Annotated in this window: 92 protein-coding genes, 1 tRNA gene and 3 rRNA genes; 52 read left to right on the top strand and 44 right to left on the bottom strand. The window is 51.5% G+C overall.

Annotated elements, in window-relative coordinates; genetic code table 11:
- The first annotated feature begins 95 nt into the window (after positions 1 to 95).
- From K5621_RS00480 to K5621_RS00470, 3 genes are all read left to right on the top strand, one after another.
- Complete coding sequence (locus tag K5621_RS00480) at positions 96 to 587, top strand: GNAT family N-acetyltransferase (protein WP_221050175.1); 492 nt, start codon at positions 96 to 98, stop codon at positions 585 to 587.
- A gap of 227 nt (positions 588 to 814) precedes the next feature.
- The gene (locus K5621_RS00475; RefSeq protein ID WP_221050174.1) at positions 815 to 1,396 is read left to right on the top strand and encodes a phage tail protein; all 582 of its coding nucleotides are present in this window, start codon (positions 815 to 817) and stop codon (positions 1,394 to 1,396) included.
- 193 nt (positions 1,397 to 1,589) lie between these two features.
- Positions 1,590 to 7,925: an Ig-like domain-containing protein gene (locus K5621_RS00470; RefSeq protein ID WP_221050173.1), complete on the top strand. Its 6,336-nt coding sequence runs from the start codon at positions 1,590 to 1,592 to the stop codon at positions 7,923 to 7,925.
- A gap of 83 nt (positions 7,926 to 8,008) precedes the next feature.
- Here the strand turns inward: K5621_RS00470 and K5621_RS00465 are convergent, their stop codons facing one another.
- A complete protein-coding gene (locus K5621_RS00465) occupies positions 8,009 to 10,105 on the bottom strand; it encodes a M13 family metallopeptidase (protein ID WP_221050172.1) in 2,097 nt (698 codons plus the stop codon).
- Positions 10,106 to 10,367: 262 nt separating this feature from the next.
- On the opposite strand from K5621_RS00465, the gene K5621_RS00460 reads away from it, so the two are divergent.
- Positions 10,368 to 11,135 carry a hypothetical protein gene (locus K5621_RS00460; RefSeq protein WP_221050171.1) on the top strand — a complete coding sequence of 256 codons (768 nt, stop codon included), beginning with the start codon at positions 10,368 to 10,370 and terminating at the stop codon, positions 11,133 to 11,135.
- A gap of 103 nt (positions 11,136 to 11,238) precedes the next feature.
- Here K5621_RS00460 and gorA read toward each other — a convergent pair whose 3' ends face one another.
- From gorA to K5621_RS00445, 3 genes are all read right to left on the bottom strand, one after another.
- Positions 11,239 to 12,594: a glutathione-disulfide reductase gene (gene gorA, locus K5621_RS00455; RefSeq protein WP_187575089.1), complete on the bottom strand. Its 1,356-nt coding sequence runs from the start codon at positions 12,592 to 12,594 to the stop codon at positions 11,239 to 11,241.
- 128 nt (positions 12,595 to 12,722) lie between these two features.
- A complete protein-coding gene (locus K5621_RS00450) occupies positions 12,723 to 13,247 on the bottom strand; it encodes a hypothetical protein (RefSeq protein ID WP_221050170.1) in 525 nt (174 codons plus the stop codon).
- 80 nt (positions 13,248 to 13,327) lie between these two features.
- Complete coding sequence (locus K5621_RS00445) at positions 13,328 to 14,035, bottom strand: hypothetical protein (RefSeq protein WP_221050169.1); 708 nt, start codon at positions 14,033 to 14,035, stop codon at positions 13,328 to 13,330.
- 318 nt (positions 14,036 to 14,353) lie between these two features.
- Here K5621_RS00445 and prlC point away from each other — a divergent pair, with 318 nt between their 5' ends.
- A complete protein-coding gene (prlC, locus tag K5621_RS00440; protein ID WP_221050168.1) occupies positions 14,354 to 16,393 on the top strand; it encodes an oligopeptidase A in 2,040 nt (679 codons plus the stop codon).
- 114 nt (positions 16,394 to 16,507) lie between these two features.
- Positions 16,508 to 17,038 carry a thioesterase family protein gene (locus K5621_RS00435; RefSeq protein WP_025009092.1) on the top strand — a complete coding sequence of 177 codons (531 nt, stop codon included), beginning with the start codon at positions 16,508 to 16,510 and terminating at the stop codon, positions 17,036 to 17,038.
- A gap of 8 nt (positions 17,039 to 17,046) precedes the next feature.
- Here the strand turns inward: K5621_RS00435 and K5621_RS00430 are convergent, their stop codons facing one another.
- A complete protein-coding gene (locus K5621_RS00430) occupies positions 17,047 to 17,700 on the bottom strand; it encodes a glutathione S-transferase family protein (protein WP_025009091.1) in 654 nt (217 codons plus the stop codon).
- A gap of 92 nt (positions 17,701 to 17,792) precedes the next feature.
- Complete coding sequence (locus K5621_RS00425) at positions 17,793 to 18,698, bottom strand: LysR family transcriptional regulator (RefSeq protein WP_100144476.1); 906 nt, start codon at positions 18,696 to 18,698, stop codon at positions 17,793 to 17,795.
- A 119-nt stretch (positions 18,699 to 18,817) separates the two neighbouring features.
- On the opposite strand from K5621_RS00425, the gene K5621_RS00420 reads away from it, so the two are divergent.
- A complete protein-coding gene (locus tag K5621_RS00420; protein ID WP_221050167.1) occupies positions 18,818 to 19,687 on the top strand; it encodes an NAD(P)H-binding protein in 870 nt (289 codons plus the stop codon).
- 140 nt (positions 19,688 to 19,827) lie between these two features.
- The gene (locus K5621_RS00415; RefSeq protein WP_025889011.1) at positions 19,828 to 20,517 is read left to right on the top strand and encodes a DNA-3-methyladenine glycosylase I; all 690 of its coding nucleotides are present in this window, start codon (positions 19,828 to 19,830) and stop codon (positions 20,515 to 20,517) included.
- A 663-nt stretch (positions 20,518 to 21,180) separates the two neighbouring features.
- Here K5621_RS00415 and K5621_RS00410 read toward each other — a convergent pair.
- Positions 21,181 to 23,289 carry a sensor histidine kinase gene (locus K5621_RS00410; protein WP_100144560.1) on the bottom strand — a complete coding sequence of 703 codons (2,109 nt, stop codon included), beginning with the start codon at positions 23,287 to 23,289 and terminating at the stop codon, positions 21,181 to 21,183.
- A 2-nt stretch (positions 23,290 to 23,291) separates the two neighbouring features.
- Positions 23,292 to 24,674, bottom strand: coding sequence for a sigma-54-dependent transcriptional regulator (locus tag K5621_RS00405; RefSeq protein ID WP_425332451.1), 1,383 nt, complete (start codon positions 24,672 to 24,674; stop codon positions 23,292 to 23,294).
- Between the two features lie 280 nt (positions 24,675 to 24,954).
- On the opposite strand from K5621_RS00405, the gene K5621_RS00400 reads away from it, so the two are divergent.
- From K5621_RS00400 to K5621_RS00360, 9 genes are read left to right on the top strand one after another with little or no spacing between them, the layout of a single operon-like run.
- Complete coding sequence (locus tag K5621_RS00400; RefSeq protein WP_100144482.1) at positions 24,955 to 25,767, top strand: ABC transporter substrate-binding protein; 813 nt, start codon at positions 24,955 to 24,957, stop codon at positions 25,765 to 25,767.
- Positions 25,764 to 26,471 (top strand): ABC transporter permease, encoded by a 708-nt coding sequence (locus K5621_RS00395; RefSeq protein ID WP_221050165.1) that lies wholly within the window; start codon positions 25,764 to 25,766, stop codon positions 26,469 to 26,471. Before K5621_RS00400 ends, K5621_RS00395 begins: the two co-directional genes overlap by 4 nt.
- Positions 26,472 to 26,479: 8 nt before the next feature.
- Entirely contained in the window at positions 26,480 to 27,187 is a 708-nt protein-coding gene (locus K5621_RS00390; RefSeq protein ID WP_100144486.1) for an ABC transporter ATP-binding protein, read from the top strand.
- Entirely contained in the window at positions 27,171 to 27,764 is a 594-nt protein-coding gene (gene mobA, locus K5621_RS00385) for a molybdenum cofactor guanylyltransferase MobA (RefSeq protein ID WP_221050164.1), read from the top strand. The genes K5621_RS00390 and mobA overlap by 17 nt, the downstream gene beginning before the upstream one ends.
- A 9-nt stretch (positions 27,765 to 27,773) precedes the next feature.
- Complete coding sequence (locus K5621_RS00380; RefSeq protein WP_221050163.1) at positions 27,774 to 29,579, top strand: bifunctional molybdopterin-guanine dinucleotide biosynthesis adaptor protein MobB/molybdopterin molybdotransferase MoeA; 1,806 nt, start codon at positions 27,774 to 27,776, stop codon at positions 29,577 to 29,579.
- Between the two features lie 8 nt (positions 29,580 to 29,587).
- On the top strand, positions 29,588 to 30,574 hold the full coding sequence (gene moaA, locus K5621_RS00375; RefSeq protein WP_221050162.1) for a GTP 3',8-cyclase MoaA: 987 nt from the start codon (positions 29,588 to 29,590) through the stop codon (positions 30,572 to 30,574).
- 54 nt (positions 30,575 to 30,628) lie between these two features.
- Positions 30,629 to 31,087, top strand: coding sequence for a hypothetical protein (locus K5621_RS00370; RefSeq protein WP_221050161.1), 459 nt, complete (start codon positions 30,629 to 30,631; stop codon positions 31,085 to 31,087).
- A 16-nt stretch (positions 31,088 to 31,103) separates the two neighbouring features.
- A complete protein-coding gene (gene mutM, locus K5621_RS00365; protein ID WP_221050160.1) occupies positions 31,104 to 31,919 on the top strand; it encodes a bifunctional DNA-formamidopyrimidine glycosylase/DNA-(apurinic or apyrimidinic site) lyase in 816 nt (271 codons plus the stop codon).
- 39 nt (positions 31,920 to 31,958) lie between these two features.
- A complete protein-coding gene (locus tag K5621_RS00360) occupies positions 31,959 to 32,909 on the top strand; it encodes a glycosyltransferase family 2 protein (RefSeq protein ID WP_221050159.1) in 951 nt (316 codons plus the stop codon).
- Between the two features lie 8 nt (positions 32,910 to 32,917).
- On the opposite strand, the gene K5621_RS00355 is transcribed toward K5621_RS00360, so the two are convergent.
- The 5 genes from K5621_RS00355 to coaD all read right to left on the bottom strand — a co-directional run bounded on the left by K5621_RS00355 (position 32,918) and on the right by coaD (position 38,235).
- The gene (locus tag K5621_RS00355) at positions 32,918 to 34,639 is read right to left on the bottom strand and encodes an ArnT family glycosyltransferase (RefSeq protein ID WP_221050158.1); all 1,722 of its coding nucleotides are present in this window, start codon (positions 34,637 to 34,639) and stop codon (positions 32,918 to 32,920) included.
- Positions 34,639 to 35,313, bottom strand: coding sequence for a TVP38/TMEM64 family protein (locus tag K5621_RS00350; RefSeq protein ID WP_221051097.1), 675 nt, complete (start codon positions 35,311 to 35,313; stop codon positions 34,639 to 34,641). The genes K5621_RS00355 and K5621_RS00350 overlap by 1 nt, the downstream gene beginning before the upstream one ends.
- Position 35,314: 1 nt before the next feature.
- Positions 35,315 to 36,046 carry a glycosyltransferase family 2 protein gene (locus tag K5621_RS00345; RefSeq protein ID WP_100144564.1) on the bottom strand — a complete coding sequence of 244 codons (732 nt, stop codon included), beginning with the start codon at positions 36,044 to 36,046 and terminating at the stop codon, positions 35,315 to 35,317.
- Positions 36,047 to 36,244: 198 nt separating this feature from the next.
- On the bottom strand, positions 36,245 to 37,738 hold the full coding sequence (locus K5621_RS00340) for a capsule assembly Wzi family protein (protein ID WP_221050157.1): 1,494 nt from the start codon (positions 37,736 to 37,738) through the stop codon (positions 36,245 to 36,247).
- 5 nt (positions 37,739 to 37,743) lie between these two features.
- Complete coding sequence (gene coaD / locus K5621_RS00335) at positions 37,744 to 38,235, bottom strand: pantetheine-phosphate adenylyltransferase (protein ID WP_221050156.1); 492 nt, start codon at positions 38,233 to 38,235, stop codon at positions 37,744 to 37,746.
- 390 nt (positions 38,236 to 38,625) lie between these two features.
- Here coaD and K5621_RS00330 point away from each other — a divergent pair, with 390 nt between their 5' ends.
- From K5621_RS00330 to K5621_RS00305, 6 genes are all read left to right on the top strand, one after another.
- Positions 38,626 to 39,579 (top strand): polysaccharide pyruvyl transferase family protein, encoded by a 954-nt coding sequence (locus K5621_RS00330; RefSeq protein ID WP_221050155.1) that lies wholly within the window; start codon positions 38,626 to 38,628, stop codon positions 39,577 to 39,579.
- Positions 39,580 to 39,781: 202 nt separating this feature from the next.
- The gene (locus tag K5621_RS00325) at positions 39,782 to 40,999 is read left to right on the top strand and encodes a glycosyltransferase family 4 protein (RefSeq protein ID WP_221050154.1); all 1,218 of its coding nucleotides are present in this window, start codon (positions 39,782 to 39,784) and stop codon (positions 40,997 to 40,999) included.
- Positions 41,000 to 41,023: 24 nt separating this feature from the next.
- Entirely contained in the window at positions 41,024 to 41,398 is a 375-nt protein-coding gene (locus K5621_RS00320) for an HAD hydrolase family protein (protein WP_221050153.1), read from the top strand.
- A 153-nt stretch (positions 41,399 to 41,551) separates the two neighbouring features.
- A complete protein-coding gene (locus K5621_RS00315) occupies positions 41,552 to 42,991 on the top strand; it encodes a phosphotransferase (RefSeq protein ID WP_221050152.1) in 1,440 nt (479 codons plus the stop codon).
- Entirely contained in the window at positions 42,988 to 43,713 is a 726-nt protein-coding gene (locus tag K5621_RS00310) for a glycosyltransferase family 2 protein (RefSeq protein ID WP_221050151.1), read from the top strand. The genes K5621_RS00315 and K5621_RS00310 overlap by 4 nt, the downstream gene beginning before the upstream one ends.
- A 36-nt stretch (positions 43,714 to 43,749) precedes the next feature.
- Positions 43,750 to 44,712 carry a WavE lipopolysaccharide synthesis family protein gene (locus K5621_RS00305; protein ID WP_221050150.1) on the top strand — a complete coding sequence of 321 codons (963 nt, stop codon included), beginning with the start codon at positions 43,750 to 43,752 and terminating at the stop codon, positions 44,710 to 44,712.
- A gap of 99 nt (positions 44,713 to 44,811) precedes the next feature.
- On the opposite strand, the gene K5621_RS00300 is transcribed toward K5621_RS00305, so the two are convergent.
- From K5621_RS00300 to K5621_RS00290, 3 genes are read right to left on the bottom strand one after another with little or no spacing between them, the layout of a single operon-like run.
- Positions 44,812 to 45,921: a glycosyltransferase gene (locus K5621_RS00300; RefSeq protein WP_221050149.1), complete on the bottom strand. Its 1,110-nt coding sequence runs from the start codon at positions 45,919 to 45,921 to the stop codon at positions 44,812 to 44,814.
- Complete coding sequence (locus K5621_RS00295; protein WP_221050148.1) at positions 45,918 to 46,988, bottom strand: hypothetical protein; 1,071 nt, start codon at positions 46,986 to 46,988, stop codon at positions 45,918 to 45,920. The genes K5621_RS00300 and K5621_RS00295 overlap by 4 nt, the downstream gene beginning before the upstream one ends.
- A 23-nt stretch (positions 46,989 to 47,011) precedes the next feature.
- Positions 47,012 to 48,058, bottom strand: coding sequence for a glycosyltransferase family 9 protein (locus K5621_RS00290; RefSeq protein WP_221050147.1), 1,047 nt, complete (start codon positions 48,056 to 48,058; stop codon positions 47,012 to 47,014).
- A gap of 85 nt (positions 48,059 to 48,143) precedes the next feature.
- Between K5621_RS00290 and K5621_RS00285 the strand changes: the two genes are divergently transcribed.
- Positions 48,144 to 48,860 carry a 3-deoxy-D-manno-octulosonic acid kinase gene (locus K5621_RS00285; protein ID WP_221050146.1) on the top strand — a complete coding sequence of 239 codons (717 nt, stop codon included), beginning with the start codon at positions 48,144 to 48,146 and terminating at the stop codon, positions 48,858 to 48,860.
- Here the strand turns inward: K5621_RS00285 and waaA are convergent.
- A complete protein-coding gene (gene waaA, locus K5621_RS00280; protein WP_221050145.1) occupies positions 48,846 to 50,117 on the bottom strand; it encodes a lipid IV(A) 3-deoxy-D-manno-octulosonic acid transferase in 1,272 nt (423 codons plus the stop codon). The genes K5621_RS00285 and waaA overlap by 15 nt on opposite strands.
- Before the next feature lie 119 nt (positions 50,118 to 50,236).
- Between waaA and K5621_RS00275 the strand changes: the two genes are divergently transcribed.
- The 5 genes from K5621_RS00275 (at position 50,237) to glpG (ending at position 54,539) form a co-directional block, all read left to right on the top strand.
- Entirely contained in the window at positions 50,237 to 50,881 is a 645-nt protein-coding gene (locus tag K5621_RS00275) for a TetR/AcrR family transcriptional regulator (protein ID WP_221050144.1), read from the top strand.
- A gap of 197 nt (positions 50,882 to 51,078) precedes the next feature.
- Positions 51,079 to 52,272 (top strand): glycine C-acetyltransferase, encoded by a 1,194-nt coding sequence (locus K5621_RS00270; RefSeq protein WP_221050143.1) that lies wholly within the window; start codon positions 51,079 to 51,081, stop codon positions 52,270 to 52,272.
- 23 nt (positions 52,273 to 52,295) lie between these two features.
- Complete coding sequence (gene tdh, locus K5621_RS00265; protein ID WP_100144525.1) at positions 52,296 to 53,321, top strand: L-threonine 3-dehydrogenase; 1,026 nt, start codon at positions 52,296 to 52,298, stop codon at positions 53,319 to 53,321.
- A gap of 78 nt (positions 53,322 to 53,399) precedes the next feature.
- The gene (gene glpE, locus K5621_RS00260) at positions 53,400 to 53,702 is read left to right on the top strand and encodes a thiosulfate sulfurtransferase GlpE (protein ID WP_025888989.1); all 303 of its coding nucleotides are present in this window, start codon (positions 53,400 to 53,402) and stop codon (positions 53,700 to 53,702) included.
- Positions 53,703 to 53,705: 3 nt separating this feature from the next.
- On the top strand, positions 53,706 to 54,539 hold the full coding sequence (gene glpG, locus K5621_RS00255; RefSeq protein WP_100144527.1) for a rhomboid family intramembrane serine protease GlpG: 834 nt from the start codon (positions 53,706 to 53,708) through the stop codon (positions 54,537 to 54,539).
- 112 nt (positions 54,540 to 54,651) lie between these two features.
- Here the strand turns inward: glpG and elbB are convergent, their stop codons facing one another.
- A complete protein-coding gene (elbB, locus tag K5621_RS00250; RefSeq protein ID WP_100144528.1) occupies positions 54,652 to 55,305 on the bottom strand; it encodes an isoprenoid biosynthesis glyoxalase ElbB in 654 nt (217 codons plus the stop codon).
- A gap of 386 nt (positions 55,306 to 55,691) precedes the next feature.
- On the opposite strand from elbB, the gene polA reads away from it, so the two are divergent.
- The gene (polA, locus tag K5621_RS00245; protein WP_221050142.1) at positions 55,692 to 58,460 is read left to right on the top strand and encodes a DNA polymerase I; all 2,769 of its coding nucleotides are present in this window, start codon (positions 55,692 to 55,694) and stop codon (positions 58,458 to 58,460) included.
- Between the two features lie 656 nt (positions 58,461 to 59,116).
- On the opposite strand, the gene yihA is transcribed toward polA, so the two are convergent.
- Positions 59,117 to 59,761, bottom strand: a complete 645-nt coding sequence (gene yihA / locus K5621_RS00240) for a ribosome biogenesis GTP-binding protein YihA/YsxC (protein WP_100144570.1) — start codon at positions 59,759 to 59,761, stop codon at positions 59,117 to 59,119.
- Between the two features lie 169 nt (positions 59,762 to 59,930).
- Here yihA and K5621_RS00235 point away from each other — a divergent pair, with 169 nt between their 5' ends.
- The 5 genes from K5621_RS00235 (at position 59,931) to hemN (ending at position 64,785) form a co-directional block, all read left to right on the top strand.
- Positions 59,931 to 60,551 carry a c-type cytochrome gene (locus K5621_RS00235; protein ID WP_100144532.1) on the top strand — a complete coding sequence of 207 codons (621 nt, stop codon included), beginning with the start codon at positions 59,931 to 59,933 and terminating at the stop codon, positions 60,549 to 60,551.
- Between the two features lie 761 nt (positions 60,552 to 61,312).
- Positions 61,313 to 61,999, top strand: coding sequence for a methyltransferase domain-containing protein (locus tag K5621_RS00230; RefSeq protein WP_100144534.1), 687 nt, complete (start codon positions 61,313 to 61,315; stop codon positions 61,997 to 61,999).
- Positions 62,000 to 62,046: 47 nt separating this feature from the next.
- The gene (gene yihI / locus K5621_RS00225) at positions 62,047 to 62,571 is read left to right on the top strand and encodes a Der GTPase-activating protein YihI (protein ID WP_025009063.1); all 525 of its coding nucleotides are present in this window, start codon (positions 62,047 to 62,049) and stop codon (positions 62,569 to 62,571) included.
- An 11-nt stretch (positions 62,572 to 62,582) separates the two neighbouring features.
- Complete coding sequence (locus K5621_RS00220; protein ID WP_100144536.1) at positions 62,583 to 63,050, top strand: DUF2489 domain-containing protein; 468 nt, start codon at positions 62,583 to 62,585, stop codon at positions 63,048 to 63,050.
- A 358-nt stretch (positions 63,051 to 63,408) separates the two neighbouring features.
- The gene (hemN, locus tag K5621_RS00215; protein WP_100144538.1) at positions 63,409 to 64,785 is read left to right on the top strand and encodes an oxygen-independent coproporphyrinogen III oxidase; all 1,377 of its coding nucleotides are present in this window, start codon (positions 63,409 to 63,411) and stop codon (positions 64,783 to 64,785) included.
- A 64-nt stretch (positions 64,786 to 64,849) separates the two neighbouring features.
- Here hemN and add read toward each other — a convergent pair whose 3' ends face one another.
- Entirely contained in the window at positions 64,850 to 65,845 is a 996-nt protein-coding gene (gene add / locus K5621_RS00210) for an adenosine deaminase (RefSeq protein WP_221050140.1), read from the bottom strand.
- Between the two features lie 198 nt (positions 65,846 to 66,043).
- Between add and K5621_RS00205 the strand changes: the two genes are divergently transcribed.
- Positions 66,044 to 67,822, top strand: a complete 1,779-nt coding sequence (locus K5621_RS00205) for a DUF885 domain-containing protein (protein ID WP_221050139.1) — start codon at positions 66,044 to 66,046, stop codon at positions 67,820 to 67,822.
- 67 nt (positions 67,823 to 67,889) lie between these two features.
- Positions 67,890 to 68,855: an alpha/beta fold hydrolase gene (locus K5621_RS00200; protein WP_221050138.1), complete on the top strand. Its 966-nt coding sequence runs from the start codon at positions 67,890 to 67,892 to the stop codon at positions 68,853 to 68,855.
- On the opposite strand, the gene K5621_RS00195 is transcribed toward K5621_RS00200, so the two are convergent.
- The 5 genes from K5621_RS00195 to K5621_RS00175 form a co-directional block, all read right to left on the bottom strand.
- Positions 68,818 to 71,151 (bottom strand): putative bifunctional diguanylate cyclase/phosphodiesterase, encoded by a 2,334-nt coding sequence (locus K5621_RS00195; RefSeq protein ID WP_245003120.1) that lies wholly within the window; start codon positions 71,149 to 71,151, stop codon positions 68,818 to 68,820. The two genes, K5621_RS00200 and K5621_RS00195, sit on opposite strands and share 38 nt — an antisense overlap.
- A gap of 679 nt (positions 71,152 to 71,830) precedes the next feature.
- Positions 71,831 to 71,946, bottom strand: a 5S ribosomal RNA gene (gene rrf / locus K5621_RS00190).
- Between the two features lie 116 nt (positions 71,947 to 72,062).
- Positions 72,063 to 72,138, bottom strand: a tRNA-Val gene (locus K5621_RS00185).
- Between the two features lie 90 nt (positions 72,139 to 72,228).
- Positions 72,229 to 75,120: ribosomal RNA gene (locus K5621_RS00180) — 23S ribosomal RNA — on the bottom strand.
- 289 nt (positions 75,121 to 75,409) lie between these two features.
- Positions 75,410 to 76,954: ribosomal RNA gene (locus K5621_RS00175) — 16S ribosomal RNA — on the bottom strand.
- Together the 16S, 23S and 5S rRNA genes with 1 tRNA gene alongside form the textbook arrangement of a ribosomal RNA operon.
- Positions 76,955 to 77,407: 453 nt before the next feature.
- Here K5621_RS00175 and K5621_RS00170 point away from each other — a divergent pair.
- Positions 77,408 to 77,959, top strand: coding sequence for a gamma carbonic anhydrase family protein (locus K5621_RS00170; RefSeq protein ID WP_071476711.1), 552 nt, complete (start codon positions 77,408 to 77,410; stop codon positions 77,957 to 77,959).
- Between the two features lie 5 nt (positions 77,960 to 77,964).
- Here the strand turns inward: K5621_RS00170 and K5621_RS00165 are convergent, their stop codons facing one another.
- Together K5621_RS00165 and aroE are read right to left on the bottom strand one after the other, a co-directional pair.
- Positions 77,965 to 78,237, bottom strand: a complete 273-nt coding sequence (locus tag K5621_RS00165) for a DUF1488 family protein (protein WP_221050137.1) — start codon at positions 78,235 to 78,237, stop codon at positions 77,965 to 77,967.
- On the bottom strand, positions 78,234 to 79,055 hold the full coding sequence (gene aroE, locus K5621_RS00160; protein ID WP_221050136.1) for a shikimate dehydrogenase: 822 nt from the start codon (positions 79,053 to 79,055) through the stop codon (positions 78,234 to 78,236). The genes K5621_RS00165 and aroE overlap by 4 nt, the downstream gene beginning before the upstream one ends.
- A 125-nt stretch (positions 79,056 to 79,180) precedes the next feature.
- Between aroE and K5621_RS00155 the strand changes: the two genes are divergently transcribed.
- Complete coding sequence (locus tag K5621_RS00155) at positions 79,181 to 79,612, top strand: group II truncated hemoglobin (protein ID WP_039035707.1); 432 nt, start codon at positions 79,181 to 79,183, stop codon at positions 79,610 to 79,612.
- A gap of 33 nt (positions 79,613 to 79,645) precedes the next feature.
- Here K5621_RS00155 and hemF read toward each other — a convergent pair whose 3' ends face one another.
- The 6 genes from hemF to K5621_RS00125 all read right to left on the bottom strand — a co-directional run bounded on the left by hemF (position 79,646) and on the right by K5621_RS00125 (position 84,933).
- The gene (gene hemF / locus K5621_RS00150) at positions 79,646 to 80,560 is read right to left on the bottom strand and encodes an oxygen-dependent coproporphyrinogen oxidase (protein ID WP_100143542.1); all 915 of its coding nucleotides are present in this window, start codon (positions 80,558 to 80,560) and stop codon (positions 79,646 to 79,648) included.
- A gap of 25 nt (positions 80,561 to 80,585) precedes the next feature.
- Positions 80,586 to 81,149, bottom strand: coding sequence for an L-threonylcarbamoyladenylate synthase type 1 TsaC (tsaC, locus tag K5621_RS00145; protein ID WP_039035705.1), 564 nt, complete (start codon positions 81,147 to 81,149; stop codon positions 80,586 to 80,588).
- An 82-nt stretch (positions 81,150 to 81,231) separates the two neighbouring features.
- On the bottom strand, positions 81,232 to 81,795 hold the full coding sequence (locus K5621_RS00140; protein ID WP_025889805.1) for a DNA topoisomerase family protein: 564 nt from the start codon (positions 81,793 to 81,795) through the stop codon (positions 81,232 to 81,234).
- 458 nt (positions 81,796 to 82,253) lie between these two features.
- Positions 82,254 to 82,730, bottom strand: a complete 477-nt coding sequence (locus tag K5621_RS00135; protein ID WP_025889803.1) for a DUF494 family protein — start codon at positions 82,728 to 82,730, stop codon at positions 82,254 to 82,256.
- A 2-nt stretch (positions 82,731 to 82,732) separates the two neighbouring features.
- The gene (gene dprA, locus K5621_RS00130) at positions 82,733 to 83,836 is read right to left on the bottom strand and encodes a DNA-processing protein DprA (RefSeq protein WP_478010055.1); all 1,104 of its coding nucleotides are present in this window, start codon (positions 83,834 to 83,836) and stop codon (positions 82,733 to 82,735) included.
- Positions 83,833 to 84,933 carry a LysM peptidoglycan-binding domain-containing protein gene (locus K5621_RS00125; RefSeq protein ID WP_221050135.1) on the bottom strand — a complete coding sequence of 367 codons (1,101 nt, stop codon included), beginning with the start codon at positions 84,931 to 84,933 and terminating at the stop codon, positions 83,833 to 83,835. Before K5621_RS00125 ends, dprA begins: the two co-directional genes overlap by 4 nt.
- Before the next feature lie 126 nt (positions 84,934 to 85,059).
- On the opposite strand from K5621_RS00125, the gene def reads away from it, so the two are divergent.
- Genes def through K5621_RS00100 form a run of 5 tightly spaced genes read left to right on the top strand, consistent with a single transcriptional unit; the run spans position 85,060 to position 90,717 of the window.
- Positions 85,060 to 85,569, top strand: coding sequence for a peptide deformylase (gene def / locus K5621_RS00120; RefSeq protein ID WP_100143539.1), 510 nt, complete (start codon positions 85,060 to 85,062; stop codon positions 85,567 to 85,569).
- A gap of 27 nt (positions 85,570 to 85,596) precedes the next feature.
- Entirely contained in the window at positions 85,597 to 86,550 is a 954-nt protein-coding gene (fmt, locus tag K5621_RS00115; RefSeq protein ID WP_221050134.1) for a methionyl-tRNA formyltransferase, read from the top strand.
- On the top strand, positions 86,547 to 87,839 hold the full coding sequence (rsmB, locus tag K5621_RS00110; RefSeq protein ID WP_221050133.1) for a 16S rRNA (cytosine(967)-C(5))-methyltransferase RsmB: 1,293 nt from the start codon (positions 86,547 to 86,549) through the stop codon (positions 87,837 to 87,839). Before fmt ends, rsmB begins: the two co-directional genes overlap by 4 nt.
- Before the next feature lie 15 nt (positions 87,840 to 87,854).
- Complete coding sequence (trkA, locus tag K5621_RS00105) at positions 87,855 to 89,264, top strand: Trk system potassium transporter TrkA (RefSeq protein WP_100143536.1); 1,410 nt, start codon at positions 87,855 to 87,857, stop codon at positions 89,262 to 89,264.
- Between the two features lie 10 nt (positions 89,265 to 89,274).
- The gene (locus K5621_RS00100; protein ID WP_100143535.1) at positions 89,275 to 90,717 is read left to right on the top strand and encodes a TrkH family potassium uptake protein; all 1,443 of its coding nucleotides are present in this window, start codon (positions 89,275 to 89,277) and stop codon (positions 90,715 to 90,717) included.
- A 46-nt stretch (positions 90,718 to 90,763) separates the two neighbouring features.
- Here K5621_RS00100 and hemG (K5621_RS00095) read toward each other — a convergent pair whose 3' ends face one another.
- Positions 90,764 to 91,306, bottom strand: a complete 543-nt coding sequence (gene hemG / locus K5621_RS00095) for a menaquinone-dependent protoporphyrinogen IX dehydrogenase (protein WP_221050132.1) — start codon at positions 91,304 to 91,306, stop codon at positions 90,764 to 90,766.
- A 229-nt stretch (positions 91,307 to 91,535) separates the two neighbouring features.
- Between hemG (K5621_RS00095) and K5621_RS00090 the strand changes: the two genes are divergently transcribed.
- Complete coding sequence (locus K5621_RS00090) at positions 91,536 to 91,841, top strand: ArsR/SmtB family transcription factor (protein WP_039035694.1); 306 nt, start codon at positions 91,536 to 91,538, stop codon at positions 91,839 to 91,841.
- 281 nt (positions 91,842 to 92,122) lie between these two features.
- Here K5621_RS00090 and hemG (K5621_RS00085) read toward each other — a convergent pair whose 3' ends face one another.
- From hemG (K5621_RS00085) to pepQ, 4 genes are all read right to left on the bottom strand, one after another.
- On the bottom strand, positions 92,123 to 92,650 hold the full coding sequence (hemG, locus tag K5621_RS00085) for a menaquinone-dependent protoporphyrinogen IX dehydrogenase (protein ID WP_221050131.1): 528 nt from the start codon (positions 92,648 to 92,650) through the stop codon (positions 92,123 to 92,125).
- On the bottom strand, positions 92,650 to 94,107 hold the full coding sequence (locus K5621_RS00080) for a TrkH family potassium uptake protein (RefSeq protein WP_100143549.1): 1,458 nt from the start codon (positions 94,105 to 94,107) through the stop codon (positions 92,650 to 92,652). Before K5621_RS00080 ends, hemG (K5621_RS00085) begins: the two co-directional genes overlap by 1 nt.
- 63 nt (positions 94,108 to 94,170) lie before the next feature.
- Positions 94,171 to 94,785, bottom strand: coding sequence for a YigZ family protein (locus tag K5621_RS00075; RefSeq protein WP_221050130.1), 615 nt, complete (start codon positions 94,783 to 94,785; stop codon positions 94,171 to 94,173).
- On the bottom strand, positions 94,778 to 96,100 hold the full coding sequence (gene pepQ / locus K5621_RS00070) for a Xaa-Pro dipeptidase (protein WP_221051095.1): 1,323 nt from the start codon (positions 96,098 to 96,100) through the stop codon (positions 94,778 to 94,780). Before pepQ ends, K5621_RS00075 begins: the two co-directional genes overlap by 8 nt.
- 236 nt (positions 96,101 to 96,336) lie before the next feature.
- Here pepQ and fadB point away from each other — a divergent pair, with 236 nt between their 5' ends.
- From fadB to K5621_RS00045, 5 genes are all read left to right on the top strand, one after another.
- A complete protein-coding gene (fadB, locus tag K5621_RS00065; protein WP_028780930.1) occupies positions 96,337 to 98,487 on the top strand; it encodes a fatty acid oxidation complex subunit alpha FadB in 2,151 nt (716 codons plus the stop codon).
- A gap of 21 nt (positions 98,488 to 98,508) precedes the next feature.
- The gene (fadA, locus tag K5621_RS00060) at positions 98,509 to 99,672 is read left to right on the top strand and encodes an acetyl-CoA C-acyltransferase FadA (RefSeq protein WP_221050129.1); all 1,164 of its coding nucleotides are present in this window, start codon (positions 98,509 to 98,511) and stop codon (positions 99,670 to 99,672) included.
- Between the two features lie 332 nt (positions 99,673 to 100,004).
- Positions 100,005 to 100,250 (top strand): sulfurtransferase TusA, encoded by a 246-nt coding sequence (gene tusA, locus K5621_RS00055; RefSeq protein ID WP_025011832.1) that lies wholly within the window; start codon positions 100,005 to 100,007, stop codon positions 100,248 to 100,250.
- 23 nt (positions 100,251 to 100,273) lie between these two features.
- Entirely contained in the window at positions 100,274 to 100,744 is a 471-nt protein-coding gene (locus K5621_RS00050) for an MOSC domain-containing protein (RefSeq protein WP_221050128.1), read from the top strand.
- A gap of 100 nt (positions 100,745 to 100,844) precedes the next feature.
- Positions 100,845 to 104,021: an amidohydrolase family protein gene (locus K5621_RS00045; protein WP_221050127.1), complete on the top strand. Its 3,177-nt coding sequence runs from the start codon at positions 100,845 to 100,847 to the stop codon at positions 104,019 to 104,021.
- A 401-nt stretch (positions 104,022 to 104,422) separates the two neighbouring features.
- Here K5621_RS00045 and K5621_RS00040 read toward each other — a convergent pair whose 3' ends face one another.
- Positions 104,423 to 104,986 (bottom strand): DNA-3-methyladenine glycosylase I, encoded by a 564-nt coding sequence (locus tag K5621_RS00040; protein WP_028780935.1) that lies wholly within the window; start codon positions 104,984 to 104,986, stop codon positions 104,423 to 104,425.
- A gap of 109 nt (positions 104,987 to 105,095) precedes the next feature.
- Here K5621_RS00040 and glyQ point away from each other — a divergent pair, with 109 nt between their 5' ends.
- Entirely contained in the window at positions 105,096 to 106,001 is a 906-nt protein-coding gene (gene glyQ, locus K5621_RS00035) for a glycine--tRNA ligase subunit alpha (RefSeq protein ID WP_028780936.1), read from the top strand.
- 10 nt (positions 106,002 to 106,011) lie between these two features.
- Complete coding sequence (gene glyS / locus K5621_RS00030; RefSeq protein WP_221050126.1) at positions 106,012 to 108,081, top strand: glycine--tRNA ligase subunit beta; 2,070 nt, start codon at positions 106,012 to 106,014, stop codon at positions 108,079 to 108,081.
- A 39-nt stretch (positions 108,082 to 108,120) separates the two neighbouring features.
- Here the strand turns inward: glyS and K5621_RS00025 are convergent, their stop codons facing one another.
- From K5621_RS00025 to dnaA, 5 genes are all read right to left on the bottom strand, one after another.
- On the bottom strand, positions 108,121 to 109,173 hold the full coding sequence (locus K5621_RS00025) for an HDOD domain-containing protein (RefSeq protein WP_245003119.1): 1,053 nt from the start codon (positions 109,171 to 109,173) through the stop codon (positions 108,121 to 108,123).
- A gap of 129 nt (positions 109,174 to 109,302) precedes the next feature.
- On the bottom strand, positions 109,303 to 111,720 hold the full coding sequence (gene gyrB, locus K5621_RS00020) for a DNA topoisomerase (ATP-hydrolyzing) subunit B (protein WP_221050125.1): 2,418 nt from the start codon (positions 111,718 to 111,720) through the stop codon (positions 109,303 to 109,305).
- 16 nt (positions 111,721 to 111,736) lie between these two features.
- Entirely contained in the window at positions 111,737 to 112,819 is a 1,083-nt protein-coding gene (recF, locus tag K5621_RS00015) for a DNA replication/repair protein RecF (protein ID WP_208184301.1), read from the bottom strand.
- Positions 112,820 to 112,838: 19 nt separating this feature from the next.
- Positions 112,839 to 113,939, bottom strand: a complete 1,101-nt coding sequence (gene dnaN / locus K5621_RS00010) for a DNA polymerase III subunit beta (protein ID WP_028780941.1) — start codon at positions 113,937 to 113,939, stop codon at positions 112,839 to 112,841.
- A 15-nt stretch (positions 113,940 to 113,954) separates the two neighbouring features.
- On the bottom strand, positions 113,955 to 115,343 hold the full coding sequence (gene dnaA, locus K5621_RS00005; protein WP_100143522.1) for a chromosomal replication initiator protein DnaA: 1,389 nt from the start codon (positions 115,341 to 115,343) through the stop codon (positions 113,955 to 113,957).

Raw genomic sequence — 115,343 nt, 5'->3', positions numbered from 1 at the left:
TAATGTGCAATAAGCCGCCGATATTTGCAAAAATCGGACACCTGCTCCAGGCTATCCTCTGGTCAGCAACCTCATGACTCAAGGATGAGCAAACTATGATGCTTGAATTCACACCTCAGTCCACATTGTCGGCCTCAATGGCCACGGCCGCCGACACAGCTTTTATCCAAAAAGTCTTCAACTCCTGCCGCTGTTATTTTCTGCACCTGGGTTTACCTGAGGAGATGGCTCAGGTGCTGTTGTTACAACAGTTTCAGCTGCAACAAGCCTGGTTCCAGAATCACTATCCCAATGCCATTACCCAAATACTCCGGGTGCAAGAGCAAGCGGCAGGAATACTCACCCTAAACACAGGTACTGAAGCACTGCATATTCTGGATATGGCTTTGTTACCTGAGTATCGGGGACAAGGCCTGGGCAGCGAATTGCTGAACGCCATTCAATCTCTGGCCCAGCTAAACCAACTGGCGGTGTCCCTGATGGTCGCCAGGGACAATCCGCAAGCGAAAAAACTGTACTTGAACAAAGGTTTTGTTACCCAGGATGTTACCGAGACTCACGAATTGATGCGTTGGGCACCTCACTAACTATCGACTTACGACCACCAAAGACACCATACCTTTGCTATTAACTCCACTCCGGCAAACTTCTATCCACCTCTCATTAAAACGCAGTGACCAACTTGTTATTTCCAGACTTGTGTACCAGTGTTTATGAAGACCTGTCACTGCCTCGCAGCGACGCCTCTAGGTAAATGGACTTCATCAAGAGGGCTTGCTTAAACCAAGCCTTTCATTTTCAAGGAGTGAATATCATGGCAGACAACTTTATCGGCGAAATTCGTATGGTGGGCTTCAACTATGCTCCACCAGGTTGGGCACTGTGCGCCGGACAGACAATGATCATTGCCAGTAATACGGCTTTATTCTCTTTATTAGGCACTATGTATGGCGGTGATGGAGTAAGCACCTTTAAGCTGCCGGATCTTCGCGGCCGGGTACCCGTCAGCTTTGGCCAGAGTCCAGGCACCAGTTTCTACAACCAAGGGATGATGCTTGGAGCCGAGCATACCAATCTGACAACAGCCCAGTTGCCCGCCCATAGCCACGCCATTGACTCAAACCAGATCAATGCCAGTGTCAGCCCACTGGCATCCACCGTCAGCGGCACCACTGATGAGCCTGGTCCCAATACGGTACCGGCCAAGATTGCCAGCGGCCTCAATGCGCTGGAAGCATACAGCACCACGGCGGACACCAGTATGCAACCATCATCAGTCAGCTTGGATGGCAACACAAACACAACGGGCAACAGTGACACTGTCGACTTGCGCCAGCCGTTAACCGTGGTGAACTTCATCATAGCTTTGGAAGGCATTTACCCTCCCAGAACATAAAGCATCACAATCAACGGCAGTTGGAAGTGTGCTTTCCCGCTGCCGTTGAATTGCTCAAGCTAACACCAGACTATTCAGGGCTGCCAAAACCATGAACTCTTTAATACGGATATTAAGCCTGGTGACATTGTTGCTTTTACCATTTGTACAAGCAAAGAGTGTCACAGAACCAGGGGCAAAGGCTGAGCTCATCTTGGTCGATGCCACAATCTCTCAATATCAAACCTTGCTGGAACAGGCATCTACCACGGCCCTCACCGCTAGACCCATTACCGAACTGACCGAACTCAACGCCTTGATAGTCCAAGACAAGAAGTACTCGGGTTTACACTTGATCACTCACGGTCAAAGCGGCGAAATACTGTTGGCGGGCCACAAGTTGGCGCCACGGGAACTGGCCATCCAGTTGGATCAACTGCTACTGCCGGGTGCCCCTCTCTATCTGTACGCCTGTAACTTGGCTCAGGATAAAAAGGGCCAAGCCTTTGTCGATAATCTGGCCTCGATTTTAGCCCGCCCCGTATTGGCCTCAATCAACGCCACAGGCAACAAGCGTCTTGGCGGTGATTGGCAACTCGAATACTCCACATCCTCGGCCATTGCAGCCAGGACATTGTTTTCCGGTGACGTGAGAGGGTTTAATACACTATTGTCCAACACAGCTTACGAATTCTCCGATGGGGATGCGGTTACCCTCACCAATGCCGCCGCCGCGCTATCGAATGACAACACTTTCACCCTGGAGTTGTGGGCCAACCTTCCCAGCGTTTCCGGCGTTATCAATCTGATGGATATTACCGGTACTGCCGACGCGGGCGGCTTTGTTCTCGTCAATGGCCTATTGACGGTGGATTTAATTAACGATTTCGGTAACTTAACCCAGAGCAATCCTATTCCGCTCAGTATCAACACTTGGTATCACTTCGCCTTTGTCTTCGACAGCGGTCAATGGAGTTTTTATGTCAATGGCCAATCCTATGGTAGTGGCATCCCAGACAATGGTGGCAATAACACAGTGCCGAATTATCAAGCGGCAAACGTCAACAACCTGGTCGCCGGCATTCAAAATAATACTGCGGTAAGTAACTTTATCGGTAAATTGGATGAAGTCCGCCTTTGGAGCACGGCGCGGACTCAAACCGAAATTCAAAATAACCGCCAGCTCGAGCTGGCGGGCAATGAAACCGGCTTGATTGGCTACTGGAAACTCAACGAAACCAGCGGCACAGTTGTCAATGACAGCCAAACCAATGGTTCCATACTCCAGGGAAGCAGCAGTGGTGTTACATTAGCTGTCGCCGGGGCCTTTAGCGTCAATCAAAGCCCAACAGATATCTCGCTTTCCAACAACTCAGTCAGCCAAAGCGGCGGCAGCAATGCTGTGGTGGGCACCCTGACAACCACGGATGCCGATGTTGGTGACAGTTTCAGTTATGCCTTGATTGCCGGTAGTGGTGACACCAACAATAGCAACTTCAATCTCAGTGGTGATTCCCTCAGGGCCAACAATGCCTCCACCTTGGTTGGTGGTAGTTATAGCATCCGGGTGCAGACGACAGATTCAGGCAATGCCACATTTGAAAAAGCCTTTAGCATCACAGTGGTGGATGACCTTGCTCCGGAAGTGACCGGCATGACTGTCGATGGCTCACCCGCAGATACCGCAACTAGCATCAGTTACACAGTTAGTTTCAATGAATTGGCCAATAATATTTCGACCGACGACTTTAACCTGACCAACACGGGCTCTGCCGCAGGCAATATTGCGTCGGTATCCGCCAGCTCAGGCACCAGTGTTACTGTCACTATCAACAATATCAGCGGGAATGGTTCGCTGCGCCTGGATCTGAAAGCAGCAACCAACATCAGCGATGCTCAGGCCAACACAGGTCCGGCAGCCTACACCTCTGGCGATGTTCATACTGTTGCCGTCCCAACTGTTCCCGGCGCCCCCATCATAGGCACGGCTTCGGCCTTGGATAGCCAAGCCGTGGTCAACTTCTCGGCGCCAGCGAGTGATGGTGGTTCTGCGATTACCTCATACCAAGTGACTTCATCTCCAGGCGGGATCACCGCCAGTGGCGCCAACTCGCCGATAGGGGTTACAGGCCTGATCAACGGCACAAGTTATACCTTTACCGTGCAGGCCATCAATGCCGTGGGTACAAGCTCGCCATCCGCACCATCCAACTCGGTAGTCCCAAAGGCAAACCAGACCATCAGCTTCAGCAACCCGGGGGCGCAGGACTTTGGCAGCGCGCCAACCCTTACCGCCACCGCCAGTTCAGGGTTGGCGCCTGTGTTCAGCTCCACGACCACAGGGGTCTGTAGCATCACAACTACCGGCACACTCAGCTTTGTCAGTGCGGGCAGTTGCAGCATTAACGCCGACCAAGCCGGGGACAGCAGCTACAATGCGGCGCCAACCGTGACCCAGAGCTTTACGGTCAATGCCGTGGTGCCCGGGGCGCCCACGTCCGTCAACGCCGTTGCCTCTGATGCCAGCGCCACAGTCAGTTTCAGTGCCCCGGCAAGTACCGGCGGCGCGGCGATCAGCGGCTATACCGTCACCTCAAGCCCGGGTGGCCTTACCGCCAGCGGCGCCGGTTCGCCACTGACAGTTAGCGGCCTGAGCAACGGCACCGACTATAGCTTTACTGTCATCGCCAGCAACACAGCGGGTACGGGCCCGGCCTCAAGCCCCTCCAATACGGTAACCCCCAAGGCCAACCAGAGCATCAGCTTCAGCAACCCGGGGGCGCAGAGCTTTGGCAGCGCGCCAACCCTTACCGCTACCGCCAGCTCAGGACTGACGCCTGTGTTCAGCTCCACGACCACTGGGGTCTGTACCATCACGGCCTCCGGCACCTTAACCTTTGTCACCACGGGTAATTGCAGTATCGATGCCGATCAGCCCGGAGACAGCAGCTACAATGCTGCGCCAACTGTGACCCAGAGCTTTACGGTCAATGCCGTGGTGCCAGGAGCGCCCACGTCCGTCAACGCCGTTGCCTCTGATGCCAGTGCCACAGTCAGTTTCGCAGCCCCCGTCAGCAGTGGCGGCGCCGCGATCAGCAGCTATACCGTCACCTCAAGCCCAGGCGGCCTCACCGCCAGCGGCGCCGGATCGCCCCTGACGGTCATTGGCCTGAGCAATGGCACCGACTACAGCTTTACTGTCAGCGCCAGCAACATAGCAGGCACAGGCCCGGCCTCGAGCCCCTCCAATACTGTAACCCCGGAGCCGGATAACAAGGCCCCCAGTATTTCAGGCACTCCAGTCGGCAGCGTAGATCAGGATAGTTATTACAGCTTTATCCCCACCGCCACAGATCCGGATCAAGATCCTCTGACGTTCAGCATCAGCAACAAACCGGCCTGGGCCAGTTTCAACACGGCAAGCGGCGAGCTCAGTGGTACTCCACTGCGGGAGCATGTAGGCATGAGTAACAACATCATTATTCGAGTCTCGGATGGTGCGCTCAGTACAGATTTGGCTCCCTTTAGTGTGGAAGTAAAGGCTGTCAATCAAGCGCCACAGGCCAACCACGACCGGATAACCCAAGCCTTCAGCCAGGAAAATAGTTATTTGCTCGATGTACTGGCCAACGACAGTGACCCAGATGACGATCCACTGACGATTGTGGATATCAGCACCAGCCTGGGCACTGCTACTGTACTGGGAGATAAGCTGCAACTGACAGTGCCGGAAAACTTCAATGGTCAGGTGCGACTCAGCTACAGCATCACGGACGGAGAGTTTTATGACAGTGCCAAGGTGAGCTTCAGCATAGAAGGCAGTAATCCAGAAGCCCCCGTCATCAATATCCCGGCCGATGTCACAGCCAACGCCACAGGTCTGTTTACCCGGGTAAACTTGGGTCGGGTCGGCGCCATCGACAGCGATGACAACCCCATTCCGGTATCCTTGTTGAACGGCTTCCCGTTTTTTGCTCCCGGCCAACATTTGGCTTACTGGAAAACCACAGATGGTAAGGGGGTAAGTGCCACAGCGTCGCAGTTGATTACCGTGTACCCCAGGATTAACCTGGGAGCCTCGAAAACTGTCGCCAACTTCACTCAAGTGCAGGTGCCGGTTTTACTCAACGGCTCGGCCCCCGAGTATCCGATGGAAATCCGCTACAGTGTCAGCGGCGATGCGATTGCAGGTCAAGACCATAACCTTGCAAGCGGAAGCCTGCTCTTGAGTCAGGGAATGTCCACCAGCCTGGAGTTCAATGTTTTTGCCGACTTGACCGCCGGGCAACAAAAATCGCTGACAATCACCCTGGACGGCGACCAAAACCCCGGACACAACGCCGCAACTGAAATACGCATCAGTAACAATAATCTGGCGCCCAACCTCAGCTTGAGCGCCAGTCAACAGGGTGAAATGCGCTCCAGTGTCAGCAGCTCGGATGGCTTGGTAACGGTAACGGCAGAAGTCGCTGACCCCAACCCGGCAGACAACATCAGCCTCAGTTGGTCCAGCGAGCCAGCCATGACAAACCTCTCGACCTCAGCAAACGAGTTCACCTTTGACCCCGCAGTGCTGGCTCCAGGGATTGTGACGCTGACATTGAACGCCATGGACGATGGTTCCCCCCAACTGGGAAGCAGCAAGAGTCTCAAGCTATTGCTGCTGGCACAGCTACCGACTCTTGGGGAAACAGACGCCAACAACAACCGTTTACCGGATAGTGCCGAAGGCTATGGCGATCCGGACGGCAATGGTATTCCGGCCTATCTGCAGGGCGATCACCCTTGTAATGTGATCCCCGAACAGCTCAGCCGCCCCAATAGCTACCTGGCCGAGGCGCAACCCGGCATCTGCTCCCGTAAGGGGCTGCTAGGTCTGCAGCGGCTGGAGAACGGTATTGAGCTGGAAGATGGTTCAATGTTGCCAGATGACAGTGAAGGGAAAATTGTCGGAGGTTTATTCGACTTCGAACTCGAGGGCAGTGAATATGGCGGCAGAGTCAGCATAGTGATCCCGCAAGTTCAGGCGATACCGGCACAAGCTCAATACCGTAAATATGTCGCTTCCGGCTGGCAGGAGTTTGTAACAGATGCCAACAATCAGGTATTTAGCAGCGCGGGAGAACCCGGATATTGTCCACCAATGGGCGATGCCAGCTGGCAGAGTGGCCTCACTGAAGGTCATTGGTGTGTGCAACTGCTTATTCAGGATGGTGGCCCCAACGACGGTGACGGCCAAGCCAATGGCACCATAGTCGACCCGGGCGGCGTTGCCGTGAAGCTATCAGCCAACCAAGCACCCATCGCCCAGGCTGACAGCTTTAGTTTGCCATGGAATCAGCCACATCTGCTGGACGTACTGGCCAACGATAATGATGCCGATAACGACAGCCTCTATCTGGTGCAGGCCAGTGTCTCTATCGGTGAGATCAGTGTCAGTGACGACAAGCTCAGTCTGATGTACACGCCGCCGGAAGACTTTATCGGCAACGCACAGCTGAGTTATACCGTCAGCGACGGCATGGGTGGTACGGCAATGAGCCATGCAGAGCTGGTTGTCTTTTACAACAGGGCACCAGTGGTTAATGACAGCAGCGCCAGCACGGACGACAGGACGGCGATAGAGCTGGATGTATTGAGCACTGCCAGTGACCCGGATGACGACAGCCTGACACTGGAAAGCGCTGTGGCTCAATCCGGTAGCGTCAGCATCACCACATCACAGACGCTGAGCTATCAACCTAAGACCGGCTTTGCGGGCACAGACATCATCAGCTTCAGTGTCAGTGATGGCAACGGCGCCTCGGCAACCGCTCAGGTAGTGGTGACGGTCACAGCCTATCAAGAGGTTGTGGTGGAAAACCGCTCTTCCGGCGGGGCGGTCGCCCCCTGGGCCTTGGCACTAATGCTGTTAATGGCAGGATTCAGGCGCTTAAGCCTGCGTTTGGCAAGCCTGCCGCTGTTGCTGCTACTGGCAATTGGGGTCAGTTTCAATGCCCAGGCGCGCTGGTCTGTGAACCTCAACTTGGGTTACAGCCATGCCCGCCTCTCGGAGTCGGATATCAACCAGGCCTTACCGGCAGAGGTCAAACTGACGGAGTTGGACAAAGATGATTTCGCCTGGTCTGTGGCGCTGAACTACCAGGCTAATGATGCCTGGGCGCTGCAGTTTGGCTATCTTGATTTGGGCGAAACCTCACTCATGCTGGGGGGCAGCACACTCGACCCACAGGGCTTGCAGCAATCACTTGCCAACCTTGGGCCGCAACTGGCCTCCGGGGTAACTGCCGGAGCCGAATACCGCTTTTGGCGATACCACGACTGGTCTTTCAGCCTCAACGGCGGGATATTTATCTGGGAGAGCGACTTCAGCAGCCAGTGGCTACAGCAAGAGTTGCGTTATGACGACTCTGGCGTCGACTTCTACTGGGGTCTGGGTGGCCAATATCAACTCTCCGAACAGTGGGCGATCAGAGCCGATTACCGCCGTTATATGTTGGACAGAAATCAGGTAGACGGTGTCTTTCTTGGTCTGGAGTTCTTTTTCTGAGTTTGGATTAGCGCAGGATTGGGCTTAAGCGATCCGCCAAGATGTAATAAGACCGCCTGATGGCGGTCTTATTATCGGTAGGCTTACCAGATCCTGACTCTGTCCTCTGGCGCCAAATAGAGCGCATCTGTGGGTTTGACATCAAAGGCGCTATACCAGGCATCCAGATTGCGGACAGTCAGGGCCCGGTAGTTACCGGGGGCATGACCATCGGTGGCAATACGTTGGCGCATGGCCTGATCTCGCATCTTGGTTGCCCAAGTTTGGGCATAACCGATAAAGAAACGTTGATCACCGCTAAAACCGGCAATAACAGGTGCTTCTTTGCCCTTGAGTGACGCCCGGTAAGCATCGTAAGCGGCAGCCAATCCGGCTACATCAGCAATATTCTCCCCCAGAGTCAGTTTGCCGTTGACATGCAAGTCGGGGAAAGGCACATATTTGTCAAACTGCTTGGCCAGGGCGTCCCCTTGGGCGGCGAAATGCTCAAAGTCCGCCTGAGTCCACCAATTGCGCATAGCGCCGCTGGAATCGAAAGCCGCACCATTATTATCAAAGCTGTGGCTGATCTCATGGCCGATGACCGCCCCTATGGCACCATAGTTATAGGCATCGTCGGCCGTGGCATCAAAAAACGGCGGTTGCAGTATCCCGGCCGGGAAGTTGAGCGCGTTTTGCACCGGCAGGTTTACCGCATTGACTATCTGGGCGTTCATCCACCATTCCCCTTTATCTTGGGGCTTGCCTATTTTGGCCAATTGATGAGCGTATTCGGCCCGTTCACCGGCCACGGCATTGGCATAAGCACTCTGCCCCACCTGATAATGGCTGTAATCACGCCAGTTATCCGGATAGCCCACACTCACCACCAGAGTATCAACCTTGGCCAGAGCTTCCTGTTTGGTGGCCGGTGCCAGCCAATCAATCGCCTCAACCCGGCCATGGAAGGCATCGACTATGTTATCCACCAACTCGCTGACCTTGGCCTTGGCCGACGCCGGGAAATAACGGCTCACATAGGCGCGGCCAACAGCATCTCCCAGATAATTATCCAACGCCTCCAAGGCGCGCTTATCGCGGCTGCGTTGCATAGGCGTGCCTGACAAGGTCGTGCCATAGAAGGCAAAGTGCGCCTGATCCAGCGCCGAAGGCAAGACATCTGTGTGGCTATTGATCTGGTGGAACAGCAACCAATCTTGCCAACTCGCCAGCGGCTCGGAAGCTACCAAGGCCGAGAGTGCGCGGATGGCAGAGCCATGATAAGCGGCAAAGCGTGGCTGCTGGCCAAGTTGCGCGGCCTCAAAGAATGCCTGCCAGTCGATACCCGGGGCCTTGGTGTCAAAGTCAGCCCGGCTCCAAACTGCGGATGATTTGGCAAAGTCTTCACTGTCTTCACGGCTGACGTGAGCGGCAGCTATTTTCAGCTCCAGCGCGAATATTCGCTCGGCCCGTTCACCGGCATTGTCTATGCCGGCGGTTTGCAACAAGGTCTCGACATAGTGGCGATAAGCCTGCCGCAGTTGCTGCATCTTGGGATCGCCCGACAGATAGTATTCCCGCTCCGGCAATCCCAGCCCGCCCTGCAACAGATAGGGCAATACCTCTCCCGGAGTCGCCAGCCCTTGGGTGACAAATACCCCCAGCAGATTCTCAGTGTGATAGTCGGTGGCATTGAGCGGGTCAACATCGGCCCGTAAACTGGCTCCCAAGGCCGCCGATAGCGCCTGTTTGGTTTTCAGGGCTGCTATCTGCTTTTGGTAATTCGCCAATGGCTGCAGGCCGGCTTTTTCGATGGCATCAGTATTGGTATAGGCCAGATAAAAATCGGCAATTCGCGCTTCATCACTACCGGCAGCATGGGGCTTGGCCACCAGCTCAGCAATCAATTCGGCCTTGTGCTGCTCGGTCGATTCAAAAGCCACCAGAAAAGACCCAGTGGAGGCTCGGTCGGCAGGTATCTTGGTATCCCGCATCCATTGACCATTGGCGTAATTGTAGAAGTCATCTCCTGGTTTAATACTGGTATCCATGGCCGCCAGACTGATGCCTATATTTGCCTCTCCCTGACTGGAAGTCACAGACGGCAACTTGGTTGAAGCAGTCTCTTGAGACTGGCAAGCGACCAGGCCGCCGAGCAGGGCCGCGGCGGTAAACAGCGCGATTGCATTGGGCTTGAACATGCAAATCTCCTTGATCTTATTTATGGATTTTCAGGCGTTTAATCTTCGAGTCTATCTCATTTCACCGCTTGGCGGCCAAGCAGAAAACTGTCACAAGATATGAGGCAGATTGCCCCCAGCGCATCCCTTAACCTCAAAAGCGTCTGAGGTAATTCCCACCCAAAAGGCAATAGGCAAAGGCGGATTTCTGGCTTATTGTGGAGAAGCTGTTCAACCTATTGCAGAAACCTCAAGCCAAGAAGGCTTAACAAAGGAAATAACCATGAAATGGATTTCAACCACAACCTGGATCGGGTTAGCTGTCACGCTACTCTTTCTCTGCCTAACTCCCGTGATAATAGATGAAGTGCTTATTCGAGAAGTGGGGATGAGCCAAAGCGGTGCTGAAAAGCTGCAGCTACTCTTCCTGAGTGCCTTTGTCGTATTGTGCCTCTGTTTGTTTACTTTCCGTCGTTATCAAAAACTGACGCTGACCATGGCAATCATTGCCAGCCTTCCCTTTATTCCCTGGAGTATATTTTTCCTCGATGGCCTGGGGAACGATATGAAGCGTTATCGCTTCCGTAACCTGCAAAAGAGCGACCCTGAGGAGGTGAAGCAGCATCATACAGTGTTTAAATATGCCGATATTACCGGGGGCACAGCAATCATGATGGCTATAGGCGTGCTCATGATGGGCTTCGGGTCGGCGGTAGGGGGATTTATGGCTTTCGCCGCTTTATTCGCCATGATCAAATACCAGATCAAAAAATCCGGCTACCTGTTTGCCATAGTCAATGAAGGGATCTCCTTCTCACCCGACTCCAGTGGCAAACAGTTTTACTTGTTACCCTTAGATAAAATCACTCTGGGTTATCAGGATAGCAGCAAGTTGACGCTCAAGGTTAGAGACGAGCAAGGGGTCAGTCATGAACTGAGAATTCTTTATGGCATGATAGATAAATCGCAGCGCGATGAAGCCCAACAGCAATTACTGGCTTGCCTGGAACCTCAGGACTCGAAAGCACCGACACAAGCGGAAAGCCTTTAGCCTTGAGTAAAATGGCGCCTCGGCAATGACATTACAGCCGCCGCAGACAACAAAAAAGCGCCCAAGGGCGCTTTTTTACAAGCTTGACTCAACGAGTCACAGCTTAACGCATAGTAACAAACTCTTCTGCGCCCGTTGGATGGATAGCGACTACGGCATCGAAGTCAGCCTTGGTGGCGCCCATCTTGATGGCGACGCCAAAGCCCTGAAGGATTTCATCCATGCCAAAGCCGATACCATGGATCCCGACGACTTTTTCATCGGCGCCGGCACAAACCAGCTTCATCTTACAAGCCTGACGGTGCGCAGTAACCGCAGTGTACATGGAGGTAAAGGAGGAGGTGTAGACCTTCACCTGATCCTCACCGAAGCGCTCTTTGGCCTCAGGCTCTGTCAGCCCCATGGTGCCAATTGGCGGGTGGCTGAAGACCACAGTCGGGATGCAGTCATAGTCCATCTTGGCATCCGGCATGGCGCCAAAGAGACGCTCTGACAGCAAGCGACCCGCCTTGACGGCAACCGGTGTCAGCTCCACTCCGCCCGCCATGATGTCACCGACACAGTAAACCCCTTTGGCGCTGGTGTTTTGCTGGGCATCAGTTATCACATATCCCTTGGGATCCAACTGCACATCGGTATTTTCAAGGCCGATATTGCCTGTGGCCGGTGCCCGACCTATGGCCCAGATCAGGCAGTCCACTGTGTACTCTTCAGCGTTTTCCAGCACCAGAGTCAGGCTGCCATCAGCATTTTTACGCACTTCCTTGGGAATACTCTGGGTATGCAGCGAAGGCCCTTCACTGGCCATGGACTCCATCAGTGTTTCATAGAGCATGGGGTCGAAGTTACGCAGCGGCGCATGTTTGCGTACAAACAGATGGGTTTCACTGCCCAGGGCATGCAATACACCGGCAATTTCCACCGCGATATAACCGGCACCCACTACGGCTACCCGCTTGGGCTGTTCACGCAGGGCAAAGAAACCGTCCGAGTCTATGCCATGTTCTGCCCCGGGAATGTCGGGGATGCTGGGCGCGCCACCGGTCGCGATCAGAATATGCTCGGCACTGTAGTGTTCGCCGTCGACCTCAATGGTGTGGTTATCAACAAAGCGGCCATAGCCGTTAACCACAGTGACCTTATTGTTGGCCAAACCGCGTTCATAGGAGCCATGGATCCGTTCGATATAGGCTTCACGACTGGCCACCAAAGTGTTCCAGTCAAACTGGTTGACGCTGACATCAAAACCATAATCTTTGGCATAGAGATGCATGGCTTCGGCCACTTGGGCGCCATACCACATGACCTTCTTGGGCACACAGCCGACGTTGACGCAGGTACCACCCAGGTGTTTGGCTTCAATCAGCAACACCTTGGCGCCACGCATGGCGGCCCTGTTGGCTGACGCAATACCACCGCTGCCCGCACCCAGGCAGATATAGTCAAAATGTTGTGCCATGTTTATCTCCGTCGATTGATACAGATTCTTTCGCCCAACAGGGCGACCTCCCGTCTGGCGGGATACTTTTAAGCCATTGTAGGGGGATTCAGATCAAGTGACCAGACCAGAGTCTGCCGGTAAAAATTTCAGTGATACAAGGTGCAGCGCGAATAATCCTGAGTATCTGGTCCTGAACCTGAGCACTTGAGGCAACGAAACTGCTGTTGATGCTCGCCGAGTTCAGCCTGCAAAAATCTGGCAGTGTGGGAATCTTTCTGCCTGAGGCGCCGCTCCAGCTCTGTCATTCGCTTATCCAACCAGCGACAACTGGGATCATCGGCGACTTGGCGGCGAGGCTTGGATGGCTTCTTTTTTCGGGATTTCGTTGGTTTACTGTCGCGCGAGGCCTTGGGCAAGGGCGCAGACTCATATTCAAGTGCGGCTTCAAACTGCTGTGGAATGGCAATAGGATTGCCCTCGCTGTCAAGCACCAACCCCAGAGGGAGCGAACCAGGCTCTTTGTCCGGGTTGCTGAGTTGCTTATCTATTGAGGGCTCTGAACTCGACACTAGATTCAGGTCTGAGCTTGATTCGGCCTGGGACTCAGCCAATGGGGCGACTCCCAACCAAAGGAGCAGGCAGCAAAGCCCGCCGATTCTGTAGGTTAACATTCCCTGTACCCCCGCATCGATCCGTCGACGCTGTTTGTCTTCACATCAGAGTCTAGAAGCTGCGGTGAATGTTAGCCAGTTTAAAACTGCCACTGCAGATGCAAGCCGGCATAAGACTGATCCAGGTCGCCATGCCAATCCTCCTCTTGCGCCTGCTGCTTGATATCATCCTCCGCTATGCTGTGACTCAAATGCAAGGAAGCCACTAAAGAAGGGGTTAATGAGTAGCATGCCTCGACACCAAGCTGCAGATGATTGGGGCCATCATGAGCCTGACTAACATACCCAAAGTCGAATCCTTGAGTCACATAGGGGGTCAGAGTCAGTTGCTCGTTCACTTGCCAATGGCTGTGCAGACTCAACTCAACAAAATAACCAGAGGCTTCAGTAGCATAGGTATAGTTAATCGATGGTGTCAGCCAGCTCAGCCCCTGATAGGCGAGATAGGCATACACCTCATTGTCATGGGCACGCTCATCACCGTAAAATTCCAGCCTTTGTATACCAATATTGGCTTCCAAAGACTCAAATAAGTTGAAGCCATACTCAAGGCCGACATCGAGTTCAGCATAGTTAACACTGTCGGCGCGGCCGAACAAGGCAAAGGCACTCAAGCCACCACGGCTATGGTAAAGACCACTCCAGACAATCCCACCCGATGACAGGTTGTCACGCCCTTGAGTAACATAGTGATTGTCCCAACCCAGTGTGAGTTGAGTTGCGGTGGCCTCATCGGCCAATGTTGGATTGCAGCACAGGAGTGCCAGCAATGAGAGGGGATAACGCATAAAACTTGCCAAACTTACAAAGTAAAGCCCATTTTAAACAACCTCCCCTAGAGATAAACGATAACGAATCGTGTTTTGGATCCAGTTATCATTTATCTCTTTTTTGTGCATTGATAGTGAGCATTCAGTTTACTGTCGGCCATAGCTCAATTTCACAACGGCATGACTCATGCGATGGCACCAATCGCTTTGATCACCTTGATAAATCAAAGCGGAACCCTTATCTATTAGCCACGCCCCTGAATATTCGCCGCCATGGCGGCAAGACCAGGCACCCAATGCAGGCCCTATGGCCCACGCCCAAAGAGAGGACAGACAATGACCAATCCGCTGCTGACAGCACAGGAGCTGCCACCCTTTTCCAGTATCAAGGCCGAGCACATTCAACCGGCGGTCGAACAGGCCATAGCCAAATGCCGCGATAAGATAGAAGCCGTGCTGGCCGCAGGAGGCCCCTTCACTTGGGAGAACCTGGTGGCCCCCCTGGAGCAGGTGGACGATGAGCTGAGTCAGATCTGGTCGCCGATTTCCCATATGAATTCAGTACTCAGCAATGAAGAATGGCGCGCTGCCCACGATGCCTGTCTGCCATTGTTGTCTGAGTACAGCACCTTTGTCGGACAACATCAGGGCCTGTATCAGGCCTATAAAGAGCTCAAGGCCTCGGCGGAATTTGCCCAGCTCAACCAGGCACAACAGACTGTGATAGAACATAGCCTGAGAGACTTCGAACTGTCGGGAATAGGCCTCAATGATGAACAAAAAGCCCGCTATGGAGAGATTGTAAAGCGCCTGTCCGAACTCAGCAGCACCTATTCCAACCAACTGCTGGATGCCACACATGCCTGGAGCAAGCTGGTTACCGATGAAGCCGAATTGGCCGGTCTGCCAGAGTCTGCCATTGCCGCCGCCAAGGCGATGGCCGAGGCCAAAGAGCTGCAAGGTTGGCTGTTCACCCTGGATTTTCCATCCTATCTACCGGTCATGACCTATAGCGACAACTGCAGTCTGCGTGAAGAGTGTTACCGCGCCTTTGTTACCCGCGCTTCGGATCAAGGCCCCAATGCCGGTGAGTTCGACAACGGCCCGCTGATGGACGAGATCCTGAGCCTGCGCCATGAGTTGGCACAGTTACTGGGCTTTGATACCTATGCCGATAAGTCCCTGGCCACCAAGATGGCGCAATCGCCCGAGCAGGTTATCGCCTTCCTCAATGAGCTGGCGCTGCGCTCCAAGTCTCAGGCCAAGGCCGAGTTGGCCGAACTCAAGGAGTTTGCCAAGGAGCATTATGGTGTAACCGAGTTGGCGGCCTGGGATCTGGGTTACTACGGCGAAAAACTCAAGCAGCACAAGTATGAGATATCTCAGGAAGAGCTACGTCCCTTCTTCCCCGAAGACAAGGTGCTCAGCGGCCTGTTCTACACCATCAAGCGCTTGTTCGGCATGGATGTCAAAGAGCAGCAGGATTTCGACAAGTGGCATAAAGATGTGCGCTTTTTCCACATCCTGGATGCCGAGGGCGAACACAGAGGCAGCTTTTATCTGGACCTCTATGCCCGAGAAGGCAAGCGGGGCGGCGCCTGGATGAATGATTGCCGAACCCGGCGGATGACGGCCACAGGCCTGCAAAAGCCGGTAGCCTACCTCACCTGTAACTTCAATCGCCCTGTGGGTGACAAGCCGGCGCTGTTTACCCATGACGAAGTCACTACCCTGTTCCACGAATTTGGTCATGGTATTCACCATATGCTGACCCGCATCGATGTCGGCGGGGTTTCCGGTATCAATGGCGTACCTTGGGATGCCGTGGAGCTGCCAAGCCAGTTTATGGAGAACTGGTGCTGGGCCGAAGAGGCGCTGGCGGAGATCTCCGGCCATTATCAGACCGGGGAGCCGCTGCCCAAAGCGATGCTGGACAAGATGCTGGCCGCCAAGAACTTCCAGTCCGGCATGATGATGCTGCGGCAACTGGAGTTCTCCCTGTTCGACTTCCGCCTGCATCAGGAGTTTGATCCGGCCAAGGGCGCCCATATTCAGCAGATGTTAGATGAGGTTCGACGCCAGGTGGCAGTGGTCACACCGCCTGAGTTCAACCGCTTCCAGAACGGTTTCGCCCATATCTTTGCCGGAGGTTATGCCGCCGGCTACTACAGCTACAAGTGGGCCGAGGTGTTGTCTGCCGATGCCTTCTCCCGTTTCGAGGAGGAAGGTATTTTCAACGAAAGTACCGGACGCGACTTCCTGCACAACATACTTGAGATGGGCGGCAGTGAAGAGCCGATGGTGCTATTTACCCGCTTCCGTGGCCGCGAGCCCAGCATAGACGCACTGCTGCGTCACTCAGGGATCCAAGCCTGAGACTGAAGCAATTGATTAGGCGCCTGCGGGCGCCTTTTTTGTGAGCCAGTTCTCGCTTGCCGTCTGGTATGACCTTTGGTAGCCTTTAATGCCTCTCAACTCTTGGACCCTTTGATGAACCTCTACTTTCGCCTGTTTTGGCTGCTGCTCTGGCGAGTGCGCCGGGCAAACGATATCGGTTTTCTCGGCACCAGCCGCATCCGTTATCGGGCTTTACCGAGTGACTGTGACATCAACCTGCACCTGACCAACTCCCGCTACCCGGCATTTATGGATCTGGCCCGCACCTATATGATGGCCGAAATGGGCTTGCTGAAGCGCTTTCTAAAACTGAAATGGATGCCGATAGTCAATGCCGCCGAGTTCACTTATGTAAGGGATATCAGGCCATTACAACAGTTTGAAATTGCTTCTCGCGTGGTTGGCTGGGATGAAAAGTATTTCTACATAGAGCAACGTTTCCTGTCGGACAGAGGCCTGCATGCCATAGTGCATGTCAGAGGTTTGTTCGTCTGCAAACGCAAGCCGGTACCCACGGAAAACCTGTTGACGGAAGCCGGGTTCGATGAGACCACGCCCGAGTTACCGGCGGAGATCATCAAGTGGAAGTCGTTCCTGGATCTCAAAAAGGCCCGCAACAGCTGAATTCTTGTTCAGGGGATGGGTCTGAGCCCGCTGCTGGCCTCCTCCTGAGCCAGAGTCACTTCATCCTGCACCAACATCCAGGAACCTCGCAATTGCGCCTGCAGCCAGTAGCGCCCCAAATGCTGGTAGTCCAGTAAGTTGAAACTGCGCTGCAGATAACCAAGACAAGGGATTAAGGCACAATCGGCCAAAGTGAACCCATCTCCGCAAAGCCAATGATGCTCAACCAGGCGTAAGTCCAACGCTCGCAGGCAAAGTCTGAGACGGTTTTCAATTTGACGCTGCACCAAAGGAAGTTGCTGCTCTTCCGGTAAGCTATATTGCTGCTCCAGCTGATAGAGACTGTTGTTGAGGTCGTTATCGGCAATTCTGTCATAGAGACGCACTTGCAGATTGAGCTCGGGCTCCTTGGGCAACAGCCGGGTGCCGGCGTCCATTTTATTGTCCAGATACTCTATGATAATGCTGGATTCAGGCAACAGGCTGCCGTCCTGACACACCAAGAGTGGCAGCTTACCGGATGGATAGAAATGCAGATAGTGTTGGCGCTCCAATGGATCCTGCAGATCTGTTACCCGGGGAAAGAAGTTTGCCTGCTTTTCATAAAGTGCCAGCAGCACCTTTTGCGAATAACGCGACAATGGATGGTAGTAAAGCTCCATAGACAGGGATCCCCATGGTTACCAACTTTAACTTTAGTTGCTGGCTACCGCTTAGGGAAGGCGTGAACAGGTACCATGAGTGCCGCGAGGCATTATCCACCCTCTGTTTGACCCAACTTCTGTTTGAGAAAGTCCAACATGACCCTGACCCTGGGTGGCATCCCCTCACGGTAAGGGTGAATGGCATAGATACCGCCCTCACGCAGATGATAATCCGGTAACAGACGTTCCAGCTCCCCCGAGTCCAATTGCCTTTGCAAAAGATGATCCGGCAAGGTGGCTATGCCAAGCCCCTGAGCAGCCAGAGCCGCGATGGCATTGGTACTGTTGCAGCTGATAAAGGGGGTAACCCGAATACGAAACTGCTCGCCCTGACTATTGTGCAAAGTACAGCTGCGAGGCAAATGACTCGATGCATGCATCAGCCATTGGTGATGATGCAGGTTATCCGGATGCAGCGGCTTGCCGTGGCGACTGAGATACTCGGGCGAAGCCACCAGATACTCTTCGAAGTCGCCCAATTTTATCGCCTTGAATTCAGAGTCTTCCGGCCAGCCGGCCTGAATGGCAATATCTATCTTATGCTCCAGCAGATTGAGCTTATTGTCCTCCAGCAACAGTGTCAGCCGGATATGGGGGAAGCGCTGGTGAAACTCCCCCATCAAGGGCAGCAGTGACAGCTCACCTATACCTACCGGTGCCGTGATCCGCAAACTGCCATGTAGCTGTTGATCACTGGGGCGAGTCACGGCTTCGGCTTGCTTGGCCAGCTGCAACAACTCGGCACAATAGTGATAGAACTGCTGACCGTCTTCACTCAAGCCTATCTTGCGCGTAGTTCTGTGCAATAAACGGCTGCCAAGACGCTGTTCCAGTTTCTTCAAATGTTGACTCACCATGGAGCGGCTGATCCCCAGCACTTCTGCGGCCGCCGTTAACGATCCCTGCTCCACTACAGTGGCGAATACCAACATACGATAGAGTTGTGCCGCATCCATCTCTCACCTTTGTTTAATTTAAATAACCAAAGTGATAAGTAAAGCACTCATTATCAACTTTCGCCACGGGGATACACTGATGCCATAAACCTACTGGAGTAAAAAAACGGAGTAAAAACATGATCCTTATCTTAGGTGCATCCGGCCAATTGGGCCGTCTGGTCAGCCAAGCCTTATTGGCAAAGGTTCCTGCCAAACAGTTGAGATTGGCAAGTCGCCACCCCGAACAATTGAACGAGTTTGCTGATGTAGAGAAGATCTTTGCCGATTACAGTGATCCGGCTTCACTCTCGAAAGCCATGCAGGGCGTCAAACGCCTGTTATTGATCTCGGGTGATGCACCCAATGATCAGAGACTGCAGCAGCACATGAATGTGCTCAGCGCCGCCAAGGCCGCCGCTGTCGAACAATTGGTTTATACCAGTTTCCAATTGGCGACCCTGGACTCGGCATTCGACTTTGCCCGCACCCATGCGGCAACAGAAGCTGCAATAGTTCACTCAGGTGTGCCTTACACCTTGGTACGTAACGGTCCCTATGCCGAATTGCAGTTGGCCGGGTTGGAGCACACTCTGGCAACAGAAACCATGCTCAATGCCGGTGAAAATGGTCTGTTTGCCCCTGTGTGGAAGGCCGATCTGGCAGAGGCCATCGCCGGCATTCTCTCATCGGAATCGCCTGTAAGCAGCCATCTTGGGCAAACCTATACCCTGACAGGACCGGAGCTGTTGAACCAGGCCCAGGTGGCACAATACCTGTCGCAGGTAAGTGGCAAAAACATTCGGCTGCAAAACATTTCAGTCGCAGAGCTGGAGCAAATTTTCCTCGGGATCGGCCTCCCCGGTTATATGGCCAAAGCGTTTGCCAACAACTCCAAGGCGATAGCCGATGATGAATATCAGCAGCAAAGCACAGATCTGGAGCGTCTGCTGGGGCGCCCAGGGCGTTCACTTAAGGCCCTGTTTGAACAGAGCCTCACTCAATCCTGATACCCGATATCGCGTGCCACAGTCCCTCCCTTTGCCTGGGAGGGGTTGTGATTGTTAATCATCATTGATCACTCCCATCTTTATCCCGATTGGTATTACACTGGTGCAGCAATAATTGAGCCAATCAAAAGGGAAAGCATATGAGCAAGCCGGAAGATTTTGCCACCATCTATGCCAGAGCCTGCGAGCGCAAAGGCGGCGCCGAGCGACTGGAGAGCCTGTTACCTAGGGTCTGTTCCACGGAAGAATTGCTGGAATATACAGATGCCGAGTTACTGTCAGCACTCAGCAAACAGGTATTTCAGAGCGGCTTTGTCTGGAAGGTAGTGGAACACAAATGGCCGGCCTATGAAGAGGCCTTCTTTGGCTTTGAACCCATGAAAGTGTTGATGCTCTCCCCCGAGCAGTTGCAAGCCAGAGGCGAGGACAGTCGCCTCATTCGCCACCAGAAAAAGACCCAGGCCATTTATGATAACGCGCTCATGGTGCAGGATATTGCCAGAGAACACGGCAGCCTGGCCCGATATATCGCCCTCTGGCCGGTGGAGGAGATCACCTCACTGTGGCAGGAACTCAAACGCCGTGGTGCACGCTTGGGTGGCAATACCGGCCCCTATTTTCTGCGTGGCATAGGTAAAGACAGCTTCCTGTTGACCGCTGATGTTCAAAACTATCTCAAGAGTCACAAACTGGTGGACGCAGGCTTCAGCTCAAAGAGCGGCTTGGCCCAGGTACAAGCTGTATTCAATCATTGGCAACAGAGCAGTGGCAGGAGCATGGCCGCCATCAGCCGCATCCTGGCTTGTAGCACCGGGGACAATCGTATCTGAGGCCGGAAATAAATTTGTCTTGAATATAGACAAAAAATGGTTGCCAACACAAATGATAACCATTATCATTTGTTTCGCGTTCCAAAACTCATCCTTAGCTTTAGGCCCACAGTATCCGCTGAGAGTTATGGTGTTCCTGAGTTTGCAAAGCACGACATTGCTCACACACTCTTTTAGGCCGGGTTAATTACCCGGCTCTTTTTTTGGCTAATCCTCATTGTCCGAGCCCCTCCGTCTCATAGTCAGCAGCTGTGTTATCCCTCACGGCTAACTCCATTCGTGCCGGTCAGCATTTTGGCGTACCAAAACCGAAAGCACTACCATCTGGATGTAGCCTTAAAAAGATCAATGATCTCTCTGCCTGAGAGGATAGGACAAAATACATTGAAAATTAGTATGTTACTTAATTTTTTTAATTGAACATCCAAGGCAGAAACAATAGCACTGGAAAATTTTATCGACAAAGGTCAAAAAACAGTTGCAAACATAAATGAGAACCATTATCGTTAACTTGCGTTCCAAAACTCATCCTTAGCTTTAAGCCCGCATTACCCGCTGAGAGTTATGGTGTTCCTGAGTTTGCAAAGCACGACATTGCTCACACACTCTTTGTGGCCGGGTTAATAACCCGGCTATTTTTTTGTCTGCACGCCAAGCCAAAGCCTACCCGAACAGCAAACCATCATAGGGGCCCGATTGCTCTTCTTTAGCCAGATGGTAAATACTGACAGTGAACAGTGTCCCCTTACCCACAGTCGAACTAACCTCTATGGTGCCGCCTATGCGTTTGATAATGCCGTAGCTCAGCGATAAGCCCAGCCCGGTACCATCCTTGCGGGTGGTATAGAAAGGATCGAATATTCGTCCCAACTGTTCTTGCGGGATCCCCGAACCTTCATCTTCAATCTCTATCTTGATCCCCACAGGTTCACCCTGCTCCACCCAGTCATAGGTGCGGATCCAGATCCGCCCCTTGCCATCCATAGCATGAGCGGCGTTGACCACCAGATTGATCAGCACCTGCAGCAGTTGCGGCCGATTCACCTGCACCGGATAACTGGCGTTCAGCTCAGGCAGCAACACCACTTCCTGCTTACCCAGTGAATGACGGACCAACAGCTGCATCTCTTCGATAATCGGCGTAATTTGATGCATCTCCAACGGCGCATTGAACTCGCCGGGACGGCTGTACTGCAGCAAGCTGCGGATAATGGTGCTGATACGCCCCACCTGCTGGATGATCAGATCTATCTCTTCTTCTACCTGCTCGGCATTGTCGCCAAGCTCCACCCGCAGCAGTTCCATATTGCCGAGGATAACTGCAGTAGGGTTGTTAATCTCATGGGCAATGCCAGCGGTCAATTCCCCGAGGGCGGTCAGTTTTTCATTGGTCACCAACTGCTGACGGGTTTCGTTCAGCAATTGTACGTTGCGCTGCAGCTCTTCGGTTTTTTCCTGCAGACTACGAGTACGTTCTTCGACCTTCATCTCCAGCTGCTCGGCCGCCGCTTGAATTTGCGCATTGCGACGCTGCAACAAGTCGAGCATGCGGTCGAACTGCTCAGCCAAGTTGGCCAGCTCATTGTCTCTATCCAGTCCCAGCTCACCGATGCGCAGATTGCGCCCGGACTGCACCGCCTTAACCACTTGGTGAATACGCTCTATCGGCTGTAACAAACTGTAAGCGCCGCGATAAACCAAGAGTCCTGAGACCAACAGCACCAGCATCAAAATGGTGCCCAACTCTATGATATTAAGAAGATAGTTGTGAATGAAGGGCGACTCGGAAAACCCGGAATAGATCATACCTATCCGCTGGCCACGGATATCGGTCAGCGGCGCATAGGCCGAAATAAACCAGTCATTATAGACAAAGGCCCTGTCGACCCAGAGTTGGCCCTTAACCAACACCTGTTGGCGCACCTCTTCAGACACCAGAGTACCCAATGCCCGGCCCCGATTTTCATCCCCTTTGGGGAAGAAATGCAGAGGCACATTGGTGCTGATGCGGATATTGTCGAGGAAGATGGTCACAGTGCCTATGGAGCGTTCCGGCAGCGTGCCCTTGTCATAAACCAGATCGCGAATATGGTCGACGATGCGAGTGTTGCGGTTAAACAGGATCCCGCCATCCAGATACCAGCCAACCTTGCCGTTTTCATCGGCTACCGGTAGCAGGCTGCGACTGAGCATGCCCCGCTCTTCTACTTCTCTATCGGGATTTTGCGCTCTCAGAGTCATGATCACCGGGATCTTGGCTCGTTCGGCCAACTCGGGATCGATTCGTGCCAGCCGCGAAGAGGACAATACCATCAGCCCGGAATAGGCCCTTTGTCCCTGAACCAAAGGCAGCATCTGTCGCAAGTCCGGATCGGCCGCGGCATCGGCGATTCTGACCAGACGCAGAAAGTCGAGGTCCAACGCCTTGCGTTGTTGTTCCAGAAAATCGTCCAGTTCTGCCTGTTTCTGCCGCTCACCTTCGAGTATTGAGCGGAAATGAGTCTGGAAGTCGAAGGACTGCATCACATGTTCCAGCTGCTTTTCCTGACGTTCCTGCACGGCATCCAAGGTGTTATTGGCCACAGTCAGGTCGGCCTTGACCTTCATAAACAACTGCTTGCCTGTGTAGCTGATATTCCAGTAAATAGTGATAAATACCAAACTCACCAGTGTCAGCAAGATGGGCAACAGAGTCAGGATCAGGATGCGATAACGCACCTTGGCCTGCAGCTGCTGCCAGCTCAGGCCAAAGAGTCGTTTAAACAGTGACAAGCTCAAACCTCCGACTCGCAATCAAACCACTCTTTATACTTACGATCCAGTGTCTTGCGAGACACGCCCAGCACCCTGGCTGCCGCCGACTTATTACCGCCATGGGTATCGACAACAGCTGTGACATGGTCTTTTTCCACATCTTTGAGCGCCCAGTCGTGGGGATAGCCCGGCTGGGCGTTCAGTTCGGCCTTGGGTTGTTCTTTCCAGTATTCCGCCGGAGGCTTACCCAGTAGAATGCAGCGCTCTATCATATTACGCAGCTCGCGAATATTCCCTGGCCATTGATGTTGTTGCAGTTTGAGCAGATCCTCATGGCTCCAGACCACCTCTTTTACCCCGAGCTCTGCGGCCAACTGGCGGGTAAAGTGATGGGTTAATTCCACTACATCATCCGGCCTTTCCCGCAATGGCGGGATCACTATGTCGAGCACATTGAGACGGTAGAAGAGATCGCGGCGGAAATGTCCGGCTTCAACCTCTTCGGCCAGTTTACGGTTGGTTGCCGCGATCACCCGGACATCAATATTGACTTCTTTTTCGCTGCCAACCGGACGAATCGCCTTTTGTTCCAGCACCCGCAGCAATGCCGTCTGCATTTTCAGCGGCATCTCCCCAATTTCATCGAGGAAGATGGTGCCACCAGACGCAAAGCTGAATAAGCCTTCGCGATTACCTTTGGCGCCAGTAAAGGAACCAGCCGTATGACCAAAGAGTTCACTCTCCAGCAGCTCGGGAGCGATGGCGCCGCAGTTAACAGGCACAAACGGGCCCTGACGACCACTGAGCAGGTGAAGTTGCCTGGCCACCAGCTCTTTACCCGTGCCGGATTCACCTTCGATAAGCACCACAGCATTAGTCGGCGCCACCCTCTCTATCACCCGTTTGACTTCCATCATGGCATCACTGTTGCCTATGATGGTGGAGGAATAGCCACTGGACACTTCCCGGCGTAGCATCAGGTTTTCCCGCTTCAACAAGCGCCGCTCGATGCAGCGGTCAACCGCTTTCATCATCTGCTCCAGATGGAAAGGCTTGAGTATAAAGTCTGAGGCGCCAGCCCTGAGAGCCTGAATCGCCACTTCCATGTCGGCATAGCCTGTCATAAAGATGATATCGGAGCGCCGCTCTTGATCATCGAGCGCCTCATGCCATTCAATGCCTGAGCGACCGGGCAGACGTATATCCACAATCAGCAGATCGAAGTGACAACGGCTGCGCAGTTGTTCAGCTTCTTCTATGCTGGCGGCGGTTTCTACCAAGGCAAATTTCTTGGCCAATGCCTTGTTGAGGAAACTACGCATACCGGGCTCATCGTCGACGATCAACACGGACACGGCAGAAGGCATTGGCTTAGACTTAAGTGACTTTTCTATCTGGCTCATATTGTCGGCTTCAGGACATTTTGACTCAATTGCTATAGATTCTATCACTGAGATGGTAAAAACTGGTCACTATGAACCAGAGAAAAGTGTTACTGGGACAATTTGTCTGATACTTATTTACCAAGCTTGGGATCCAGCTCACATATTGGATCCAACAATATCAGTTTGAGGCAAACATTCGTTTTTGGCACCTAAATTGCTTTATTGGAAACGAGTACCAGGCCGCAGCCCGCTGGGTTATGGGTTCGGCACACTTATAAAATCATGCCAAGGAGCAATAATGTTGAACTTGAAACAACTGCTGGGTCTTGCCATTGCGGCAGGCCTGATGATCTCTGCCCCGGCTTCCGCTCAGGAAACCATCAAGCTGGCCACTACCACCAGTACTGAAAACTCAGGTCTGCTGGGTTACCTGCTGCCAAAATTTGAATCTGAATCAGGCTATAAAGTACAAGTGATTGCCACAGGTACAGGCAAGGCTCTGAAACTGGGTACCCAAGGTGACGTGGATCTGGTGATGACTCACGCTCCTGGTGCAGAAGCCAAGTTCGTTGCCGACGGTTTCGGTGTTGAGCCTCGCGGCATCATGGAAAACGACTTTGTTATCCTTGGCCCCAAGAACGACCCAGCCAAGGCCCGTGACAGCAAAAATGCCGAAGAAGCCTTCGCCAAGATCGCCAAGTCAGGCGTTCCTTTCGTATCTCGCGGTGACGACTCTGGTACTCACAAGAAAGAACTGTTGATCTGGAAAGCCGCCAACGTGACTCCAGACTTCAAAGGTTACACCTCTGTAGGCCAGGGCATGGGCAAAACTCTGCTGATGGCCAACGAACTGCAAGGTTATACCCTGTCTGACCGTGGTACTTTCGTGGCTTACAAGGCCAAACTGGACCTGGGTATCGACTTCGACGGCGGTGCCACCTTGGCCAATCCTTACCAGGTTATCCTGATCAACCCTGCCAAATACCCGGATCTGAATCACAAAGGTGCACGCGCCTTCAGTGATTGGTTGATTAGCAAAGAAGCACAAAGCATGATCAACAGCTATAAAGTTCAAGGTGAACAACTGTTCAAGGCAACTTACGGCAAATGAGTGAAGGCTGGTTAGCCCTTATACAGCAGGCCCTCGGCCTGCTGTTTTCCAGAGACCCCGAAGTCTGGTCTATTATCTCCGTCTCTTTCTCGGTATCTTTCGCGGCACTGCTGATCACCTTGCTGCCGTCCATGATACTGGGGTTCGCCCTGGCGTTTGTGCAATTCCCCGGCCGCTGGCTGGTGACCAATCTGGTACAAACCCTGCAATCTATTCCCACCGTGGTAGTCGGCCTGCTGGCCTATCTACTGCTGACCCGTAACGGCGCCCTGGGCGACCTGCGCTGGCTCTTTACCCAGAAGGGGATGATCCTCGGGCAGATGATGATCTGCGCCCCAGTACTGATAGCCATGAGCCATGCCGCCTTCACCAGTGTCGATCGCCGAGCCTGGGAAACCTGCCGCACTCTGGGTGCCAGCTGGACCTCGGCCATCTGGGTAGTTTGTCGCGAACTGAGAGTGCCACTGTTACTGGCGATTATTGCGGCGTTTTCCCGCATCATTACCGAAGTTGGCTGTTCCATGATGGTTGGTGGCAACATAGCCCATGTCACCCGTAACATTCCCACCGCGATTTCACTGGAAACCAGTAAAGGCGACTTTGCCCAGGCGATAGCCCTTGGCTTGGTGCTGCTGGTGCTGGCACTGATACTGAATTTTGCTCTGGGGACTCTGCGTGGCAGGGCCAATCCCAGAAGCCATTAGGACGCGTGATGATAAAGCTGATAGCCCAAGATCTTGAGATGCGTTTTGGTGAACGCCTATTATTTCGCGCCCGGCAACTGGAGTTTTGTCAGGGCGAAGTCATCTATCTTCAGGGTGACAATGGCTGCGGCAAAACGACTCTGATGAAACTACTGGCCGGTTTACTCAAACCCAGCGCTGGCACCATCTATACCCAAGGATTTACACCTTCCCCCTGGTGGCGAGGTGATACCTTGCTCGGCAAGGCCATCTACCTGCATCAACACCCATATCTGTTTGAGGGCAATGTCAGCTACAATCTGCAACTGGCGCAGAGATACAGCAGCCTGGATAAGACAGAACAACGCGTTAGAATGCAGAGCGCGATAGAACATGCTCAACTTGGCGAGTTGCTGACGGCCAACGCCTCAACGCTGTCCGGCGGTGAGCGACAGCGACTGGCACTGGCCAGAGCCTGGCTGTTGAAACCCAAATTACTCATGCTCGATGAACCCATATCCAATATGGACAGAGCCTCGCAGCAAACCGTTTTTGCTATGATTGCCGAGTTGAAGCAACAAGGTACAGGGCTACTGATCAGCAGCCACCAGCACTCAGAACTGACAACCCTTTGCCATCAACATTGGCACATAGAATCACAACAACTGACACCCTCGGCCAATTTGAGTTTAGCGACCGAGGAATTGCAGGAGAAAAGTTATGTCGCAGCGCATTGATGCGGTAATCCTCGCCGGAGGCATGGCCAGACGCATGGGCGGAGAAGACAAAGGCCTGGTGGATCTGCTGGGGCGCCCCATGATTGCCCATGTTATCGACAGGGTAAAACCTCAGGTGAATCAGATCCTGATCAACGCCAACCGCAATCAAACACGTTATGCTGAGTTCGGTTTTCCGGTCATTGCCGACCTGGAACAAGGCTATCCCGGGCCGTTGGCCGGGATGATCAGCGCCCTGGATAAGACAGACGCCGAGCTGCTGTTGGTGGTGCCTTGCGACTGCCCTTTGCTACCCAAAGATCTGGTTGAGCGCATGACGCAAAAGCTGCTGGTGTCAGAGGCGGATCTCGCCGTGGCATCCGATGGCGAGCGGGAGCAGCCGGTGGTTATGCTGCTCAAACCAACGGTGAGGGATTCGATGCAGGCGTTTCTCGATTCAGGCAGGCGCCGAATCGATCTCTGGTACAGCGAGCACCCTGTGGTGGTCGAGTCGTTCGCCGATCAACCCAACGCCTTTATTAACATCAATACCAGCGAACAAAAACAACAACTCGCGGCGGAAATATCCCAAGCTTAAGAGGTTTCTATGAGCACTGTCTTTACCAATCCCCTGTCCATCCCCGTGCTGGGCTTCTGTGCCTACAGCGGTACAGGCAAGACCACACTGTTGAAACAGTTGATCCCTGAGCTGAATCGTCGTGGCTTGAGACTGGCAGTGATCAAACACGCCCATCACAACTTTGATATCGATGAGCCGGGTAAAGACAGCTATGAGATGCGCAAAGCCGGCGCCAGACAGATGTTGGTGGCCTCCCATGTACGTTGGGCCTTGATGACAGAAGATCCGCTGGACAGAGATCCGGATCTGCTGCATCTACTCGGCCAGCTGGAACAGGACAAGGCCGATCTGGTGTTGGTGGAAGGCTTCAAGAAACTGGCGCTGCCCAAGATTGAATTACATCGATCCGCCCACGGCAAACCCTTTATCCATACCGAGGATCCCAATATCCTCGCAATAGCCTGCTGTGACGAAACCAAGCTGCCAGGGGAGATCCGCCGCCTGGATCTCAACAATGTGGCGCAAATTGCTGATTTTGTGCAGCAGTATGTTCGCGATTATCGTCCCGAATCCAAGCCCTCTTCAGCAAGAGCCCTGCCCTTAAGCGCCTGTGAGCTCGGCAGTGAACAGAATCTGTCGGTACGTCAAGGCATTGACCATATCCTGGAGCAAGTCAAACCCGTCACCGAGACAGAGCTGTTGACGCTCGATGAGGCCGACAATCGTATTCTGGCCCAGGATGCAATATCACCTGTGAATGTGCCACAGCAGACCAACTCGGCAATGGATGGTTACGCCTTCGCGTTTCAAGACAACATGTCACAACCCTTTGAGCTGAAAGGAGAAGTGCTTGCCGGTCATCAATATTCTGGCCAGTTGCAGCCGGGTGAAGCGGTGCGAATTATGACAGGTGCGCCGGTTCCTCTGGGTGCAGATACCATTCAACCCAGAGAGCTTGCCACCGAAACCGATGGCAAGGTCAGCTTCAGTGGCAAAATCTACCGCGGCCAGCACGTGCGTCTGGCGGGTGAAGATATTGCCCAAGGCGCTGTGGCCCTTGGCAGTGGTACACGTTTGGGCGCTGCCGAGCAAGGCCTACTGGCTTCGCTGGGTCTGTTTGAGATGCCCCTCAAGCGCCGCCCCAGAATTGCCGTATTCTCCACCGGCGATGAAGTCAGCCAACCCGGCACTGAGCTGAAGGCCAACTGCATCTACGACTCCAACCGCTATACCATCAAGGCGATGGCCAAACGTCTGGGCTGTGAAGTGCTGGACTTGGGGATCATCGAAGACTCAGAAGCGGTTCTGAGCCAAACATTGGGCCAGGCGGCGACTCAGGCCGATGTGATCATCAGCTCGGGCGGGGTGTCTGTCGGCAATGCCGATTATATCAAGACAGTGCTGGCCAAGCTGGGAGAAATCAACTTCTGGCGCATCAATATGCGCCCGGGACGCCCATTGGCGTTCGGTAAGATAAACCAAACATTGTTCTTCGGCTTGCCCGGCAATCCTGTGGCCGTGATGGTCTCTTTCCTGATGTTTGTTCAACCTGCATTGCGTAAACTGGCCGGTGAACCAAGCTGGCAGCCAAGACTTTTGCCGGCGATTGCCGATGAAGCCATGCGCAGCCGCAGCGGCCGCACCGAATTCAGCCGCGGCATCATGACCCTGGGAGATGACGGTCAATTGCACGTACGCACGACCGGTGCCCAGGGCTCAGGCATGCTCAGCTCCATGGTCAAGGCCAACTGTTTGGTGATTATCGGCGAGGCCGATGAACGCATAGAGGCGGGTGAAACCGTCTATGTACACCCGTTTGCAGACCTGCTCTGAGCCTGCCCTTGAACAGCCTTAGTGACGGCTTCGGCCGCAAAATAGAATATCTGCGCCTCTCCATTACCGACAGGTGTGATTTTCGCTGCATCTATTGCATGAGTGAAGATCCCTGTTTTCTGGAGCGGGAACAGGTATTGAGCCTGGAGGAGCTGGCCTTTATCGGCCGCGCCTTTACCGAGCTTGGCGTCAGCAAGATACGCCTCACCGGCGGCGAACCCTTGGTACGCAGCGATTGCGACCGCTTGGTGGCGCAGCTCGCGGCATTACCCGGGCTCAAAGATCTTTCCATGACCAGCAACGGCTCCAGGCTGGCCAAACTGGCTCCGGCGCTGAAAGCCGCCGGCTTGAACCGCCTCAATATCAGCCTGGATACCCTAAAGAGCGAACTCTTCACCACCCTGACCCGCAACGGCAAGCTGGAGCGAGTGCTCAAGGGCATAGATGCCGCCAAGGCGGCCGGCTTTGACAGGATCAAGATCAACGCCGTGATCCTCAAGGGACGCAACGAAAACGAAATTATCGATCTGCTGGAGTATTGCCGTCAAAAGCAGCTGGATATCGCCTTTATCGAAGAGATGCCTCTGGGTGTGATGGAAGAGCGTTCTCTGCCAAGACACATGAGCAGCAGTGATGTCAGGGAAATTATCAATCAACGCTGGCCCTTGAGCCTGTCAGCCAAGCGTACCGGCGGCCCGGCACGTTACTACAGCATGGCCGACAGCCCTATCCATATAGGTTTTATTTCACCCCACAGCCATAACTTTTGCCATGAGTGCAACCGGGTCAGAGTCACGGCCGAAGGCCGCTTGCTGCTGTGCCTGGGGAATGAACACTCGCTGGATCTGAAGCAGATCATCCGCAGCCATCCTGGTGATATAGACGTATTGAAGCAGGCTATCTTCGAGGCGATTCAGCGCAAGCCCAAAGAGCATCACTTCGACGATCCCAATCAGGTGCAGATCCTGAGGTTTATGAACAGCACGGGTGGCTGATACCGGCCACCGTGCTACACTGACGATTCGACCTCAATCAAACTATTTTTGCCCATGGCACTGACCCGCAAACAGTGGAATAACATCATTATTCTGGCCTCGATCCTGATGGTGTCGGTACTGACCTTGCTGGATAAACGCATGAACTCGGTACCCGATACCCGCGAGCTGTTTGACAGCCATACTGAACTGCAGCAGCTGCAACTGGACGGGATCTGGTTGGCACAGGCCGCCAATGGTCAATGGCAGTGTGACCCCAAGGTGCTCAATTGCGCCGACTGGAGTCAAGCCTGGCTCAGTATTCGGGTATCACCATTGGCCAGTAAGCCTGAACTCACCCAAGATGAGCGGCCACAAGAGTTGCTGCTGAAAGTCAGCGGCGCTGCCGAGCCACAACTTTGGCTGTTCTATCCCCATCAGGGACTGCTTAAATCTGCCGCCGGGAACTGGTATCTTATTCCCCCCAGCCTCAGAAGTGGTGTTGTACCTCTGCTGAGTGTATCCACAAGCTGATAGAGCAGAGAGCCTTATGCCAGAATTGCCGGAAGTGGAAGTGACCCGCCTCGGGGTTGCGCCGTATCTTGTCGATCAGACTGTCAGTAACCTTATCGTTCGTAATCCGTCACTGCGTTGGCCGGTACCCGAAACGGCCCGCAATATCATAGGACAGACCATCAGAGCCGTGCGCCGCCGCGCCAAATACCTACTGCTGGATACAGATGCCGGTACCTGCATAGTGCATCTGGGGATGTCCGGTAGCCTGCGGATTTTGCCCCGTAGCACACCGGCGGAGAAACACGATCATATAGATCTGGAGCTGGAAAACGGCCGGGTGCTGAGGTTCAACGATCCGCGCAGATTCGGTGCCTGGCTATGGTGCGAGTTGCCGGAAACGGCACATCCGCTGCTGGCCAAACTGGGCCCCGAACCTTTAACGGATGCCTTCAATGTCGCGCAACTGCACGCGGCGCTCAAAGGCAAGAAGAAGGCGATAAAACTCTGTCTGATGGACAATGCCATTGTGGTGGGTGTTGGTAATATCTATGCCAACGAAGCCCTGTTTGCCGCCGGGATCCACCCGCAGGCCGAAGCCGGTAAAGTGGATAAAGAGCGGCTGACAGTGCTGGTCGCCGAGATAAAGCTGATCCTGGCTCAGGCCATCAAACAGGGCGGCACCACATTGAAAGATTTCACCAATGCCGAAGGTAAACCGGGTTACTTTGCCCAGAAGCTGCACGTCTATGGCCGCGGTGGGGAAACCTGTACCCAATGCGGCCATATGTTATCCGAAATACGCCTGGGACAGCGCACTACAGTGTTTTGCAGCCTGTGCCAAACAAGGTAAATCCCCTTCAACACATTTATGTCTAAAAGCAACAGCTTAATGAACCAACAACAACAACCGTTAATTTCTGTAATAGTTCCGTGTTTTAACGTAGAAGAATATCTCAAAGAATGCTTGGAGAGTATTCTAAAACAGTCATTTGAAGATATTGAGATCATCTGTATTGACGATTTTTCAACTGACTCGACTCCAAAGATTTTGGCTGATTACAATACTCAAAACAGAAGAATGTCTGCCATCCGCCATACTGCTAATCAAGGCTTGGGAGCGGCCAGGAATACCGGCGTTAATCACGCGAAAGGAAAGTACCTGTTCTTTATCGATAGTGATGATCTTCTTACATATGACGCGTTAGAAGATTTGTATAACGTTGCCGAAGCAACTCAAGCAGATATTACCACAGGGCAAATCCGCGCTTTTGATGAGAATGGGTTACACTCCTTTACTCCCTCCTTTAATGGAATAAAAGGGAAATATACCTATACCGAGTTTAGAAAATATATTTTAGGGAAGGTTTATGTATCCGCAGGAGGTCGTCTTTATCGCCGAGCATTTTTTGATGAGGAGATTCAAGCATTCCCAACCCATTGTTGGTATGAAGATGTAGTGCCATTCTTTAAAGGACAGCTTTCTGCTAAGTCATTAGCAGTATCATCAAACGTTTCTTTATTATGGCGCCAGAGGACGGGAAGTATATCAAAACAAAGGGTGAAAACTGATGATATAAAGTCTTATCTCAGAGCTGTTTACACCCTATTAGCCGAACATACACTCCTCAACAGCAGGGATGACTTTCTGCTCTTCATTGGCAATAGTTTCGCTTGGTATCCTAATACTCCCGAATTACGACGAGCGCATAGAGAAATTCTGGCTGAATTCGGCTATCAAGACGCAGACTTTTTACGTGTAGCCTCAATAAAGAAGTTACGCAGAATTATGGAGCAACCAGTAAGCTTTTGGGACAGAGTACGAGCCAAGCTCAATGCATAGAAGGGTCATCACTCCCTCATCCACTGTCCCGGGTGCGGGGTGTAGTAACTGACCATGGTCTTGGGAGCCTGACACTCGGGTAAACTCGCCGATGCCCCAAGTAAATACCACTCCTCTCTGTGGGCTGTGCCCACGTTCTGGCCCTTGCTCATATCAAAGCAATCAAGCGTTATCCCACCGGGAACCAGAAGATAGCGTTGTTTACCTTGTTGCAGCCACTGCCAGGCCCTGCGCTCCTGCTCGGCAGTGGAAGCCAGATAACTGAAGTGGGTAATACTCATGGGAGAAAACAGAATAAACTGCTCCTTAAAGCGGATCAGCCCAAGCTCGGCATCTTCACCTATCACCTCGGCAGTGTGCTGCATCAAGGCCTTGGGAGTACGTATTTCATCGAGCAACAGATAACCCCAGGTGCTGACCAAGACCCAACCAAGAATAGTCACCACACCGGAGCGGAGCAGCGAAGGCTGCTTCCTTAGCCACCAAATCAAAATTAGCCAGGAGGAACCGAGCACCATAAACAGGTAGCCGATACCAGTGAGATCATCGGTATAGTCCGCCAGTCTCTCGAGCAATTTGGGATGGTGCAGCAATGCCAGCACGCCCAGAGTCAGCAGCAAGACACCCAACAACCACAACAAGGCGGACACCAAGCGCTCAAACCACAGACACAACTGTGCTCCCTGCAGTACTGCGGCAATGGCCAGCGCAGCCATCGGCAGTGCCGGCAAAATATAGACATTACGCTTACCTGGGCTGATGCTGAAAAACACCACCACCAGCAAGACCCATAACAGCAAAACGGCAATGCCTGGATCTGCCTTGATGGCTGTCCAGAGTCGCTTTCCGTAAGCCAATGCCAATAGGGGCAGCGGGAACCAGAGCCAGGGAATGACACTGAAAACAAAGAAATACCAAGGCTTGATATGATGCCAGGCGTTGACGTAACGCTCACCCGTCTGCTTAAACAGAATATTGTTCATATATGCCAGGTGTTCCGGGCTGGCCGATGCTTGAACCGTCAGCACCATGGGAACCAACCAGAGCGCAATTACGGCCAGCATAACAATCGGCCCCAATACTATTCGCCAGCGCCAACTCTCTCGCCACAAGCCCTTTTGCCAACTGTACATCCCCAACGGCAACAGCAGCAGCAAGGGCAGAAACCCAACTCCCTTGGTGATAACTCCCAGCCCCATAAAGCCCCAAGCGGCAAAATACCAGCCCCAACTGGGTCCCTTGAGGAAATGGCGCAAGAGGCCATAGCACCCCAAGGTTATCCAGCACATCACCATGGCATCTATCTGGGCATTCTTGGCCTGCATCAAAAACTGCGGCACCAACATCAGTAGCAGAGCGGCGTTGCGCCCGGTGCGAACATTCCAAAGTCTGGCGCCCAGATCGTAGACCAGCATCACGGTCAGCAAACCACACAGGGCATTGGGCAGTAAGAAAGCCAGCTTGAGGTCTCCAATCAAGGCGTAACAAAGTGCTATGGCCCACATGAAAACCGGCGGTTTGTCCGGATAGAATTCGCCACCACGGCTGGGAAACAACCACTGACCGCTGCTGACCATTTCTCTGGCGACTTCGACAAATCTAGGCTCGTCGGCAGGCCAGGGAGAGCGGAATCCTATTCCCAATAACATAATAAACAGGGTCAGCCAGAACAGTGCCCAAAACACTTTTGTGTAATCATCACTGTCAAAGTAGCTACGCAGCCAATTCATCAAAGCCCCTGTTTATCTGTAACCAAATCATCCACCTGACGGCTCAGGCGATTACGGTAAAGGTAAGTTCCTATGGCGCTGGAAAGCAGCAATAACACCAGGCTGATACCGAGTTGATACTGATCAGACAAGCCCAAGCCGGCTCCCGCATAGGCAAAGATCAGCATCTGCGGCAGGTAGCCGATGAAACTGCCGATTAAGAAACCGCCCGCAGGCACCCGGGTTGCCCCGGCGAAAAGGTTGGTCAACAGGTTACTACCAACAGGTAACAGCCTGATCATTAAAACTTTAAGCCAGGTGCGATGAATGATCAGTTGTTCAAAACGTTGCAGCCGCGACCCAAAGCGCTTCTTTAGAAACTCGCGCACCGTCAAACGGGCACAATAAAAGCTGAGGAGACAACCTGCCAAGGCGGCAAAGGTGGAAAACAGGGCGCCCACAGCCCCCCCAAGCGCGAAGCCGAAAACAAATGCGATGATCTGCCTCGGGCCGCCCACAGCGGTAAACAGAGCGCCCACAGCAAACAGTAACGCCACTCCGGCAGGCCCTTGGCGATGAATAAAGTTGGCAACCCAATTACTGTCGGTGAGATGCTCAAACCAGCCGACCTGAACGGCCAACATCAGCCCAAGCAAGACAGAGAGCAACAACAGTGTCTTTAGCAGGCGCTTCAGCTTAGTCCCGGCGGCTGTATTCAATGCTGTCTATCTCGGCTATTTTGGCACGGCGAATCAACCACATCACCCCGAGGATATCGACTATTCCCACCCAGAGTCGATTCCAGGCGGTATATTTGGAAATACCGGCTTGTCTGTCTCTGTGATTAACCACAGAAATACGCACGTCACCGCCCATGCGGCGGATAAGCGCCGGAATATACCTATGCATATGGTTGAAATAGGGGAGTTTCAGAAAACTGGCTCGTGGAAACAGTTTAAGACCACAGCCGGTATCCGGGACGCCATCGTGCAATAAGGCATCGCGTACCCTGTTGGCAAAACGGGATTGAAAGCGTTTCCAAGCCGTATCTTTACGGTGCTTTCGATAACCAGCAATGCAAAAATCAGCACTGTTCATTTCCGGGATCAGCCGAATCATGGCGGGAATGTCGGCAGGATCATTCTGACCATCGGCATCCAGGGTCACTATATATTCCCCCTTGGCCTCGCGCACACCAGTGCAGATAGCCGTGCTCTGGCCTGTACTGCGTTTATGGCGAATAACTCTGGCATCACAGCCGTTTTGCTTTGCTGTTTGCAACACTTCTTCGGCAGTGTTATCGCTGCTGCCATCATCTACAACCAGAATTTCAAAAGGGGTTGTACTTGCCAAGGCCTGACAGATTTCATTAATGAGAGGGCCTATATTGCCGGCTTCGTCTTTGGCGGGTATTACGACTGAAATCAAAAATAAGCTCCCGGGATACTGACCTAAAAACAGTTCAAGCCTATGTTCCATAAGCTTGAACTGCAGCATAGAAGTCGATTCTTAAGGCTAAATTATGTCAATGCCACCTTTTGCGCAACCATTAAATCCAACGCAAATAACATTTTAATTACAGGCATAAAAAAAGCCGGCTAAGCCGGCTTGGGGAGGTGTTATTTCTCAGAATCTGTATTCGTAACTGCCAAATAGGCTGGCATCGGTATCGTTATCAGTATCGAATTCTGAACGGGAAGCGGTTCCCCCAAAAGTCATCATCCCCTTCAGCAAGGGCATACGATAGCTGAGTTCCAACATCAGTAAATCTTCCTTGGCGGGTTTGGGGGCCCAACCATTATTTCGGTTTTTACCGTCTTTGTTGAGCTGAGCATAGCGCAGGTAGGCGTTAATACCATGGCTGTCGGCAAATTGACCCACCAAGCCCAGAACGTAGACCTTGGCATCGCTGTCATAGGTAGAACCCAAGGAACGTTTGTAATAACGGGAACCACTCAAATAAGTGCTGTGCTCATAGAAACAGTTGAACACATTGGGATCACCACCACAGGCAACCAGAGTATCCGTATACTCAAAGAACAGCTTATATTGCTGCTGTGCCAGGTTGAAGCGAGTATCGGCCCCCATCAGCACAGCGCAGTCGGCAATCTGCCATGGCGCCGAACCACTGGAGTCCTCACAGGTGCGCTCCAGATAGAGACCAAAAGGCACATTAAACAGGGTATCGGCATAACGAACGTCGAAACCTGCCATCTGGTTACCTATCTTGGTATTCATTGAAGGGTCGCAGTTCAGGTCACCATCTGCACACTCGGTTCCACCGGAAATAGCATCCCAGAATGAACCAAAGCCGCAATCTTGGCCCTCTCCACAGAATTGTGTGGTCCAGGAAAGGCCTATTTCCAACTGTTTGAAGGGCCTGACACTGCCGCGCATGTTCCACAGCAGTGTGTCTTCAACGGCTCTGTCGTCATTCATCCAACTGACACCTGCGGTTAGGGTCCAGGGGCCAATCCAGGATAGCCAAGGGGTTTCAAAACCGGCAGCATTATTACGACTGAGCATAACTGACGGCATAGGGCGGGCATTGTTTGACTTGTGCAAGGCCGAATCAAACCCCGGGCCCCACCACTGCTGTACCGCGCCTGCAGTCATTATCCAGTTGCCCAGCACCAACGCCATGTAGGAGTCATCTAAACGAGCACTCTCATCGTCTTGGGCATCGAAGGCACCGGTTCCCGCCGCCTTGAAGGCAAAACGTTCTCCAACATATTCGTAGGAGGCACTCAGTTGTCCCTTCTCACGGTAGTCAGAGCCAAAATGTTGAAACCGGGCGGCATCCGAGGCAGCCGTCGCCTTGATAACAGCATTGCCACGATTTTCTATCGCCTGACGATAGTAAAAATTCACTCTGGAAAAAGCATCTGTCAGCGCAGGAGTGAGGGTTGCCGGCTCAACCTTGGCCAAATCGGCACCGATACCGGCCCACATCAAGGGATAGGTATTGACCGGAACCGTGATTACCCCGGCATCGGCCAGCGCTTGTATATCGGCTCTTAAATAAATGTCGGAACTATCGACCCAAGGTGCCGCATGACTTGCTGCACCCATACCTAGACCAATAGCCACTACCAAGCTCTTGTACAAAAGACTTCTCATTGAACTTAACTTCCTTGCTTTTTGATTCGGGTAACCAAGGCTTTGGCAACATCCGGATGAACAAATTGACTGACATCGCCGCCATGTAGCGCAACTTCTTTCACCAGGGTCGATGAAATAAATGAGTTTTCTTCAGCCGGAGTCAAAAAGACACTCTCCAGCTCAGGGTGGAGTCGACGATTCATATTGGCCAGTTGGAACTCATATTCAAAATCAGAAACCGCGCGCAGACCCCGAACCAACACATTGGCACTCTGTTCTTTAGCAAAGTCCACCAGTAGCCCGGTAAAGCCAACCACCTCGACATTGTCCAGATGTGAGGTCACCTTGTTGAGCATGGCGACCCTTTCTTCCAGAGTAAAACAAGGCTGCTTCGATGGACTGGCCGCTACGCCTATTACCAAGTGAGAAAACAGTGCAGCGGCACGTTGAATAAGATCCGCATGCCCATTGGTGACAGGATCGAATGTTCCGGGATAGATGGCACGTGTGTGCATAGGGATACCGATATCATATGATTCGAATACAGAGGCCAGATCCTAACCGCTCACACAGTGTTTGTGAATACGTATTAGGCGTCTAAGTCATAGCACTCTATCTTCACATCCTATGTAGAAAGTCCCATCATAGTGGTGGATGCCGAATGGCTTTAAAACAGCATAAACTAAATTTTATTGTCATAGATGAGTGATTTAGTTGGCGCTCCAGCCAACGACTGATGACCAACATTAAGATGCTCACTCTAAATATCATAACCAATTAAAAATGATACAAATAGTCAATTATTGTGAATGATGTTCTGTAAAGTGCAAATTGTGACCATATCCATGTCATCTCATAAAAATAGTCAATATACTCGGTTAATTTGAAGACTTAGGCGTATATTTATGCAGTATATAGCGCATTTTGACCCAAGTATTGGCAGTAGCAACTTGGGAGACCAGATTATCAGTTTGTCGGTAAAACAAGCTCTAAGTTCAACATTGGACAACATACATCTTATTAGCTTTCCAACCCAATTAAAGCTAAATCGGACAGCAGTCAGAACCATTGCTAAAACCGATATGGCCATTGTTGGCGGCTCGAACCTCTTATGTCCGAGTTTACTAAACTATCGCCAATGGAAAATAGGGTTATTGGAGGCCTTGACGCTAAAAAACACTATGTTATTTGGCGTTGGTTGGCATAGTTACGGTAAGGAAGCGGATAAATTCAGCCAATTTATTTATCGTAAGCTTTTGAATAATGATAACTATCATTCGGTACGGGATGAATACACTAAAAAACAATTAGAAAGAATTGGAATCCCCAATGTTATCAATACAGGCTGCCCTACTCTTTGGGCATTGACGGAAGAACATTGCAGGGAAATAAATACCGAAAAGCAATTGAATGTGGTATTCACATTATCCGATTGGCGCAAAAACCCCGAAAATGACTTGAAACTGTTAAGGCTTCTAAAAAAACACTATGACCAAGTGTATTTCTGGCCTCAAGGAAAAGGAGATTTAGAGTATTTACATAACCTTGAGTCTGATATAGCTAATGTTGTGATATTAGGAGCCAGTGTTGCGGCATTTGATAAACAGATGCAGACAAGAGACTGTGATTACATCGGAACTCGTCTACATGGCGGTATTCGCGCCTTACATCACAAGTGCAGAAGCTTGATCTTGGGTGTGGATAATCGCGCCATTGAAATGCAAAGAGATTTCAATATCCCAGTTGTCGCTCCTGAAGACGAAAGTGCAATCGAAAAGTGGATTCTCTCACCACAAACAGTAAAAATAAATTTGAACTGGCAAAATATCCAACTTTGGAAGCAGCAATTACAAAATTAAGCTTCGAATCGCGAACGCAACATACAGTTACAAATAGCACCAAAAAAACAAAGACACCGAAATAATTTAGAAACATTAAAAACAATGGCACTACCTTAATATCTTATAACAAACACCAGTGTCTTAATTTGAATATAAATTTTGAATTGCCAGCCTTGGCTATCTAAAATGCCAACCCTAAGCAGCAACAGGGTTGAGTTTGATGAGTAAGTTAAGAGTGGCACTCTTGGTTGATGAGTATTTTGGTGGTGCCAAAACAAAGTTTGGTGGTTATGGTTTTCTTGCCAGAAATTTAGTTGCCAAATATCTTCCTGACAATGATATCGAAGTCGAAGTGCTACTAAAAAAGGACTGCGGTAAGGTCAGACTCTTTCCCAAATGTTATATTATTGATGGCATCAGAGCCTATAAACTAGCCGCCAGAGCATTTGATATTGTTAACCACCTATTTCTCAAAAGAAAAAAGTATGATGTTTTTTTGTCTATTGAAATGACGACTCATTCATACCGTATATTCAGTAAAGCCCCAGGTAAAAATAAGAAGTTGCTGTTTTGGATTCAGGATCCACGCCCCACTTATGAATGGGATGAAATAAATACCGTCAAGCTGTTTCCAGAACCCTGCTATTGGGATCAACAAGTCTATGATTTTGTAAATCAATACGCCAAGACAGGGAATGTTCGTTTCATCAGTCAGGCCAGATGTTTAGATCAAAAGGCCAAAGACTTGTACCGTCTGCCGGCCAATACCGAGATCCAGTATCTGCCCAACCCTATTGAAATAGATGAAAATTTCGACCCAGATTGTCATAAAAAACAAGATAATATTTTGTTCCTCGGGCGGATAGAATCCGTAAAACGCGGTTGGTTATTTGCCGAAATTGCTCGTGCCATGCCGCAGTACCAATTCTACATGTTGGGACAGGCACATAGACAAGCCGATGAGAACAACGCCGTGATGGCCAAGTATCAAGACATACCCAACCTGCACTTTGTCGGTCACGTTGAAGGCGAGCGTAAAAATCAGCTGCTGAAAGACGCCAAGTTGCTGGTCAATACCTCTATTCATGAAGCCTTACCCGTGTCATTTCTCGAAGCCTTGTCATACGGAACCCTATTGGTCAGTTGTCAAAACCCGGATGAATTGACCCGTCGCTTTGGCATTTATACCGGCAAGGTTCTCGGAGATGGTTTTGACCAATTACCTCTGTTCATCGAAGGAATTGAGCAACTGCTGCAGAATGAAGCCAAACGCCAAACCTTGGCTAAAGAAGCTATCGCCTACATCAAAGAGGTACATCATCTGGACAAGTTCAAACACGATATGTCCAGCGAGATACGGGCAATGGCATCACAAAGCAACCAACAGGTGCAAAGTCCGCAAGTAACTGGCTCAGCCAAGCCCCGCACAGTACAATAAGGTTTTTATCCTATTGGGGCAGAGATGAAACGACTCATAGTCGACCTTGATGGCACGCTGACTCTAGGTGACAGCAAGGACTATAGCGCGGTGTCGCCGCGCTTGGATGTGATAACCAAACTGCGTGAATATCAAGCGCAAGGGTTTGACATTGTTATCTCAACCGCTCGCAATATGCGCACCTTTGAGGGGAATGTCGGTAAAATCAATATCCATACCCTGCCGGTGATCACCGCTTGGCTCGATAAGCACCAAGTTCCCTACGATGAAATTCTGGTGGGTAAGCCTTGGTGTGGCCATGAAGGATTTTATATTGATGACCGTGCTGTCAGACCTTCTGAATTTGCCGAGTTAAGCCGGGAACAGATAGAAGAGTTACTGGAAAACGACAAAGCATAGGGCCAAGGCATGTACCTGATAACTTCTGCAGCACTCGTGGCATCTGAACTTCAGTCGGAATTCGGACCACTGCCGCCCTGTTTTTTACCGGTAGGTAATAAACGGTTATTTCACCATCAACTGGCCCTGCTTCCAGAGGGTGCAAGGGTGGTGATGACACTGCCCGAGGGTTTTGTTCCAGGACCCTATGACACCCAGGCATTGGCAAAAAAGCAGGTGGAACTTCTGTATCTGCCGACACACTTGAGTCTGGGAGAGTCGATAGTCTATGCCCTTAATCTGCTGGAATTTGCCGCGGCAGAACCCCTGTATGTACTGCATGGAGATACCTTGTTCGATGCCCTGCCACAGACCCCGGATCTACTCGGCCTGAGCCAAGTTGAAGACAACTATGATTGGGCCGAATTCAATCCAGATACCGGCATGCTCAATAAACACCATAGTGATCAACCACCATCCAGTGAATTGATCGCCAATGGTTTTTTCAGTTTCTCTGCGCCCAGAGCCCTGATCCGCCATATTACCCAATGCAAGTGGGACTTTATCGCAGGACTCAACGGCTATATTGCCGAAAAAGGCCTCACCCCCAAGCGCTTCGAGCATTGGTATGACTTCGGCCACAGTCATACTTACTATCAGTCCAAGAGCCGAATGACCACCCAGAGAGCCTTCAATGAGATGTCGATTCATGGGCAAGTAGTCAGTAAATACAGCCACAAAAAGCACAAACTGGCCGCCGAAGCCAACTGGTACACCGAGCTTCCAGGGCCACTGCGCAGTTATATCCCGCAATTGCTTGGCACCCAGGAAACCACTGAATCCTTTGGCTACAGCATAGAATATCTGCATCTGACAGCGCTCAACGAACTGTATGTCTTCAGCCAACTTCCAGCCTTTGCCTGGCGTAAAATACTCAGAGCCTGCAGCCAGTTTCTCAAGGATGCTGCTAGTCAAAAGGCGCAACCAAAATCGACTCTAGATGGCTTGTTTATGGCCAAGACCCGCTCACGCCTCAAGGAGTTTGCCAAACAAACGCCGCTGGCTCTCCACCAGCCCATCGTTTTTAACGGCCAACTCAGGCCCAGCATCTATCAACTGGCCGAAGCGACTCAGGCGCAACTTCCTGGTGACAGTGGTCAACTCAATGTGCTGCATGGTGATTTTTGCTTCAGTAATATTCTCTACGACTTTCGCACCTGTAATATCAAGGTGATAGATCCTCGCGGCATAGACGGCGACGAGCAGCAAACCATATATGGCAACAGCCTCTACGACATAGCCAAACTGGCCCATTCTGTGATGGGACTGTACGACTCCATTATCGCCGGCTATTTTCGGGCACAGCTCGACGGTCAAGCGCTCAACTTCGATATTGCGGTGACAGAGAGACGGGAACAGATCATGGCCGATTTCACCCAACTGATGGCCAGTGAATTCGGTGTCAGCGAAAGCCAGCTCTACGCCATGCAGATCCAGCTATTTCTGTCCATGCTGCCACTGCACAATGACAGACCCGACAGACAATTGGGCTTTATCGGCAATGCCTATCGCCTGTATGATCGCCTGCAAAGCTGCACAGGAGCCCAATTATGATAGTCATCCCCATGGCCGGACTCAGTTCCCGTTTCTTCAAAGCCGGCTACCAGGAACCCAAATATATGCTGCCGGCCCATGGCAAGCCTTTATTTGACCATGCGCTGCTGAGTTTCAGCCGTTATTTTGCGACCATGCCGTTTCTATTTATCGTGCGCGATGTCTATAACACTCCAGAGTTTGTTGAAAAACGCTGCCGGCAACTGGGGATCAAGGATTACCGTATCGTCTCGCTCACTGAAGCGACTCGAGGACAGGCCGAAACCGTCTATTTGGGGTTAACGGATGTCGACCCGCAAACTCCGCTGACCATCTTCAATATCGATACTTTCCGCCCGGACTTTAGCTTTCCAGCCATCACAGAGCATTGCGACGGCTATATTGAAGTGTTCAAGGGTGAAGGCAGTAACTGGTCATACGCCAAACCTGCCGCTGTAGATTCGACGCTCGTCGTTGAAACCGCAGAAAAAAGGCCGATTTCCGATCTGTGCAGTACAGGTCTGTACTACTTTCGCCATGCCGCCGATTTTTGCGCAGCCTATACCCAGGAGGCCGCCAAGCCCGCCAGCGAGTGGCAAAAGCAGGAGCTGTATATAGCGCCTTTATACAACTACCTGATAAGTCAGGGTAAGCAGATCCATTACCATCTGATTGAACGCGATGAAGTGATTTTTTGTGGTGTTCCTGAAGAATATCTATCCCTGTTGGCCCAGGCAGATTAGCCAGGCTCCTTTCGACGACAATTCAGACGCTTAATTATGGCAATCAATTTCAGCGATATCACAGTGGTAGTGCAAGGCCCAGTTCAAAGCTACCAGGAAAGGGCCCAGGAAACAGGCATTACCCATAAGTGTTTGCAAAGCATCAGAGAGCACCTGCCCGGAGCCAAGATTATTCTCTCCACCTGGGAGGGGCAGGATTGCAGTGGACTGGAGCCGGATCTGCTGCTGCTCAATCAGGACCCGGGTGGCAATATAGTGGCCTATGATGCCGCCGGAAAACCGCAAAAACTCAACTTCAACCGCCAAATTGTCTCCTCCGCCGAAGGGCTTAAACGGGTAGAAACCCGCTATGCCGTCAAACTGCGCTCGGACAATTTCCTGACCGGCAACGGTTTTGTGGCAGCCCAGGGCAAGTATCCCGTCCGCAATGCCACCGACAGCTATTTCCAGGAAAGAGTCGTTGTCAATACCAGCTACTTTCGGCGTTATGCCGAAGGGCAGAGAGTCGTCAGGCACCCGAGTGACTTTTTCCACTTTGGGCTCAAGGAAGATCTATTGAAGATATGGGACCTGCCACTGTTTGCCGATCTCGAGTACAACCCTTCGAGAAGCGGCCAGGCGCAATATCATGGCGCCCCTTTGACCTGCCCCCATGCAGAGCAGATTTATTGTGATATCTGGCTGAGACGCCTGGATCCCGCATGGCCCAAGCTGGAGCACAGGCACCATTTTGATGCCGCTATGGATGAGCAGTGGGATAGATTTATGGCTTCAAATCTACTAGTGCTGGAGCCTGAGCAGATTGGGCTTGGTCTGATAAAGCGCTTTATCCCCAAGAGCAAGCGCCCCAACGAGATGAGTCATCTCGACTGGCAACTGCTCTACCAGCGCTATTGTGACCCTAAGTTTCCAGCTTCCAAACTGGCCCTGTTCAGTGCTCTGGGATGGCGACGCATGCTGAAAATGCCTTTCAGCTACCTCAAGTTCAGACTCGGTTAACGGGTTCTGGCAAATAGCCCTTGCACGCCAGAGAGCCGGCCGGTTTCGTTCGTATAATCCTAAATAAAAAGGGCCGAATCAGCCCTTTTTTAATCTTTGTTACTCTGAGTCAGGCCCGTTGAGTAATGCCAGATATTGCTCAGCAACCCGCTTGGCACCCACTTGCTGTAGTATCTCGGCCGAAGCACAGTCCGGATAATCATTCAGCGCCGCATCCATGGCCTTGGCCAGCGCAGCAGGTTCCCTACGGGGTACCAGATAACGGCTAAACTCCCCGGTTAAGATCTCTTTCGGGCCATGACGACAATCGCTGCTCACCACAGGAGTTCCCACTGCCAGTGATTCTATCAATACCGTTGGCAAGCCTTCATAGTCGGAACTGAGCACCAACAGACGGGCATTTTTGATCCAGGGGTAGGGGTTGGTCTGGAATCCCGGGATGATCACCCTGTCGCTGACTCCAAACTTATGCGCCGCCTTGAGTGCCTTCTTCTTGTTGTTACACAACAATACCAATGGCATAGGGTTTTTCATCTGCTTCATGGCAGCAAAGAGCACATCGTGGCGTTTCTGCCGGGCAAAACGGCCGACATGGATCATATAATCCCCTGTCGGCATATCTGCTGGCACTTGTTGTGACAAGGCCTGGATCTTGTCCAGTTCAAACGGATTGTAAATAGTCTGCACCGAAGCGGGCTTGATCCGGCCCACTTGCGTGATCTCCCCGGCAATCCCTTTGGAAACCGTCACCAATTTCTGACCATTGAGCGCCTTCTTGGCCTTGAGCATACTCAGGTAGGCAAATGGCCCCAACTTGCGCTGCCTTTGCAACTCCTCTTCAATCGAGTTGTGCACTATACAGTAGAGTGGCGCCACACAGGCGCGAGTCATCAACAGGTTGGTCTTGTCCAGATTGGAGAGAAACAACTCGAATGTGCCATATTGCTGCTGTAGTTGTGCAATCCAGCTCTGCACTCTGGCAACCGATGATTTCAGGCGCCAGAAACTGTCGATATTGCGCTCTTTGGCATCGAAACAGAAATGCACTGCCAGGGCGGCGGGCACTTCGTGGTGACAGTCGTTATGCAGCACCAGCAGATGAGGCTCGTGTCCCATCAGCTTCAAGCTCGTGGCCAGCGTCAGCATTACTTTTTCGGCGCCGCCACCGGCGAGACTGTCTATGGCTATGGCGATTCTTCTGCCTGTCATGCTTGATTCTCCAGCAACGCCTTAAGCGTATCTATAGTGAGCTGTAGCCCGTTCATGTTCGGCTCTGCGGCCATGGCTTGTTGCAGCTTCTGGTCCATATCCGGCGACAACAGCGTCTGTACTGCCGAACTCATCTGTTCGGCCTCGGCCTGCAGCACCAACCCCTTGTCTGAACAGACACGAATTCGCGCCGGCTGATCTTTTGACACGGCAACGGCCAGGGTATTTTTACGCAGTGCTATGGCCTGCAGCAGGGTATCACCGCCACTGAGAACCACCGCGCGCGAGGCCACCAGCAGATTGATAAAGTCGGCATTGGCCAACGAGGAAATAGCTATGACACCGGGAGCCTGCGGTAAATTCTTGGGATAATTGGGACCAAACACCATCACCACAGGGATCCCCGAGGCTTGGTAACAAGCCTCGGCGGCGGCAAAGAAGTAATCGGCTGCCAGCTTGTCATTGAGTTTATGGCCGCCGGAACCGGCATTGAACAGCAAAAATTCGCCCTCATTCAAGCCATACTGTTGCAGCAAAGTCTGCTGCCGCGCTTCATCCGGCGGGGTAAATACAGGGCCGATACACACAGGTTCCGGCTTACCAATGAGCTTTAGCTTGATACTTTCCCAGGCGCTGATAGGGCCGATAACAAACTCAGGCTGTACGACCAAGTGGCTGTCTGTGACCCTGGCGCGCCCTATTTTCATACCCCGGCTGCGCTTGCGCTTGTGCTGGCTGAAGAAGATCACCTTGGCCCCCAAGTTGTGGGCATGGCTCAGTTGTGACTTACGGCCTGAGGCGTCAAACAGCACCACATCGGGAGCAAATTCATCCATGATGCTGTTGACTGCCTTGACCTCCTTGGTGGGCGTCCGGGCCAGCAAATCTGCCGGATAGGGACAAGTGTTGGCGTAGGGAGCTTCCCGGCTGAGAACAAAGCGAATATCAGCTTGTGGCCAAATCCGCTTCACTTCATCGGCGATGATCAAGGAGCGCATATACTCACCCATGCCTTCGGCAGAAGACACGGGCACAAACAAAAACTTTACTGCGGATTGGGCTGTCATAGGCTTATTCATAGAATGATACTTCAAAGACGAAAGTCGGCGACCACGCGATCGAACATGCTGCACACCTGCTCCACAGAGATCAACTCCATCAGATGTTCACCTTTGGCTCGGGTGCCCCAAGGAACCTGATGTCCCGGGAACTGCTGCGCTATCGCTTGCTCATATGCACTCACCACATATTCCTTCCAAGTGTATGGCCCGGTGCGCCCGGGGTTGGAATGGGCATAGAGACCGATAACCGGCGTCGCTTGGGTCACCGCCATATGCGCCGGACCAGTATCCGGAGCCAACACCAGGCTGGCCCGCTCCAGCACAGCCAGCAACTGCACCAGAGATGTTTTGCCAATCAAATTAGTTGGCTGCTGCTGACACTGGGCACTGATGTCCTCAGCCAGCTGTTTTTCCAATGCACTTGGGCCACCGCAGAGCAACACCTTGAACCCGCGTTCAAACGCATGGTTGGCCACGGCGGCATACCGCTCCGGCAACCAGTTGCGTTCGGCCTTACTCGCCGCCGGGCAGATGATAAAGGTCTTGTCACCATCAGCCACCCACTGACGAGCAAAAGCCTTATCCTCTTCCGGCAGCGGGATATGCCAGCTGGGGCTCAAATCTGTTACTCCCAATTTGGCGGCAAAACCCATAAAACCTTCCAATACATGGGGCGTGGCCAGCGGGGCCACCTGTTCATTAGTCACCAGCCACTGCCCTTCTTTGGCCCTGGCCCGGTCAAAGCCTATGCGCACCTTGGCGGGGATCATCAATGAGGCTATGGTAGCCCGCAGCGCCACCTGCATGTGCAACAGCACATCGAAACAACGCCCCTTAAGTGCCCGCCGCAGATTGAGATAACTCTTCCAGCCTTGGCCTTTGTCGAACACCACAAACTCAACTCCGGGCAGGTGCTTGAGCAACTGATATTCTATCTTGCCAATCACCCAGGTGATAGCCAGTTGCGGGTACTGGCGCTGAATCGCCTGCACCATGGCTACTGCGTGACAAACATCGCCAATCGCCGACAGGCGCAGCAAACAGAGGGATTGAATTTTCGCGGGGTCAAGGCTCATGGACAGAATCGGCTTCTTGGGTGCAAACCCAAGATCTTAATGTAGAATAGACCCAGGTTCCACGCTTATAACGAACAAATAGCCGATGCAGATTAAAAATACCGCCAAGGGTTGCCTGGCTCTCAGTCATTCAGCTCCTCAAGCCCTGGATCAAGCCTGGTTTAACGAGTCTTTTTGGCGGCAAAAGCAAGCGATTGTCGGCTCATCCAAGGGGCGTTACACCACCTGGTTTGTCGAGCATGAAAAACAGCAGTGGGTATTGCGCCACTATTGGCGCGGCGGCTTGATGGAAAAGTTCAGCAAAGACGCCTACCTGTTCACCGGCCTCACCAAGACCCGCGCCGTGGCAGAACTGGCGCTCTTGGAGCAACTCTTTGAAGAAGGTTTACCTGTGCCAGAGCCGATTGCCGCCAAAGTCGAACGCTTCGGGCTCTGGTACCGGGCAGACATCCTGATCCGCCGCATTCATGGTGCCGAGGATCTGGTGGCTCTGCTGCAAAAACAGGCCATGTCCCACCCACTGTGGCAACAACTCGGCGCCTTGATTGGCCGTTTTCATCAGCGCGGTGTCTACCATGCCGATCTCAACGCCAAAAACATTCTCAGCAGCGACCAGGGCTTTTATCTGATTGATTTTGACCGAGGTGAGTTGCGAACCCCGGCCGTAGGCTGGCAACAGGCCAATCTAAGTCGGCTGCTGCGCTCCTTCAACAAGGAAAAACGCAAACAGCCCGAGCTGCAATTTACCGAAGAGAACTGGCAGTGGCTGCTGGAAGGCTACTGCGGCTCAGCGAGTACCTGACAACAAGGCCTGAGCCAACTGCAATTGCTTCTGCAATGCGCCTCTGTTGCTGCTAACCACTTCCAACCCGGCTTGGGCGGCGCGGCGTCTCGCACCGCTGTCCTGTAACAGTGCCGTTATGCCACTCGCCAGCGAGGCGGCATCCTCAACTTGCTGCAAGGCTCCGGCATCTTGCAGCAGACGGGTTATCTCGGCAAAGTCCCAATGATGAGGGCCGACAAATACCGGCAAGCCCAAGGCCACCGGCTCCAGCGGATTATGCCCGCCATTGGTGATCAGGGTGCCGCCGACAAAGGCCAGATCGCCGCAGGCATATAACCCGAGTAACTCCCCCATGGTATCCCCGAGCAGCACCTGAGTCTTGGCAGCTAGCCCGTGGCCGCTGCTGCGCCGCACATAGGCAAGCCCGGCCTGCTTGATTGCCGTGGCGGCATTATCGAACTGCTCCGGGTGTCTCGGTACCATGATCAACAAAGCCTCGGGCCACAGCGCCAATAGGCGTTTATGGCACTCCAGCATGGCGGCAAATTCTCCAGGATGAACACTGCCGGCAACCCATACCGGGGACGAGGCGCGTCCCCACAACTTCCTTTCGCCCCTGGCCTTGGTTATCTTGTGCTGATCCAGCTGCAGGTCGAACTTGAGGCTGCCGCAAACACTCAGCTTGTCGCTGGCAACCCCGAGGGCGATAAAGCGTTCGGCCTCGGCTTGGGTCTGCACGGCTACCTTATCCAGTAGCTGCAACATGGGCAGGCTAAGCCCGGCCCACTTTTGGTATTTGGCGGCTGACTTGGCCGACAACCTGGCATTGGCCAGCATGATGCCGGCGCCCTGTTTTTTAGCTTGATGCAGTAAGTTGGGCCAGAGTTCAGTTTCCATCACAATCAGGTTCGAAGGATTGAGCCTGTTCAGAAAACGCCGCACACACCAGGGAAGATCGAACGGCAGGTAACAATGCTGCACTGTGTCACCAAATGCCTTATTCACCTCGCGGGAACCTGTTGGGCTGGTGGTCGTTACTGTGACAGATAAGTCAGGGTTGGCTTGCATCAATGCCTTGATCAGCGGCACTGCTGCCAGGGTTTCCCCCATGGAAACAGTATGGATCAACAGGTCTGTCGGTTTGGCCTTGAACAAGCCGAATCGCTCGCCCCACCTGCCGCGGTAATCCGGGCTCTTCAAGGCCCTAAATGCCAGATACAGCAGCAAGAGTGGCGACAACAGATACAGCAAGAGAGAGTAACGACTAAGGTTCATTGGCGGGATAATTGAGTTTTGCCTGATGGATTGTCACAATGCTAGCATAATACCCGAAGCAGCATAACCAAGAGCCATTCGCCGGATTGCGGATGATGCCGCAACTATTTAGGACTCAGATGAAAACCCGCGATAAAATCATCCAGGCCAGTCTGGAACTCTTCAACGAACACGGCGAACGCTCCATCACCACCAATCATATCGCGGCCCATCTGGGAATAAGCCCGGGCAATCTTTATTACCACTTCCGCAACAAGGAAGACATTATTCGCTGCATCTTCGCCCAGTATGAAAATCATCTGGAACAAGGTTTTCAACCCTATGAAGACAGGCAAGTCGATGTCGAGTTGTTGATTGGCTATTTCGATGCCATGTTCTATACCCTGTGGCAATTTCGCTTTATGTACGCCAACCTGGCCGACATCCTCAGTCGCGATGATGCCTTGAAAAAGCGCTATCTGGAAGCCCAGCAAAAGGTGCTGACCCGCTCTAGCCACGTGCTGCAACAGTTGTGTCAGGATGGCTTTCTGCAGCTGGAGCAAGACAAAATCTCCAGCCTGGCCGATACCATCAAGATGATAGTCAGCTTCTGGATCAGCTATCAGCTGACCCAATCCAGCATAGCCAATATCACCAAGTCTTCACTCTATGAAGGCCTGCTCAGGGTGCTGATGATCTTCAAGGCCTACGCCACCCCCAGTTCCACCTCGACCTTCGAGCGCCTGGAGCAGCACTACCAAACTTTGGCTCACCAGCAAGACTAGCGCTGCAGCCTTGGGCATCTGTCATTCAGGTGCCCTTCTCTCTCAGCTTCCTTAGTTTTTCTCATCTGAAACAAGCACTAGCCCTAATCTGATTTATCCCTACTGGACCAGCTTAAAAAAGAGTGTTGAGCCATTGGCTTTAGGGTTAAAATGCCACCACTCCAATAAACAGAATAATCCAATCAAGGAGACTTAAGGTGGCATCTACCTCATTCTACGATCAGATCAACCAACAGCTTGCCGATGTCAAGGCCGAAGGTCTGTACAAGAGCGAACGTGTAATAGTTTCTCCACAGCAACCGGCCATTCGCGTCAACGAAGCAGAAGTTATCAACTTCTGCGCCAACAACTACCTGGGTCTGGCTAATCACCCTGAATTGATCAAGGCGGCGCAGGTCGGGTTGGCAGACCATGGCTTCGGCATGGCCTCGGTACGTTTTATTTGCGGAACCCAGGACATTCACAAGCAACTGGAAGCCAATCTGTCCGAATTTCTCGGTATGGAAGATACCATCCTCTACTCCTCCTGCTTCGATGCCAACACAGGTCTATTTGAAACCCTGTTAGGCCCGGAAGATGCCATAGTGTCAGATGCCCTGAACCATGCTTCCATCATTGACGGTATTCGCCTGTGTAAGGCCAAGCGTTTCCGCTACGCCAACAATGATATGGCCGACCTAGAAACCCAACTGATCGCCGCCCGCGATGCTGGTGCCCGCCATATCTTGATAGCGACAGATGGGGTGTTTTCCATGGATGGGGTTATTGCCAACCTCAAGGGTATCTGTGACCTCGCCGACCAATACGGCGCTCTGGTCATGGTCGATGACTCCCATGCCGTTGGCTTTATCGGCCAGAACGGCCGTGGCACCCACGAGTATTGCGATGTGATGGGTCGCGTTGACATCATCACGGGCACCCTGGGTAAGGCGCTGGGCGGCGCTTCCGGCGGCTTCACCGCGGCCCGCAAAGAAGTAGTCGATTGGCTGCGTCAGCGCTCACGCCCTTACCTATTCTCCAACTCACTGGCGCCTTCCATCGTCAGCGCTTCGATTCGGGTGCTGGAGATGCTCAAAGAGGGCCAGGAACTGCGCGAAGCGGTATGGGAAAACAGCCGTTATTTCCGTGAAAAAATGGCTGCAGCCGGATTCACCCTGGCCGGTGCCGACCACGCCATAGTGCCGGTCATGCTGGGTGATGCCAAGTTGGCCAGTGACTTCGCCAACCGCCTGTTGCAGGAAAATATCTATGTTATCGGCTTCTCCTTCCCGGTAGTACCCAAGGGACAGGCCCGTATCCGTACCCAGATGTCGGCGGCTCACAGCCGTGAACAGCTGGACAAGGCCATCGAAGCCTTCACCCGAATCGGTAAGGAGATGGGTATCATCTGATACCTATCCCATGGAGTAACATGATGAAAGCACTGAGCAAACTCAAGCCTGAACAAGGCATCTGGATGGTCGACGCGCCCAAGCCGGAAATGGGCCATAACGATCTGCTGATCAAGATCCGCAAGACCGCCATCTGTGGTACCGATGTGCATATCTACAACTGGGATGAGTGGTCACAAAAGACCATCCCAGTTCCTATGGTTGTCGGCCATGAATATGTCGGCGAAGTGGTAGACATGGGCCAGGAAGTGCGAGGCTTCAATATTGGTGATCGGGTGTCAGGCGAAGGTCATATCACCTGTGGTCACTGCCGTAATTGCCGGGGTGGCCGTACTCATTTGTGCCGTAACACAGTCGGTGTTGGGGTCAACCGCGAAGGCGCCTTCGCCGAATATCTGGTAATCCCGGCCTTCAACGCCTTCAAGATCCCCGATGATATCAGCGATGATCTGGCCGCTATCTTTGACCCCTTTGGCAACGCGGTACACACTGCGCTGTCGTTTGATCTCGTTGGTGAAGATGTGCTGATCACCGGAGCCGGCCCCATAGGCATTATGGCCGCCGCGGTTTGTCGCCATGTCGGTGCCCGCCACGTAGTTGTCACAGATGTCAACGAATACCGTCTGGAACTGGCACGCAAGCTGGGGGCGACCCGAGCCGTCAATGTGGCCAAGGAAAAACTCGAAGATGTGATGAGCGAGCTCGGTATGACAGAAGGCTTCGATATCGGCCTGGAAATGTCCGGTGTACCGTCTGCCTTCCACTCCATGCTGGATACCATGAACCACGGTGGCAAAATTGCCATGTTGGGGATCCCGGGTGGCGATATGGCGATAGACTGGAGCAAGGTCATCTTCAAGGGGTTGGTGATAAAGGGCATCTATGGCCGGGAAATGTTTGAAACCTGGTACAAGATGGCCAGCCTGATCCAGTCAGGATTGGATATTGCACCTATTATCACCCACCATTACAAGGTGGATGACTTCCAGCAGGGCTTCGATGCCATGCGCTCGGGTCAATCCGGCAAGGTCATTCTCAGCTGGGATTGATCCTCAAATAGGGCGCTGTACTCATGCAGCGCCCTGATGCACACTGTCAACAAGCACTACCTCTTTTACAGGCAAACTATGTCCAGTTACCAACACCTTTCTGTCGTTCAACTCCAGCAAATGATGGCCGAAGATGCCGAGCTGCAGATAGTTGATATTCGCGATCCGGCCAGTTTCGAGACGGCCCATATTCCCGGCGCCGTTCGCCTCGGCAATGACAATCTGGCCGACTATCTCAGGGACGCCGATATGGATAAGCCCTTGGTTGTCTGCTGTTATCATGGCATCAGCAGCCAAAGTGCGGCGGAATATCTGCAACATCAAGGATTCGATGAGGTTTACAGCCTGGATGGCGGTTTCGCTGCCTGGCCGAGGGACTGAGACATGGAAATCGGCCGCCTCCCCAACGAACGCGCCGCTCAGGCGCTGGTAGACTACCTCAAGGGTGAAGGGATCCCCTGTCGTATCATGCATCTGGAACAGGGAGTGGCCATCCATGTCATCGAGGACACAGACCAAGCCAAGGGGCGCAAAGCGTTTCTCGACTTTGTTCAGGATCCGTTAAACCCCAAATATCTGCAGGCCTCTTGGGATCATGGCGACAACCGCATCCGCTTTGACTATGGCGCACCATCGCTGCAACTGCTGAGTCAATTTATTACCGGCGCCGGACCGCTGACGCTGATCATTCTGCTGGTCTGCATAGCTATCTTCGCAGCCATGAATCTGGGCTATGGCAATCAGGTATTCGAAGCCCTGGCCTTCTTTGGCGCCACTTCAGATGCCGGTTTCAGCCAATTTTGGCGCTTGTTTACCCCGAGCCTACTGCACTTCTCGGCGCTGCATATCACCTTTAACCTACTCTGGTGGTGGGTCTTGGGTGGCAAGATAGAAAACCGTATCGGTCTTGCTCCTTTATTGACCCTGCTGTTGGTCGCCGGCACATTGCCCAATATAGTGCAGTTCTATCTCAGTGGTCCCAACTTCGGCGGTCTTTCCGGAGTTGTGTATGGCCTGGTGGGTTATACCTGGGTCAGCGGCCGCATGAGCCCAGAGAAAGGCATAGGCCTGCCACCGGCCATGATGGGCTTTATGTTGCTGTGGCTGGTGCTTGGCTTTATGGATGTGTTTGGCCTGTCGATAGCCAACGGCGCGCATCTGGGTGGGCTCTTGGTCGGGCTGGCCCAAGGCTGGCTCGACAACCGCAAGAAAAGCTAATCCTATGTGGCTCAGCTTTGTAGACGCCAAAGCCACTCTGCACAGTCGGCAACAGTAAAAAGAGGGAGCTCAGGCTCCCTCTTGAATAGGTTCAAAGTAACTTGGACAGGGTTTAGGCCAGCTCCAACACCTTAGCCACCAGCTTTTCAATGCCACTATTGGCCTCGGCAATGGAACCTGCCAGCATGTAAGCCGGGGTGCTGACTATCTTGCGCTCACTGTCGACCACAATTTCATCTACCTTGGCATTTTGATGTTCACCACCCATGGCAGTATAGGCCGCTGCGGTTTCGACGTCCGTCCCTATGGTGCCTTTAGCACCCTTACCATAGAGACCTGGGATCATCACAGGCGCGATACAGATAAAGCCTACCACCTTGTCGGCACTGATAAAGCGGCTGATAAACTCACGCACTGGAACAGCAATCTCACTATTGCTGCCATTTATGGCAAAGTTACAGAGATTTTTAGCAGCCCCGAAGCCACCGGGAATGATCAGACCATCGAAGTCGGCCAGATTCAGCTCAGATGTCGCCTTGATATCACCTCGGGCAATACGAGCAGCTTCTTCCAGCACGTTACGCTGCTCAGTTTCCACCACCTCCCCCTTGAGATGATTAACTACATGCATTTGAGGGATATCGGGAGCAAAACACTGGTAAGCCGCACCAGAACGGGACAGAGACAACAGAGTCAACACTGCCTCATGAATTTCACTGCCATCGAAAACACCACAACCACTGAGAAGAACTGCGATTTTCTTCATTAAAAACTCCCCCTTATGACATTTGAATTTAACAAACGCACTACAAATCGGTTGATCTGATTAAAAATCATGCTAACTTAATTCATCGTCTCTGCGAAGAGGCGAATTTTACAGCTACTTTGACTATAAGTCTGGAAAAGGAATTTAAAAAATCCACAACCTGGAAAATTTATCAAAATTTTTACCTGACTCACAAAAAAGCAAATAGCAAATAAATATCAACAGGTTATAAAAACAACCTTGAGTTGTTAGCCGTTACCTTTCTCTATGTTGATTTTTTCACTCACAGACTTATCCACAGGCTGAGGGTGATTTTGTCATGGCCGAAAATGCCTTGGTATGGCATGCTTAGCAGCACTTAAGACAGCTTAGATTGAAACAAAACTATGCCAATAATCGCAGAAAACCCCCTCGTCCTTGTGGATGGTTCTTCCTATCTCTATCGGGCCTACTATGCACCACCTCACCTAACCAACTCCAAGGGTGAAGCAACCGGGGCGGTTTACGGCGTAGTCAACATGTTGCGCAGCTTACTGGGTAAATACAAGCCACATCAAATGGCGGTTGTTTTTGATGCCAAGGGTCCGACATTCCGCAACGAGATGTATGCCGAATACAAGGCTCATAGGCCACCAATGCCGGATGATCTGCGCAATCAGATAGCGCCTCTGCATGCCATCATCGAGGCTCTTGGTCTGCCACTCTTGTGTATACCAGGAGTAGAAGCCGATGACGTAATAGGTACCCTTGCCTCCAGGGCCAGTAAGGAAGGACGTGCCATTCTGATCAGCACAGGCGATAAGGATATGGCGCAGCTGGTAGATGACAATGTCACCCTGATCAACACAATGACAGACACCATAATGGGGCCGGAAGAGGTCACCAGCAAATTTGGTGTTGGCCCCGAGCTTATTATCGACCTGCTAGCACTGATGGGCGACAAGGCCGATAACATCCCAGGCTTGCCTGGAGTGGGTGAAAAAACCGCGTTGGCCATGCTGACAGGTGCAGGTGGGGTCGCCAAGCTATTGCAGCAACCGGATTGCGTCACAGAACTGGGCTTCCGTGGTGCCAAGACCATGGCCAAGAAAATCATCGACAACGCCGAGATGCTGCAACTCTCCTACGATCTGGCGACCATCAAAACAGATTGCGAGCTGGATCTGGACTGGCACCAACTCAATATTACCGAGCCCAACAAAGACCAGTTGGCGCAGCTTTATGGTGAGATGGAGTTTAAACGTTGGTTGGCAGAAGTCCTGGATAACAAGATCCCGCATCCCTTGGCGGTCAAGACTGCAACGGCTGAAACCCAGGAAGAAACTGCAGCACCAGCCACGATAGAGACAGAATACGAAACCATACTGACCGAGGCCGCCCTGGAAAAATGGCTGAAAAAGTTAGCCGAAGCCGAACTGATGGCGGTAGATACCGAAACCACCAGCCTCAATTATATGGATGCTAAACTGGTAGGGCTGTCTTTTGCTGTCAAGGCCGGAGAGGCGGTCTATCTACCTCTGGGGCACGATTACCCAGGAGCCCCCGAGCAACTGCCCCGGGAAAAGGTATTGGCCAAGCTCAAACCGATTCTTGAAAACCCTGAGATAAAGAAGGTCGGTCAAAATCTAAAATATGACATCAGTATTCTGGCCAATGCCGGTATCAAGCTGGCCGGTGTTGCCTTCGATACCATGCTCGAATCCTATGTCTTCAACTCAGTGGCATCCAGGCACGACATGGACGGACTGGCACTCAAGTACCTGGGGCACAAATGTGTCAGTTTCGAAGAGATTGCAGGTAAAGGCGCCAAGCAGCTGACATTCAACCAGATCCCTCTGGAAACTGCATCGCCTTACGCGGCCGAAGATGCCGATATTACTCTTAGGCTACATCAACATCTGTGGCCCAGGCTCGAACGGGAGCAAGAGTTAGCCAAGGTTTTCACGGAACTTGAACTACCACTTATTCAGGTGTTGTCACAGATGGAGCGTGACGGCGTGCTGATCGATAGTATGCAATTGTCGCAACAGAGTGATGAGCTGGCGCAAAAAATAGATGCGTTGGAGCAAAAAGCCTACGAGATCGCCGGAGAGAAATTCAACCTCAGTTCCCCCAAACAACTGCAGGCACTATTCTTCGAAAAGCTGGGTTATCCGGTGATCAAGAAAACTCCGAAAGGCGCCCCCTCCACCGCAGAAGAAGTGCTGATAGAGTTGGCGCTGGATTATCCATTGCCAAAGATCATTCTCGAACATCGTAGCCTGACCAAACTAAAGAGCACCTACACGGATAAATTACCGCTGATGATCAATGGCAAAACCGGTAGAGTGCACACCAGCTACCATCAGGCTAACGCCGCTACCGGCCGTTTGTCATCCAGCGACCCTAACCTGCAGAATATTCCTATCCGCACCGAAGAGGGACGTAGAATTCGTCAAGCCTTTATCGCACCTTCAGGGCGCAAGATTTTGGCCGCCGACTATTCACAGATTGAGCTCAGGATCATGGCTCACTTGTCCCAGGATGCCGGCCTGCTGGCAGCATTCGCCGAGGGTAAAGATATTCACAGAGCAACAGCGGCTGAAGTCTTCGATGTAGCGTTTGAAACTGTCACTCCAGAACAGCGTCGCCGCGCCAAGGCGGTTAACTTCGGTCTGATTTATGGCATGTCGGCCTTTGGCTTGGCACGCCAACTGGATATTCCTCGCACTGAAGCACAAAGCTATATGGATACCTACTTCAAGCGTTATCCCGGCGTGCTCAAGTATATGGAAGAGACCCGGGCACTCGCCGCCGAGCAAGGTTATGTCTCCACACTCTTTGGCAGACGCTTATATCTGCCGGAAATCCGCGACCGCAACGCCATGAGGCGTCAAGCCGCAGAACGAGCGGCTATCAACGCTCCTATGCAGGGTACAGCAGCCGACATTATCAAAAAGGCGATGATCAAAGTTGCCAACTGGATAGCTGCTGACACCAAGGGGGAAATCACCATGATCATGCAAGTTCACGATGAATTGGTGTTTGAGGTCGATGCAGCGAAAGCCGAAGAGCTGCAACAACAGATCTGCAAACTCATGGCTGAAGCGGCTACCCTGGATGTCCCTTTACTGGCCGAAGCCGGCCTGGGTGACAGCTGGGACCAAGCCCACTAACAATTGTACCTCAGTATCAAAGCCATCCTTGCGGATGGCTTTTTTGTTTTTCGAACATAACTTCAGACTAGGCAGCCACCACAGACGTTACAAACCAACCCAGATGAACTAAAAACAACAGTTTCAGTCAATTATTCGACAAAAAAGAGCTAACAGCCTGCATTTTAAACACATTTTCGTAATTCTGAGATCATATCGCGCTTTTGCAACCAACAATTCCTGTGATCGAGTCCACATTATTGTTGTGTTTTCCAAAAAACAGTTTTCCCATTAGCGATAAATGCAGTAATATTCTCGGCGTAGGGTACAGAGGTTAAGATGTTCTATCTTTCAGACCTTTATTTCACTTTTAGTGATCAGCCAAATTCTGGCGCCCCAGCAATCATTTGCTGGGGCTTTTTTTTGTCTGCAATATTTTTTAGAGTAATTACTTTAAACTGTAACCAATTCGCGTTATGCTAACCGCATTGAGAGCCATCGAAGTCCAAGTTTGATGGTACTTGAGTCTTGTTGAAATTTTAGCTTCTCCCCAAAAGAGCTAAGTTAACCGGTGACTGAGTCGCCGGTTTTTTTTGTCTCAAACGGCTCTGCGCGGCCTATTGATACAAAAACGGCAGCCTCCATGGCTGCCGCTGAATGGTTCTAGTTCATCACTCTTATTCGCTATCTTCTTGTCCCAACCAAGCTGGGTGGCACCATTCATCTAGAATCGCCAACACTTTTGGTTTCCCAGTACCCTTCAATGATGAGAAAGGTTCAACCCTGACCCAGTCACCAAAGTCAGCCAGCGCTTTACGGACCTCATTGACCGTCTTCATCTTGGCACTCTGTGGCAGCTTATCGGCCTTAGTCAGCAACGCCAGTACAGGGATCTCGCTGGCAACAGCCCATTCGATCATCTGCAAGTCTAAGTCTTTCAATGGATGACGAATATCCATCAGCACCACAACACCACTCAAACAAGCACGCTTTTGTAAATATTCTCCCAGAGACTCCTGCCACTTGATCTTCATCGCCAATGGTACCTGAGCAAAACCGTAGCCGGGTAAATCCACTAAACGCCGCTGTTCATCGAGCTCAAACACGTTGATCAGTTGGGTACGCCCAGGAGTTTTACTGGTTCTGGCAAGGTTTTTCTGCTCGGTCAAAGCATTCAAAGCACTTGATTTACCGGCATTTGAGCGACCAGCAAAGGCGATTTCAACGCCGGTATCGCCTGGTAAATGCTTGTCTAAGTGGGCAATATCAGGCGCGCTGATAAGGAATTTTGTCTTGCGAAAATCGATACGAGTGGCTGTCACTTCTGACTCCGGAGTTTTGCTGGGTGATAGCATAAATATTGAAGACTTGCTTACTTTTCCACGTTTTCGTGTAAAATATTATCTTGATCACATTATTTGTATTTTACCACGCTTGCGGGTCTCCCTAGTAAGCTCAGGACAATAATTTAACGAAAGAAGTTGGAACGCCATGAAAAAGTTAGCCCTTGCGCTGTCTGTAGTCGCCACCATATCTTCACCTGCGATTGCTGAAGGTAATGCTGAAGCGGGAAAAACCAAAGCCATTGTCTGCTCTGCCTGCCATGGTCTTGATGGCAACAGCATGATTGACATGTACCCTAAACTTGCTGGCCAGCATACAACCTATCTACAGAAACAACTGCGAGAGTTTCGTAGTGCTGCTCAAACTGGTGGTAAAGATGGTCGTATGGATCCTATCATGGGTGGCATGGCGGTAGCCTTGAGTGATCAAGATATTGCCGATATTGCTGCTTATTTCGCCAGTCAAACATTGCAGGTTGCTGAAGTTAAAGATGTTCCAGATGCAGGCGAAAAGCTTTTCAAGGGCGGCGATATGTCTCGTGGCATAGCGGCTTGTTCTGCTTGTCACGGTCCAGAAGGCAAAGGTAGCGAACTGGCCGGTTTCCCGGCAGTAGCAGGACAACACGCCAACTACGTTAAAATTCAATTGAATAAATTCCGCGATCAAAGCCGTCATAACGATCTCAATGGAATGATGCAAGACACGGCAAAAAAACTGAATGATGCTGACATTGAAGCGCTGGCTAAGTACATCTCCAGCTTGAAATAATTACTAAAAATTGTTTAAGAGGGGGTAATATTTCCCCCTTTTCTTTAACCATAAAGCTTACGTTTACGTAAACTGAAAATATTATTGCTTGACACAGATCACAGATTTAGGTTTAATTGTGCCCGTACCGAGATAAACCCATCTGTTTGTATAAAAACTTTTCCAACAACATTCAGGTTTCGGTATAATTTACATTCAAGATATAAGAATAAAGCAATCCAATAACAATAAGACAGCTAAGACCACTCGCAAATAATAATAATGAGTCGAGATTTCAGTTTGAAGTCCAGGTCAATAAAAGTAAGGAACCGGCGATTTTGCCAACGCGCTTTTTAGCATTGTCCTTACGAATAAACAGGGGAACTCGCTCCAACAGGAAGATGTTTGCAGGACTCAAACATTAGCACGGGAAGCAACGCGCTTTGGATGCACTGGCTGGAAGCTTGTTATCACTGGAAGGTACTTAGTAGACATGGATGGTCTGTTAGGCGTCACAGAAGACGACTGGATAATGATGAGTCATTTGGCCGTCACTATTTTCAGGAAACCCAAGAAAGTGTCTGGAAGACCGATAACGAGAAAAACTGCAAGGAAAGCTGTCAAAAAAAGAAGGATATCGACCGGGAAAGTCGCATAGCAAGTAAGGAAACTTGAAATCAGAATAGGGTGTTAACTAGCACCATCATAAGGCGGCAGCCATACTGCCGCCTTTTTTTATGGCATAATTTATCAACCAACATTGAGCAGATATTAATTAGCCCATGCGTCGCTGTCCCCTGTGTCATCATGATCAGGCTAAACTCAGCTTTCAGGATAAGAAACGAAGTTTCTATCTCTGCCCTGAATGTAGACTGTTGTTTGCAGATTCCAACAGTTATCTGTTACCCGATGCCGAAAAGCAGCGTTACGGCCGAGCCCGCCAAGCAGGAAAACAAAAGCAGTTGGCACGCTTTATCCACCCTTTGTTGGAACAACTTCAATCTTTGCAACCAGCGCCGCTATTTGGTCTCAACTTCGGCCGGGTGCTAAGCAAAGAAGGACTGCAGCAGATCAGCAACGCCGGTCACCACTTACAACAGTTTGATCCCTTTTTTGCGGCAGACCACCAGCTACTACACCACCAATATGACTTTATCTGTTGTTTTCGGGTGTTCGAGCACTTCAGAACCCCAGCCAAAGAGTGGAGCTTAATCGAAACACTGCTGAAACCAGGGGGTTGGCTGGCCATATCCACCCCTCTACTGACCTCTCTGGAGGCGTTTCCCAAGTGGCATTACAAGAACAATCCGACTCATGTCAGCTTCTATCAACAACAGACTTTTGCTTACTTGGCATCTCTAGGCCAATTTAAGCTAATATTTGCAGCGCAAGACTTCATCTTGATGCAAAAAACATCAGGATCTGCTATAACACGCGACCTTAATGCAGAACCGCCGCTTGTAGACTGAACCCGGCACGGTTCGGATGCAACCCACTACTTTTTATCGAGAGAATTATGTCCCGTAGTAAAAAGACCCGAAAAGTCGGCGAGAACAACCCCAAACTGGCCCCCAGAACCAAGAAATCTGAGCGCGCTCCGGCTCGGAAGAAGCAGGACTCAGGTAATAAGGCTGGCAGCCGCCAGAACCCTGCTGCTCCAAAGGGGCAAAAGCGTGCAGGCTCTGACAAACAAGATATCCGCCTTGGCAGTAAAAAGCCTGTCGCTCTGGATATAGTCAAAGAAAAGGTTGCACAGCCCAAACAACCCAAACTGACCGATGAACAGTTGCTGCTGCAACTGGAGGAAGATCCGCGCCTGAATAAGCTGCTGGATCAGCTGGAAGAAGGGCGGGAACTGGCCGCCGATGACCAGCAATGGCTGGAGCGGCAATTGGCCAAGATAGAGAAGCTGATGGAAAAACTTGGCATTACCGATTTGGATCAGGCCGATGAAGCCCCAAGCAAGGGTCATAGTGATGACGAGTTGCTGGAGAAATTCGAATCCGGTGCTGAGCTTCTGAAACAATACCAAGACAACTAACGGAGGCCGGGATGCAGTTTATCCTTATTAGCTTAGCCATGTTGATCATCATAGGCCTCAGCGCCTATGCCACTGTGTTGCTGCTGCGTCTGAGAAGACAAACCCAGGCCAGAGAGCAAACAATGGCTGAGCAAAAGGCCGCTATGGAAGCTAAACAGGCATCCCTGCTTGCCGATATTCGCTATATTGCTGCCGCAATGACTGAAGAGCGTTGTGAGTTGTCTGAAGGAGTGGTCAGAATCGTTAAACTATTCGATCTGCTGTCGCTGACAGAGAGAGTCAGTGGTGATTACCCGGATGTGTTTATGCATTTTGAGCGCATTAAGGACCACCCCATTCTGGAGGCCAGGGCTAAATTACCCAAGCAAGAACGGATGCGGCTCGACCTGGCCAGAATGAAATCTGAAGCCGAACTGGAACAAGGCATATTAGCCGATGCCAAGAAACTCTCGGAGTTTCAACTAAAACCGACTCACTGAGGCCTCCGCTGCCGACTTACACCAGACAGTCGGCAGACCTTTCTTTACGCCGCCAAGCCCCCCAAAAAAAGAGCAAACAACTCCCTAAATACAGACCTATGGTGTGACAATGGCCAGAATTGATAACCTTTGCAGGCTCTGTCGACTCAACCAGGCAGCCATCGAGCATGCCGAATATTTCCGCAGGCGTGAGTCGGTGCACAAAACCTCAATAAGACAACAGACATTAGAAGAATTTTCATAGATATTCCCTAACGTTTGGTTGTGTACATATAATTTTTACAACCTGGATCAAGTTTATTTGAGCTATAACCCTGCATACTTCGCTCATTGCTAATTTACTGTCGGAGGACACGCCTTGAAGCAGCCCACTCATATCAGCTGGGATCAATCAATGATCGAGAAATATAACTACAGCGGTCCCCGTTATACTTCCTACCCAACGGCGCTGGAGTTTGACGACTCATTCACCGAAGGCGACTTACTGTCGGCCATTGCCGGCAGCAAAAGTGACAAACTGTCTCTGTATATTCATATCCCCTTCTGTGCCAAACTCTGCTATTACTGCGGCTGTAACAAGGTCATCACCCGACATCAGCACAAAGCCGATCAGTACATAGAGTACCTGGCAGCCGAGATCGTTAAGCGGGCGCCACTGTTCAAACACTACACAGTGACCCAGATGCACTGGGGCGGCGGTACGCCGACTTTCCTTAACCCAGAGCAAATCATCAAGTTATCGTCACTATTGAAGAGTCACTTCAACTTTGCCGAACAGGGTGAATATTCTATCGAAGTCGACCCTAGAGAAATCGAACTCTCTATGCTGGATGCCCTCAAGGAAGCTGGCTTCAACCGTATCTCCATCGGGGTGCAGGACTTCAATAAAGAGGTTCAAGCAGCAGTTAACCGTGAACAGGATGAAGACTTTATCTTTGCGCTGATCAAAAAAGCCAAAGAGATGGGCTTTGTTTCTACCAACGTCGATTTGATTTACGGCCTGCCTCATCAAACACCGGAAACCTTTGCCGAAACCATTCAGCGCATTCTGGATCTGTCTCCAGACCGGCTGTCTGTATTCAACTACGCTCACTTGCCGGCCCGCTTCGCGGCCCAGCGGAAAATCAAAGATGAGCATTTGCCCAGTCCGCAACAGAAGCTGGACATACTGCACCAGACTATTGAGACTCTGACCGGCGCCGGCTACCAATACATAGGTATGGATCACTTCGCCAAACCGGATGATGAGCTGGCCAAACTGCAAAGAGAAGGCAAATTGCACCGTAACTTCCAAGGTTATACCACCCAGGAAGAGTGCGACCTCCTTGGACTAGGGGTGTCATCCATCAGTCAGATTGGTGACTGTTATGCACAGAACCAAAAAGATATTCGCCCTTACTATGAAGCCATAGATGAGCAGGGCCACGCTCTGTGGAAAGGCTGCAAACTCAACCGTGATGACGAAATCCGCCGCGCGGTGATCAAGCAGCTTATCTGTCACTTTGAGCTTGATATGGGCAAGATGGAGCAACAACTGGGGATCCAGTTTGAAGATTACTTCGCCGAAGATCTCAAGCTGCTGCAAACCTTTATCGATGATAAACTGGTTAACGTTGAGAACCGTCAGATCAGCATCAGCCCAACCGGGCGCCTGTTGATCCGTAATATCTGTATCTGTTTCGATGTCTACTTCCGAGAAAAGGCACGTCAGCAACAGTTCTCCCGGGTAATTTAACCCTGAGTAGAATAAAAAAGCCGATGAGTAACTCATCGGCTTTTTTTGTGTCTGAACCAAACTTTTATACTTTAGCGGCGTAAAGTTCCCGGCGCTCGCTGTCAGAGAGGAAGGCCATCTCTACGCCATTACGCTGCAGCTTGGCCAATTCAGCGTCGGTGAAGCCCATCTCCCGCTTAACTACACGATATTCATGCTTGATATCTATGGCGCTGACGCCTGGATCATCGGTATTCAAGCCAACCAACACACCGGCTTCCATAAAGGTTCGCAGCGGATGCTCCTGATAGCTGTTCACAGTAGAGGTATGCAAATTACTGGTGGGGCAGGACTCGATACCTATCTTGTGTTCCACCAGATACTCCATCAATTTGGGATCATGAATCGCATTGACTCCATGGCCTATCCGAGTCGCTCCCAACTCCTTGATGGCTTGCCACATGCTTTGAGCACCGGCAGCCTCTCCGGCATGAGCCGTGATCTGAAGTCCGGCATCACGCACCCGCTTGAAATGCTCGTTGAACAGCTCTCCGGGGAAACCCAACTCATCACCGGCCAAATCGACCGCGACCAGAGATGCCCGGTGCGCGAGCAAGCCATCCAACTCCTGGGTACAAGCCTGCTGACCAAATGAGCGAGACAGAATACCTATCAGTTTTATCTTGACCTGATAATCCTTGAGCCCGGCTTTTACGCCATCAATAACGGCCTCTACCACACCCTCTATCGGCAACTTATGATTCATAGCCATGTAGTAAGGGCTGAATCTTAATTCGGCGTAGTCCAGCCCAGACAATGCTGCATCGGCGACGTTTTCATAAGCCACCCGCTTTACCGCATCCAGATCGGCCAGCACGGCAACCATCCAGTCCAGCTTTTTCAAGAAAGCTACTAGACTGGATTCTTTACCCTGGATCTGTACATAAGGTGCCAAGGCCTCAAGCGAGGCCGCCGGCAAGGCAACGCCATGTTGCTGACCCAGTTCCCATATGGTCTCAACCCTGACATTACCATCCAGATGGCGATGTAAATCGACCAACGGAATTGAAGTATCAATCATAAAAATAACCCCTGTATGAACTACCCCGCCAATTTAGTTATTTTTTGGTCTGGGGACGCTTAAGTGTAACACGCCTTTTGTTAGCACCTCTTAGTCGACCGACAGGCTTTGTTACCAAAAGGTGACGTTAAATCTCTGGGGCTCCATCCTGGCTTAAGGCATAATCCTTCATCAAGGATAAAAAAGGAACAAAATCAAATGAAAAAACTCCTGCTGCCCCTGTTGCTCACCGGATTCCTGGGCGCCTGCCAAACCCCTGCCCATGAAGCCAACACGCCAGAAATAGGCAAGCAGCTATCTCAAGCCGATAGCCAACTCCAGCAGTTAATAACCGATGCCTGGCAGCAAAGGCTGGCAGAAAGCCCTCAGATGGCCTTGCTGTTTGGCGATGACTCGGCCGCGGGCAAATTAGCAGACTTGTCAGCTGAAGCGCTGGCGGCCGATGCTGCGGCCAATTCAACACTATTGCAACGGCTAAAGGCGATCCCCAGAGAACAGCTGAGCAAAGAAGCCGCCATCAATGCCAGTATTCTCGAATACCAACTACAGGAGCGTGTGGATAGCTTCAGGTTCAAGGCCCATTACCTGCCGATTACCTCAGAGAGTGGCTTTCACGCTTACATTGCTTCTATGGCCTCAGGGGCATTCAAGACAGAAGCCGATTACCGTCACTACCTGCAGAAACTGCAATCTCTGCCGCGCTACTTCCAGCAACAGATACACTGGATGCGCCAGGGGCTTGCCGAAGGTATCACTCAGCCGCAATCTGTACTGAGAGGGTTTGAACAGAGTATTCAGGCTTATATGGTACCAGTGCAGCAAAGTAGCTATTTCAAGCCGTTTGAGACGTTTCCAGAGCACTTTTCTGCCAATCTTAAACAGGAACTGAGCCATGCCGGGTACACCAGTGTCGAGCAGCATGTGTTACCAAGTTATCAAACCTTTTATGACTTTATAACCGAGGAATATATCCCCGGCGCCCGCCAGAGCATTGCCGCATCAGCACTGCCCAATGGTCGGGCCTTTTATGAAAACAGGGTCAAGTACTACACCACTCTGGATATGACGCCTGAGCAAGTCCATCAACTGGGGCTGAATGAAGTAAAACGGATCCGCGCCGAGATGGAACAGATCATCGAACAAACCAGTTTTAAAGGCAGCTTTGCTGAGTTTCTGCATTTTATGCGCACCGACAAACGCTTTTATGTGAACACGCCGGAACAACTGCTCAAAGAAGCCTCCTATATAGCCAAAAAAGCCGATGCCATGTTGCCACGCTATTTTGGCAAGCTGCCCCGCAAACCCTATGGCGTCGCCCCTGTACCGGCCGAAATTGCCCCCAAATATACAACCGGGCGCTATTCCGGTTCCAACTCGGAGACTGTGGCGGGTTTTTATTGGGTGAACACATATGCCTTGGATAAGCGACCTCTCTATGAGTTGGAAGCACTCACCCTGCATGAAGCTGTTCCGGGTCACCACCTGCAGATATCTCTCAATCAAGAGTTGGAGCAACTGCCCGATTTTCGCCGCTACAGCTATATCTCGGCCTTTGGTGAGGGATGGGGACTATACAGTGAATATTTGGGGCTGGAAGGGGGTTTTTATCAGGATCCCTACAGCAACTTTGGACGCCTGACTTACGAGATGTGGCGCGCCGCTCGCTTGGTAGTCGATACAGGTATGCACACCCAAGGCTGGAGCCGTCAGCAGGCAATAGACTTTATGGCCGGTAATACGGCTCTGTCACTGCACAATGTCACCACAGAGATAGACAGATATATCTCCTGGCCTGGGCAGGCGCTAGCCTACAAGATTGGCGAGCTGACTATCAAACGTCTGCGAAAGCAAGCAGAAGACGCCCTGGGGGAAAAGTTCGATATCCGCCAATTCCACGATGCAGTATTGGCGCAAGGCTCTGTGCCCATGTCTGTACTGGAACAGCAGATAGCCGACTTTATCGCCTCACAGCAATGAAGCCCGGTTTCTGATACACTCGGCCAGTGCCTTTGAGCACTGGCTTTTTTAGATCAGGAAATATTGGATGGTAACGACCCAGGCCCGCAACACAGAACCCGCTTCAACCCAGTCTCAATTGGAGACTTTCTGGCAAGGTGTCACCCATGCCAAGCTGGCAGTGGGATTCGGTAAAGAGCTGGCCTACGGTTATATTTGCCACCCAAAGGCGAAACAGGCCGTCGTCATCAGCAATGGCCGGGTCGAGAGTTATCTCAAGTATCGGGAGTTGATCCACGACTTCTATCAGCAAGGTTATAGTGTCTACGCCTTGGATCATATGGGGCAAGGGCTATCCAGCAGGCTAACCGCCAATCCTCACCAAGGGCACATAGATAAGTTTCAGGACTATGTGGATCACTTGCACTGTTTCGTTGAGCAAGTGGTAGTCGCAAACCAATATGAACAGTATTTTCTGGTGGGCCACTCCATGGGAGGCGCCATAGGCACTCTGTATTTGCAGCAATACCCCCAGAGATTTACTGCCGCGGCCTTCTCTGCCCCCATGTATGGTATTCGCCTGCCAATGCCGCGCAACTTCGTACGTTGGCTGGCAGGAAAACTCAATAGTTATGGCCCGCATACCGAGCCCAACTATGTGTTATCCGGCCATGATTATCGTCCGCTCGAGTTTAAAGATAATCAATTGACCCACAGCGAAAGCCGATATCAGGCATTACTGGATTTATGCCGGCAACATCCTGAGATCCAACTGGGCTCGCCCACCAATCAATGGTTGATAGAAGCTTTGGATGCTTGCGAGAAATCTATAACCGCCGCAAGAGAGTCCAAGGTCCCGATCCTCATTCTTCAGGCTGAGCAGGACACTATCGTCGATAACCAGGCGCAAATCGCTGCCCTTGGCCCAGAGGTAATACTGGAAAAGATCATGGGAGCCAGGCATGAACTCTTTATTGAAATCGATGCAATACGTGAGCAGGTGCTGAGTATTATTTTCAACTTCCTGGCGCAGCACAGAGTAACTCACGAGTAGGAGCATGTAGCAGAGTCGCGAACTCAGTCTCAGACAGAGGCTGACTGAACAGATATCCTTGGAAGCTGTCACAGCCGAGCTGGTTCAAAAAATCTCTTTGCTGAGCCGTTTCAACACCTTCGGCAACCACTTTCAGCTCAAGGCTGTGGGCCATTTCGACTATGGCCCTGACTATGGCATCGGCACTGCGCCCAGAGCCTATCTTCTGCACAAAAGAAGCATCTATCTTTAGTCTGGATAGAGGCAGATTCTGCAAATAACTCAACGAGCTGTAACCTGTGCCAAAGTCATCTATCGCCACGGATATCCCGGCCTTTTTCAATAAGCCAATTCGAGTATTCATGATGCACAGATTGGTCAACAGAGCGTATTCGGTCAACTCCAACTCCAGCGCATCTGTTGCAACCCCCTGAGCCTTCAGCAAGGCAATCAGACGCTCAACAAACTCTGGCTGATTAAACTGCCTGGCACTGAGGTTGATGGCAATTTTGGGCACCTTTATACCTTTGGTCTGCAGTTCACGGATGAAGCGACAAACTTCGAGGATAACCCAGTGACCAATCTCACTGATAAGGCCGCTACCTTCCGCAATGGGGATAAAATCCGCCGGCGAAATGTTTCCCTGTTGCGGATGTTGCCAGCGTAATAACGCCTCTGCCCCTGTCAATTGCCCCTGACTATCGACTATAGGTTGGTAAACCAAAGAGAGTTGTTGCCGTTCGATGGCGTAGCGTAGCTCATTCTGGATTAACAGATTCTGATGCGCCTTAACCTCCATCTCGGAGTTGTAGATCATGCAGTTATCTCTACCGCCTTCCTTGGCCTGGAACATAGCCATATCGGCACGTTTCAATAACTCCTCGGCATCAATATCATCCTGTTCATCGAACAGACAAACACCAATACTGGCAGAAACGTGCAGCTGTTTATCAGCAATATGGAAGGGCCTGGCAACCAACTGCCGGATCTCACTGGCCAATGCCAAGGCTCTCCTTGACGCCGCGGTTCGATCTTGAGTCAGATCTTTCGCCAGAATAACAAACTCATCCCCCCCCAGTCTGGCAACCAAGGTATTGGCGCTAAAATAACCCGAAAACCTGGCTGCCAGTTGGATCAACAGCCGGTCCCCCAGATGGTGTCCGAGCGTATCGTTAATGGTTTTGAAATTATCCAAATCGATCAGAAAAAGCGCCGCACACTGCAGACTATTGTAGCCGTGTTTTTGTTGCTCATATAAAGCATCCATCAGAGCACGACGGTTCGCTAAATTGGTTAGTGCATCGTGGTTAGCTAAATGGGCCAGTGCTTGTTGATTACGCACGTCATCGGACACATCGGCATGGGTACCGATAATGCGGCAAGGGCGACCCAGCTCATCCCATTCGACCAACATGCCTCTATCCAGTACCCAGATATAATGACCTTCTTTATGGCGCAGACGGTGAACACTCTCAAATGTCTCGGTTTCACCGTTGAGGTAAGCCTGCAAAGACGACAACACAGTTTCTTTGTCATCGGGATGCAATCGGCTTTCCCAAGTAGAGTAAAGTCCTTCAAGCTCATGGGGACCGTAACCTATCATCTCTTTCCAACGATCCGACAGAAAAACTTCACCGCTGGCGATGTTCCAGTCCCAGATCCCATTGCGAGTCCCTTCCACAGCAAACAACCAGCGTTGTTCATTGTCCCTCAATTGCTTAAGGGTGCGCTGCAACTTCTGCTGATTCTGATGCAAGTAATCCTGCAATACCCTTATTTCACTGAAAACCCAAGGACTATTGACCTCAAAGGAGCAACTCTCACCTTTTCGGGCCTGCCAAACCAGATTCCGCAAAGGGCGTATCAACATAAAGTGCAACACCAACATGAAGCCCAAAACGAACAAAGCTCCCAAGCCCCAAACCCGCATAAAACGCGCATTGAGAGCATCTGTCACCTGAGCCATTATTGGCGACAAATCATATTCCAAATAGATAAGCTCTATATTATCGCCGTGACCAACACTCACCTCGGCATTCACTGGATAGTAAGCCTGTATTGATAGCCTATTAGGATTGGTAAAGATAAGCTCTTTTCCGGATTGCACCACCTGTTGCTGTAACTCTAGAGAATAGCCATCAATAACTTGTGAAGCCCGGCTATCGCGCCAGACAACATGATTGGCATGGCGAATAAGACTGGTGTCATCGAGCAGAATATACACCATTACATTGAAATCGATCGCTGCCAAAGAGATCTCTTCAGCCATGCTATCCGGATTATGGTTAGCGATGGCCTTCTCAACGAGATGCTGCATCCTGAAAAGTTCTTTCTTGAGTTGCTCAATTTGAACCGATGCCGCCTCAGACTCCAAGGAATGACGCTCGTAGAAATACTCCCCGGCAACAAGACAGAGATAAATAAAAAATACACAAAAAGGCACAACATAGGCCATGGCAGGCCTTGGCATCTTCACAAATGAAATCCTTAATGCTCATGACAAGAAGGCACAGATAACGCTTAATGCTAACGGTAAATTAACTTCCAGGCAAAGAGTCTAACTTTAAAATTGTTTTCGAGATCAAAGACGCTGTCTGGTAATGCAGGTAGGAAGCTTAAACAATCAGGAATACTAAGGGGCAAACAACACAAAGCGACTTTCGTCTGAATAAGGGTAGTAGATATCACGAGCAGAATGAATGGGGTGGGCCTAAGCAAAATCTCACAGACCCTAAACGCAAAAAAGCCACCTTATTCAGTGGCTTCTCTACTTAATTGGGCGTCTGGCGATGGCCAGCTTCGAGCAAGCTCTCCGCGTTCGTCTGTCGCATCAAACTGAGTTTGATAAACGCGACAACCTCACCCTACTCCACATGGGATTGTACCTCACTACGTTCGGACTCTTTATCTTCCCCATGTGAGAGTGGACATTTCAAAATGCAATTAAAACGAAAAATCCCCAACACAAAGTGCTGGGGATCCATCGTTTATTGGGCGTCTGGCGATGACCTACTCTCACATGGGGAGACCCCACACTACCATCGGCGCGATTGCGTTTCACTTCTGAGTTCGGGATGGGATCAGGTGGGACCACAATGCTATTGTCACCAGACATATTCTTACTGGTTAATTGTCCGTCTGACGGTATTGCTCCAGCTTTATCAGCCAAAAAATCACCTGCGTCATTAACCTTTGTTCTTCAATTCAGAAAGCTGTTGCTTTGAAATATGGTGGTCGCTACTGGGATCGAACCAGTGACCCCCTCCTTGTAAGGGAGGTGCTCTCCCGGCTGAGCTAAGCGACCGGTATTCTTGGCTGTGCTCTTTTCAGAGCCTGAGTTCAAACTTCAATCAAGTATCGACTTCTTCAAGTCCGTAAAACCCATCTGGGTTGTATGGTTAAGCCTCTCGAGTCATTAGTACAGGTTAGCTCAACGCCTCGCAACGCTTACACACCCTGCCTATCAACGTCCTGGTCTCGAACGGCTCTTCAGAGGTCTCTAGGACCTAGGGATGACTCATCTTGGGGCTCGCTTCCCGCTTAGATGCTTTCAGCGGTTATCGATTCCGAACGTAGCTACCGGGCAATGCCATTGGCATGACAACCCGAACACCAGCGGTTCGTCCACTCCGGTCCTCTCGTACTAGGAGCAGCTCCCCTCAATCATCCAACGCCCACGGCAGATAGGGACCGAACTGTCTCACGACGTTCTGAACCCAGCTCGCGTACCACTTTAAATGGCGAACAGCCATACCCTTGGGACCGACTTCAGCCCCAGGATGTGATGAGCCGACATCGAGGTGCCAAACACCGCCGTCGATATGAACTCTTGGGCGGTATCAGCCTGTTATCCCCGGAGTACCTTTTATCCGTTGAGCGATGGCCCTTCCATTCAGAACCACCGGATCACTATGACCTGCTTTCGCACCTGCTCGACGTGTCTGTCTCGCAGTTAAGCTGGCTTATGCCATTACACTAACCGTACGATGTCCGACCGTACTTAGCCAACCTTCGTGCTCCTCCGTTACTCTTTGGGAGGAGACCGCCCCAGTCAAACTACCCACCAGGCACTGTCCCTAACCCCGATTAGGGGCCCAGGTTAGAACATCAACACTACAAGGGTGGTATTTCAAGGTTGACTCCAACAAGACTGGCGTCTCATCTTCATAGTCTCCCACCTATCCTACACATGTAGGGTCAATGTTCAGTGCCAAGCTATAGTAAAGGTTCACGGGGTCTTTCCGTCTAGCCGCGGGTATACGGCATCTTCACCGCAATTTCAACTTCACTGAGTCTCGGCTGGAGACAGCGTGGCCATCATTACGCCATTCGTGCAGGTCGGAACTTACCCGACAAGGAATTTCGCTACCTTAGGACCGTTATAGTTACGGCCGCCGTTTACCGGGGCTTCGATCATGAGCTTCTCCGAAGATAACCCAATCAATTAACCTTCCGGCACCGGGCAGGCGTCACACCGTATACGTCATCTTGCGATTTTGCACAGTGCTGTGTTTTTGATAAACAGTTGCAGCCACCTGGTATCTGCGACTGCCAGCAGCTTACGACGCGAGGTCTTCACCGCCGGCAGCGTACCTTCTCCCGAAGTTACGGTACCATTTTGCCTAGTTCCTTCAGCCGAGTTCTCTCAAGCGCCTTGGTATTCTCTACCCGACCACCTGTGTCGGTTTGGGGTACGATTCCTGCTAACCTGAAGCTTAGAAGATTTTCCTGGAAGCATGGCATCAACCACTTCATCCCCGTAGGGACTCGTCATCAGCTCTCAGTGTATGTGTGCCCGGATTTGCCTAAGCACACCACCTACTACCTTAAACGCGGACAACCAACGCCGCGCTGGCCTAGCCTTCTCCGTCTCTCCATCGCAGTTAGCAGAAGTACGGGAATATTAACCCGTTTCCCATCGACTACGCCTTTCAGCCTCGCCTTAGGGGTCGACTCACCCTGCCCCGATTAACGTTGGACAGGAACCCTTGGTCTTTCGGCGAGGGGGTTTTTCACCCCCTTTATCGTTACTCATGTCAGCATTCGCACTTCTGATACCTCCAGCGTGGGTTACCCCTTCGCCTTCAACGGCTTACAGAACGCTCCTCTACCGCACTGATGCAAGCATCAGTACCCGTAGCTTCGGTGAATTGCTTAGCCCCGTTACATCTTCCGCGCAGGCCGACTCGACTAGTGAGCTATTACGCTTTCTTTAAATGATGGCTGCTTCTAAGCCAACATCCTAGCTGTCTAAGCCTTCCCACATCGTTTCCCACTTAGCAATTACTTTGGGACCTTAGCTGACGGTCTGGGTTGTTTCCCTTTTGACGACGGACGTTAGCACCCGCCGTCTGTCTCCCGGATAGCACTCTTTGGTATTCGGAGTTTGCAAAGGGTTGGTAAGTCGGGATGACCCCCTAGCCTTAACAGTGCTCTACCCCCAAAGGTGTTCGTCCGAGGCGCTACCTAAATAGCTTTCGAGGAGAACCAGATATCTCCCGGTTTGATTGGCCTTTCACCCCCAGCCACAAGTCATCCGCTAATTTTTCAACATTAGTCGGTTCGGTCCTCCAGTTGATGTTACTCAACCTTCAACCTGCCCATGGCTAGATCACCGGGTTTCGGGTCTACACCTAGCAACTAAACGCGCAGTTAACACTCGGTTTCCCTACGGCTCCGCTATTCGCTTAACCTCGCTACTAAATGTAAGTCGCTGACCCATTATACAAAAGGTACGCAGTCACGGTCTCAAGTACCGCTTCCACTGCTTGTACGTATACGGTTTCAGGTTCTATTTCACTCCCCTCACAGGGGTTCTTTTCGCCTTTCCCTCACGGTACTGGTTCACTATCGGTCAGTCAGGAGTATTTAGCCTTGGAGGATGGTCCCCCCATATTCAGACAACATATCACGTGTGCCGCCTTACTCGTTTTCATCTCTGGTTAGTTTACATGTACGGGGCTATCACCCTGTGCCGCTGTGCTTTCCAACACATTCCACTAACACCCCAAAGACTTAAGGGCTAATCCCCGTTCGCTCGCCGCTACTTGGGGAATCTCGGTTGATTTCTTTTCCTAAGGGTACTTAGATGTTTCAGTTCCCCTCGTTCGCCTCAATACGCTATGTATTCACGTATTGATGACACCTTATGGTGCCGGGTTTCCCCATTCGGACATCGCTGGCTCAAATGCTTGTTACTAGCTCACCAACGCTTTTCGCAAGTTACTACGTCCTTCATCGCCTCTGACTGCCAAGGCATCCACCGTATACGCTTGGTCGCTTAACCATACAACCCGGATGAGTTTTCATCGGTTTGTATTGCAACCAGCTTAGGTTTACTTGTCTCACCTCCGGGTTAAGGAAGTGGACTCGCCTTGAAGAATTTCCAAAACACTTGATTGAAGTGTTTGAGAACTCAATTTGTATGCATCAATTCCAACTCCTAAGAGTGGTTTTGATGTCTACTATCAGCTTTCCAAATTGTTAAAGAACTCATTGACCTACCAGGGTCAACGGCCTGCTCTATGAACAAGCAATCTGTGTGAACACTCAACAAACACCAATTATCGCTTAGGTAAGGAGGTGATCCAGCCCCAGGTTCCCCTAGGGCTACCTTGTTACGACTTCACCCCAGTCATGAACCACACCGTGGTAAACGCCCTCCCGAAGGTTAAGCTATCTACTTCTGGTGCAGCCCACTCCCATGGTGTGACGGGCGGTGTGTACAAGGCCCGGGAACGTATTCACCGTGGCATTCTGATCCACGATTACTAGCGATTCCGACTTCATGGAGTCGAGTTGCAGACTCCAATCCGGACTACGACCGGCTTTATGAGATTAGCTCCACCTCGCGGCTTCGCAACCCTCTGTACCGACCATTGTAGCACGTGTGTAGCCCTACTCGTAAGGGCCATGATGACTTGACGTCGTCCCCACCTTCCTCCGGTTTATCACCGGCAGTCTCCCTAAAGTTCCCGGCATTACCCGCTGGCAAGTAAGGATAGGGGTTGCGCTCGTTGCGGGACTTAACCCAACATTTCACAACACGAGCTGACGACAGCCATGCAGCACCTGTCTCAGAGTTCCCGAAGGCACCAATCCATCTCTGGAAAGTTCTCTGGATGTCAAGAGTAGGTAAGGTTCTTCGCGTTGCATCGAATTAAACCACATGCTCCACCGCTTGTGCGGGCCCCCGTCAATTCATTTGAGTTTTAACCTTGCGGCCGTACTCCCCAGGCGGTCTACTTAATGCGTTAGCTTGAGAGCCCAGTGTTCAAGACACCAAACTCCGAGTAGACATCGTTTACGGCGTGGACTACCAGGGTATCTAATCCTGTTTGCTCCCCACGCTTTCGTGCCTGAGCGTCAGTCTTTGTCCAGGGGGCCGCCTTCGCCACCGGTATTCCTCCAGATCTCTACGCATTTCACCGCTACACCTGGAATTCTACCCCCCTCTACAAGACTCTAGTTTGCCAGTTCGAAATGCGGTTCCCAGGTTGAGCCCGGGGCTTTCACATCTCGCTTAACAAACCGCCTGCGCACGCTTTACGCCCAGTAATTCCGATTAACGCTCGCACCCTCCGTATTACCGCGGCTGCTGGCACGGAGTTAGCCGGTGCTTCTTCTGCGAGTAACGTCACAGCTAGCAGGTATTAACTACTAACCTTTCCTCCTCGCTGAAAGTGCTTTACAACCCGAAGGCCTTCTTCACACACGCGGCATGGCTGCATCAGGGTTTCCCCCATTGTGCAATATTCCCCACTGCTGCCTCCCGTAGGAGTCTGGGCCGTGTCTCAGTCCCAGTGTGGCTGATCATCCTCTCAGACCAGCTAGGGATCGTCGCCTAGGTGAGCCTTTACCTCACCTACTAGCTAATCCCACCTGGGCTTATCCATCAGCGCAAGGCCCGAAGGTCCCCTGCTTTCCCCCGTAGGGCGTATGCGGTATTAGCAGTCGTTTCCAACTGTTATCCCCCACAAATGGGCAAATTCCCAGGCATTACTCACCCGTCCGCCGCTCGTCATCTTCAAAAGCAAGCTTTTGAAATGTTACCGCTCGACTTGCATGTGTTAGGCCTGCCGCCAGCGTTCAATCTGAGCCATGATCAAACTCTTCAATTAAAGTTTTGGTTGAACCCGAAGGTTCGACTCAATGAATTCTGTTCGTATGAACACTCTTCATCGAGTTAAATCGTTTTGTCGATTTCTCAATGCCTGTGAGTGTCCACACAGATTTGCTTGTTTATCTTGTTAAAGAGCAATCCCTTAGGCGCTGCGGCCATCGGGTCAGGGCTGCGTATTCTACGCTTTCCTGCTGCGGCGTCAAGAGGTATTTACCATCTTTTTTCGCCTGTTGTTGAAAGGACTCAAGAGCCTCTTTTCTTCGACCCTGTCACGTCTTTCGCGTTGCCGCTGTGCCGTGTCAGTGGGAGCGCATTATAGGGAGCCTGAACTTTTGTGCAAGGGCTTTTTTGTAATAAAACTGCTGTTTTTGACTTACTTGCTGAGAATTTGTCCTGACCTGCCACTTTTTAATCTTTATAATGGCGAAAACCAATCATATAAGGACTTTTTATGGCCAATTCTCTCAGATCTTACCAAGGTACCAAGCCAAAGTTGGCCGAAGGCGTCTATGTTGATGAAGCTGCAGTTCTGGTAGGTGACATCTTTTTGGATCAGGACGCCAGCGTTTGGCCTATGGTGGCAGCCCGGGGTGACGTCAATCATATTCGCATCGGCAAACGCAGCAGTGTTCAGGATGGCACAGTCCTGCATGTTAGCCGTAAGTCTCCGGCCAACCCCGAAGGACACCCGCTGCTCATCGGCGATGATGTCACCATAGGGCACAAAGCCATGCTTCACGGTTGCAAGGTAGGTAATCGAGTATTAGTTGGCATGGGAGCCATTATTTTGGATGGCGTCATCATCGAAGACGATGTGATTTTAGGTGCAGGTTCCTTGGTGCCTCCCGGTAAGGTACTAAAGAGTGGCTTTCTCTATATAGGCAGCCCGGCCAAGCAGGCTCGCCCCTTGACCGAAGCCGAACGCCAATTTCTGCCACAATCGGCAGACAACTATGTCCGCCTTAAAGATGAGTATCTGGCCGAGCAAAGTAGTACTGACTAAGAAAGTTATACTGACTCAGGTAACTCTATCTCACCGGCTCCATTGAAGCATTCCTGCTCAATCAGCGCCTCGGCTTCATCTTCGAAGTCGAAGCGCCACTGTTCAAACAGGCTCAGGATCTCTTGCTCTTCGAGAACAACCTTGCCACTTATTTGCTGCATACGTTGTAAACCAACATAACAAGGAATATTGACCCCTTGCTGCTGGGCCATAAACTTGAGCCTGTTTGATTCGGCTTGCCACTGACACAAGTCGCTGAAGATGATCCCCTGATTCATGATGCCTCTCCTTTTAATTCTTGCCGCAGACTCTCGAGTACAAGCTCAACTTTGGGCATGACACCTCGCCATAAATAGAAACTTCTAGCCGCCTGTCCCACCAACATTCCTAACCCATCCAGTGTTTTTGCCGCCCCTTGCTCGGCAGCCCAGCGATTGAACGCGGTTGTTTGTGCCGAATACATCATGTCGTAGCAGTAGCTATGATTGGCAACCACGGTTACGGGAATATCCGGCAACTCACCATGTAAACTGGCTGAGGTGGAATTGATAATGAGATCATAACCCTCATAGAGTTCATTTCGCCTCAACGCCTGTACTTGCTGTGGCGCAATAGCCGCCAGCAACTCGGCCTTACTGTATGTTCTATTATAGATATCAATATGGCCGACACCGGCCGCCAACAGAGAAAGCAGACACCCCCTGGCAGCCCCACCAGCGCCGAGCAGCAAGACCTTTTTATCCTTCAGCGTCAGGTAACGACTGAGATCGGCCACCAAGCCGTAGCCATCGGTATTGTCACCCCGAATTCTGCCATCATCCAGTTTAATCAAGGTATTCACCGCGGCGGCGGTTTCGGCTTCCTGGCTCAACTCATCACAAAGTTGAAAGGCTTGTTCCTTGAAAGGCACAGTGACATTGGCGCCCATCCCCCCGGCAGCAAAAAAAGCCGTGACACTGCCACTGAAGTCATCGATTGGCGCCAGAATCGCTTGATAGCTTAGGTTTTGCCCTGTCTGAGCGGCAAAAGCTGCATGGATAGCGGGTGATTTACTGTGTTGAATGGGATTGCCAAAGACGGCATAGCGGTCGGTCATCTGTGCTCCAGAGCAATGGAAGATGTATCAGTCTACTCAGCGGCCCAAGGCCAGGCAAGGCTGCCGACCTATGGGGCTTTCAGTGTATACTGGCGCCAAAATCGACAACAAGATTCAACACGCAAATGAACTGGCTAAAGAAAATTCTCAATCGTAAACCCGAGGCTGAGCGGGACCCCACTCAGTCCAACGCCTATGATCTGATCGGCGGCGACGAAACGATACGCGCCATAGCCAAGAGCTTTTATCAGCAGATGCAGACGCGGCCGGATACTCAGGAACTGTTGTCCATACATCAGGCTCCGCTGGCACAATCTGAGCAGAAGTTATATGAATTTCTCAGTGGTTGGTTGGGAGGGCCTCAGCTGTATCAAGCCAAATATGGCCACCCGGCGCTTAGAGCCAGACATATGCCGTTTGCCGTTGATGAAAGAATGCGTGATCAGTGGCTGTTATGTATGAGGGCCTCACTGGAGGCCAACTTGAAGGATCCCGAACACAGGAAGGTGATTTTCAATGCTATCGCTCAGTTAGCAGACCATATGCGTAACCAATAAGCCAGATTAAGGCTTATTGGTTACCCTCACTAACTATTCGGTGAGCCAATCCCTGGGATGTAAAAAATCACTGTAGAGCCTGGCTTCGGCAGAGCCGGCTTCGGGTTCATAGGCGTATTGCCAGCGAACCAAGGGCGGCATCGACATGAGTATTGACTCGGTTCGGCCGCCGGTTTGCAGCCCAAATAGAGTTCCTCTGTCATAGACCAGATTGAACTCTACATAGCGACCACGGCGATACAGTTGGAACTCACGTTCACGCTCGCCATATTCGGTATCCTTACGCCGCTCAACAATGGGGGCATAGGCAGGTAAGAAACCGTTTCCGACAGCTTGCATGAAAGCAAAGCACTGCTCAAAGCCACCTTCATTGAGGTCATCGAAGAAGAGGCCACCGACACCGCGGGTTTCGTTTCTGTGCGGCAGGAAGAAATACTCATCGCACCATTTTTTGTACTTGGGGTATACCGCTTCGCCGAAAGGCTCGCAAATCGCTTTGGCTTGCTGATGCCATTCGCGCACGTCCTCAAGGAAGGGGTAATAGGGGGTCAGGTCGAAGCCACCACCAAACCACCAGACGGGATCGGCACCTTCTTTGCGGGCAATAAAGAAGCGCACATTGGCATGGGTAGTAGGAAGATAGGGATTACGCGGATGGATAACCAGTGAAACCCCCATGGCTTCAAAGCTTCGTCCGGCCAACTCAGGCCTGTGTGCCGTAGCCGAGGCTGGCATGGCCGCGCCTTCTACATGGGAGAAGTTCACCCCGGCCTGTTCAAACACGCCACCGCCGTTAAGTACCTTACTGATCCCGCCACCGCCCTCGGCCCGTATCCAAGAATCGGTAGCAAACTCAGCTTTGCCGTCCAGTCGTTCCAGTCCTTCACAAATCTGTTGTTGCAGTTGCATCAAGAATGCTTTTACCTGGTGGGAATCAGGTGCTGTCATGCTCGCTCCTTCTTGCTTGGAATAGTTAGCCATTACGCAGGATCTGGCCGCTGCGAATATCTATGATGGTGGAAGGCTGGCGCTGCTGCCCCAACTCTCCTTCGATAAGGGCATCTATCTGCCCGGCAAACGTTGTTTCAATATCATTCACTGTCAGAGCCGGCGACTCACCCGCCAAGTTGGCACTGGTGGATACCAGCGGCTTGCCCAAGGTATCACACAACTCCCGGACAACCGGATGGGCCGAGACCCTGACGGCAATAGAGTCAAAATGGCCACAAAGCAGTTGGCTCATTCCCTGACGCACCGGCATGACAAAGGTAAAAGGTCCGGGCCATTTGGCAAACGCCTGCTGCAGTTGTTCATCACTCAGTTGAGACTCGTCCAGATAGGGTTGCAACTGCCGATAGTCACTTGCAACCATGATAAGCCCCTTGTGCCAGGGACGCTGTTTGATGTCGAGAATTCGGGAAACGGCGGCTTCATTATCGGGATCGCATCCCAAACCATAAACAGCTTCGGTGGGATACGCTATGACCCCTCCATCCAGAAGCAGTTGCTTACTCCTGGCGGCGAGCAAGTGCAGCATTGAGAGTACCTTTTATAGAGACAAAGACGGCTGAGCGCCCTCGGCGACAGCGGAGGTGATTATAGTCACATATTGAGCCGGATCACAGAGTTCGCTTGTACTTACATTCCTTACGGGGACATTCCAGTCTGTCGCCTGCAGCGCCCTTACGTTCTACCAGAATACCGAAACCGCATTCAGGACAAGCCTCTGCCCGAGGAGGAAAATTCACCAGAAACTTGCACTTGGGGTAGTTGCTGCAAGCATAAAAGCTCTTGCCGAACTTGCTGGTTCTATGCTCAAGCACACCGCTATTACACTGAGGACAAGGCACTTTTTCAGCCTCTTCCTGCTGGTCATGTCGCTCGATATGGGTGCATTGTGGATACTGGGTACAACCAATAAAAATACCAAAGCGCCCCGACTTGACCGCTAACTCGTGGCCACACTGGGGACACTCGGAGCCGGGAATAGGCTGAGAGTCGATGGATTCGTGCTGCACCAAAGGCCGGGTGTAATCGCACGCTGGATAATTATTACAGCCAATGAAGCCACCATGCTTACTGTGGCGCACGGAGAGCTCACTGCCGCACTTGGGACAAAGTTCATATTCTTTTTCGAGCGCGTGCGCCCGAGCATTGAACAACTGCTGGTCTATCTTGGCCATGACACATCTCGCTGTTAAAAGAGTTAAGCGAACATTTTACCAGCGCCACACGGATAAAGGGAGTCGAGTTGATGACCACACTCACTGAAAGACTCAGCCAACAAGAACAGATAGTGAAATAGCCTTCACTTCAGGAAAGAGTGACATTGGTTGGAAACTGCCGAGGTCTTTTTCAGAAAGACTTATCTCTCTTTTGCGGAATGATAAAAATTGAAGTATCCAGACAATGGGAAATGAAGCTCACTGCAGCCAAAAAAGATTGCCCAATACTTTCTGAGAATATCCTGAAAGCGAATTGAATTGATACCAGCCAAGACAGGCAATAACGGCACATACATCTTGCAGCTGCTCTTTTTGGTCAAGAATCTCAGCACATCTCGTTTGGCGCCAGAGCGATATAAAACCACTGCACATTCGCCATACTATCCGTGCTGAGATTGTCGAATGAAAACTGCCATTCAGGAGTGTAATCGACCTTCTTCTGGTTGCTCGAAGATAAGATCTTCCATCTGCTCATAGGCAGACTCATTACCGGGCGCATTGAACAATACCATCAGAATCACCCACTTGAGGTCTTCCAACACCATAGCTGGCTCGTCCAATTCCATCACCCTATCGATAACCATTTCCCGGGTTTGCACATTCAATACCCGAATCTGCTCCAAGAACAACAGGAAACCACGGCACTCGACGTCCAGTTTCTCCATTTCATCTTTAGTGTAGATGCGGAAGGAATGTTGAGTATGCCCTCTAAGGTAGGGAGTATCACTCTCCTGCAGTTCAGCCAACCGCTCAAGCCAGGAAAGCGCCTTGATGATTTCGGACTGATGGAAACCGGCACGGGTGAGTTCTTTGGTCAACTCATCTTCGTCGACCAACATTTCAACTTCACTATGAACATAGTTTTCAAACAGATACATGAGGATATCAAACATGGCTATTTCCTCTTAAGTCTAACGTAACCACCGGGTACTGCGGCAACCCAACCTTGCAACTCAAGTTCAAGCAATTGTTCCAACACCAGATCCAACGTTATTCCACTATGCTCAACCACCACATCCAAAGGTGTGGTCTCATAATCTACACTAGCTAACAGCGTTTTAAATGGCAACTCAGAGTTCTCACTTGGTTTTATATGGTGACTCTTGCGCAAGTCTTCAAGGTGGCAGCTACATAAAGGCGCCAACTCTTCCACTATATCGGCCACAGACTCCACAAGTTTTGCCCCATTGCGAATTAAATCGTGGCATCCCTGGTGTTCATCGCCCATAACGGAACCTGGAACCGCAAAAACCTCTCGACCTTGTTCTGCTGCCAGGCGGGCACTGATCAGTGAACCACTACGCCGACGAGCTTCTACCACCAAGGTTCCCATTGCAAGGCCGCTGATTATACGGTTTCGTTTGGGAAAATTCCCGGGAAATACACCGACGGAGGGCCAAAGTTCACTGATAACTGCGCCATGCACTTGAAGATCATCATAAAGAGCCCTATGCCTTCGAGGGTAAATCTCGTCAATTCCGGTACCCAGTACCGCAATGGTTTTGCCGGTTGCCGACAAGGCTCCACGGTGAGCTGCGCCATCTATGCCGGCAGCCATACCACTGCATACGCTGATGTTCAAGGCATCCAGCTCGGCGCCCCACTGCCAGGCGAGCGACAAACCGGCGCGGCTGGCATCGCGGCTGCCAACCATGGCCAGCGCGGGTTGCAACAGGGTTTCAACCTGTCCTTTGACGAACAAAATCGGAGGAAAATCGGGGATATGTTTCAACAATGGCGGGTAAAAGGGATCGTCGGGGCAGATTAGATATCTGCCCTCTGCACCCTGCTGCCATTGCAAGGCTTGGTCAACTTTTTCAGGAGCCAACTCCAAGCGTTGGAGCTGTGTCGGGTTTATTGGCAAAGACTGGGGTTCATATTCCAGCCTCTGTCTCAACTCAGCCACATCCATGTGCAAGAGCAATTGCCTTATCCGGAGGGGTCCCAGTCCAGATACCGCAGCGACAACCAGCCAATCAACCAGACTATTATGCGTCATTCACCTTTCAGTAATGTGTCAGGCCTGACCAAAAGGTCATCAACCCGGACAGGGCTTTCGTTCACCATGATAAGCCCAAGCGCTGTCTTGTCGAACACCTTGAACACCATGACTTGGCCGCGATAGAGATCCGGCAGCTTAACGGCATTGTCTGAGCCCATCTTGGCCATCAGGTTGTCGTAAGCGGAGCGTTCGGTCGGTGGCACCGGGATACCCTCGCCGTTGATCACCACTTCGGCACCGTCCTTGTAGATAGAGAACACATCGCCGGGCTCTACGCCCTCACGGCTGCCCCGATCCAGATAAAACACATCCAGTTTCCCCATGGCGCGAATTTTACGTTCAGATGCCAACACCTTGGCGCCCTCTAAATCACTGGCCTTGGGAATAAAGTAGGCTGACAATAAGGAGTCATCCTCTATCGCCAACACTCTGAAACCGGCTTTGGTTTCGCGGAAATTATTGAGCAGCTTCACCTTGGAAATTTCACCCGACTCCACCACTCGGCCACTGGCGCTGAGGATCACTTCCTGACCCAGCAACTCGCCTGTTTCCTTGTTGGTAAATTCGCGCCCGGGCTGATACATCCCGACCTTATCGCCTTGTGGCAGATTAGCCTGAATGTAGATGATGTCGTCCATCACATGGTGACGGGAGTCTCTTTCTCCCCCCAGCACCATAGGTTGCTCCTTAAACCACTCGGGATCGACCACCCGGTTTTGCACCAGGTAGGGTTGGATCAAGGCCAAATCCACCGTTGGAATGGCGCCATCTTTAGGCTGAATCCTTCCGGCCGGGCTCTTGCGAACATGAGGTTTATTGACCAACCTGGGTTCACCATCGATAAACACCAGCGTCAATCGATCGCCGGGATAAATAAGGTGCGGATTGGCGATTTGGGGATTGGCGCCCCATAGTTTGGGCCAACGCCAAGGGTCTTTGAGAAACAAAGCCGATATATCCCAAAGGGTATCGCCTTTCTTGACCACATAAGTATCAGGATGGCCGGGTTTTAATGTCAGGGTATCTGCTGCAACGAAGGCGCAATTAAATGTCAGTAACGCGAGTAAAATTAACCGTTTCATGGGGGCTTCCATGTTGTCTGGCTCATTAGTAAGAGCTTTTGCTGTTATTGATAGCCGCTAAGGATTAAAATTAACGCAATAGCACAAGTCAGTATAACCAACTGGCACGGATTTGACAGACTTGTTAAGAGTTTATCTATGACCATGTTAAAAGTATTACGATTCCCCGACGAGAGATTACGCACGATTGCCCAGCCCGTGACAGAATTTGATTCTGCGCTGCAGACGCAAATCGATAATATGTTCGAGACCATGTACGAAGAAAAGGGTATTGGTCTGGCCGCGACTCAAGTCGATTTTCATAAACAATTGATTGTGATGGACTTGCAGGACGACGTCGAACGTCCAAAAGTCTTTATCAATCCCCAAATCATCAGTGCCAGCGGCGACTTCTGTAATGAAGAGGGCTGTCTGTCTGTACCCGGCATTTATGCCAAGGTGGACAGAGCCGAATTTATTACCGTGACCGCGCTCGACCGTGATGGCAATGAATTTACCCTTGAAGCAGACGGCTTATTTGCTATCTGCATTCAGCACGAGATGGATCACCTAAAGGGCAAGCTTTTTGTTGATTATCTGTCACCACTGAAACGTCAGCGGATCAGACAAAAGCTGGAAAAGACCGCGCGTCAGGAAGCCAGAGCCTGAATTAATCCCCAATAATTAGGATCTATTTTGAAACCATTGAAGATCATTTTTGCCGGTACGCCGGACTTTGCAGCGCGCCACCTGCAGGCGCTGCTGAACTCAGAGCATCAAGTCATCGCCGTCTATACCCGAGTGGACAAACCCGCCGGACGAGGCCACAAACTCACCCCCAGCCCAGTCAAGGCACTGGCGCTGGAACACGATATTCCGGTCTATCAGCCCAAATCACTGCGCCACGAAGAAGCCCAACAGGAGCTGGCCGCTCTTGGAGCCGATATCATGGTGGTGGTCGCCTACGGCCTGATCCTGCCATTGGCAGTGTTGCAGGCTCCTCGCCTGGGATGCATCAATGTTCACGGCTCTATTCTGCCGCGCTGGCGCGGTGCGGCGCCTATCCAAAGGGCATTATGGGCCGGGGACAAAGAAACTGGGGTCACCATAATGCAGATGGATGTCGGTTTGGATACCGGCGACATGTTGCTCAAGACTTCGCTACCGATAGCCGATGACGACACTTCAGCAACCCTGTATGAAAAGCTGGCTCAGCAGGGACCGGTGGCACTGATCCAAGCTCTTCAAGGTCTGGCCGAAGACAAACTCACCGCCGAGCCACAGGACGAATCACTGGCCAACTACGCCGAAAAACTCAGTAAAGAGGAAGCCCGCATCGACTGGCATAAAACTGCCCGCAATCTGTGGCAGGAGATCCGCGCCTTTAACCCATGGCCGGTGAGCTATTTTGAATGCCAGGGACAAAATATCAAGGTCTGGCAGGCCGAAGTGGAAGAGTCAGACGAGCAGTTTGCGCCGGGCACAGTGGTGCGCGCCGACAAACGAGGATTAGCCATTGCCACTGCCGATGGCTTATTGGTGTTGAAAAAGGCGCAACTGCCTGGGAAAAAACCGCTGGATATCGCCGATATTCTCAACGCTAGGGGCGAATGGTTCCAGCCCGGTAAGAATTTGGCTCAAGCATCATGAGACAGAATCTCAGAGCCCTTGCCGCCAAGGCCATCTTTCAGGTACTGGAACGGGGCATGTCCCTCTCGGTTGCCCTGCCCGAACAACAACAGCAGCTTCACAGCGGCAAAGACAAGGCGCTTTTGGCCGAACTTTGCTATGGCGTAATGCGCACCCTGCCACAACTGGACAAGAGAGTCAGCGACTGCCTCAATAAACAGTTCAAAGGGAAACAGCGTATCGTCCACCAGCTGCTTCTTGTGGGTTGTTACCAGCTGTATTTCACCCGGATACCGGCCCATGCAGCCATTTCGGAAACTGCCGAAGCCTGTCGTCAATTGAAGTTTGAAAACCTGGTCAAGGTAGTCAACGGCGTTTTACGTAATATCCAGCGAGACAATAGTCCACTGGCCACAGATAACCCTGTGCTGGAACACAATACGCCCAACTGGATCCTCAAGGCGCTCACAGCTGCCTATCCGGAAAACTGGCAACAAGTGGTGCAACAGAGTCACCAGCGACCGCCCCTGTGGCTGCGCAACAACCGTTTATCCCAAAGTCGTGAGCAATATCTGCAACACTTGGCTGACGCCGAAATTGCCGCCACTCCAGGTCAAGGGGAAGACAGTATATTGCTCGAGCAAGCCTGCGATGTCACCTCTCTGCCCGGCTTTGGCGAAGGCTCAGTATCTGTGCAGGATGGTGCGGCTCAATGGGCCGCCGCCCTGCTAGCTCCTCAAGCGGGCGAAACCATTCTCGATGCCTGCGCCGCTCCGGGAGGCAAGAGTTGCCATCTGCTGGAGCTGTGTCCGGACATAGAGCTGGTGGCGGTCGACAACGACAACAAACGGCTGCGGAGAGTTGCCGAGAACCTGCAAAGGTTGCAACTGAATGCCCAGTTGGTGCACGGCGATGCCGCCGATATCGCGTCATGGTGGCAGGGCGGCCAGTTTGATCGCATATTACTGGATGCTCCCTGCTCGGCTACCGGCGTTATTCGGCGCCATCCGGATATCATGTGGCTGCGTAAGCCGCAGGATATTGAGGAGTTGGCCAAGGTGCAGCAACAGATATTGGATCACTGCTGGCAATGGTTGAAGCCAGGCGGTGTACTGTTATACGCCACCTGCTCTATCCTGCCCCAGGAAAACCGCGATCAAGTTGCCGCCTTCCTGGAACGTACGCCGGATGCCCGCCTGAAGGCTATCACTCAGGCAGACCAGCCAGATGCAATAGGCTGGCAAATCTTGCCCGGACAGGACAATATGGACGGGTTTTACTACGCGCGAATCGTTAAGTCGAAACTTTAGGGATAAGACGAGGCCATGAAAATAATCATCTTGGGCGCAGGTCAGGTCGGTGGCACCCTTGCGGAAAACCTGGTGGGTGAAAATAACGATATCACCATAGTCGACAGTGACAGAAACCGCCTTAGGGCACTGCAAGACAAATATGACTTGCGGGTGGTTGTCGGTCATGGAGCCCACCCCGGCGTCTTGAAAGAAGCCGGCGCCGAAGATGCCGATATGCTGATCGCTGTAACCAACAGCGATGAATGCAACATGGCCGCCTGTCAAATTGCCTATACCCTGTTTGGCACACCAACCAAGATAGCCCGTATTCGCTCAGAGCAATACTTAGGGATGCAGGATAAGCTGTTTATCGACAGTGAAACCAAAAATAGTGAACTTCGCACCCGAGGTGGTTTCATCATAGATGAGCTGATCGCCCCGGAGCAGTTGGTAACCGCTTACATACAGCGTCTGGTAGATTATCCAGGGGCTTTACAAGTTTTGGAGTTCGCCGAAGGCAGACTAAGCTTGGTGGCGGTTCGCGCCTATTATGGCGGCCCCTTGGTGGGTAACGCGCTGGCAGCGCTGCGCGAACACATGCCGAATATTGATACCCGGGTAGCGGCCATTTTCCGTCAAGGTCGGCCGATTATGCCCAGGGGAACCACCATCATAGAAGCCGATGATGAAGTGTTCTTTGTTGCCGACAGTCGCCATGTTAGAGCTGTGATGAGTGAGATGCAGAAGCTGGACAACAGCTACCGCAATATCATGATCGCCGGGGGCGGTAACATAGGTTTGGGGCTGGCTCAGAAACTGCAACGTAACCACTCCATCAAACTCATAGAACACCGTCAGGACAGAGCCGAGGCGCTGTCGGAAAAGCTGGAAAATACCACGGTATTCTGTGGCGATGCTTCCGATCAAGAACTCCTGATGGAAGAGCACATAGATCAAACCGATGTGTTTATCGCCGTCACCAACGATGATGAGGCCAACATAATGTCTGCCCTGCTGGCCAAGCGCATGGGAGCCAAGAAAGTGATGGTGCTCATTCAGCGTGAAGCCTATGTCGATATCGTTCAGGAAGCTAATATCGATATCGCCATTTCGCCGCAGCAAGCCACCATCTCGGCCTTGCTAACCCATATCCGCCAGGGGGATATCTGCAACGTATATTCACTGCGCCGAGGCGCCGCCGAAGCGATTGAGGCCATTGCCCACGGTGACTCCAGCACCAGCAAAGTCGTCGGCAAACAGATAGGCGAAATTAAGCTACCGCCAGGTACCACCATAGGCGCTATAGTCCGTGACGATGAAGTCTTGATGGCCCACGATAAGACAGTTATCGAACAGGGAGACCATGTCATTCTATTTCTGGTGAACAAGAAGTTTATCGGTGAAGTAGAAAAACTTTTCCAGCCGAGCGCTTTCTTCTTCTAAGGCTCTGGCCATGCTGAATTTTCGCCCGCTGCTATTCATCCTAGGTCTGTTTCTGTCCATGTTAACGGCCTTTATGTTTATTCCCCTCTTCTTCGCCCTGTTTTACGGCGAAGAAACCGTGGCGGCCTTTATGGCATCGGCATTGGTCACAGGCACAGTCTCCAGTATCTGCATGCACAGAGGCCAGGGACAAAAGCTCAATCTGAATATCCGTGACATGTTTCTGCTGACCAGCCTGACCTGGTTTATTGTCAGCCTATTTGCCGCCATGCCTTTTACCCTGTATCACGGCATTGGCTATACCGATGCCTTCTTTGAAACCATGTCGGGGATCACCACCACAGGTTCTACAGTGCTATCCGGACTGGACAGCATGGATCACAGCATTCTCATCTGGCGCTCACTACTGCAGTGGCTTGGTGGCATAGGCTTTATCGTGATGGCGGTGGCGATCCTGCCATTTCTTAACGTAGGGGGGATGCGGCTATTTAGAACTGAATCCTCAGATTGGTCCGAAAAAACCATTCCCCGCACGCAGAGCCTGGCCAAATATCTTTTTCTGGTGTACTTGGGACTAACCGTTTGCTGCGGTTTGGCTTATCACCTGGCGGGGATGAACTGGTTTCAAGCGCTCAACCATGCCATGACCACACTCTCCACCGGGGGCTACTCGACTTCAGACAGTTCCATGGCAGCCTTTCCTAAGGAAGCACACTGGGTCGGGGTGGTATTTATGGCCGCCGGCGGCCTGCCGCTGCTGATGTTTGTCCAAAGCTTGCAGCAACGCAGCATCAAGGTGTGGAATGATGCTCAGGTGAAAGGCTTTATTCTCTTTCTGCTGCTGGTGTCTTTCTCCCTGGCCTATTGGCTCTACAGTTCGCGGGAAATCGCCTTTATCGATGCCCTGCGGCTCTCGAGTTTCAACGTGGTTTCCGTAGTCACGACCACAGGCTATGGCCTGACCGACTATGGCAGTTGGGGGGCGCTGGCAAATATCGCCTTTCTATTCCTGATGTTTGTCGGCAGCTGCTCAGGTTCGACCTCCGGCGGCATCAAGATATTCCGCTTCCAGATCGCCGGCGCCATTATGCGCGAACAGTTGAAGCAGCAATTTCATCCCAATGGTATTTTCCGCGAGCGCTACAACAACCGACCTATCAACGAGGAGATTGTGCGTTCCCTGGTAACCTTTGCGTTGCTGTTTATGCTGGTTATCGTGATGCTGACACTGGTGTTGGTGCTTTGTGGTCTTGACCCTGTCACCAGCCTGTCAGGTGCAGTCACGGCAGTGACCAATGTCGGCCCAGGACTTGGCCCTGTCATAGGTCCTGCAGGCAACTTTTCCAGCTTGCCGGACTTGGCTAAGTGGGCGCTGTCGATAGGCATGTTATTGGGCCGCTTGGAGATCCTTACCGTTGCCGTGTTATTCCATCCCAGTTTCTGGAAGTACTAAATAAAAACAAGCGCAGTACCATGACTGCGCTTTTAAAATATTGTTTTTATCGGGATGCCAGCTCACTCAGATACTCGGCATAACGCTTAACATCTTCCCAGTCCGTGTAGTCGATAACCGTTTTGGGATCCGTTGGTCCTCCGGTCATCTTCATGATCAGCCGGATCATAAAGCTGTCCAGCCAGCCCCAAGAGGGGTAATCCACCTTACCGGCGATAATCTTCACATCCTTGGGTTTCCAATCCGACAGAGCAATGAACTTCTGCAGATACTTGTTGTTTTCAGGGATCCGTTTCTCCGGTTTGCGAGCCACCACATTGACAGAAAAGAAGCTGAGCCCTTTCTCTGTCAGCTCCTTTTGATATTGGCTACAAAAGGCAAATACACTCTTGTCGTAGGTGCCATAAAGCACACAGGCGCCAAGGACTACGGCATCATACTTTTGCCAATCAATCCCATTACTTTCGGCTTCAGTCAAACTCATGCTGTCACAGTCATGACCCAACTGCTGTAGCCGGTCGGCAATACAGCGACTGATCTTGGCAGTGTGGCCGCCTCGAGAGAAATAAAGCACTAAAATGGATTTCATAAATTTGCCTGATGGTATATCTATAGTTTGGATTCTGTGGCCTATAGCCTTGATTGAACAGCCTGAAGGATCACAAAATCAACTTCAAGCCTCATGAATCTTGTTGCAAATTGTCCTAGATCGGTATTTTTCAGGATAGAATTGCAATCCTGATAAAAGACTAATGATTGTGCTCATCTCTCCATTCAATTAGAATAAACTAATCAAAAGGCGAAGAGGTTTCAAGCTGATGCAAAAAGATATCGATATCGCAGCCATGCTTTCCAATGCGGAAAATGCTGCCAAGTGGCTTAAGGCCATCGCCAACCCCTACCGCCTGATGATCCTCTGTTTACTATTAGATCAGGAGTTGAGTGTCACGCAACTGAACGAAACCGTGCCCCTAAGCCAGTCCGCGCTATCACAACATCTGGCGGTACTGCGCGCTGAAGATCTGGTAGCGACCCGCAAGAGTTCGCAGGTTGTTTACTACTCGCTCAAGAATCAACAGGTCACAGAGGTCATCTCTATCCTGCACCGCAAGTACTGCGCTTAGGGAAGGCGCGAACAAGTCACATGTGTGCTCTGCGTCGGCTTACGGGCCTGGATGCAAGGCGTGGTTCGCAGCAAATGGCCCTAGTCCTTTGCAAGAAGCACAACACAGCAGGCTGGCCTGTAAGCCACGCCCTTCGGGGCTTTCACAGCAACCGGCTCTCTGCGTTATCCAACCTCGACATGCCCCGTCATGCCTTCAGTCAGATGCCTTGAGCGCTAATTGCTGTGCAAGCCACTCTCTACAAAAGAGAAGGCCACGAGGACTTATTCGCACCCTCCTTATTAAAGCTCGGCAAACTCGGCGGCAAAGGCCTTCACCCGCTGCCAATCGGTGAATTCATAAGTACCGCTGATATCTGTTGGCCCCTTGGTTATCCACATAATCAGCCGAATCATACTACGGTCAAATAAGCCGTAGTTAGGATAGGCTATCTTGCCGGCAAACACGCCTTGCAACTGCGGCTGCCACAGGGACAACTGCAAAAACTTCTGCATATAAGGGTTGGTTTCCGGGGTATTCTTTTCCGGCTTGCGGGCCACAACATTCACGGTAAAGAAGGCGTTCTTCTTGGCACTCAGCAGCGCATGGTGGTTATTGACGAAACGATACAGCTCAGGTCTGTGCTTACCATAACGTATGCTGGCGCCCACCAAGATTTTATCGAAAGCCTGTAGTTTCTCGGTTTCCGCATCAGCCAGCGATACCATAGAGACTGTCTCACCCGCTTTGCTCAATTCATCGGCCATGGTCTGGCATATCGCCTTGGTTTGGCCATCAACGGTCGAATAAATAATCAAGGTTTTGCTCATCAGTTCTTCCAGAAAGTCGGGGTAAACAACACCAATAAGGTAAAGATTTCCAAGCGCCCAAACAACATGGCAACCACAAGCACATATTTGGCACCATCGCCTATGCTGGCATAGTTGCTGGCAACTTCGCCAAGGCCGGGCCCCAAGTTGTTGAGGCAAGCTGCGGTGGCACTGAAGGCCGTTATCGCATCCATTCCCATGGCCATCAGGATCAACATACAGATGACAAACACCAGAGCATAAGCGGAGAAGAAGCCCCAAACCGCGTCTATCACCCTATCCGGCAACGCCTTGGAACCGATACGAATGGAGAACATGGCCCGGGGATGAATTAAACGCTTAAGCTCGCGCGAACCCTGCAGCAATAGTAGCACCACGCGGATAACCTTGATCCCGCCCGCAGTAGAACCACCACTGCCACCGATAAAGCTGGAAAACATCAACAGAATAGGCAGAAACAGCGGCCAAACGTGGAAGCTCTCGGTACCAAACCCGGCGGTAGTGGAAATGGATACCGCCTGAAACAGCGCATGATCCAGAGTTTGCTCCGGTGTGTCATAAATGCCTGAGTGATACAAAGTGGCGAAACAGATGGCGGTCAGCAACAACTGAATACCAATAAGAGCCTTGAATTCGGCATCACGAAAGTAAACCTTGAAGTTGATCCCCCGGCGGGAAAACGCCGCAAAGTGCAGGCTGAAGTTCACCGCAGCAACCAACAAAAATACCACACAAATCAAATTGATGGTTGGGCTTTGAAAGTAGCCCATACTGGCATCATGGGTTGAGAAACCACCGATGGCGATAGTAGAAAATGAATGACAAATGGCATCAAAGGCGCTCATACCGGCAAGCCAATAGGCCCCGGCACAGGCCAGGGTCAGCATTAGATAGATATACCACAGCGTCTTGGCGGTTTCGGCTATCCTGGGGGTCATCTTGGAGTCTTTGACGGGCCCGGGGATCTCGGCTCGGTAAAGCTGCATCCCCCCAATCCCCAACACCGGCAGAATAGCTACCGCCAGCACAATGATCCCCATGCCACCGAGCCATTGCAGCAAGTGACGATAAAAGAGTATCGCCTTTGGCAAATTATCCAGGCCGACAATCACTGTGGCCCCCGTGGTTGTCAGTGCCGAAAAGGATTCGAAGATACTGTCGGCCAGCGACAAGTCGGGTTGTTTCGATAGCAAAAAGGGCAAGGTACCTATGGCACCAAGTACGGTCCAGAACAGCACAACAATCAAAAAACCCTCTCGGGTCTTGAGTTCGGCTTTATTATGTCGATTAGGATACCAGAGCCAGAAACCGATAAATAAACTGATAAAGAAGGCTTTAATAAACGCCGTACCACCGCCATCTTCATAGATGAAGGCCACCAATGCCGGAGGCAACATAGTGATGGAGAAGAGCCCTATCAGTAACCCAGTAATACGGGTAATCGTTCGGTAATGCATGCCGCTTTCAATCAGTCCATTGGCCAATAAAACCCTACATTGTCGCACAAGTTATCAGAGTGTTCACACTGAAAAATCTACCTTTAACTGGCCTTGGCTCATGGGAGCCAACTCGTTATTGATATTCTCGGTAACAGATAATGGCACGGCCAGTGTCAGGCGAATATTGTCAGTAAACTCCCGCTCTTCTATCAACACATCGAGCCTCTGCAACAGATGTTCGACATCGGGCAGTTGGTCGTAACGGCAAACCAAACTGCCTTTTTCCCTGAGCATTTTGGTCTTGGTCGCCAGCCGGGGCAACATCTGCTTGAGCCCACTACTGTAGGCACGAACCAGCCCACCCACACCCAACTTGGTGCCGCCATAGTAACGCACTACAACCGCGCCAATCTCACCTATGCCAGCACCTTGCAACACCGCCAACATGGGACGACCGGCACTACCACCCGGCTCGCCGTCATCACTCGAGCCCATGGTCGACTGCCCCATGGGTGCACCACAAATAAATGCCTGGCAATAATGACTTGCACCGGGATAACGCTGCTTTATCTGTTGTAATTGCTGTTTAAACTCTTCCGGCGAATGACAGGGAAATACCAGAGAGATAAAGCGGCTGTGCTTTATCTCCTCTTCATATTCCAGCTCCTCGGCCGCAATGGGATAACTTTCAATCAATGAGACCAGACTCTCGAGTCATATTTTCGTTGCTATGGGCGTGAATTATGACATTGTCTTCGATACGGATCCCACCAAACGGGCGCAAACTGGCGATCAGATCCCAATCCACCAACGCCTTGCGGCCATCTTGTTTGAGTGGCGCCAACAGGCTGTCGATGAAGTAGAGCCCGGGTTCTATGGTTACGACATGCCCGGGCGCCATAGTCCTAGTGCAGCGCAGAAACGGGTGCTCTTCCGGAGGGGCCACATGAGTGCCGCGTTCGTCATTGAAGAAACCACCGACATCATGCACCTGCAATCCCAACATATGCCCCAGCCCATGAGGGAAGAACGCCCGGGTAATGCCCTGCTCCAGCAGCGTCTCTTGTGAGCCTTTGGCCAGACCGACTTCAAGTAACAGAGTCGCCAGCTGTTGATGAGCCAGCAGATGCAGCTCGGTATAACGTTTGCCGGGTCGCAAGTGCTCAATCAGTTGAAGCTGCAGTAGATTCATCGCCTGGATAAGCTCATGGAACCTATTTTTTTCAAAAGCATAGGTACGGCTGATATCGGCGGCATAGCCGTGGAAAGAAGCACCTGCATCGATCAGAAAAGACAACCTCTGCTGTGGGCTTTCATGCTCCAACGCAGTGTAATGCAAAATAGCCGCATTTTGGTTGAGGGCTATGATGTTGCCATAAGGAACCTGATTCTCCCCTTGTGCTATGGCACTTAGATATTGCTGCTGGATTTCAAACTCACTGGCACCACTGTAGAAGGCGTTCTTGGCCGCGCGATGGCCCTTGACCGCAATGCGGTTAGCCTGACGCATACATTCCAACTCGTAATCTGTCTTACAGGCACGATAAAAGTGCATGTAACTCATTACGGCTTCGGGATTACAGTTGTTAAACCCGAGCACAGAAGCCACTTCCAAGTGTTCACCTATATAGGCCCAGCGACCTTCGGCCACAGGCAGAAGGTCCGCCACCTTATCGGCCTTGGTCAAAATACGGATATCGAAGCTGTCACACCAGAAGCTTTGCGGCAGATCTGTCACCTTATGCCAGAAGTCTTCGGGACGGTAGAAGATCAGTACAGGCTTGTCACGACCATTGACCAGCAGCCAACAGTGAGGTGTTTCCAGTAAAGGCACCCAGGCCTTGAAATGGGGATTCACCTTGAAGGGGTAATCGATATCGTCCAGAAACTGCCTGTGGGGTTGACCCGAATGAATTGCCAATCCAGACAGTCCCTCACGGGCACAAATCTCGGCAACCCTTTGATTAAGAGTGTTTATATGTGATTGATAATGCTGAGCCAGTTGCATAATAAGCCGTTCCTGTTATCTGAAATCAAGGTTCCCCTTGCTATTGGAAGCTGTTCACAGTTACAACAAAAGCCAATGTGCAGTGTATCACAAAGCTGAAATTTGCAGCTAACCGGCAAGCAATTAAACGATCGTTTAAATTGGGTGTTGTATTTTTCCTTTTTTCGAAGCACACTGAGCAACAACTGGTCAAATGATGGCCTGAGCTGCCCTACTCCTAAGCAATAAGGATGCAAGCAATGATCTACCAAAATTCGATGATTCAGGTTGAGTTACTCGAGAATAATATCGCCCGCCTTTGCTTCAATGCCGAAGGATCGGTAAACAAATTCGACCGCGCCACCCTGACTTCTCTGGATGAGGCACTGGACGCCATCAAAGCAGAATCCAGCGTTAAGGCACTTCTGCTGACATCGGCCAAAGATGCCTTTATTGTCGGTGCCGACATCACTGAGTTCCTTGGGTTGTTCGCCCAGGAAGATGAAGTACTCTTGTCATGGTTGCAGCAAGCCAATGCGGTATTCAACAAGCTGGAAGACATGCCTTTCCCAACTGCTTCTGCTATCAATGGTTTTGCCCTGGGCGGTGGTTGCGAAACCATTTTGGCCACAGACTTCCGCATTGCCGACACCAGTGCCCGAATCGGCCTGCCGGAAACCAAGCTGGGGATCATCCCGGGATTCGGTGGCACAGTGCGCCTACCCAGAGTGATAGGTGCAGACAATGCACTGGAGTGGATCACCACAGGCAAAGACCAACGCCCGGAAGACGCTCTCAAAGTCGGCGCTGTAGACGCAGTAGTGGCTCCAGAGCAGCTCCAGGCCGCAGCACTACAGATGCTACAGGACTCGCTGGCTGGCAAACTTGACTGGCAGAGCCGCCGTCAACGTAAACAGTCGCCACTGACACTGCCCAAGCTGGAAGCCATGATGTCGTTCACCACAGCCAAGGGCATGGTGTTTTCCGTTGCCGGCAAGCACTATCCGGCACCAATGGCGGCGGTTAACGTTGTGGAAAAGGCAGCCGGTCTGGGGCGCGAAGAAGCCTTATTGGTAGAACATCAAGCCTTTATTCAACTGGCCAAAACAGATGTGGCCAAGGCGCTGATCGGCATCTTCCTCAATGACCAACTGGTCAAAGGCAAAGCCAAGAAGGCCGCCAAACAAGCCAAGAACATTGAACAAGCCGCGGTATTAGGCGCAGGCATTATGGGCGGCGGTATCGCCTACCAAAGTGCCAGCAAGGGTACGCCGATTGTGATGAAGGACATAGCGCAGAAGGCGCTGGATCTCGGCCTTAACGAAGCGGCCAAGCTACTGACGGCCCAGGTAGAGCGTGGTCGCTCCACCCCGGCCAAGATGGCCAAAGTGCTCAATAACATCACCCCATCGCTCGACTACAACGCCGTCAAAGACGCCAATATAGTAGTAGAAGCGGTAGTAGAACATCCCAAGGTTAAGGCGACTGTGTTGGCCGAAGTCGAGCAGCAGCTAGCTGCCGATGCCATCATAGCGTCCAACACCTCAACCATCTCGATTAACCTGCTTGCTAAGAGTCTGAAAGACCCTTCCCGCTTCTGCGGTATGCACTTCTTCAACCCCGTGCACAAGATGCCACTGGTGGAAGTGATCCGTGGCGAACACAGCTCGGAAGAAACCATCTCCTCTGTAGTGGCCTATGCCAGCAAGATGGGTAAGACGCCTATAGTGGTCAACGACTGCCCCGGCTTCTTTGTTAACCGGGTACTCTTCCCCTATTTCGCCGGTTTTAACGGCCTGCTGGCCGATGGTGCAGACTTTATCGCCGTCGACAAGGTGATGGAGAAACAGTTTGGTTGGCCTATGGGCCCGGCTTATCTGCTGGATGTAGTCGGTTTGGATACAGGCCATCACGCCCAGGCCGTCATGGCCGAAGGCTTCCCGGACCGTATGGGCAAAACAGGCAAAGACGCCATAGATATCATGTTTGGCCATGAACGCCTGGGGCAGAAGAACGGTAAAGGTTTCTACCAGTATTCTGTGGATAAGCGTGGTAAGCCGAAGAAAGACAAGGATCCTGTCAGCTACGAATTACTGCAGGCCGAATTCGGTGAACTCAAAGAGTTCAGTAGCGATGAAATCATCGCCCGCACCATGATCCCCATGATTATAGAAACCGTACGTTGCCTGGAAGAAGGCATAGTCGCCACCCCGGCCGAAGCCGACATGGGTCTGGTATATGGTCTTGGCTTCCCACCATTCAGAGGCGGTGTGTTCCGCTATCTGGATACCATGGGCGTTGCCAACTTTGTCGCCCTGGCTGACAAATACGCCCACCTGGGGGGACTCTACCAGGTGACCGATGGCATGCGTGAACTGGCAGCCAACAACGGTTCTTACTATCAGGCCTAATTTGCGGAAAGGATTTTAACCATGAAACAAGCAGTTATCGTAGATTGCATTCGTACACCCATGGGCCGTTCCAAGGCCGGTGTATTTAGAAATGTTCGTGCAGAGACACTCTCTGCCGAGTTGATGAAGGCCCTGCTGGTACGTAATCCCCAGTTGGATCCCGGCACCATAGAAGACGTTATCTGGGGCTGTGTGCAGCAGACTCTGGAGCAAGGTTTCAATATCGCCCGTAATGCCTCTCTGCTCGCGGGTATCCCCAAGCAGGTTGGCGCAGTTACCGTAAACCGTCTCTGTGGCTCCTCCATGGAAGCCATTCACCAAGCAGCCAGGGCCATCATGACAGGCATGGGTGACACCTTCATCATTGGTGGTGTTGAACATATGGGTCATGTTCCCATGAGTCATGGGGTCGACTTCCACCCTGGCCTGGCAACCCGGGTTGCCAAAGCAGCCGGTATGATGGGACTAACGGCGGAAATGCTCGGTCGCATGCACGGTATCAGCCGTGAAATGCAGGATGAGTTTGCCGTTCGCTCGCACAAACGTGCGCATGCAGCCACAGTTGAAGGCCGTTTTGCCAGAGAGATCCAGGCTATCGAAGGCCATGATGCCAATGGTGCCTTGATCAAAATAGATTATGACGAAGTGATCCGCCCTGAAACCAGTATGGAATCACTGGCGGGCCTGCGTCCCGTGTTTGACCCGGCCAACGGCACAGTTACCGCTGGTACCTCATCGGCCCTGTCCGATGGCGCATCTGCCATGCTGGTGATGGAAGAAGAGAAAGCCAAGGCGCTGGGACTGCCTATCCGAGCTCGTATCAAGTCGATGGCAGTTGCCGGTTGTGACCCATCAATCATGGGCTATGGCCCGGTTCCAGCCACACAAAAGGCACTGATTCGCGCAGGTCTCAACATAGCGGATATCGATCTGGTTGAGCTGAATGAAGCCTTTGCCGCTCAATCTCTGCCTTGCGTGAAAGACCTAGGTCTTATGGAGTTGGTCGATGAAAAGGTTAACCTCAATGGTGGTGCCATCGCTTTGGGTCACCCTCTGGGTTGCTCGGGTGCCCGTATCTCCACCACTTTGATCAATCTGATGGAGAGTAAAGACGCGACTTTGGGTCTGGCAACCATGTGTATTGGTCTCGGCCAAGGTATTGCCACCGTATTTGAGCGTGTCTGAGTAAATATCGCCAACACAGAGGGGCATAGAGAAGCCGCCCTTCTCAATGAAAAACCGCTTATTTCTTAAGCGGTTTTTTTATGTAAAGTTGTTTGTCCCCATCACAGAGATAGTCCTTTAATTAACCTGATGTCCACAAAGACAAAATCAGCTCGCTGACAATAAAGCGCTTTGATTAAATGTGGAGCTAGACCCCCCTTACTGAATAACGAGTAGAACCATGTTCCACGTGGAACAATGCGGTAGAGCACAAAAAATAGCTGCCAACTTGGTTTGACCGCTGCCTTGGAGTAATATTAGCCACTTCTGTTGTTCTCGTTGTAAGAGGTTATATGAGTCAGGTCTTCGCCAGTGCCCAACATCAACTGGATGCTTTAGGTTTGAGGTGTCCGGAACCTGTCATGATGGTTCGTAAAAAAGTCCGTCATATGGCCGAAGGAGAAACGCTACTCATCATCGCCGATGATCCGGCTACCACCAGAGATATTCCCAGCTTTTGCCAGTTTATGGACCACACCTTGGTGGCCAGTCAAACGGATAACCTGCCTTATCAATATTTGATTAAGAAGGGTCTCTAATTAACTCCATCAGGAAGGAACCTATGATTACCCTGCTCGCTATCGCCCATAAAAAGCAAAGAAACGCCCCAATGGATTTATTGCCTTATGCCGAAGTCAGTTTGGCTCAAGGTGTAGAGGGCGATGTTTTTGGTAAACCGGGAAAGCGTCAAGTGACACTATTGTCTCAACAACAGTGGCAACAAGCCTGTGCTCAATTGCAGACAGAGCTTCCCTGGACGAGCCGCAGAGCCAACTTGCTGCTGGATGGTCTGGAGTTTGCACCTGAGTTGGTGGGTAAATACCTGAAGATTGGTGGACAGCTGGTTCTTGAACTTACCGGAGAAACAGACCCTTGCGGTAAAATGGCGCAAGCACACCCTGGGTTGGAAGCTGCATTAACGCCTGGTTGGCGTGGTGGCTGTACTGCCAAAGTGATAAATCCGGGAAAAATCAAGCCTCTGGACCCAGTTCAGTTACTCGATAGCTGGCCAAATCGCAACTTAGACTTATAAAAAACGGAAAACTAATTGATACAGTATTGAGGTTTTACTGTTAACAAATTTGTGAGATAACAGACAGTCGGTAACCGATAACTAAAATAAGGCCGCTGTCATGTTGAGACCTAAACTAACCCCTCTGTACACAGCTGTTTCATTGCTCTTTTCAGCTTCGGCATTCAGTGACGATCAAGCCCCCAAGTGGGATATCAATGCCCCGCTGAATGCTCCTCTTGAACAAGCCAAAATTCAGGTATCTGAAGGTACCTGGATGAATCTGAGCCTGAGCCCGGATGGCAAATATCTGGTTTTTGATCTGCTGGGTGACATCTACAGAATTCCCGCTCAGGGCGGCGAAGCCAAACCTCTGGCACAAGGCATAGCCTGGCAGATGCAACCTGTCTATAGCCCAGATGGCAAATACATTGCCTTTACGTCGGATCAAGATGGCGGCGACAACATCTGGGTAATGAATGCTGACGGCAGTAATCCGCGTCCGGTAACCAATGAAACATTCCGCCTGCTCAACAGCCCGGCCTGGAGCCCAGACTCCCAGTATCTGGTGGCGCGAAAGCACTTCACAGCCAGCCGCAGTCTAGGAGCCGGGGAGGTCTGGCTTTATCATATTGCCGGTGGCGAAGGAGTTAAACTCACCGAGCGGCCAAATGATCAGAAAGACTTGGGTGAACCCGCCTATTCCCCTGACGGCCGATACATCTACTTCAGCCAAGATGCCACCCCAGGCAAGACCTTTCACTACTCCAAAGACTCGGTCAAAGGCATATACAAGATAAAGCGCTACGATACCCAAACCGGGGATATTGAAGTGCTTATCAAAGGCACAGGTGGTGCTATCAAGCCTACTCCGAGCCCGGATGGTAAACAGTTGGCCTATATCAAACGCGACGGTTTTCAGTCAACCTTATACCTGTTGGATCTGGCTTCCGGTAAAGAGCAAAAGCTCTATGGCAACCTTGACAGAGACATGCAGGAAACCTGGGCGATACACGGTGTTTATCCCACTATGGCCTGGAGTCCAGATAGTGCAGAGATCTATTTCTGGGCAAAAGGCAAAATCCACAAACTCGAGTTGGCTTCCAAGCAAGCGGCAGAGATCCCATTCAATGTCACCACAGAGCTTGCTGTGCAACCAGCGGTGCGCTTTAAGCAGGATATAGATCAGCAACAACTGGATGTCAAAATGCTGCGCATGGCTCAGGTGTCGCCAGATGGAACCAAAGTCATCTACGAAGCTCTGGGAAAAATCTGGATAAAGCAGCTGCCGGACGGCAAACCGAAACGCCTGACCCGTTTGGATGAACAGTTGGAAGAGTTATTCCCTCAATGGTCCCGTGACGGTAAGCGAGTGGTGTTTACCACATGGAATGATCAGCAACAAGGCAGCGTTAGAACCATCAGTGCCCGAGGAGGAAAAACCACAACACTGACCCAAGAGCCGGGGAAATATATTGAGCCCACCTTCTCTCCCGATGGCAAACAGGTGGTGTTTCGTAAAATTGCGGGTGGCTATATTACCCCAAAAACCTGGAGTCAGGATCCCGGGCTCTACTTGGTTGACAGCAATGGTAAAGGACTAAAGAAACTCTCAGCTCAGGGCTTCCAACCACAGTTTGGTGCCGACAATGACAGAGTCTACTTTATGGAGAGTGGTGAAACGCCGCAGCTAGCCTCGATATCGCTTAGTGGTTTCGATAAGCGGGTACACTACACCAGCAAACACGCCACAGAATTCAGGGTGTCTCCCGATGGTAAGCAACTCGCATTTGCCGAACGTTTCCGGGTTTGGGTCACCCCCTTCGCCAAGCATGGTGAAACCGTTGATATCGGGCCTAAGGCGACTAATTTGCCGGTAACACAGCTCAGTACCCGCGCCGGTGAGAGTATCAGTTGGGGCGCCAACAGCGATCAGCTCTATTGGACCCTTGGCCCAGAACTCTATCAAGTGAACCTGGATAACGATTATCGAGAGAAGAATGCCAAGGACAAGGTCCAAGTTACTGAGATTGGTTTCCAGACAGAGATGGATGTTCCACGTGGAACAATCGCTTTCATCGGCGGAAAGATCATCACAATGGAGAATGATAGGGTCATAGATAAGGGTGTGGTGTTGGTGAAAGATAACCATATCCAAGCCGTGGGTGAAGCCGGCATGGCTATTCCGGATGATGCTATGATAGTGGATATCTCAGGTAAAACACTGATGCCGGGTCTGTTTGACGCCCATGCCCATGGCGCTCAAGGTGAAAGCGAAATCATCCCCCAGCAGAACTGGCAGTTATATGCCGGCTTGGCCTTGGGGGTTACCAGCATCCATGATCCCTCCAATGACACTACCGAAATTTTTGCTGCCAGCGAGCAACAAAAAGCCGGAAAGATTGTTGGTCCGCGGATATTCTCTACCGGCACCATACTCTATGGAGCCAACTTACCAGGCTACACCAGCCACATAGACTCATTGGATGATGCCAAATTCCACCTCGAACGACTTAAAAAAGTCGGCGCTTTCAGCGTCAAGAGCTATAACCAACCCAGACGCAATCAGCGTCAACAAGTCATAGCCGCGGCTAGAGAACTGGAGATGATGGTGGTTCCAGAGGGAGGAAGTCTGCTGCAGCATAATCTCACCATGATTGCCGATGGCCACACCACAGTGGAACATTCCCTGCCGGCCGCAGCAATCTACGACGATATTAAGCAATTCTGGAGCCAAACCCAAGTGGGTTACACCCCCACTCTGGTGGTGGCCTATGGCGGCATTTCGGGTGAAAACTATTGGTACGATAAGACAGATGTCTGGGCTCATCCACGATTGTCAAAATATGTTCCAGCCGATCTGTTGCGGGCTCGCTCCATGAGAAGGCCTACCGCACCGGATGAACATTACAACCACTTCAATGTAGCCAGAGTCGCCAATGAGGTGAATCAATTGGGGATCCATCCCAACATTGGTGCCCATGGTCAGCGTGAAGGCTTGGCAGCTCATTGGGAGATGTGGATGTTTGCCCAGGGCGGTATGAGCAATATGGAAGTGCTGAAGACGGCAACGCTTTATCCCGCCAAGACCTTCGCTATGGACCATCAGCTTGGTTCGATAACGCCGGGCAAATTAGCCGACCTTATTGTTATCGACGGTAACCCACTGGAGGATATTAGGGTCACAGACAGGGTCACTCATACTATGGTCAATGGCAAACTCTATGATGCCGAAACCATGAATCAACTCAATGGTGATAAGAAGCAGCGCCAGCCCTTCTTCTTTGAAGAGATTTAAAAGGATTAAGCCCAACGTAAATACGGAAGGATGTTCCACGTGGAACATCCTTTTATTTTATAAGCAGTAGCAGTGCCAAAGATAACAGTAGGTAACTCACAAGCGCCGGCAACAGGAAACGGATGAGTGTAGGTGTGATGGCTTGTTTGCCAAAGCTGAGTCGCAGTAAAGTATCACCCACCCGAACGGCCCACAAGTTCACCAGCGCCAGAGTTGGCAATGTAAATAGCGCTCCAATAAACACACTTGCACCATCACTAAGCGTCAATAATCGACCCAAAGCAAATGCGATAAACATCCAGAATAGCATGCACAATGGCAGATAGATTATCGTCGCAAAGGGCCCAGGTCCCGGACCAGAACTGAACAGTAGCAGCAAAAAACGGCGACGCCGGGAAAATTTAATCATGGGGATAACAACAGCAATCCAACAAATGATCGTTGACCATGCCTACAGCCTGCATAAAGGCATAGCAAATCGTCGGGCCACAGAAGTTAAACCCCAGTTTTTTCAGCGCCTTGGACATAGCCTCCGACTCGGGTGTTTGAGCTGGAACCTGAGTCAGGGTTTCAAAGCGATTCATTTTGGGTATCCCGCCGACAAAACCCCAAAGAAATTCTGAAAAATCATTACCTTGTTCCACAAATGCCAGATATGCCTTGGCGTTTCGAACTATGGAATTCACCTTGGCTCGATTGCGCACTATCCCTGGGTCTTGTAGCAATTCCTCTATCTTGGCTTGGTCGAACCCGGCAATGACTCGGGGATCAAACCCGGCAAAGGCGCGTTCATAGTTGGCCTGCTTTTTGAGAATGGTCAGCCAAGATAAACCAGCCTGCTGACCATCGAGACAGAGCTTGGCAAACAGTTCTTTGGCATCGTAAACCGGCCTTCCCCATACCTTGTCGTGATATTCCTGATAGAGAGGATCATCAGTCACCCAGCCACAACGAACTATATCCATTACTCAAAATCCCTTAAATCGTTAAATCCGATAAAAAATAACCTACATAAGCCTATATCGACAAGGTATAATCGAAACCATTTTCTATTAATAGCTGACAGCAGTAGATATGACGACGAAACACGACGTGAAGACATTCCAGGGTTTTATCTTAACCCTGCAAGAATACTGGGCGCAGCAAGGTTGCGCCATAGTTCAACCCCTGGACATGGAGGTCGGTGCCGGCACCTTCCATCCACAAACCTTTTTGCGTTCATTGGGCCCAGAGCCGATGAGCAGCGCGTATGTCCAACCATCGCGCCGCCCTACCGACGGCCGCTATGGTGAAAACCCCAACCGTCTTCAGCACTACTATCAGTTTCAGGTCGTATTGAAACCTTCACCGGATAATATTCAGGAGTTGTACCTGGGCTCACTGCAAGCCCTGGGTGTAGACCCAAGTATCCATGATATCCGTTTCGTTGAAGACAACTGGGAATCACCTACCCTGGGTGCTTGGGGCCTGGGCTGGGAAGTTTGGCTCAACGGTATGGAAGTCAGCCAGTTCACCTATTTCCAACAGGTTGGTGGCCTCGAATGTAGCCCGGTAACCGGCGAAATCACCTATGGTCTAGAACGTCTTGCCATGTATATTCAGGGCGTAGACAGCGTCTATGATCTGGTTTGGACCGACGGCCCAATGGGAAGGATCACCTATGGTGACGTGTTCCACCAAAACGAAGTGGAGCAGTCGACCTACAACTTTGAACATGCTGATGTCGACTTCCTGTTCGGTCTGTTCGATCAGTGCGAAAAAACCTGTCAGCACCTGCTTTCACTGGAAAAACCTCTGCCTCTGCCCGCTTATGAGCAAGTGATGAAGGCCTCACATGCCTTCAACCTGCTCGATGCCCGTCACGCCATCTCTGTGACCGAGCGTCAGCGCTACATCCTGCGGGTGCGCACCATGGCCAAGGCGGTAGCCGAAGCTTATTACCAGGCGCGTGAAGCCCTGGGCTTCCCAATGTGCAAGTGAGGTAGAACTAATGAATTTTGACAACTTACTCATAGAGATAGGTACAGAAGAGCTGCCACCAAAAGCTTTGCGCACTCTGGCCGAGTCTTTTGTAAACAACTTCTGCGAAGAGCTGGACAAGGCCGAACTCAGCTATAGCAAGGCACACTGGTATGCCGCTCCGCGCCGTTTGGCGCTCTACATAGAGCAACTGGCTCTGGCACAACAGGATAAAGTGGTTGAGAAAAGAGGCCCTGCAGTCAGCTCGGCCTTTGATGCCGAAGGCAAGCCAACCAAGGCCGCCGAAGGCTGGGCCCGCGGCAATGGTATCAGCGTTGCCGAAGCCGAGCGTCTGGTTACAGACAAGGGTGAATGGCTACTGCACCGCGCCAAGGTTGAAGGTGTGACCACTGAAAGCCTGATCCCGGCCATGGCCCAGCGCGCACTGGACAAGCTGCCTATCCCCAAGCCTATGCGCTGGGGCAGTAACAAGACTCAATTTATTCGCCCCGTGCATACAGTTACCATGTTGTTGGGTGACAAGCTGGTTGCCGGTGAGCTGTTGGGGATCACCTCGGCACGTACCGTTCGTGGTCACCGCTTTATGGGCGAAGCCAGCTTCGAGCTGGATCATGCCGACAACTACCTCAGCAGCTTGAAAGAACGCGGCAAGGTGATTGCCGACTACCAGGCCAGAATGAATATCATCAAGACAGACGCCGAAAAAGCCGCTGCCGAGTTGGGTGGCCGTGCCGATATCGCCGACGAACTGCTTGAAGAAGTCGCCTCCTTGGTTGAATGGCCTGTGGTACTGACAGCGGCTTTCGAAGAGAAGTTTTTGCAGGTGCCCGCCGAGGCTCTGGTCTACACAATGAAAGGCGATCAGAAATACTTCCCGGTATTTGATGGCAACAATAAGCTGATGCCCAACTTCATCTTTGTGACCAATATTGAGTCCAAAGATCCGGCGCAAATCATTGCCGGGAATGAGAAAGTTGTCCGCCCTCGCCTGGCCGATGCCGAATTCTTCTTTAATACAGATAAAAAGCAATCACTCGAGTCCCGCATTGCCAGCCTGGAAACCGTGGTATTCCAGAAGCAATTGGGCACCCTTAAAGACAGAGTGGAGCGTATCTCCTGTGTGGCCGAGGCCATTGCGGCCAAAATCGAAGCCAATCAAGCCGATGCCAAGCGGGCCGGTCTGTTGTCCAAGGCCGATTTGATGACCAATATGGTCATGGAATTTACCGACACCCAAGGCACCATGGGTATGCATTACGCACGCCTCGAAGGGGAAACCGAAGCCGTTGCCCTGGCATTGGAAGAACAGTACAAGCCTAAGTTCTCCGGTGATACTGTGCCGACAGCGCCGGTATCCTGCGCCGTTGCACTGGCAGAGAAGCTGGATACCCTGAGCGGAATATTCGGTATCGGCCAGGCTCCTAAAGGCGCTGCCGACCCCTTTGCCCTGCGCCGAGCGGCCATAGGTGTACTGAGGATCATTGTTGAGAACAAACTGCCACTGGATCTGGTCGAGCTGATTGCCTGCGCCATCAAGGCTCACGGCAGCAACCTCAGCAATCAGAACTGCGCCGAAGAGGTGCTGGAATTTCTGATGGGCCGTTTCCGCGCCTGGTATCAGGATAAAGGCATCAGTACCGATGTGATTCTAGCGGTTCTGGCCCGTCGGCCGACACGTCCGGCCGACTTTGACAGCCGTATCCAGGCTGTCAGCCATTTCCGCAGCCTGGAGCAGGCCGCCTCTCTGGCCGCAGCCAACAAGCGGGTTTCCAATATTCTCGCCAAGGTTGAAGGTGAGCTGCCAAGCGAAGTCGATACAGTCCTGCTGCAGGAAGAAGCCGAGAAGGCCCTGAATCAAGTTCTGAGCTCACTTCAGCCACAACTTGAGCCCTTGTTTGCCAAAGGGGAATATCAACAGGGATTGACCCTGCTATCGACGCTGAAAGAGCCGGTAGATACCTTCTTTGAAGATGTGATGGTAATGGCCGACGATGAGGCGCTGCGCCGCAATCGTCTGGCACTGCTGAACCAGCTGCGAAATCAGTTCCTGCGGGTGGCCGATATATCACTGTTGCAGTGATGCCAAACAGCTAAAAAACGCGCCGAAAGGCGCGTTTTTTCATTTTATTTCAAGTAGTTTCTGGTGCCACTGTTCAAACATTTCCCGACTGATATTGGCTTCTTTCAACAAGGCGTCCAGCAATTCCGGGGGCAACTTATCCTCTTCCACCAGCATAGAACATTCACTGATCAGATTGGCTTGCCAAATCAGCTGGCTTAAACGATTTTCCGGCTTGGCACCGACATTGGCCAGAGGTTGCAGTACAGTCTCAAATTCCTTGGGCAACTGCCAGCAGCTCACCAGCAGGCTACTCAGTGATAAAGAGCGCGTCGTCATCACCTGACGGAACAGCCAGGACTTGGGCTGCTCGCTAGGGTCGGCCTGATTGAAAGCATCGAGCAACAGCTTGAAGATGGCTATCTTGCCGACATCGTGCAGCAGCCCCACCATAAAAGCAGTATCCGGTTCTTCGGTTTCCAGTTCTCCGGCCAGGAAAGCCACCTGCAGTGAATGGCGCCACAAATGGGCTCCAAAGCGGCGAAAGTAGATGGGTTTGATATCTATCATCTCTTTCATCATGCAGGTAGTCACTATCCGTCTCAGTTTGTTGCTACCCAATTGAACCAGTGCCTGTTGAAGACTGGTTATCTGCCGCTCGCTGCGGCGAAAAGCCGCCGAGTTGCAGATGCGGATCACCTCGGCACTCAACACGGGATCTTGCTGAATAAGCGCGACTATATCCTGACTATCAAATTCTGGATCGCTGAGTTTGTTGTCCAGCTCCAGTATTCGACCAGGGATCTGCAGTACAGAATCGGCTATCTGCTGCGGTGAGGCCAGTGCCTGCTCAATGTCGCCCATGACCCGCTTTTCGAGTTTATTGGCAACACCACCGCAATTTTGGCTGCTGACGGAAAACAGTAAACTGTAAAACAGTGCCGTAGCATCGACGGCGGCCACCAGCTCATCGCTCTCGGCACCGGTCTCCCGCGAGCGACTCAAGGCTTGCTGCTCATGCTGAATATTGGGCGGTGCTTCGTTGAAGCTTTTCGGGCGCTCTACTTCAACCTTTTCCCTGACATTAAACAGTTTCCTGAAGAGTCCTATCAATTGATTTCCTGCGCAATGATTTCACCCAAGATGGTTCAGTATAATCGCTATTTAACAAAGTAAACGCGGCGAACATCCAATAAAAAAGGAAGGCCTGAGGCCTTCCTTTTAAAGAAATAAGCAGTTTGATTAAACGTCGAGGTTCGCCACGTTGAGGGCGTTGGCCTCAATAAAGTCGCGTCTTGGCTCAACCTGATCGCCCATCAGAGTGGTAAACAGCTGATCGGCCGCTATCGCATCTTCAATGGTGACTTGCAACATGCGGCGGCTCTCGGGATCCATGGTAGTTTCCCATAGCTGCTCGGGGTTCATTTCACCCAGTCCTTTATAACGCTGGATATAGAGACCGCGCTTGGACTCGGCTATCAGCCAGTCAAGTGCTTCAACAAAACTGCTGACCTCTTTGACCCGCTCACCGCGTTTAACATAACCGCCGTCTTCAATCAGATCACAGATCTGCTCACCCAGCTTGGCGATACGCTCATAATCGCTGGAATGGAAGAAGTCATAACCAAACAGATAATGGGTATCTATACCGTGTTTGCGCACAATGAGCTGCGGCAGATACACCTTACGTTCTGGATCCAGCACAGTTTCCATCTTGTAGATCACGCCGCCGTTCTCTTCATCTTCGAGATCCTGCAGCAGGCCTTTGCACCAAGTGGTCATAGCGGCTTCGTCGGCCAGCATTTCGGCTGTCACCCGTGGACGATACAGCATGCGGTTGGTCACATTGGTTGGATAACGTTTTTCCAAGCGCTCAATGATGGCTTCCACTTCACGATATTGGTAAACCAGACGCTCCAGGCCTTCACCAGACAAGGCCGGTGCATCCTTGGATGGATAGATGCAGCCGCCATCCAAAGCCTGAGTGGTCAAGTATTCAGTCAATGCCGGTTCATCTTTCAGATATTGCTCCTGCTTGCCTTTTTTCACTTTGAACAAAGGAGGCTGGGCAATATAAACAAAGCCACGTTCAATCAGCTCTGGCATCTGACGGAAGAAGAAGGTCAACAGCAGCGTACGAATGTGCGAGCCGTCGACGTCAGCATCCGTCATAATGATGATGTAGTGGTAACGAGTCTTGTCCGGATCATATTCATCACGGCCGATACCACAGCCAAGGGCGGTGATAAGAGTCGCCACTTCTTGAGAAGACAGCATCTTGTCGAAGCGGGCCTTCTCTACGTTAAGAATTTTACCCTTGAGTGGCAAAATAGCCTGGTTCTTTCTGTTTCGGCCCTGTTTGGCACTACCGCCGGCCGAATCACCCTCCACTATGTAGATTTCAGAAAGACCTGGGTCTTTTTCCTGACAGTCTGCCAATTTACCCGGCAAACCACCTAAATCCAGGGCACCTTTACGACGGGTCATCTCACGGGCTTTACGGGCCGCTTCACGGGCGCGGGCAGCATCGATAATCTTGCCAACAATCATCTTGGCATCGGCTGGGTTTTCCAGCAGATAGTCATTCAGCTTCTCACCCATGGTCTGCTCCACAGCGCCTTTGACCTCACTGGAAACCAGCTTGTCTTTGGTTTGGGAGCTGAACTTGGGATCCGGAACCTTCACTGATACTACAGCGGTCAGGCCTTCACGGGCATCGTCACCAGTGGCGTTGGTCTTGCCCTTCTTGTTGAAGCCCTCATTCTCCATGTAGTTGTTCAGGTTACGGGTCAATGCCGCCCGGAAACCTGCCAAGTGGGTACCACCATCACGCTGAGGAATATTGTTGGTAAAACAGAAGATATTCTCTTGGAAACCATCGTTCCACTGCATGGCCACTTCGACAGTAATGCCATCTTCCCGCTCTTGGGAGAAGTGGAATACATCCTTATTCACCGGAGTCTTATTACGGTTCAGGTATTCTACGAAGGCCTTGATACCGCCCTCATAGTGGAAAAATTCATCTTTGTTGTCGCGCTCGTCAACCAGACGGATACCCACGCCCGAGTTCAGGAATGACAGTTCGCGAATACGTTTGGCCAGCAACTCATAATGAAACTCGGTATCTGTAAAGGTTTCATGGCTGGGCCAGAAACGAATTTCAGTACCTGTCTTGGTCGCTTCGCCGATTTCCTTGATAGGCTCTTGCGGCTCACCATGCTTGTAGAACTGCTCATAAACCTTGCCATCGCGGCGAATGGTCAACTGCAGCTTTTCCGACAGGGCGTTAACCACGGACACACCCACACCGTGCAAACCACCGGAAACTTTATAGGAGTTGTCATCGAACTTACCGCCGGCGTGCAGCACTGTCATAATAACCTGGGCAGCCGATACCCCTTCTTCGGGGTGAATGGCGACCGGAATACCACGACCATCGTCTTTGACGGAAACAGAGCCATCAACATGAATGGTGATCACTATGTCACTGCAGTGGCCCGCCAAAGCTTCATCGATAGAGTTATCGACGACTTCGAATACCATGTGATGCAGACCCGTGCCATCGTCGGTATCACCAATATACATCCCAGGTCTTTTACGTACCGCATCAAGGCCCTTAAGGACCTTAATACTCGAAGAATCGTAACTGTTCTCTGACATATTATTCTCTCATCGGTTATTCAATGACCGTTACCCGCCCCTGTTCCACCTGAAAAATCCGGCTTGGGGGCGTGCTTAATGAATCTGATATTGCTGCCGGGTCAATCGCAGTGACAAACACTTGCGCCCCGGTTTCACTCAACTGCCGCAGCAATAACTTCCTGTGTTTCGCATCCAACTCTGACGGCAGATCGTCGACCAGATAGATACTATTCTTATCTATTTGTTGTTTAAGCAACTTTCCTTGTGCTATTCGCAGTGCACACACCAACAACTTCAGCTGACCACGGGACAAAGCATCCTGAGCGGGTAGATTACCCACTCTGAGTCTCAAGTCGGCTTTATGGGGGCCACTGACGGTGTGCCCCATGGATAGATCCCGGGAATAAGACGCCTGTAACAGGGCCGAAAACTCCGTTTTACTATCCCAACCACGGGTAAAGGAAACCTTGATATCAACCTGTGGTAAAAACTCCCCGATTATACCCTTAAGTAGCTCATTTAACGAGTCTACATATGCCTTTCGTATCTCGGTGACCAACTCGGTATAACGGATAAAATCCCGGTCCCAGTATGCGATTTGCTGGTAGGCAGCGCCATCCTTAAGCAATTGATTACGTTGTTTGAGGATCCGCCTTACATTGACCCAGGCCTGATAGAACTGAGGATCACAATGAAACGCGCCCCAATCGATAAACTGACGCCTGGCCTTGGGGCCTTCAAACAATAGCGAAAAGCTCTCTGGAGTTATTACCTGAATAGGCAGGGTGTCGGCCAGCACAGACAGGCGCTTTATCTTCTCGCCATCCATTCTGACCTCGGTTTCGCCGCTGCGAAACCGCCGCAGCCCTAACTTACTGTCACCGGAGGGCAGGCTCAAATTGGCAAACAGGGTCAACTGATCCTGTTGGTTATTGATCACCCTCTGAGACAGATGACTGCGAAACGAGCGCCCCATCCCCAGAAAGTAAATCGCCTCCAGGACACTGGTTTTGCCACTGCCATTTTGGCCGTAAATAAGATTCAGCCCAGTGCCGGGGAGCAGTTGGGCTGAATCGATATTACGAAAAGCTTGGATATTGAGACGAGTTAGACTCATTTATGGCCCAAAGTCGCCCCTAGAGGCGCATCGGCATCACCACGTACATGGAGTCTTCCTCGACGTGGTTTTCAATCAAGGCACTGGAGTTACCGTCACTGAGGGTGATCCTCACTTCATCGGCCTTGAGGCCATTGAGCACATCCAGCAGATAAGAGACGTTGAAGCCGATTTCGAGCGGCTGACCGGCGTAATCCACATCGATGATCTCTTCGGCTTCTTCCTGCTCCGGGTTATTGGCGGTGATCTTGAGCAGCGCATTTTCCAGCTGCACCCTGACACCACGGAATTTCTCATTGGACAGGATAGATGCCCGCAATAGTGCTTGCTTAAGCTGATTGCGACTGGCCAGCACTATCTTGTCGCCGCCTTTGGGCAGTACCCGGCGATAATCCGGGAAGCGACCGTCCACCAGCTTACTGGTGAACACGGCGCTGGCTGTGGTAGCACGAATGGCGTTATCACCAATGGCAATATGGATATCCTGATCTTCACTGTCCAGCAGGCGAGCCAGCTCCATCACCCCTTTACGAGGCACGATCACCTGATTTTCCGGCAAAGAGGCTGCTATCTCTCTGTGGCTCAGAGCCAAGCGGTGACCATCTGTTGCAATGGCGCGCAGTACATTACCCTCGGTTTCCAGCAGCAAGCCGTTGAGGTAGTAACGCACATCCTGGTTGGCCATGGAAAACTGAGTGGCATCTATCAATGACTTGAGTGTGCCCTGCTTGAGGCTAAATTCGATAGCGGGCTGGAAACTCTCGACATTGGGATATTCTTCCGCCGGTAGCGTCGCCAACGAGAAACGGCTGCGACCGCTGCGAAGCAGCCACTTGTTTTCCTGCTGCTCGATCTTGATTTCGCTCTGCTCAGGCAGTGACTTGACGATATCGAGCAGTTTCTTGGCCGGCACTGTGGTACGACCTTCCTGCACTTCGCCACTGACCTCGGCACTGCCGACCAATTCCACCTCAAGATCTGTACCCGTCATCTTGAGTGAGTGATTACTTACTTCCACCAGGAGGTTTGCCAGAATGGGCAAGTTATGGCGTCTTTCCACCGCGCCACTGACCAACTGGAGCGGCTTTAATAGGGCATCCCTATCGATCGAAAATTTCATGGTCCTGTTCCCTGATTAAGAAGATAAGGTTCTAATCAAGTTGGCATAATCTTCTTTAATGTCGTGACTCTCTTCCCGCAGTTGCGCAATCTTGCGGCAGGCATGCAGCACAGTTGTATGGTCACGACCACCAAAGGCATCACCTATCTCAGGTAAGCTCTGATTGGTTAATTCTTTAGATAATGCCATGGCCATCTGCCTCGGTCTCGCCACACTGCGGGAACGGCGCTTGGACAGCATATCGGCCATCTTGATCTTGTAGTATTCAGCCACTGTTTTCTGAATGTTGTCTATAGTGACTAATTTTTCCTGCAGAGCCAAGAGGTCACGCAAGGCTTCGCGCACAAAATCAATGGTTATTGGCCGACCGGTAAAGTTGGCATTGGCGATAACCCGGTTCAATGCCCCTTCCAGTTCACGCACGTTGGAGCGCAAACGCTTGGCAATGAAGAAGGCCACTTCATCCGGCAAGTTGATCCCACTCTCCTGCGCCTTGCGCATCAAAATGGCGACCCGGGTTTCCAGCTCAGGCGGCTCGATGGCCACAGTAAGACCCCAGCCAAAGCGCGACTTGAGCCGATCTTCCACGCCATCGATCTCTTTCGGATAACGATCCGATGTCAAAATGATCTGGTGATTGCCCTCAAGCAAGGCATTAAAGGTGTGGAAAAACTCTTCCTGGGATCTATCTTTATTGGCAAAGAACTGAATGTCATCGATAAACAGGGCATCTACGCTACGGTAGTAACGCTTGAAGTCTTCGATAGCATTGTTCTGCAACGCCTTGACCATGTCCTGCACAAAGCGCTCTGAGTGCATATAGACCACTTTAGCGTTGGGATTATTCTTGATAATGCCGTTGCCTACGGCGTGCAGCAGGTGAGTCTTACCCAGACCGGTACCGCCATATAGAAACAGAGGGTTATAGGCACCACCCGGGTTTTCAGCCACTTGCAATGCGGCCGCCTTACCCAGTTGGTTGGACTTACCTTCAACAAAGTTATCGAACTGGTAAGTAGGGTTAATATTGCTGCGATAACTGTGGTTTACGGCCGGCTCGGCAGCTGTGTTAAAGGTTGCACCTTTACCTGCCGCACTCTTGGGCGCGCTGACAGAGGCCTTGGTCGCAGTTGGGGCCTGCACCTGGGGCTTGGTCGACGGACGACTACCAATATCAAACCTGAGTTTTGGTGCATCATTGCCCAAATGCTCAGTAAAAAACTGATTGATAATGTTGAGATATTTATCACGAACCCAATCAAGCACGAACCGATTTGGTGCATATAGCACTAGGGTATCCCCATCCATTTCGGCTTGTAACGGTCTGATCCACATACTGAATTGTTGAGCAGAAAGCTCATCTTGCAGTCGTCCGATACATTGCTGCCAAAGTGAAACCGCCAC

The organism is Shewanella carassii, assembly GCF_019670705.1.
Lineage (GTDB): Bacteria > Pseudomonadota > Gammaproteobacteria > Enterobacterales > Shewanellaceae > Shewanella > Shewanella carassii.
The sequence above is the reverse complement of the archived record's forward strand: the minus strand, read 5'-3'. Positions and strand labels throughout refer to the sequence as shown.

Bases quoted from the DNA above. Each gene is read 5' to 3' on its own strand.
- K5621_RS00480 (WP_221050175.1), top strand. From the start codon at position 96: ATGATGCTTGAATTCACACCTCAGTCCACATTGTCGGCCTCAATGGCC.
- K5621_RS00475 (WP_221050174.1), top strand. From the start codon at position 815: ATGGCAGACAACTTTATCGGCGAAATTCGTATGGTGGGCTTCAACTAT.
- K5621_RS00465 (WP_221050172.1), bottom strand. From the start codon at position 10,105: ATGTTCAAGCCCAATGCAATCGCGCTGTTTACCGCCGCGGCCCTGCTC.
- K5621_RS00460 (WP_221050171.1), top strand. From the start codon at position 10,368: ATGAAATGGATTTCAACCACAACCTGGATCGGGTTAGCTGTCACGCTA.
- gorA (WP_187575089.1), bottom strand. From the start codon at position 12,594: ATGGCACAACATTTTGACTATATCTGCCTGGGTGCGGGCAGCGGTGGT.
- K5621_RS00450 (WP_221050170.1), bottom strand. From the start codon at position 13,247: ATGTTAACCTACAGAATCGGCGGGCTTTGCTGCCTGCTCCTTTGGTTG.
- K5621_RS00445 (WP_221050169.1), bottom strand. From the start codon at position 14,035: ATGCGTTATCCCCTCTCATTGCTGGCACTCCTGTGCTGCAATCCAACA.
- prlC (WP_221050168.1), top strand. From the start codon at position 14,354: ATGACCAATCCGCTGCTGACAGCACAGGAGCTGCCACCCTTTTCCAGT.
- K5621_RS00435 (WP_025009092.1), top strand. From the start codon at position 16,508: ATGAACCTCTACTTTCGCCTGTTTTGGCTGCTGCTCTGGCGAGTGCGC.
- K5621_RS00430 (WP_025009091.1), bottom strand. From the start codon at position 17,700: ATGGAGCTTTACTACCATCCATTGTCGCGTTATTCGCAAAAGGTGCTG.
- K5621_RS00425 (WP_100144476.1), bottom strand. From the start codon at position 18,698: ATGGATGCGGCACAACTCTATCGTATGTTGGTATTCGCCACTGTAGTG.
- K5621_RS00420 (WP_221050167.1), top strand. From the start codon at position 18,818: ATGATCCTTATCTTAGGTGCATCCGGCCAATTGGGCCGTCTGGTCAGC.
- K5621_RS00415 (WP_025889011.1), top strand. From the start codon at position 19,828: ATGAGCAAGCCGGAAGATTTTGCCACCATCTATGCCAGAGCCTGCGAG.
- K5621_RS00405 (WP_425332451.1), bottom strand. From the start codon at position 24,674: ATGAGCCAGATAGAAAAGTCACTTAAGTCTAAGCCAATGCCTTCTGCC.
- K5621_RS00400 (WP_100144482.1), top strand. From the start codon at position 24,955: ATGTTGAACTTGAAACAACTGCTGGGTCTTGCCATTGCGGCAGGCCTG.
- K5621_RS00395 (WP_221050165.1), top strand. From the start codon at position 25,764: ATGAGTGAAGGCTGGTTAGCCCTTATACAGCAGGCCCTCGGCCTGCTG.
- K5621_RS00390 (WP_100144486.1), top strand. From the start codon at position 26,480: ATGATAAAGCTGATAGCCCAAGATCTTGAGATGCGTTTTGGTGAACGC.
- mobA (WP_221050164.1), top strand. From the start codon at position 27,171: ATGTCGCAGCGCATTGATGCGGTAATCCTCGCCGGAGGCATGGCCAGA.
- K5621_RS00380 (WP_221050163.1), top strand. From the start codon at position 27,774: ATGAGCACTGTCTTTACCAATCCCCTGTCCATCCCCGTGCTGGGCTTC.
- K5621_RS00370 (WP_221050161.1), top strand. From the start codon at position 30,629: ATGGCACTGACCCGCAAACAGTGGAATAACATCATTATTCTGGCCTCG.
- mutM (WP_221050160.1), top strand. From the start codon at position 31,104: ATGCCAGAATTGCCGGAAGTGGAAGTGACCCGCCTCGGGGTTGCGCCG.
- K5621_RS00360 (WP_221050159.1), top strand. From the start codon at position 31,959: ATGAACCAACAACAACAACCGTTAATTTCTGTAATAGTTCCGTGTTTT.
- K5621_RS00355 (WP_221050158.1), bottom strand. From the start codon at position 34,639: ATGAATTGGCTGCGTAGCTACTTTGACAGTGATGATTACACAAAAGTG.
- K5621_RS00340 (WP_221050157.1), bottom strand. From the start codon at position 37,738: ATGAGAAGTCTTTTGTACAAGAGCTTGGTAGTGGCTATTGGTCTAGGT.
- coaD (WP_221050156.1), bottom strand. From the start codon at position 38,235: ATGCACACACGTGCCATCTATCCCGGAACATTCGATCCTGTCACCAAT.
- K5621_RS00330 (WP_221050155.1), top strand. From the start codon at position 38,626: ATGCAGTATATAGCGCATTTTGACCCAAGTATTGGCAGTAGCAACTTG.
- K5621_RS00325 (WP_221050154.1), top strand. From the start codon at position 39,782: ATGAGTAAGTTAAGAGTGGCACTCTTGGTTGATGAGTATTTTGGTGGT.
- K5621_RS00320 (WP_221050153.1), top strand. From the start codon at position 41,024: ATGAAACGACTCATAGTCGACCTTGATGGCACGCTGACTCTAGGTGAC.
- K5621_RS00315 (WP_221050152.1), top strand. From the start codon at position 41,552: ATGACACTGCCCGAGGGTTTTGTTCCAGGACCCTATGACACCCAGGCA.
- K5621_RS00310 (WP_221050151.1), top strand. From the start codon at position 42,988: ATGATAGTCATCCCCATGGCCGGACTCAGTTCCCGTTTCTTCAAAGCC.
- K5621_RS00305 (WP_221050150.1), top strand. From the start codon at position 43,750: ATGGCAATCAATTTCAGCGATATCACAGTGGTAGTGCAAGGCCCAGTT.
- K5621_RS00300 (WP_221050149.1), bottom strand. From the start codon at position 45,921: ATGACAGGCAGAAGAATCGCCATAGCCATAGACAGTCTCGCCGGTGGC.
- K5621_RS00295 (WP_221050148.1), bottom strand. From the start codon at position 46,988: ATGACAGCCCAATCCGCAGTAAAGTTTTTGTTTGTGCCCGTGTCTTCT.
- K5621_RS00290 (WP_221050147.1), bottom strand. From the start codon at position 48,058: ATGAGCCTTGACCCCGCGAAAATTCAATCCCTCTGTTTGCTGCGCCTG.
- K5621_RS00285 (WP_221050146.1), top strand. From the start codon at position 48,144: ATGCAGATTAAAAATACCGCCAAGGGTTGCCTGGCTCTCAGTCATTCA.
- waaA (WP_221050145.1), bottom strand. From the start codon at position 50,117: ATGAACCTTAGTCGTTACTCTCTCTTGCTGTATCTGTTGTCGCCACTC.
- K5621_RS00275 (WP_221050144.1), top strand. From the start codon at position 50,237: ATGAAAACCCGCGATAAAATCATCCAGGCCAGTCTGGAACTCTTCAAC.
- tdh (WP_100144525.1), top strand. From the start codon at position 52,296: ATGAAAGCACTGAGCAAACTCAAGCCTGAACAAGGCATCTGGATGGTC.
- glpE (WP_025888989.1), top strand. From the start codon at position 53,400: ATGTCCAGTTACCAACACCTTTCTGTCGTTCAACTCCAGCAAATGATG.
- glpG (WP_100144527.1), top strand. From the start codon at position 53,706: ATGGAAATCGGCCGCCTCCCCAACGAACGCGCCGCTCAGGCGCTGGTA.
- elbB (WP_100144528.1), bottom strand. From the start codon at position 55,305: ATGAAGAAAATCGCAGTTCTTCTCAGTGGTTGTGGTGTTTTCGATGGC.
- polA (WP_221050142.1), top strand. From the start codon at position 55,692: ATGCCAATAATCGCAGAAAACCCCCTCGTCCTTGTGGATGGTTCTTCC.
- K5621_RS00235 (WP_100144532.1), top strand. From the start codon at position 59,931: ATGAAAAAGTTAGCCCTTGCGCTGTCTGTAGTCGCCACCATATCTTCA.
- K5621_RS00230 (WP_100144534.1), top strand. From the start codon at position 61,313: ATGCGTCGCTGTCCCCTGTGTCATCATGATCAGGCTAAACTCAGCTTT.
- yihI (WP_025009063.1), top strand. From the start codon at position 62,047: ATGTCCCGTAGTAAAAAGACCCGAAAAGTCGGCGAGAACAACCCCAAA.
- K5621_RS00220 (WP_100144536.1), top strand. From the start codon at position 62,583: ATGCAGTTTATCCTTATTAGCTTAGCCATGTTGATCATCATAGGCCTC.
- add (WP_221050140.1), bottom strand. From the start codon at position 65,845: ATGATTGATACTTCAATTCCGTTGGTCGATTTACATCGCCATCTGGAT.
- K5621_RS00205 (WP_221050139.1), top strand. From the start codon at position 66,044: ATGAAAAAACTCCTGCTGCCCCTGTTGCTCACCGGATTCCTGGGCGCC.
- K5621_RS00200 (WP_221050138.1), top strand. From the start codon at position 67,890: ATGGTAACGACCCAGGCCCGCAACACAGAACCCGCTTCAACCCAGTCT.
- K5621_RS00195 (WP_245003120.1), bottom strand. From the start codon at position 71,151: ATGCAGCATCTCGTTGAGAAGGCCATCGCTAACCATAATCCGGATAGC.
- K5621_RS00170 (WP_071476711.1), top strand. From the start codon at position 77,408: ATGGCCAATTCTCTCAGATCTTACCAAGGTACCAAGCCAAAGTTGGCC.
- K5621_RS00165 (WP_221050137.1), bottom strand. From the start codon at position 78,237: ATGAATCAGGGGATCATCTTCAGCGACTTGTGTCAGTGGCAAGCCGAA.
- aroE (WP_221050136.1), bottom strand. From the start codon at position 79,055: ATGACCGACCGCTATGCCGTCTTTGGCAATCCCATTCAACACAGTAAA.
- K5621_RS00155 (WP_039035707.1), top strand. From the start codon at position 79,181: ATGAACTGGCTAAAGAAAATTCTCAATCGTAAACCCGAGGCTGAGCGG.
- hemF (WP_100143542.1), bottom strand. From the start codon at position 80,560: ATGACAGCACCTGATTCCCACCAGGTAAAAGCATTCTTGATGCAACTG.
- tsaC (WP_039035705.1), bottom strand. From the start codon at position 81,149: ATGCTGCACTTGCTCGCCGCCAGGAGTAAGCAACTGCTTCTGGATGGA.
- K5621_RS00140 (WP_025889805.1), bottom strand. From the start codon at position 81,795: ATGGCCAAGATAGACCAGCAGTTGTTCAATGCTCGGGCGCACGCGCTC.
- K5621_RS00135 (WP_025889803.1), bottom strand. From the start codon at position 82,730: ATGTTTGATATCCTCATGTATCTGTTTGAAAACTATGTTCATAGTGAA.
- dprA (WP_478010055.1), bottom strand. From the start codon at position 83,836: ATGACGCATAATAGTCTGGTTGATTGGCTGGTTGTCGCTGCGGTATCT.
- K5621_RS00125 (WP_221050135.1), bottom strand. From the start codon at position 84,933: ATGGAAGCCCCCATGAAACGGTTAATTTTACTCGCGTTACTGACATTT.
- def (WP_100143539.1), top strand. From the start codon at position 85,060: ATGACCATGTTAAAAGTATTACGATTCCCCGACGAGAGATTACGCACG.
- rsmB (WP_221050133.1), top strand. From the start codon at position 86,547: ATGAGACAGAATCTCAGAGCCCTTGCCGCCAAGGCCATCTTTCAGGTA.
- trkA (WP_100143536.1), top strand. From the start codon at position 87,855: ATGAAAATAATCATCTTGGGCGCAGGTCAGGTCGGTGGCACCCTTGCG.
- K5621_RS00100 (WP_100143535.1), top strand. From the start codon at position 89,275: ATGCTGAATTTTCGCCCGCTGCTATTCATCCTAGGTCTGTTTCTGTCC.
- hemG (WP_221050132.1), bottom strand. From the start codon at position 91,306: ATGAAATCCATTTTAGTGCTTTATTTCTCTCGAGGCGGCCACACTGCC.
- K5621_RS00090 (WP_039035694.1), top strand. From the start codon at position 91,536: ATGCAAAAAGATATCGATATCGCAGCCATGCTTTCCAATGCGGAAAAT.
- hemG (WP_221050131.1), bottom strand. From the start codon at position 92,650: ATGAGCAAAACCTTGATTATTTATTCGACCGTTGATGGCCAAACCAAG.
- K5621_RS00080 (WP_100143549.1), bottom strand. From the start codon at position 94,107: ATGCATTACCGAACGATTACCCGTATTACTGGGTTACTGATAGGGCTC.
- fadB (WP_028780930.1), top strand. From the start codon at position 96,337: ATGATCTACCAAAATTCGATGATTCAGGTTGAGTTACTCGAGAATAAT.
- fadA (WP_221050129.1), top strand. From the start codon at position 98,509: ATGAAACAAGCAGTTATCGTAGATTGCATTCGTACACCCATGGGCCGT.
- tusA (WP_025011832.1), top strand. From the start codon at position 100,005: ATGAGTCAGGTCTTCGCCAGTGCCCAACATCAACTGGATGCTTTAGGT.
- K5621_RS00050 (WP_221050128.1), top strand. From the start codon at position 100,274: ATGATTACCCTGCTCGCTATCGCCCATAAAAAGCAAAGAAACGCCCCA.
- K5621_RS00045 (WP_221050127.1), top strand. From the start codon at position 100,845: ATGTTGAGACCTAAACTAACCCCTCTGTACACAGCTGTTTCATTGCTC.
- K5621_RS00040 (WP_028780935.1), bottom strand. From the start codon at position 104,986: ATGGATATAGTTCGTTGTGGCTGGGTGACTGATGATCCTCTCTATCAG.
- glyQ (WP_028780936.1), top strand. From the start codon at position 105,096: ATGACGACGAAACACGACGTGAAGACATTCCAGGGTTTTATCTTAACC.
- glyS (WP_221050126.1), top strand. From the start codon at position 106,012: ATGAATTTTGACAACTTACTCATAGAGATAGGTACAGAAGAGCTGCCA.
- gyrB (WP_221050125.1), bottom strand. From the start codon at position 111,720: ATGTCAGAGAACAGTTACGATTCTTCGAGTATTAAGGTCCTTAAGGGC.
- recF (WP_208184301.1), bottom strand. From the start codon at position 112,819: ATGAGTCTAACTCGTCTCAATATCCAAGCTTTTCGTAATATCGATTCA.
- dnaN (WP_028780941.1), bottom strand. From the start codon at position 113,939: ATGAAATTTTCGATCGATAGGGATGCCCTATTAAAGCCGCTCCAGTTG.